Here is a 111,668-nt window from a genome sequence, read left to right as displayed (position 1 = left end):
TTCTAATCGAAACTTTTGCCGGTATACCGCGGTTACCACCTTGTTATTTGGCGGCATCAGCGCCTACGTGTCCAACTCTGAGTTTTTGGTTGGAAGCATTTATCGGAAACCTGGCCAATTCTCTGTTATTTTTGCTACCGTGGGCATAGTAATGGCTGCTGGGGCCTTAGTTAACACCTGGCTAGCTGGCCAATACGGATCAAGGCGTGTGATCCGGGCGCTCATCCTTGTTTACACTATCATTGCCGGCATTCTATTTCTGGTCACCTACTTAGTGCCCCAACCTCCGATCGTAGCATTTTTCACTGGCATTGCGCTACTCTTGGGTATTAATATGTCCATTGAGCCCAATAGCAGCGCCCTGGCAATGAAAGCGGTGGGCGAAGCTGCCGGAACTGCATCTTCCATTTATGGGACTACCTTTTTCTTTGTAGGTGCGTTAATAGGCTCGGCAATCAGCTTTTTTTTGAAGGACACATTACTGGTTATGCCACTCGGATATTTATTGATCGGGATGTTTTGCACGATTCTCGTTTTGACCGCTAGCGAGCAAGAGACGTGAGGTCCCTCCAATTTTTGCTTTCTTTTACTGTTGCCCAAATAATCCCACACCCATTAGGGTACATGTTCATTCAGTTGTCATGCAAACGTTGATCCATTTCGGCGATCCATAAGTCCCGACAGATTTGTTAAACTGACATTGCATGAAAATTGAAATCTTGAATAAGGAAGGAGAGGTAATAGAATCCAGCATCTTGACCGCACCGAAAATAGCATGTCCGACATACCGTAAAACTGCGTACTCTGTTCACCAAACGTATTGGACGAGCAGTGTTACCGAAATAAGGGCAGGCCAATGTCACATTGATATTCACGAGATAAATGTAAAAGAGCAGGTAAGTTTGAAAACCTATGCAGCTCCTGCTATGATGGGAATGTTATTCCTGGAAAAAGGAAATATTCATGTAAAGCAATCGGACCGGTCTTTTAGAGAGCTTGGAAACCTGCAACACAATCTGATATATAATGCCAAACAAACAGAGCAAACATTATTTCGGCCCAATCAGCAAATACGCCTGACGATAATCCATATTTCGCCGGAATATTTCTTTAACCTCGCAGAAGGCGGAAGCAACAGTATTGACGGAATGGCAAGCAATATTGACCGTGGAGATGACCATTTGTTTGCCACCCCAAACAATCTGCAAATAACGTTTCCGATGCTCAGGCTTTTGCATTCTTTGGACTCGAACATGTATAACCCTGCGTCCCTCAGACTGCTTACCGAAGCAAGGGTAATGGAGCTACTCTCTTTACAGATCGCACAAATTGAAGATAATCCAAGGAGTGCGATACTATCAAAGCTCAGTGACGGCGATGTCAAGAGGATAAATCAGGCGCGTGAATACATCCTTTCAGACGTTTCTTTTACGCCTACGCTAGAATCCATCGCCATGCAGGTTGGAATTAATATCTATAAGTTGAAAACAGGCTTTAAGGCATTATTCGGGCATTCAATATTCAGCTATCTACGGGAAGAGCGGCTTCTACTCGCTTATAGTGAGATACTTACAAGCGACCGCTCACTTACAGACATTGCCTACCAGACAGGGTTTGCATCAATCAGCCATTTCAGTGATTCCTTTAAAAACCGTTATGGCATATCACCAAGTCAGCTCCGATAGCTAGATACTTTCATTTTTCGGAAATCATACTACCGCATTTGAAACAGTCTCCGCTGCCGCAAGGGTTTATTTGCAATCAAAAAAACAAAGATGAAAGCAAATAAATCACTGCTAGCCACGATATTACTGGGAATGAGCTACGCGGCATGTTTCGCCCAGGTTTCTCAAATTGAGCTTTCGGGAAGATATAATCCAAGCTCCAAATATTTGCCTCCGGTAGATAGCGTGTCTAAGCCTGGGACAGTGGTCCAATCAGAGGTTAACGCTGCTGCCCTGATCAATTTTTATACAGGTGTTGATTCCTTAAATCAGGTAAGATCGTTTGGGTCCAATGTGCAGTTCCGGTACACAAATTTCTCCAGGACCGGTTACAACAAATTGATATTGCCCGCCGACCTGTACTGCATAAATGTCGGTCTCTACTACTATTCTACTTTAAATCAGAAATGGGCATACAACGTGTTCTTAAATACGGCACTGAATTCTGATTTCAAAGAAGTGGACAAAAACGATCTCTTTTTAGCCGCAGGAGCAGTGTTCATCCGGGAATTTACGCCAAATTTTAGCCTGGGCTTTGGAGCAATCGTTCACAATAACCTGGGAGGATTCATGCCCTGGCCCGCTCTGACGGTAGATTGGAAAATGGGTGGCAAATTCAGGCTCGATATCCGGACTCCTGACAAATCGCCGGGGATTGCACATTACGTCGGGGTAAGCTATGCTGCAACTAGCAAGGTAAACTTGTCATTTGCGTTCAGGCCGGAAGTTATATCCTATGATGTCACTACCAATCAAGAGAGGACGAACCGTCTGATGAGTTTCTGGCAACTACCCTTTACACTTTCGTCAGCTTTCCAGGTTGGTGATTTTGAGATTATTCCAAGCATTGGTTTTACAGCGCTTCGCCGATACGCTTACGGCGAAAAGAAGGTCTCGGAAATGTTCACCGAATATCCTTATCACGGATTGGGGACCAATTTGATTTACGGCGTTGGTGTTAAGTACCGTCCATTCAAAAAGTAACGTCTTAACATGGTGGATAAACGAGCATTTTTATGGTTAGTGTTACGAAATAAGGCCATGCGCTCTATTTCAATGTGCCCAGCACGATAGCGATATCTGCAGTGCCAACTCCACTGACGGTTAGACTAAAACCTCTGCAAAGATAATTGATTCACATCTCTTGCTTTGATCCATTTATTTACGCCAATCGGATTCCATTTTTTCCACAAAGCTCGTCAATGAAGCTATACAAGTGGAATAGCATGTCCTGCTGGCTCCGCACCGCGCATTCCCCTAGGCGTCCTCCATATGTGCACTGGACTAAGCGTCCCCGGCTACGCGCCCCGGACTCGGCGTCCCTGGCTACGCGACCCGACTGCGCGCCCCAAACCTTCTTTTGCTTCTTTTCTTTGGCAAAGAAAAGAAGCGCCCGTAAATAACTCCCGGGCGCTTCCTTGGTCTCCTCTGCCATCTTCGCTTCGGCTTTATGCAGGCCCTGCTTGCAAGAGCTCAGTTTTAACAGAGGCCAGCTCAGCAAGCCGCTGCTCGAATTTGACCATTCGCACCTGAGCAGCCTGCTGACGAGCCTGCTCGATTTTCTGAACATCAAGCCCTGCACTGTTGGCCAGCTCACGCAAGCACCAGCCGCTGATATTATCAGGATGTTTGCTTGCAGAATTACCTGCAAGTGAGAGTCTTACCAAAAACGCGAACTGCGCTGGCGTGAGCGAGGCCAAACTGGTAAAGAACTGCTCTTTTTCCAGCGCATGCCCGGAAAGTCCTAGCGCTTCGATTGCCTGATAGCGAAGCTGATAATCCAGCGACTGAAAGACAATAAGCCTTACAACGACCCGATCTGCGGCGGTCAAAGACGCCTGATCGTCCATCTGCGCAAGCCGCTCTAAAAATGCAGAATGCACAAGGAGCTGAATTTTTTCCTGATCAAGCTCTTTGCTCCGCTGCTCTTTCGCTGTCAGCCGATCAATTTCGGATTAGACTACCTGCCGGGTCAACCCGCCCTGCCGGGCTGCGAGCTGAAATTGCTTTGCGGAAACCGGAGCCTGCCTATTTGCATTACTCTTTTCGGTCTGCCTGAAATACCCCGTCCGCACCGAATTATCTCCGATTAGAAGAGCCGCCATACAATCTGAGGAGCCAATCACAGTCTCATATCCGCTCAGATCAGCCTCGTAGTCATCGAGTGCAGCCATAAAAAGCTGCTCTGTATCGCCTGTCAAATCCTGCGATCCCTGCTCAATGAAGTGCTCGCGCTCTGGCATACGTGGCGGCAGTATTTCTGAAAGTCCCCATTTGGCATACTGCGGAAGGGAGCTGAGCCCTTCGAACCCCGAGAGTACGTGCGCAATTTCTTCAAGCTGAGCCGTGTGCGTGTAAACGATTGCCTGCGGCTGGAAATCCCGGGTCAGCTCCTTTATTTTCCGCGCAAGGTGCGCGCTCCGTTTCCGTTGGAAGCATTCCCAGCCACTGCACGTGGCATTGCCAGCAAGCTCGGGAAAAAGGCTGCTTAGCGCCGTTGAGTTAAGTGGGCAGCTTGTGCACGCACCCTTATCAGATAGTAGCTCATCGTCATTTATGTTGAAAGGCGCGCGGCTAAGATCGCAGCGAAACCGGCTGATCTGATGGCCTGACGGCATTCTGAAATCCTGATCCTGCCAGTTCTGGCAAAACTGGGCAAAAATCTGCTGCTGGGTGGGCGCGGAAAGACTGGCGATTTCATAAGCTTGCTGCACACCCATCTTGCCTGCCATCAGAATATTTTGATGAGCCTCAATGAGCCCTGAGAGCTTTATTCTTGTATAAATAAATTTCTTTGATTTGCCCAGGCGCGCCGCGATCTGCTCGATCGATTTGCCTGACTGCTGCATATGCTGGATCGCTTGCGCCTCATGCAAGGGGTGCGGGTTTTCCCGCTGCAAGTTCTCGACAAGCTGCACCTCACGCGCCTGCTCATCGGTGAGATCAGTCACCAGCACGGGCACCTGCTCAAGCCCTGCTATTCGCGCAGCGAGAAGCCTTCGCTCTCCCGCAACCAGCTCGTAGCCTCCGGCTGGCGAATGCCTGACCAGAAGTGGGGAGAGCACCCCATGTATTGCCAGCTCCTGGGCAAACTCTTCCAGCGCGTTCTGATCAACGTGCTTGCGGTAATTAAAACGGCTCAACTCGATCTGCCCGGCCGGCACGCGTTGCAGCTGAGCTGATTCAATCAGCCGCTCAGTTGGTACCGGCTTCTTAGCAGCCTTGCGCTGCGCGGCAGCTTTGGAATTCGTTTTCATGTTTTTAGCTAATTAAGTCTGTAAAAATCATTGAGGTAAATACAAATCCTGAAATTCCGGCAGCCGCCATAGCCTCGGGCGGCTGCCAGCATATATCAGAATGGCGGCTCGTCATTTGTTTTACCGCGCCTTGAATTTGTTGTCTCAGCTGGCCGCTGCCGGTCTTCCCGCTCGCGGCTCACCCCGCTTGAAATAAGCTTGAAAGCCGCTGTATGAAACTGCAGCCCGGCCTTGGCCTCGCCGTCTGAGCCGTGCCATACCCGGGCAGACATCCGCCCGTAAAGCTGCACCACCGCCCCTTTTTTGAGCAACTTAGCCGCCCCGGCATTCAGCCAGAAAGCGCAGCTGACAAACTCTGTCCGGTCAACCCAGCTGCCTTGCTTATCACGGTAGCCATCGCCAACAGCCACTGTGAAATTGATCACCGAGCGCTCATCTTTAAGCTGCGCCACAACTGCATCCCTTGTAATTCTTCCTGTGATTTCCATTTCTGATTTGTTTTAAAATTGAAAACTGTTTTTCTCCCCCGGCCCCGCCCTACCGGAACTTGTGAGCTGCTTTTCGTTTCTCGGATTGCGCGACGGTCTTTTTCATGTTCTTTTCGATTTTTTCTAAGGGAGCACAAAACCGCCTGCATCCCGCCTGAAAGCAAGGGTTCGTGGAAGGCAACGGACCGAAGTGAAATGAAGGGAGTATCAGCCGCGAAAGCCCTTGTTTCAGGCGGGCTGTCTGGCGGTAGCTTTCGCAGAAATAAATCGAAATGAAAAAGGCCGTCCCCGAAATGGGAACAGCCTACAAGGGAAGATGCAATGCGCGTGAGCATCTATCTACCTGCACTATGCCCGGGCAGTTCAGGCCAAGTGGCCATTGAGTAAAAATTGCAGACGGGTTAACCGGTCGAGATTTATATCGAGTGGGTACCTCAAACTCTTCCCGGAAGATGACCGCAATGATTCATCCCGCTTAATGTCTGGCCTTTTCCCCGAACGAATGTTTATCTCAGATCAGGCAAGAAGATTTCAGGTCCTAGACAGGATTACCAGGTATTATTGAAAAAGCCGGGTTATGTCTTTTGCTACAATGCGTAGGTCATCATTGAACTGATGCCCGCCGGTCGGGATTAGGCGGAAAGTCGCCCAGGTAAGATGCTTTTGGTAAATCTCGAATTGCTCTGAGGGACCTGCTCATCGTCAAGACATTGATAGAGAAATTGCGGCGTACTGCGGCTAATTTTCCCGGCGAAATCCGGGCGGAGTCTGAACGGCTTTACCCAATCCTGTTCGCCCTGCCAAAAAGGGGTAGCAAGTAAGAAAACTCCTGCGAGCGCTGTGTCTATCTCAAATTCAGAGAGGCAGGCCAGCAACATCGAAGCGCCCAGCGAGTGGCCCACTAAAATCACGCCATCATCGCTACCGGATATCGCCTCACGGATTTGCCGCCGCCTTCCAAGGTCAGCAGTACCCTCGTCGGGCAAAATGGGTATACAATCTGGTAAGATGGTCCAAGGTGAAGCCCAAGCGAATCAACAAGCTTTTGATCTGCCTGAAAATCCTGTTTTGAGCCGCCACCATGAAAGAAGATTACTTTCTTTGTCATAAAAGCGCGAAGTTAAAATGGCTGAAAGCCCCTTGCCAGATTGAAAAATCAGTCTTTCAGATAATGCGCCAAGTTTTCAAGGGTTGAATGAATGCCTTCAAGATGGTCCTTTCGGCTAATTCCTTCCGGCACATTCTCGGCAGTGATCCTGACCAATGTGGCTTCACCCGTATTTACAAGCTGGTAGGTCATGATCATGGTGCCAGCAAAATCAGGGTTGTCAGAGACAAAATCCACCGACTGAGATACCTGCCGGCCTGCAAGAAGCTTTAAGAATTTCCCTTGCGTGATATCTGAACCATCAGATGATTTTGCAAACTGCTCTTTATCTGCTGGCTTATCGTAGCTGAGCCTGATCTGGTATCTGCCGCCTTCCCAGGGCTCAAATTGATTGATTTGAGCCCGCATACCCTTCGGAGCAATCCAGCTGGCAAGGGCATCCGGGTTGATGATGGCCTGATAGATTTCATCGGCAGACGCGTTGATAATCTTTGAAGCAACGTCTTTTCTTTCTGTCTCCATGTCAAGTGCAGATTAGTTTCCTAATAGCATTTACCAAAAGTAGTAAACGCCATTAGTCCTCACGCAGGTTAATCCGGCCATTTAAAAGGGGCACCTGAGACAAAAACTGCTAATTGCGTCTGCCAAAAGAAGCCGCTGCGTAGTAATGATTTGAAAAGCAAAGAAAATCGCTCTCAACGGTCCTGCTTAATGTCGCGCGGTTCAATACACAGGATGGAAGCCGGTCAGCAAAAATATTGGGAGCACCCTGTGATTAAACCTTCTGCAATAATGCTAGCGCGCGCAAATACTTGTATCCCGTGTCAAAGGCGTAAAGTTGTCGGGTTCATTCTAACCTAACTTTTCAGCCATATAGTGCGGCTTCAATGCCGGGTAGTAGTCTTCAAATGAAGGCAGGCTCCTGCCCTCTCGCACTGCTGCAAGCATATCCAGGTAATATTCCCAGCCAGGCCCGACGTCTCCGGCAAGACCGGGGTCAGTGAGCGGCTGCACAAAACCAAGCTTGGTCTTCCCGCTAAGTCGGGTCAATGTCGTCTCGATCCGCCACAACCCGTGATCATCCTTCATTTCGACAACGAGGCGTTCGGGCGCCTTGCATTCCACAATTAGGATATTCACCCAGGGCTCGCCCTTCTCATGTACCAGTTGAAGCTCAATGGTCTTACCTGGACCCGGCTCACCTCTCCATCCGCCAAACCATTTCGCGGTCTGCTCAGATTCGGTCACGCTTTTCCAGACATCCTCAATTGAGGCATCAAACATCCGCTCAATGACTATTTCATTGCCTTGGACCCTGCCAGTTGGCTTAACTTTCATGATTTGTTTTTGGGTTTATTGATATATGGCTGTAATTATCACCGTCCTGCGCGCCTGTAAGTTGCGCTAGTAAGCCCTTAAACAGGCCACGGTCATCAAAGCGCAGATCCAGTGATAAATTAAGGTATAAAATCTAGTCGAACATTAATTGTGAATCCCTTATTTTATACTATCCAACTCGAAAGATGACAATTAAACTTTCTTCAAAAGCAGAAAACATCCTGGATCAGATTACCACCAAAACCAAGCTGGGAGAACTACGCAGCACTGCCAAGGATATCAAAAGGGATCATGAACTGGCATTAGAACTTTGGTCAACTGGGAGGTTCTTGTCCAGGCTACCGGCTATCCTGATTATGGACGTAAAGGCACTTTCAAAGGAAATGATCAATAAGCTCGATCAGGATATGCAGACTCATCCTTTCGATGAGCAAAATCAACTTATCGACTGGCTTATGGCCAATCAACTCCTTAAAGACAAAAGGGCCTCAGCGCTGGTTGAGTCCTGGGAAAACAGCCCTTCCTGCCTTCAAAGGCGGGTATTCTGGTATTATCAGGGGCGTTTAAGGTGGATGGGATAAACACCTCCGGCTGATACCGCAGAATTGCTGGCAAAAATAGAGGATAACATTGTCAGCGAGCAGCCCCGGGTCCAATGGGCTATGAACTTCACTGCCGGCTGGATTGGGATTTATGATAAACAGTATCGGGACCGCTGCGTCGCATTAGGCCTGAAAACGGGTCTATACAAAGACGAAAAGGTTTCAAAAGGCTGCACCCCCAATTATCTGCCGGAATTCATTACCATTGAAAGCTACAAACGCAGCACCTAGACGGATTTCCAGACGGCCCTCACAGGGAAACCTCTCTTAAGGGATCACCCGTATCAATAAACAATCGTCCGCCCGGTTTCAAAGCCTTTTTGATTTGCATAATTGCTCTGGCTTGCAGTTCGGGGTGACGCCCGTCCAAAGCACTCACCCGAACCGCAAAAGCAAGATCGTATTTTTCTTCTGCGGGGTTAAGCTCGAAATCTTCAACGGCCGCGTGACGAAACGAAACCCTGCCAGCCGCTATTTCATCTTCACTGCCCTGGACTGCCAGCTTAATGGCCCTTTCCGAGCGGTCGATCCCAAGCATATCGCCCGTGCGGGTACAGCAAGCGACCGCACGCGCTGCCGCCCCAGGCCCGTAGCCAATTTCCAATACCCTGACGCCCTCCTTTAAAGGCAAGGCATCGACGATAGCCGCAAGCCGTTGAGAAAGTTTACTGGCCATACTAATTTTTGCTGTCCAGAAATTGCTCGATCATCGGCAGCACAAAGTTCACCTGATGGGAGCCCCGCTTCAATGTTGTGATCTCACCAATGTACTCGCCGTGCAAGCCCGGGATGATCGCCAGCTCTGCCCTTTTAATTTGCCTTTGCATTCGCAATGCGTGTTCGGGTATTATCACATCCTTATCGGCAATGATGATCAGGGCCTGCGCATTGATGGATCCTAGCTGCGCATCTGAAATGTCTTTAAAATCAAGCACGCGTTTTGCATCCTTGTCATGCATCCTTCGAAGGCCTGCCGTATCGGGCGTGACACTCAAATAGGCATCCTTCAACTCCTGGGGCATATTAGCAAGGTCTGCATTTTTCATAAAGCCCCATAATTCAGCCGGCACACCACTGCGCTTGGCCAGTGCCGAACCCAAAACCATTTTATCTACCACTTCAGGGTGGCGTATGGCAATTTGCAGAGTGGTAGTTCCTCCATTGCTAAAACCAAAAAAATCCGCCTTGTCAATGCCTAGCTTCTTTAACAGCGCCACAACGTCATCCGCATCCTGCTCAAATGACTCATCGGCGTCCCTGTCAGTAGTCCTTCCGTGCGCTTGAAGGTCAACCGCGATCACCTTCCGGCGGCGGGCAAGTAAAGGAATTATCCTTCCGAAAGTAGTTTCTATGGTTGAACCGCCACCATGGATCAGCACAACCGGCTTTCCACTGCCGTGTATCTGATAGTACATACTAATGCCATTGACCGGCAAATGCCCGCTTTGAAAACTAGTTGTGTCTTTACCGGGAGTAGGCTTCTGCCCGCTATCAGGATTTTGCTGTCCGGCGCCGCCACAGCCAGCAAGCAAACAAATCAAGGTCAGGCACAGAATTGTCTTTTTCATTTTTACAGCTTTATAGTTGCGTTAATGTCCTACCTGATTTCACCCAGCATCAATGAAAGTCTGCCGAGCATTTTGACCCATCCCTGGTAGGCTCCTGTTTTCTTAGCCTCTTCTTCGGACACGGTCTGGTATATGGACACCCTGGTTCTGGTGTCCACGGTTTCAAAAGTGACCGTTGTCGTCTGATGCTCCGGCCAGTCCTTGTCTTTTCCTGCCTCCACCGAGCTAACCGAATTACCGGCCGCATTCGACATAATCATCGTAAAGACAAGTCTTTTGTTTAACGCGACTTCCAGGTAAGTGCCCTTCACCCAGCACTCACCGTGTACCGGGTCGGTGATGCAGCTGTGATAGCTACCGCCGGCAGCGACATGGATGGTCTTGAATGCAATGCTGCAACCATCCGGCGCATACCAGTGCTTTAACTGCTCTGGATCCGTCCAGGCCTGGAAAACGGCCTCCACGGGCGCGTCGAAAAAGTGGGTGATAAAAAGCTGCTTTCGTTCCGTATTCATAGCTATTGTTTTTTGGTTTTATCAAGGAATGCTTCGAGTTTTTCAAAGCGGTTGTTCCACAGTTTGCGCGACTCAGTGACCCAGTCTGTAACCTGGTCGAGCTCATCCAGGCGCGCTTCGCACACCTGCTGACGGCCTTTCTGGCTCATGATGACAAGGCCGCATTCGCTCAGAATCTTAATATGCTTGGCAATGGCCTGTTTGCTGATAGCGAAATCCTGCCCTATCTGGGTAATATTCAGTGGCCCCTGGGACAATTTATGGATGATCATCCTGCGGGTGGGATCGGCTATGGCCTGGAAAACATCTCTTCTTTCTATCATAAGGCAACCATTTGGTTGACAAATATAGAAAAACAACCGAATGGTTGTTGATTTTCTCTCAACTTTTTTGATATGGACACATCGCAGCCCAGAGACTTGCTTACTACAAATGAAAAAAGCCCTCCTTTCGGAGGGCCTTGCAAAAAACGGGTGCTGGGTTATTCAAGAAAGCCGAAAATTACGCAGCAAACTTCAAATAACCATCTGGGGCAAAATATCTGCGCTTAAAGCCTACGACCGTTCAGGGCACCTGATCCGGGCGAGCCCTTATTTAGCGACTCATATCTCTCCTTTTTCTCTTAACAACCGGAATAGCTGCCGGGCCTGCTCAATAGCCTGCCGGCCGGTCCATCCCCAGAATGTCCCGGCAAGCGCATGTAATTTCTCGTTCATGATCACCGGCTCCTCAATATCCGGAATCACGTCACACGGCCCCCAACTATCAAAAACCTCCCGATCGATATAAAAATAATCGTAATATTGCGATATATAATTTTTCTAGTTAGTTTGCAGCATGGGAGTTACCAAAACAGAAATCTTCACTGAGCAGCAGAACCGCATTGCGGATCTGGCAAAAGCGTTTGCGCACCCGGCACGGGTAGCGATTTTGCAGCTGCTGATTGCTCGTAAAGCCTGCGTTTGCGGTGACCTGGTGGATGAACTCGAACTTGCTCAGGCGACGGTCTCCCAGCATTTGAAGGAGCTAAAACGGATCGGCATTATCCAGGGAGAGATTAACCCGCCCCGCGTTTGCTACTGCATTAATCCTCCGGTGTGGGAAGAAGCTCGGCAAGCATTCGGCTCGATCCTGGAATCCTTTGAGGGAGTGACCTGCTGTGACTAAGCGGGTATTTTTTTGAGCAAATTAATCGTAATATTACATTATAACAATGGTAACTATGATCAATCAGTTGAACCCAATGACCCGGGGTGCGCTCACCTGGCAGGCTTTCAAAAGCACGCTTGAAGAAAATCCTGACCTGCACCTGCAATTCCAATACGAGGCGGGAAAGTTTGTTGACCGATCATTTCACATCACTGAAATCAAGCAGGCACCGATTGTTTCGGTAGATTGTGGTGGTGTAATGAATAGCTGGACGGAGGTAATCGTGCAGCTATGGGAGCCGCCGGTAAGTGAAACCGAGCGCTCGATGCTGGTCAGCAAAGCACTTAAAATTGTGAACCTGGTCGAAAAGTCGTTACCACTTAATCCGAATGCGGTTGTGAAGATCGAGTTTGGCAATTCAAAATTCGATACCCGTCAAATGTACCCAGGTGAGCTTTTGCCCGAAGGTGATAGTTTCATTGTCAATCTGGTTCCGGATTTCACGCAGTGCAAAGCACTAACGCGCAATCAATCATGCAGGACGGGTCCTGCGGCCACGTCCTGCTGTGGCTCGGCTAGTGAAAAAGAAGAATTGGAAGTTGCCGGTGCTGATGGCGCTGCATGCAAACCAGGTTCCGGCTGTTGCTAATTATCAATCAATTACCAGTATGAAACGAATTTTAGTATTATGCACGGGCAACTCAGCCCGCAGCCAATTAGCGCAAGGGTATTTACAGCATTTTGCAGGTGACCGCGCAGAAGTGTATAGCGCTGGTGTAGATCCCAAAGGTGTAAATCCGGTTGCCATCCAGGTAGTGGCGGAAGATGGTCTTGATATCTCGCATCACACCGCCCGGCGGCCCGGGTCGAACCATGCCGACGAATATACCGGCATCGCTTTCGATTATGTAATCACGGTTTGCGATAATGCACGTGAGCAATGCCCTTATTTCCCGTCTGCGGGTGAGTGGTTCCACCATAGCTTTTCTGATCCAGGCCATACCGCACCGGCGGACCGGCCAGGTGAAGACCTGGTAACTTCATTTCGTAGGGTTCGGGATGAAATCAAAGAGTACAGCCGCGAATTTATCCATCAGAAACTGCCTGCATAATGGCTTTCACTATTCGCCCCCTTGTTGCATCGGACTGGCCGCAGGTAAAACAGATTTACCAGATGGGCATTGATACCGCTGATGCGACATACGAGACACAAGCACCGGAAGTCGATGCGCTGAAAGCAAAGTTTCTTGCCCCGCCGCAGCTTGTGGCCGAAGAAAACGGTCAGGTTATTGGGTGGGCATTCCTATCTGCTGTTTCTAGCCGGTGCGTGTACGGTGGCGTGGCTGAAACAAGCATCTACATTCATCCGGAATTTCACGGGCGCGGTATTGGCCGGGCGCTTTTATCAGACCTGGTGCCGTTAAGCGAAACACTCGGTTTCTGGACATTGCAAGCGCAGATATTCCCAGAAAACAAAGCGAGCATTGCACTTCACGAGCGGCAAGGTTTCCGGAAAGTCGGCTACCGTGAAAAGCTTGGAAAACGTAATGGAATTTGGCGTGATGTAATATTTCTGGAACGTCGCAGCTCGACAGTTGGAAATGATTAATCAGAAACATTTTATGCAAGAAAAGCGGCTTTCATTTCTTGACCGTTATTTGACGGTCTGGATTTTCCTTGCCATGCTTTTGGGGGTGTCCATCGGGTATTTTTTCCCAGGCACACCCGATTTTATCAATCGGTTTAATTCTGGCTCGACCAATGTGCCATTAGCCATTGGGCTGATTCTGATGATGTACCCGCCACTTGCCAAAGTGCGCTATTCAGAGCTTCCACAAATATTCCGGAATACCCGTATTCTTGGCCTGTCACTGCTGCAAAACTGGATCGTGGGGCCGCTACTGATGTTCGGCCTGGCGGTAGTGCTCCTGCCGGATAAACCGGAGTACATGACGGGATTGATCATGATCGGTATCGCACGTTGCATTGCGATGGTGATCGTCTGGAATGATCTTGCAGGCGGTGACCGCGTGTATGCGGCCGGGCTGGTAGCATTCAACAGCATTTTTCAGGTGCTGTTTTATTCAATATATGCCTATGTGTTTGTGACGCTGCTGCCGCCATTATTTGGACTGAAAGGGTTCGAGCAGGGCCTCCTGGTGGTTGATATTACCATCGGAGAAGTAGCGCAAAGCGTCTTTGTCTATCTCGGCATTCCGCTGCTGGCCGGGATCATTTCGAGGGAAATATTGACCAGGTCGTTTAGTCAGCATTGGTATGAAAAGAAATTCCTACCGGCGGTCAGTCCCATTACCCTGATTGCGTTGCTGTTTACAATCGTGGTCATGTTCAGCCTGAAAGGAAACCTGATCGTAAGTATCCCGCTGGACGTTCTGCGCATCGCCACTCCCCTATCGATCTATTTTGTCATCATGTTCTTTTCTGCCTTTTATCTCTCAAAACGGGCAGGTGCGGATTACGCAAAATCCACCTCACTGGCATTCACGGCCGCAGGCAATAATTTTGAATTGGGCATTGCGGTTGCCATTGCTGTCTTCGGAATTGATTCCGGAGCTGCATTTGCTGCAGTGATCGGGCCGTTGATTGAAGTGCCGGTGTTGATCCTGATGGTAAATTTCGCAGTGCGACAAAAAAGGTTATTTCTGAGATGAGATGTAGAAATAGTCGTGCGATATTTTAGCGCAACCAAGCTCTTAAACAAGTTCATGGTCTTCGGAGCCAATTACAATACACAAAAACGACCGGATTTATAGTCACGAGTATGCCTTAGATGTCGTTAAAATGCCAGCATGAGTGATGCTCTTCATTAATCTCATCACGTCGAACACACACTTGTGCAGGATTAAGAGAAAAGGTTATACAAACCGAAAGGCATTACCGGGCTCCGATAATGCCTTTCGACAATTTTTGCCGCAGAATAAATTTACCGGGGACTTATGACCTGGCCTGTACTAGGCCCGAATACGCTTTTGCGGAAACCGTATTCGAGGGCTTTCATACTTACCGGCACTTCGCCAGGAAAATAAGGAAAATACTGAGGTGAATCTTCGATAACTGTTGGGCTTACTGCATTGATCCTGATGCCATTTTCTAGCTCTATGGCCGCGGCCCGCACGAACGCTTCGATCGCCCCATTGGCTGCCGCAGCGTTCGCAAAGTTTCGCTGCGGGTCGGTCGTTAAAGCTCCGGCAATTAAAGTAAATGATCCCTTGGGATTGATATAGCGCTGCCCGACCAATACCAAATTGACCTGTCCCATCAGTTTGCCTTCCACGCCTTTCCGAAATTCCTTGTCTGTCATACTTTTCCACGGCCCAACATACGAAGGACCGGCAGTGGAGATCAGGGCATCAAAGCTGCCAACCTGCCTGAACAAATTTTCAATCGAGTCGAGTGAAGTGATGTCAGCCTGAATATCTCCACAACTAGAACCGACCCTTATTATTTCATGCTCTTTTTCAAATGCATCGGCAAGGTATTTACCCATGGTGCCCGTGGCACCAACTACTACAATTTTCATTTGTTATTGATTGTAAATTTAATGGAACTCTTAATTTGAAGATCTGGCCAAACACACAATGCGAGGCAGGCACGAACGCGAATCCATATGATCTGTGAGATCACTTGAAATGGATATAGGAAATTGTTGATCTAAGTTGGATAAAGAAGATGAAGGCACGTCTGGTCACCGAGATTATCGTCCCAATAATGCCGATCATAGCGATGATAAACAGGTTCATGGGAAAGCCGATTTTGTATCAAACTCTTCCATGATTAACCTTTTACTCACAACCATACCAGCGGTTGTTCCGGTAGCGACCGCATTAGCAACTGTCCGCATGCGGCCTGAATTGTCACCACAGGCATAAATACCATCTACGTTTGTCTGTTGATAAGCATCGACCTGGATATAGCCATCCGAAGTCAACACACATCCCAGCGATTCAGGTATCAGACTGGTTTGCGTAAAAGGCACCAATGCATAAGCCACTTTTAGCGGTGCCGCTGGCCCGTCGGCAAAAACGATGGCTTCGACGCTACCGTCAGTATGGTCGAGTCTTGAAATTGGCTTTTCGATTATTTGTATCTGGTGATCAGCTAGCTGCCGGGCTTGCTGATCTGTCAACCCGGATGGCCCGTTCGTAAAAAGGGTTAAATCGTTTGTCCAATTGGAAATCAACCTGGCGAAGTCATATGCATGGCTCCCACTACCAATGATCCCAGTAACCTGGTTCTTTACTTCATAACCATGGCAAAAAGGGCAGTGTAGCACTGAAATGCCCCAACAGGCCGAAAACCCATAAATATCTGGAAAGGTGTCCTGAATGCCCGTCGCAAAAATCAAAGCCTTAGATATAAACCGCGCACCTGATTGCGTTCGGACTTCAAAACCATCACTGCGCCTGGTTGCGCCATTTGCCAGTTCGGATATAAAGGAAACGGTAGGGTAAGCGCTGACTTGCGCTCTCCCCAATTGAGAGATTTCCACCGGCTTCCGGCCATCTTGTGTGAGGAAATTATGTGAATATGGAGTTTGACGGTTGCACGGCCTGCCATTATCGATAATAAGTACCTGCTTTGATGCGCGTCCCAATGCCATTGCCGCAGCCAGGCCTGCATAGCTTCCACCTATGATAATCACGTCAGCATATGTAGTATCCATTGGTTATTGCAAGGTTTGAGATTTGTTAATATTTTCAGGCTTGGATGATAAAAAGTCGACAACTGTGTTTACGACTGGCAAGCCAACAAAGACGATCCAGGGAACGAGTGAAATCGTAAGTATCAGCGTTCTTTGATAGAGGGGAAGCCCGGATAAAGGTTCTGCCAGAAAGTAAAGGAATGCGGTAATCGAAGGATAAATGACCACCCAGATCTTTAATGAGGCAATTATTTTTGCTTTTGTTTTCATAGCTCAATTTGCTTTGTTTGAACGGTACAAAGGTAATTTGGGCCCAAGGTCAACGGATAGGACAATTATCGAGTTGTATAGCAGAATCGGCGATCATACCGAATTGTTGGTAGCTGATCAATTACAGATAATAGAACCTAAGCCATAGAACCATGAAGTCAATTCCAGTAAGGCATATCGCGCAAACACACCAGGATCTTAGTGATCTTGGCCGGTTCAGTATCAGGGCGCTCAGTACGGTGCTCAAAGGTCAAGACCTTGTGCACGACCTTCATCGGCACAACTTCTATTTTGTCCTGGCCATACAGGAAGGTCAGGGTATCCATGAAATCGACTTTGTAAAATATGACGTCCAGGCAAGCACCGTATTCATCCTTCGCCCAGGTCAGGTACACCATTTACGCCTGGCGGCAAATTGCACGGGATTTTTATTAGAGTTTGATAATTTGTTTTACCGTGCCCATAGTCCGGCCACCGAACAGCAATGGAAAAGGGCTACTTCTCAAAACTTCCAACAGATCAAGGAAGCCAGCTTCAAGAAGCTGATCAGCTACCTTTCAAACTGCCACGATGAATACGCATCGAAGGAAGACGGGTATATGCAGGCAATCCAGGCGAATATGGAGCTCTTCATGATTGAATGTTCCAGGCAAAACCCCTTTTCTACGAAAGTCGCAGCTGGTGTTTCTACGTACACCCAGGAACGTTACGAGGAGTTAATGAGATTGCTTGAAATGAATATCACCCAGATCAAAAGTGTATCCGAATACGCCAAGCTGACAAATTTATCAGTCTACCAGCTCAACGCAATTACCAAGGCCTCAGTCGGCAAGACCACGGCCGATTTGATTAACGAGCAGATAATCCTTGAAGCTAAGAGGTTCCTGCTGGCAACCTCGAATCAGATCAAAGACGTTGCCTGGCATTTAGGATACGAAGACCCCTCCTATTTTATCCGTTTTTTCAAGAACCACACCGGCTTCTCGCCTGATGCTTTCCGCAAACAAATGCAATAGAAGACTTAGGGGCTGAGCACTATTTGTTCCCGTAGACGAATCTGCCTTAGAACCCGCTTTGAGAATCGCGACCCGGACTTTACGAATCCATCACCTGGATCGACAAAGTAGAAAACACCGCTGGTAATCAATTGGTTAAAACTCACCGAAAGTACCATGTAATTAGAGGATTGTCCTATCCGCTAGCTATAAGGGCATACTACTTTTGTAATGTTGATCGACAAACACAAAAGGAAATATCTCAGCCTTAGGCCTATTCAAAGCCAATGGTCTGGTAATAAAACAATCCAATCGACATCCCATTTGAAGCCAAAAAGCATAATACGAAAAATTCGTAATGGATTTTTCATGTCCCAAACAATTACAGTTCCAAACTTAAACAGCTAAATCGCTATGTATTTCCCAGCCAAAAAATCAATTGCAACCATAGTATTCACTTTACTTGCATTTACATCTTATGCGCAGCAAAGCAAGTTCAGCTTCTCGATCAATTCGTTGACTACAAACTTCAATTACGGTAGCGCGAACAAAGGCTTGCAACCCTACAAAAAGAATTTTAAAGGGCTTCAAATCGGTACCGCCTATCAAATTGGTTTAACTCCAAACTTTTCATTAGCACCCGAAGCCAATTTTGCCATAAAGGGAGGAATACTCGGAGCCGGAAACCCGGTCAGTGCCGGTAAAACTTCCGTCAGACTTTATACGATTGATGTTCCGGTATTTGCCCGTTTGCATTTAGGCCAGTTCTATCTAAATGCAGGCCCATACGCTGGTTACACATTGGGCGGGTTAATAAAAATTGATGGCTCTGCGGATGTTGCTCCATCAAAGTCAAAGATTTCCTTCGGACGCGGAGCCAGCGATTTCAAAAGGTGGGACTACGGCTTGCAGGCTGGGGCAGGATACAACTTCCAGCTTGAAAAATCGGTATTAACCCTTGATGCCCGGTATGGCTATGGACTTGCAAACATGTCAGTTGATATCGCCCGGTACAACCGTATGTTGAATATTAGCCTTATTATGTCAAAGCGCAAGTAGTTTGACCTTTGGAATTAGGTCATTAATTGCTACCGGCTCATTTCACTTAGTTGGCATTTATAAGTATCTTTACATTCTCATTTCAGCGGAATAGACTTCCCGCTATGAGCGATCTCAGTTCTGATGACAATCTAGCAGAACGAAAGACCTTACGTGCTCAAATTCAAGTGAATATATCAAAAACCTTTCAAGATATTGATATGCATTTACTATTGGATCTTTTGAGCGTGCTTTTTTTAGGCATAACCTGTTTCGCGGTTAACCATCTTGTCGGTGGATGGAAATCGCGTATAAGACGCCGGAAAGTAGAAATTCGAGTACAGTCGACTAAAAAACGCAAGCGGTCCCTCATCGAGAAGGAGCTTGATTATTTATTGCTCCAATATAATCAGGGTCTTCTCACTGAGCAGCAATACCACCAAATGACTAACTCACTAATTGACAAATTGATAGAGCTGGAATCACCACCTGTCGAAGTGTAGGAAAATTGCAGGATATTTGAGGTTAGGTTGATGGGAAGACGCCCCAATCGAGTCGACAGCTGCTAGACAAAAAAAGGTACTCGGCCATATATCATAGAACAACAGCTCAGCCTCTCAAATTTTTCATTCATGTTCTCACAGCAGAAAGGTGGACTACATAGAATTGTCAGATTCCGCTTTCAGCATAACATCCAGCGTCGTCTTAGTGCCCAAATGGATTTCCTGGGACTGGTATCCAGTTAACGAGAATACGAGCGTCGCTTCTTCCCCTGCGTTCACAGATATTGAGAATCTACCGGAACCACTGGTGGCCGTACTACGCTGCGTTCCCTTAATCACCACATTGACATTAGATAATAGGGCCCCATCCTCATTCCTGACAGTACCTTCAATGTTACCAGCCAATGGTGATACCCTCAGTAAAGGCCCATTGGCAGTTAATGCCGACCTCTGATCATATAATGCAAGAGCTATTAATAGTGCAGAAAATGTCGCCATATGCACAGCTGACCTAGGAATGAATTTAAACATATTTTTCAGGTTCATTTATTTCGAACGTACTTAAATGTTTACGCTTTGGATCAGGTAAACGACAAGAATGACGCTGATTAATACCAGTACGCCAGTCAATAAATTGGTCAGCCAGCTCTTGGGACGATACATGCCGCTTCTTAACTGCTCTTCGGTCAAATGATACTCGACAAAAGCAAGCAGGATTGACCCGATGCCAAAAAGCACGAGAACGATCCCAATTATTTTGGAATATCCATGCGAATGTAATTTAACAGGCTTACCCAGAGCCAGTCCAATCTGGGTAACGAAAAGTGAAAATTTCACCACCACAAACCCAAACGCCATTATGCCTACCCCCGTCCTGACCCAGGCGAGGTATGTCCGCTCATTGGCTAAATGGTCATTGGGTTTGTACTGCCTTTCCGGGTGCTCATTATTTTCTGCCATAATATTTCATCCTATTTTGATTGAAACAATATAAAAAAGCCAGCACTCAGTGAACACTGGCTTTCCTTTTAACGAACATATGCGAGTTAACGCACAGAAAAAATGATGAGTACAAATTTAACTACAATCATGCACATAATTGTCGCCAATGATCCAATTAAATACATTATTAATTTTAAACTAATTAAATAGATATATAAAAATTCATCACAAAAAGAATCGCGATGAATTCGATATTACGTGCTCATGCATAGTGACGTGCACTATACTGTCTTAAATTAATCAAAATGGGTGGACGACATTATTATTATTTAATTCATAATTTCAAATACTAAACATTTATTGAATTTAATCAATTTATGTAAGCTCAATTTTATTAGTCAATATTTCAATTCGCTCAACTAATTGTGCATTCCATTTTGTTCCATTTGGTGAAGGCCTATCCAACTCATTTAATTTATCTGCTATCTCACTTACAGTATTTTGGCCTGTTTGCCTTAAGGCTTTTATAAATGGGGCCGTTTCCAATGCAAATTTTTGCTCTACATTAAGCTTGGTATGCTTCAAAGCTGTCATTGACTGGCTAACCGCACCAGGCGAAACGGGCAACTTGACATTTAACCCTATGGCAGCATGGCCTGCCTTCATTCCAGCATGGTACATCTCACCAAGAACTTTGTAGAACAGGTACCTACTATATGCATCTACGCTCATTTGCCCCTCGATGGGCTTTACCAGAATTCGGATGACTTCCTCGATAAGGACAGCCCGAAGCTTGTCATCACGCAGTTTTTCTAGCAGTGACAAGCATAGATGCATCAAGTCACGATTTGAGTGTAGCATTCGCAATGGGTTTATCCTATGACCTTGATGCTGCTCACCGGCTTGCCACTACCTTCGTTCCCTGTCTGAGGTCATTTCGCGGGTTTACAATTATTTTATCTCCTTTTTTCAGGCTACCGAACACTTCGGTCATATCGCCCTGCTGCCCCAGGCGCACATCGATAAATTCTGCATTGCCCTCCGCATTTACCTTGATCACATACTGGCGCTCCGTGGAAACGACAATCGCGGTGTTTGGGACGGTTAATGCCCCTTCGGTACCTTCCGGCGTCAGCATCACTTCTGCAAACATCCCTGGCTTTATTTTCCGGCTCGCATTATTAACATCTATCTCAACTGTTTCCGACCTGAATTTCAGGTTCATATTTCCCGAGCGGCGGCTGATGCTACCTTTGAAAGTCTCGCCGGGCATAGCGTTGATATGGTAACTAACGGCCTTCCCTCTTTCAAGTCCCAGGCTATAATTCTCGGGCACATCTACCACAAGCCTTAACCGGTCCTGCTGTTGCAGGTTCAGCATTGGCCCTACCTGCCGGAGCCCGGAGCCCACCAGCGCACCTGGGTGCACATTCCGTTCTGTGATGATCCCGTCAAATGGGGCCCTGACAGTCAGGTAGCTCTTGATTTCGGTCAAGGCGTCGAAATTGGCCTTCTCCCCCATTGCCGAAGCACTGTCAGCCATCATTTTGGCATGCGCGCTTTCCAGGTCCAGCGCCGAAACTGATCCTGTAATACGGGTACTGGCCTTCAACCGGCGGTAATGTTCCTTGCTCGCTACCAGCATGGCCTGTGCTTTCAAAAAATTCGAACGCGCCGCCACCAGCTGCTGCTCGGTTTCGGGGGCTTCGAGCACCATGAGCACCTGGCCCTTATGCACCGCAGAGCCGCGGTCCACCAGCACCTTTTGTACAAAGCCGTCGGCCTTGGGATAGATGCTCACTTCCTGGAATGCCATAAACTCGCCCGGCAGCTGGATCTGTTGCCCTACCTGCCCCTGGGATACTTCGCCAATTTTGAAGGAACGCTCTGATTGTCCTTTCTTTGCTTTGGCTTCCCTGGGGGCCGACGATTCAGAGGATGAGCATGCTGAGAATGCGCCCAAACCAGCCAGGAGGATCAAATAGCTATATCGATTAGTTTTCATTGCTTGAATGTTGTTCTGGTTTATGGAAGCCGTTGGCGGAAAGGGCGGCGTGAACAGCAACCGGCTGTTCGGGAAGCAGTGACGGGTCTTGGAGCGGCGTTTTCTTTTGCAGTAATGTGTACACCTGCGGAACAATGTAGAGTGCTGCCAGCGTGGACGCCACCAGTCCGCCAATCACCGCGCGCCCCAGCGGCGCCACCTGCTCGCCGGCCTCTCCGGTGCCAAGGGCCATCGGCACCATCCCTGCCACCATCGCAAAGCTGGTCATCAGCACCGGCCTCAGGCGAAGCCCAGCGCTTTCCAGCGCGGCTTTACCAGCATCGGCGTATTCCCAGCGCAGTCGCTCGGCGTTTGTGACAATCAGGATCGCATTGGCAACTGAAATACCCGTGGACATGATGATACCCATGTAGGATTGCAGGTTCAAAGTGCTTCCGGTCAGCAGCAATGCCGCGATTGAGCCGGCAATTACTGCCGGTACCGTGGACAGGATCACCAGCGACAGCTTGAATGATTGGTAATTGGCAGCCAGCAGCAGAAAAATCACCAGAATGGCAATGCCCAGCCCCGTTTGCAGACTGTCCAGGGTCTCAGTCAAAAGCGAAGACATTCCCTTTATCTGGGTAAGAATTCCCTTTGGCGGCTGGCCGAGTGAAGCGATCGCATTTTCTACCGACCGCGTCGCAGCGCCAAGGTCCTGATGGTGCATGTTGGCAGAGACAGTCACGAACCGGCGCGGACCGGTGCGTGAATATTCTCCGGGCAGCGTGTCAACAGAAAATGTAGCGACGTCGGCAAGCACCGGCCTGGCTTGCCCGGCCACCAGCGGTACCTCTTGTAGCTGTGCCAGATTTCGCATGGCAAATTCCGGGATCTGCACCTGTACCTGATAGGTATAGGCTGCATTCTGGTCGAGCCACTGGTTTTTCTCGGTGTAGCGGCTCGACGACGTGGATGCGGTAATGGAACGGGCCGCAGCTTGCAGGCTCAGGCCCATTACCGCCAGCTTCTGGCGGTCGAGCTTGATGTTGATCACCGGAAATTTGAGCGGCTGCACAATCCGCACATCGCGTAAATGCTCGTCTTCGGAAAGCTTTTTCACCAGGCCTGTTGCGTACCCTTCGATCTCTTTCATATCGCGGCCGGCCACCTGCACTTCAATGGGCGTGAATGCGCCGCCGCTCATGAGCTTTTCCGTCAAGTCCGCCGGCTCGAACGACAAAGTAATGCCCTGCATTTTTTCCCCGACAAGGCCGCGGATACGTTCTTTCAGGTCCTGAATATTGGTTTTGTATTCAGGATCGAGCGCCACTTTAATCACCGCATCATTCGGCCCGCTGGTGCTCACATACAAATTCGAGGTGGCGTAGTTGGTAGGAACCACCCCGACATAAGCGGACGAAACGGCCAGATGACCGTCGGCGGCCTCGTCTACCAGTTCCAACAGCGTTGCCACCTCTTCCTCGGTCCTTTCCAGACGCGTACCGTCCGGAGTTTTCATCCGGATTACCATCTGCCCCGAATTGATCTGCGGGAGCATATCTTTCCCGATCACCGAAAATCCCCAAGCGGCCAGGGCCAGAATAAGTACCCCATAGATTCCGACTACCAGTTTATTGGAAGCAATCAGTCTCCGGTTTTGGGACATAAACCCATTTCTCACCCTGTCAAAAAAAGTGGGTGACTTTTCCGTGTCTGTATCGTGGCCGTGCCCCTGGTGATCTTTAAGCATCCAGTTGGCCAGGATAGGCACCAGGCTCTGGGCAAGCAGATAGGACACGGTCATGGCAAACCCGATCGACAAAGAAAGCGGTAAGAACATCGCTCTCGGCACGCCCGACATGATAAATGACGGGGCAAATACTGCTATGATACAAAGCAGGATCAACAAAAGCGGTAAAGCTACTTCCTTGCACGCATCATAAATCGCGAGCCGTTTGGGCTTTCCCATTTCCAGATGCTGATGGATATTCTCAATGGTCACCGTCGCCTGGTCGACCAACACTCCGATCGCCAGCGCCAGCCCGGACAGGGTCATAATATTGATCGTCTGACCGGCCAGGTTAAGGCAAAGCACCGCGGCAATGACCGATACCGGAATGGTAATGATCACGATCAGCGACGAGCGCCAGTCGCCCAGGAAAAGCAGTACCATCAATCCGGTGAGCAATGCGCCCAGGCCACCTTCAAAAAGCAAACTTTTGACAGAATTGATGACAAATATGGATTGATCAAACTCGTAATTGACCTCGATATCGTCCGGCAAAAGGCTGCGCATTTCAGGCAGTTTTGCTTTCAGCGCCGTTACCACATCCCAGGTGGATGCGTCGGCCGTTTTTACGACGGGAATATAGGATGAGCGGCTGCCATTGACCAGCGCATAACCGGCCGTCACGTCCGAGCCGTCGGCTACATTGGCAATATCCCTGAGCAGGACCGTCCTGCGCCCCTGGGTGCTAACCGGAATCTGCCCAAAGTCGGCCACGCGTTCTTCAAGCGAATTGAGCGTGGTAATGTAAGTGGTGTTGTCAACCCGGATATTGCCCGACGGCGTCATGGCATTGTTGGAAGCGAGCGCCTCCACCACTTCGTCGGGTGAAAGGTTCAGCGCGCGCACCTTCTGCGGGTCCAGGTTGATCACGATCGTGCGTGCATTGGTACCGATCGGCGGGGGTGCGGTAAGGCCGGGAACTGTCGAAAACAGCGGCCGGACCCTGGTCACGGCAAGCTCATGAATTTCCTTCAATGGACGGGTTTTGCTGCTGAAAACCAGATCACCGATCGGAACCGACGACGCATCGTAACGCACTACCTGCGGCGGCAGCGCGCCCGGCGGAAAAAACTTCATAGCCCGGTTGACCTGGATCGCTACTTCGGCCGCCGCTTGCGCCATATCGCTGCCCTCATAGAAAGACAGCTTGACGATCGTCAGCCCCTGCACGCTCCGGCTGGAAATCTCTTTGATACCGCCGATGTAAAGAAACTGGTCCTGCATACGGGTGGCAAAAAAGCCTTCCATCTGGGCAGGGGACATTCCGCCATAGGGCTCGATCACGTAGATGACGGGCGAGTTTAGTTTTGGGAAAATATCGACAGGGATCTTCGTGGCAGACATGATGGAAAACACCACCAGTCCCATGACAAAAACCAGTACCGCAATCGGACGTTTTAATGATAGGTTCAGCATAAGAGAATGGTTTACGGCCGGCGGAAAAAACTAAAAAACTCATCGAAGTCGCTGGTGGCGTAAGCGCGTTGCAGGCGGAGCTCAACCGCCCGCCGCTGAATATCGACAGCCTGCTTTTCTACTTTGGTCAAAAGCTGCATGGCATCTGTGAGTCCCAGGATATTTTCGATCCCGTTATTGTACAGGGAAAGTCGCTGCTGGTAAGCGCTCTCTGCGGACCGGATCGCCGTTGGCAATTCGCGCAGCGCCTGGCGCATGATTGACATCACCGAGTCGGAAGATGCGAGGGTGTTTTCAAGCTTCATTCTTTCGAAGCCAAGCTTTACGTCTGCTTCTTTTATTTTCCACTGCTGCACCTGCATCCGGCTCTTGATGCGCTTGAAATCTACCAGATTGACCGTTGCCGCCAAGCCTACCAGAAAATTGGTCCGGCTGTAACCAAATCCGGGGCCGAGCGGACCATAATTGTTGTCCAGGTCCAGGCTGGTACCGCGCGCCCAGGCGGCAGTCATCAGTGACACCCTGGGCATGGCCGTCTTGCGGATGACGCCGACCTCGGTTTGCTGGCGGCTTAGCATACTCGCCTGGTAGCGTAGCAGCGGATGACCGGCCGCCACCTGTAAATCCAGGCCAGGTTCAAGCAGCGCCTGCTCGTGGAATGTGGTATCGATGACCAGTTGACTCACTTTCCGGCCAGTGAGCATGGCCAGTTGCAGGAATGCGCGCCGAAGCCCCTCGTCGATCTCGTAATAGTTGAGCCGTGCCCGGGAGAGCTCCACACTGGCCAGCGAGGAATCCAATCCCGGCCGGATACCGTTGCTAACAAGGTTATTGATGATTTTACTGACCGTATCGGCGCGGGCCAGGTTATGGGATTCTATTTGCAGGATCCTTCCGCGCCATAGCACATCCAGATAAGTGCCTACAACTGCCTGCCTGAGCAAAAACGCCTCCCTTTCCACCCCGGCCTGCCCGATGGCGATATCCGCAATAACCAACTGGTCTTCCGCCTTGAAGCGTCCGAAGTTGTAAACTTCCCAGTCTGCCGTAGCCAATGCGATGTTGCCCGAAGTGAGGTCCATCCGGTTTTCGGGCCTCCTGCCACCGGAGGTGGGAACGATCATCCCCATTGAAAAATACGAACCCGAAAGGCCGTTCGCCGTACCAATGTCGATCTGGTCGTGCAGGCGTACATTCGGCAACCGGTTATCTTTCAACACGCGGGCACCGGCCTGGAATGAGGCCAGTGCCGCTCGCTGGGCTTCGATGGTCGGGTACTTTTCGATGGCCGCGTTTACGGCTTGTTCCATACTTAGCGGCTGCGCGTAAGCCGCCGAATAGAAGGCAAAAATGATCAGGAAAATAATCAGGGCAGGCGGTAATCTTAACATATGGGTGCTACTTGTTCATCGCAAACAAAAGGCGTGACACAACACCTTAGCCTGCTGAAAACCAGCATCCATTGCGTGCCCCGCTTGAAGTTTCAAAGTAAACAGGCAAGTTCTTATAGGGTAGTTAGAAGGTTATTAAAAGTTGATTAGAGCCGGGATTTTATAGCTTTTCTCATGGGAAGGCTTGTAATTTGGCAATGAAAATAAGGGAAGCATTATGAATGTTTTAGTCGTAGAAGATGACGTCGAACTGACCCAGTTCATTCAAAAAGGACTGGTTTCGGAAGGCATAGCAGTCTCCACTGCGTTTGACGGCATCATCGGACGCACGATGGTGAATGAAAACCGGTTTGACGTGGTGGTACTGGACGTGAACCTGCCGGGCGTGAACGGTTTCGACCTCTGCCGGTTTATCAAACAAAACTGGCCTGCGGTGCCCGTGATCATGCTGACAGCGCTGGGAAGCCTTGATAACAAGGTGCTCGGCTTCGAGGCCGGCGCCGACGACTACCTTGCCAAACCATTTGCATTCAAAGAGCTGCTGTTCCGCCTCAAAGCACTCGCCCGCCGTCACCCGTCCCGCGCGCCCCGGCCCAAACGCCTCGAACTGTTAGATCTGGCCATTGAAACGGATTCGCACAAGGTATGGCGTGCGGGCGAGCGGATCGAGCTCACGGCACGCGAATATGCACTGCTTGAATACCTGATGCTCAACCAGGGGCGGGTCGTCAACCGGATAGATTTACTGGAAAATGTGTGGGATGTTCATTTTAACAGCAATACCAATGTGGTAGATGTTTACATTAACTACCTGCGAAGAAAAGTTGACCGGACAGAGCCCAAATTGCTCCATACGGTATTCGGCGTAGGCTATATGCTAGGGGCTGAGCCATGAGCATTAAGCAACGGATCACGATCTGGTTTGGGGCGCTGGTAGCTTCGCTGCTACTGCTGTTTTCCATTTTCATTTACCAGACGACCGAATCTTACCGCAAAACGCTATTCCAGAACAGGCTGCAAAGAAGGGCTGTCGCAGGGGTACTATACTTCCAGAACCGGAGTGAATTCCACCGGTCGAGCTACCTGACGCTTCCCGACCAGCACGAGACGATCGTCGGGGACGGTAACCGGGTCATTTACAAGTCTTCCGGCCCGGACGATTTTAAACTCAAAGCCGGGCTGCTCAGCCAGGCGCGTCAAAAAGAGACTTATTTCGAATATGACGCCACGCCGTGGAATGCTCCCAAGGAAGGTGTGGCGCTTTCGTTTGAATTCGACGGAAAAAAATACGTTTCGGTGGTCACGGCCTACGACCTCACCGGCCGTCAGGCCAGCCAAAGCCTGCTGTTTATTTTGCTGATCGGCAATATCGTGATGCTCGGCATTGTCGCATTTGCCGGTTTCTGGTTTGCACGCCGGTCCATGCGGCCCTTTGATCAGCTGATCAACCAAATGAACCCGTCTGCCGCCAACGACTTTTCTTTCCGGCTCCAAAGTACCTCTAAGGATGATGAAGCGACCTACCTGGCCAATGCATTCAACGGATTGCTCGAACGGCTGCAAGGGCTCGCCGATAGCCAGGAACATTTTGTGGCTTACGCGTCACATGAAATCCGCACGCCGCTGACTGTTGTAAAGGGGATTTTGGAAACTTCCATTGCCTACGACAATCAACTCGATGATATCCGTACAAGTATGGAAAAGGCGCTATACCGCCTGGAAGATGCGATTACGCTGGCTAATTCGCTACTTCAATTGGCGGAAGTGGAAGGGCTCCAATCCGTCAAAATGCAGCACGATGTGAACATCGTAGATACAATCCTTGACACTATATCGTATTTTGGAGAGAAGCATCCCGACCAGCAGATAGAATTGACACTGTCCGATATTTTCACTGAAAAAAGTCAAACAACGCACGTAATGGGCAGCTCCGTTCTTCTTAGGACGGTGCTGATCAACATCCTGGACAATGCCAGCAAGTATTCCGGCAAAAAGCCGGTTTCACTGGAAGTCGATTTGGACGAGCTCGGCTTGCTGATTAAAGTTACCGACCAGGGTATGGGCATCCCCCAAGATCAACTGGCGGAAGTGTTCATGCCCATGATGCGGGCTAATAACGTCGGCAAAGTCCCTGGCTTTGGTCTGGGCCTGACCATTGCCAAAAAAATCATTGATATCCATCAGGGTGAATTGCAAATTACCTCCCAGCCTAATTTAACCCAGGTTTGCATCAGGTTACCGATCAAAACTTTCGAAGGTTCATTGTGAACTGGTATATGACGAATATGGTAGTTACAGCACTATTTCTTTCATAGCTGAGATATTAGGAAATTGAATTACAAAATATCCCATTGTCAACCACATTTATTAAACTGCAAATCCTCCGCCGTCCTTGCAGAAGGCATGTTCCGTGCTAATCTCTGTAATACGTTTTAACGACCGGATAGATTGCCTGCTTATCTATATAGATATGATCGATCAATCGTGGTAAGTTGAGCCTGCCAAGTACATTTTAAGAAAGTGGATCGCAACCTCGAATAATTCCCTTATATTTATATATATCATTATATTGTATATATGAATATGAAGCTATTTTCAACTTGTCTCTTGGTTATTGCCACTGTCAGCATAGTCTCAGCACAGATCGGCAATAAAATTGTTGACAATTTAGATTTGGAAGGCAACATTACTGTGCATATCAAGTCCGTTCCTCAATCTGAGAATGTTCTCGTGAACCTTGGTACATACCATAGCTTCCCCAAGAATGACGTAAGTGTCGTCCGAGACACATTAACCCATGAAAATGATGAAGTTTACTTAACGGGTCCGTGCCGAAATGTGGGATTATCTTTCTTGCATATAGCTGACTCGACTTATAAGGTCGTGGGTGGGCCGGGAGACACTATTGAGGTGTCGATTATAGCCGATGTAAGCAAAGCAACCGATCAATCCCTTCTGTCCTTTGAAGGAAAAAACAAAGAATTGCAACAGTATTACCAATTGAAAACGAGAAGACTAAATGATCCTGTTCAAAGTTGTATGAATGTAGGAATAAGCGCTGCGAAACTGGGGCCATTTCAACAAGAAATGGATAAAAGCTATGCAGCTCAATACCAGCTTTGGGTAGAGTTTCAAAATATGCATAAGCTTCCCGATTGGTTTATTACCTATGAAACAAACTCGTTGAACTATACCGACGCGTGGCTTAGGGTATACATGGTGTGGTATCAAACCATCTATCAAAAGAAAAGCCAGGCAATCCCGGAATCGTATTTTGCATTTAAAGATAGGATCAAAGTGAAGAACGAAGCCACTATGTATCACTATGACTACCTTCGTTTTCTACGCGAGCAAATTTTCTGGCAAATGCGCCAATCCGACCGTGCAATGGGTTTGAAGAATCTGGTATCCTACGCAAAGCAGGTATTAGGTGAAAACATGGGTTCGTTCTTCGAGATCTGGGAGTTAAGCGGAGCTGCTGACAATTTGAACTCGGTCGAAAGTGAATTTAACAGGAAGTTTCCCGGAAATTATCAATACTTAGTTGATTTTATCAAACACCGCGCGAAAGCAAGTAAAATGCTTTTAAAAGCTGGTGATAAAGCACCAAATTTCGCCTTGGTTGACTCAAACGATTCTTTGGTGACACTTAACCAGTATAAGGGGCAGGTAGTGTACCTCAGCTTCTGGTTCACCACTTGCGGACCTTGTATCAAAGAAATCCCTTACGAAAATAAACTTGCAGAGCATTTCAAAGGTAAGCCAGTCAAAATTATTAGTATTTGTACCGGCACGCCAGGGACGTCAGATGAGCGCCAGATTGCCAAATGGAAGGCCGCTTCCGAGAGATTCGGCTTGAAGACAATCGACTTATTTGCCAACCGCTCCTGGACAAATACATTGGCTAAAAATTACGTCATAAGCGTGTATCCACATTATGTGCTGATCGGCGCTGATGGGAACATTATCGAAAATTTTACCGAACGGCCCAGCCAGGGCGTAACCTCCAAGATAGAGAAGGCGCTGGCTGAAATCTCGAGGTGAACCGTTTGGTGCTTCGCTAAGAAGATAGTATGCCGGCCACAATTCTGAATCAATGCGGCAACAAGTCGCGGAAGCGGCCGTACACCCAGGTGCCGGCCACCGCACTGGCTAGCACCACAGTCACTACTGCTGCCCCGGTCCCGATCTGCGCAAACAGGGGCCCGGGACAAGCGCCGGTAAGTGCCCAGCCCAGCCCGAACAGAAACCCGCCATACACCTGGCCTTTGTTGAATTTCTTCGGCGTGAATGTGATCGGCTCGCCGTAGATGGTTTTGATGCGAAACCGCCTGATGAGCCAAACCGAGATGATACCTGTAACTACCGCCGAGCCGATAATGCCATACATATGAAACGATTGCAGCCGGAACATTTCCTGAATGCGGAACCAGCTGATTACTTCCGCCTTGACAAAGGCGAGACCGAACAGCACGCCGACGATCAGGTATTTGAAATTATGGTACCATTTATGCTGCAAATGCGACTCGTTAATGCAGATCGTATCCTGCGACCGGGCTTCGAGCCCGGCGGTATTGTCAATCAAGGAAGGCTGCATGTACTAGTTGTTTAAAATAATGGGTAAAATAAAATTGGCCATCAGAAAGCCACCGGCTATAAAGCAGCATGTCGCCACCAGCGAGGGCCATTGCAGCGCGCTCAGGCCCATGATCGAATGTCCGCTCGTGCAGCCGCCCGCGTATCGCGAGCCAAACCCGACTAAAAAGCCACCGCCGACCATCATAATCAATCCGCGCGCTGTGAGCAGGCTGTCCCACGAATAGAGCTGCGTCGGCACCATTCCCGAAAAGTCGTTGATACCGTAGGTTGCGAGTTCTTGCGCCAGCCGCGGATCGATTTGGATCGGCGCGGGGTTTACCAGAAAGTAAGCCGCCAACGCGCCTCCTAAAACGATACCCGCCACAAAAAACAGGTTCCAGATTTCCCTCTTGTAATCATATTGAAAGAATGGCACATTGCCTGGAAAGCAGCTCGCGCAGACATGCCGCAAATTGGCCGAAATACCGAAATGTTTATTGCCTAAAATCAGCAGGGCGGGTACTGTGAGGCCGATCATCGGACCGGCCACATACCACGGCCAGGGTTGTTTAATTACTTCCAGCATCCTTATTTCATCCCTCCGTTTAATGTCTCTAATACCTGGCCGCTGCCAGCGCCGTTGTCAATCGCAGCCGCCTGCGTGGTCGGGCATACGTAGTCCGTGACCTTCACACGCCCCGACTCGCTGATTGCCTTGAAACCTCCTGCGACGTCGATCAGGTTATGGTAGCCGCGCGCCCGAAGGATCGAGTTGAAGATCATCGACCGGTAACCGCCTGCGCAATGTACGAGATAAGTTTTGTTGCTGTCAATCTCTTCCAAATGCTCATTCAGGTAATCCAACGGCAAGTTTTCCGCTCCTTCCACGTGCTCGGCCAGGTATTCGCTGCGCTTCCTCACATCCAGGACCTGCCAATCAGGATGGGCGTGCAGCAGAGCCGGTATCTCTGCGGCCTCCACCGAAGGAATGCTGTCAATTTCCTTTCCGGCTTGCTCCCATGCTTGAAAACCGCCGGCTATATGCCCGATCGCATTGTCATAGCCTACGCGTGCCAGCCGCATCACCACCTCTTCCTCCCGGCCCGGCTCTGTCACCAGCAAGATCGGCTGCCGGATGTCTCCAATGAGCGCGCCTACCCACGGAGCAAAGCTGCCGTCGATGCCGATATTAATGGAGTTAGGAATAAAACCTTTGGAAAATACCTGCGCCGCGCGAGTGTCCACCACGAGCGCGCCCGTTTCGTTGGCAACCGCCTCAAATGCACCGGCCGTGAGCGCCTGCATCCCGCGGTTCAGCACCTGGTCAATACTTTCATATCCCTGGATATTCATCATCACATTGGCCGGAAAATAGGCAGGTGGCGGCGTCAGGCCGTCGGTTACCTTTTGGATGAATGTCTGCTTATCCATCGGCTGCAAGGCGTAGTTGGTAGCTCTTTGGTGCCCCAGACTATCCGTGGTTTCCTTGCTCATATTCTTGCCGCAAGCCGAACCTGCCCCGTGCGCCGGGTACACAATGATATCATCCGGCAATGGCAGGATTTTGTCGTGAAGTGAATCGTAGAGCATGCCTGCGAGTTTGTCCCGGGTCAGATTGCGCACGATTTTCTGTGCAAGATCCGGCCGGCCTACATCGCCGATAAACAGCGTGTCGCCGGTAAAGAGCCCCACCCGACGGCCGTTTTCGTCAGTTACCAGGTAACAGGTGCTTTCCAAAGTATGTCCCGGTGTATGAATAACTTCAATGGAAATCCCACCCAGCCGGAGCACCTCGCGATCCTTTGCAATATGCGCACTGAAACCGGGATTGGCCGTAGGGCCATACACGATCGTTGCACCCGTCTTTTCGGCAAGGTCCACATGCCCGCTCACAAAGTCTGCGTGGAAATGGGTTTCCAGCACGTACTTTATTTTCGCTCCATTCTTTTCCGCGCGGGCCAGGTATGGGCCTGTTTCGCGGAGCGGATCGATGACAGCCGCCTCACCGTCGCTTTCAATATAATAGGCTCCCTGAGCCAGGCAGCCAGTATAGATTTGTTCGAGTTTCATTTTTCTGTTAACTGTTTTGAGTGATAGGTAGGAATACCGTGTGACAAAGTTCGCAAGGCAGCCGGCCATTGTCTGTGACCTTTGTCACACAGGTCTCTTTTATGGTTTTATGACAAAATCAGCTCCTTGAAGAGGATAAAGCATCCCATGGCAAGCACAAACCAGCCGAAGCTTTTTTTCAACTGGCCGCTGTCGAGCTTCCGCGCAAGCTGGCCACCGATGAAGATACCGGCCACGGCAACGAGTGTCACAGTCAGCAGAAAGTACCAGTCGATAACAAAATGGCCTAGATCGCCGGCAAAGCCCACCAGCGAATTGAGCGCGATGATCAATAGCGAGGTTCCTACCGCCTCCCGCATGGGCATACCTAGCACCAGTACCAATGTAGGGATAAGCAAAAAGCCGCCCCCCGCGCCGAGGAGCCCCGTGGTAAGGCCGATCCCGACCGCACTGAGACCCAATTTTACAATGTTACGCCCCAGGTCGCATTCGAGACAGCCGGGCTCAGTTTGCCGGCCCCTAATCATCCCGATCGACGCTGCGAGCATCAGCACCGCGAACAACGCCATCGTCAATAGCGGCTCGGTAATCTGGAAGTCGCCGATATGGAAGAGATTTTGTGGAATTAAAGGGACCAGGAGCTTCCGCGTCAGGTAGACGGTTACCATGGAGCTCAAACCAAAGAACAGTGCGGTTTTGACATTGACCAACCCACGGCGGTAGTTGCCATAAGCGCCTACAAGGCTGGTCGAGCCGACAATGAACAGCGAATAGGAAGTAGATACGACCGGGCTGATGCCGAATATATATACGAGGACCGGCAAGGTCAGGATCGATCCCCCGCCCCCCACAAGCCCCAAAGAAATACCGATTAATACCGACGCTAAATAACCAATGGTTTCCATATGCATTTGCTCTAACTGAGCGCAAAATTGCAGTACGGATTGCGGCAAGTTTGTGACAAATGTTACACAGCAGGAAAGTCGTTCAAAAAAGGACGGTGATCGTGTTCCGGCCCAGCCGCACCATTCCGCGTTGCTCCATTTTTTTAAGCAGCCTTGATACCACTTCCCTGGATGAGTTCATATCAGTCGCGATCTGCTGGTGGGTCAATGCCAGCTCGTCGCTGTGGGAGAGCTTGCGTTGATTTTTAAGGTAAAATTCAATCCGCTCGTCCATGCTCTTAAAAGCGATGTTATCCACCACTTCGAGTAGCTCTTCGAACCTGGAACGATACGTTTCCAGTACGAAATAGTACCATGTCTTATAACCAGTCATCAGTTCGTCCATCAATGCGATGGGCACAAGTAAGGCTTTGGAGGGCTCCAAGGCTTTGGCGGAAATCTGGCTCTGTTCGTTCCGCGTAGCGCAGATCATCGATAGCGCGCACGCGTCCCCTGCACCGAGCTGGTACATGAAAAACTCGTTGCCATCCTGATCCTCCCTGTAAATTTTCACAGCGCCCTCGACAATCAGCATCGTCGATTTGAAGTATTGCCCCGGGCGCATGAGCTGCTGGTCTGCCTCGAAATCACGGATAATGCAGTGCTCGGCGAGTTTGTTGATTAACTCCGGCTCAAATTGCCCGAAATAGGCTTCCAGCAGTTGCTGCACCCGGGAATGCTGTATCGTAGTGCCCATTGGTTGTTGATTTAAAAACGGCTAAGTTAAGCATTTACAGAAGTCTTGTTTGTGACATTGGTCACACAGCGATCCGCCGAGGTTGCGGTATGGTCATAGACACTGGCAGTCGGTTGTTATCTTCTCTGATATTTTAAGCATATCTTAAGAGACATCGGGATAGTTATTCCATTGCTTCTTACTTACTTCGTACACAGTGATTTTAATGTCACTATTTAGACCATGCGAATCCTGATCATCGAAGACGAGACCGGCATTTTAAACTTCCTCCGACAGGGGCTTGAAGAAGAATCCTATTCAGTCGATACGGCTACGAATGGCCTTGACGGCCTTGAAATGGCGCTCGCAGAGGCCTACGATGTGATGCTGCTCGACTGGATGTTGCCGGGAAAAAGCGGAGTCGAGCTCTGCCGGGAAATCAGAAAGGCAGGCATCAAAACGCCGATTATCTTTCTGACCGCCCGCGATACGGTACAGGACACGGTCTTCGGTTTGCAGGCCGGAGCCAATGATTACATTAAAAAGCCATTCAGTTTCGAAGAACTGCTGGAACGGATCAAGGTGCAATTACGGCCTCATTCAGGTGAACAGATTGAATTTCGGCTGGGACCAATTCTCGTCGATACACAGTCCCACCAGGTTTTCAGGGATTCACAGGAAATCAAGCTCACTCAAAAAGAGTTTGGATTGCTAGAATTCCTGCTGCGCAACAAAGGAAAGGTTTGCCGGAGGACACGGATCATCGAGAGTGTCTGGGATATTCATTTCGAGTATAATACGGGTGTGATCGACGTTTACATCAATTCGCTGCGCAAAAAGCTGGGGCTCACCAGAGAAGAAGACTACATTCAGACCATCCGCGGCGTAGGTTACATTGCGAAGGAAATATGAACCGTGCGCCGATGAAGTCCTCCTATCGAAACCGGATTGCCCTTAACTTCACGCTGGGTACCGGACTATTGGTGGCCCTGATCTTTCTGCTGATTTATTACATAGTCAGCGCAACGGTTTTCAACCGTCTGGAAAAAGACCTTGGCTATGAGCTGGACAAACATTTTTACGAAGTAGGCGTCCGGCAAGGACAACCCTATTTCGCCGATAAAGCGGAATGGCTCGAACGTGAGCATAGCGAACTGGAAATCAATCCGGTATTTGTCGTGCTGACAAACCTTTCCGGAAACGTCATCGACAAATCGCCCAATCTGAAAAATGATTCGCTCAAACTCCATTTCTCGTCGGCAGATCAAGCTGTATTCAAGACCACTTTGCGCGGGCTTACAATAGCGCAGGTTCAACTGACCATCCAGGCAAATAACCGGCCCGCTGGCTACATTGTGGTAGCAATGCCTATCGACGAATCAGAAGGAGTGCTTTTTAATCTTAAAGTCGTGCTTTTAATTGCTTTTCCGGCGGTGCTGGCGATCCTGTTCGTTTTCACACGGTATATCGCCGGCAGGAGTATACAACCGGTGCTGACGGTGATTGAAACCGCCAGTAAGATTTCCAACGACAACATGGAGAGCCGTATCCCGGTACCGGCTGTCCGCGATGAACTGCACCTGCTGGTGACCACGCTAAACGAGTTGATGACCCGAGTCGAGCATGCGATCGAGCGGGAAAAACGGTTCACGGCCGATGCATCGCATGAGCTCCGCACACCACTGGCGGTGATTAAAGGAACGCTGGAAGTACTGATACGAAAGCCGAGATCGGCGGATGAATATGTTGAAAAGATCTCTTACTGCATAACAGAAATGGACCGCATCAACCACCTGGTTGACCAGCTCCTTCTCCTAACTCGGTTCGAAAGCCAGCAAGAGGCCATGGATATGCGCGCAGTGGATCTTTCCGAACTCACTGGCAACGTGCTGGCGCGTCACCAGCAGCAGATCGTTGAAAAGAATCTTTCCGTGGATCTGGAAACGGACGGGTCGCACTTCGTATATAGTGATCCGTACATGACCGATATCATGCTCGATAACATTATTTCCAATGCGGTGAAATATTCGCCTGGCCCGGCCGGCATGACAATCCGAATCGAGACTTCCGGTGAAAAGACGTGCTACACGGTATCCGACCAGGGAATCGGCATTGACCCGGACGACATCAGTCGTATACGCGATGCTTTCTACCGTTCGGCCCCCCTGTCCCATCCCGAAGTAAAAGGAAGCGGTCTGGGCCTGTCGATCGTGAGCCGCATGTGCGAAATGCTTGGCGTGGATTTCAACATCCATAGCCAGCTAGGTAAAGGCACCCGGGTTACGCTCTCATTTCCAATCTTAAGGTAATCTTAAGAATCCCTTGAGAATCCCTTAAGAAAGGCAGGGATACCTTTGATTCAAACAGAAAACAATCAGGGTTAATCCTGCTAATCATCTATGAACTCCACCGGACACGCTCAGAACCTGAGCCGCCATGCATTCCTGCGCAAGCTGGGCTTTGGCGGAGCTGCACTTTCCGCAATTTATTTTGGCAGCCATCTGCAATCATGTACCAACGACCGGGTCAATCCCGCGCCCACCAATATGACCCTCGATCTGAACGACCCTGCTTATGCTGCTCTGAAATCCAATGGCGGATACGTCGTAAAGGATGGCGTCGTCATCGCCCGAAGCAATACCGGCTCCTACATCGCGGCCACCCGAACATGCAGCCACGAAGGCCGGAATGAGGTAATCTACCAAACCGACCATTTCTATTGCACAGCACACGGCGCCAAATACGACAATACAGGCAAAGGTCTCAATAGCGAAGGCAGGAAAGGAATAGCCGTTTACACGACCTCACTTACCGACCAAGTCCTTACTATAACTGCCTAAGCCATGCTCAAAACGACATCTGTCCTGTTTTTCAGTCTGATCACTTCCGTTGCATTGGCCCAGACCGACCTGATGAAGCAGTTGGAACAAGCCGACGACTCCACGGTCCAGTATGTAGCAGCAACCTTCAAGGGCACCCGCATTATCAACGGGCATTCGATCGAAACGGTTGGCAAGAACAACATGGACTTCATCATTTCGCACCGCTTCGGGGCGATTAATTCCGGGGCCGGCAACTTTTTCGGCTTGGACGAATCCCAAATCCGCCTCGCGCTGGAATACGGCCTCACCGACCGGCTGATGGTAGGTCTGGGCCGCAGCAGCTATCAAAAAACGATCGACCTTTTCGTAAAATACCGGCTGCTTCGCCAGTCGAGCGGCCTGCGTAATGTGCCTGTATCGGTTACGCTTTTTGCCAGTGACGCACATAATGCGAGTACCTCCACGCCCGACCTTCCGTTTTATACCATTACCCAGCGCCAGACGTACACGTTTCAGGCGCTGATCGCCCGCAAATTCAACGAGAAGCTCTCCTTGCAACTTACACCCACTGTAATGCACCGGAATCTGGCCCAAAAGCCTTTGGATGCGAACAATGTCTATGCTTTGGGTATGGGCGGGCGCTACAAGCTCACCAAACGGACCTCATTCAATGCCGAATATTGGTATACGCCTAAAACGATCGGCGGCACCACCCAACGCGACCCGCAATACACCAATACGCTCTCGCTCGGATTTGACATTGAGACAGGCGGTCACGTGTTCCAGCTTCACCTAACCAACTCGCGCGGCATGATCGAAAAGCAGTTCCTGGGCCAGACGACGGGCAAATGGAGCAATGGGGATATCTTCTATGGCTTCAATGTTGCCAGGACATTCAGTTTCGACAAAAGCAAAAAACACAGCAATGGATACTAGACTCTTTAAACTGGCATTTCTGCTTATGGCCAGTCAGCTGCTGGCCATTTGCGCCAGCGCGCAGATTTACATGACCAAAACCGGGCAGACCAGCTTCTTCTCTGAAACACCCCTGGAAAATATCTCTGCTGTAAACCAGCAAGTGGCGGTGCTGCTCAGCAGCGCCAGCGGAGAAATCGCGGTGCGGATGCAGCACCGGGCATTTAGTTTTCCAAACAAGCTCATGCAAGAGCATTACAATGAAAATTATATGGAAACCGCGAAATACCCGGCCGCCAGCTTTACAGGCAAAATCAACGAGCATATCGATTACGGCAAGGACGGCACTTTCACGGTGAGCGCAGAAGGCGTGCTTGATATCCATGGCGTGAAACAAAAGCGGGTTTTAAGAGGTCAACTGGTAATAGACCACGGGCAATGCACACTCACCAGTGAATTCGACGTGAGGCTCACGGATCACAACATCCAGGTCCCCACCCTGGTGATTGCTAAAATCGCCGAGTCCATTTCAGTCAAAAACAAGTTCGTTCTCACATTGAAGAAAAACCCGTAGTGACTCAATGCTGAACAAAATCATCGCCTTTTCAGTCAGAAACAAGCTTATAGTCGGGCTGCTGGTCCTTGCGCTGATAGGGTACGGAAGCTTTGAGCTGACCCGGTTGCCGATCGACGCGGTACCCGACATCACCAACAACCAGGTTCAGGTTATCACAATCGCGCCATCTTTTGGCGCGACCGACATCGAAAGGTTGGTTACGTTTCCCATCGAGCAGGCCAACAACAATATTTCGGGCCTGAAAGAGATACGAAGCTTCTCACGCTTTGGCCTTTCCCTGGTTACGATCGTTTTTGAGGACGATGTGGATGTGTACTGGGCACGGCAACAAGTCTCCGAGCGTCTTGCCAAAATACAGGCGCAAATCCCGCAAGGTATCGGTACACCGGAGCTTGGGCCGATCAGCACCGGGCTCGGCGAAATTTATCAGTACGTGGTGCGTGCCAAGGAGAGTTACCGGCACCGTTATGATGAAACCGAGCTCCGCACGATTCAGGACTGGATTGTCAGGAGACAACTACTTGGTGTGAAAGGAGTTGCAGAAGTAAGCAGTTTCGGCGGTAAGCTCAAACAATATTCAATAGAAGTGGATCCCGCCAAACTGCTTTCCATGGGACTGAATATCAACGATATATTTACTGCGTTGCAGGAAAACAACGCCAATACCGGCGGCGCTTACATCGAAAAAGGCCCCTCGGTGCTCTACATCCGCAGCGAGGGGCTTGTAGAAAATCTCGAAGATATCGGCAGCATTGCCGTCAGGAACCTGCCCGATGGACAACCGGTGTTTATTCGCGATGTTGCCGAGGTCAAGACCGGCTTCGCCACACGCTACGGGGCGATGTGCTACAACGACCAGGGTGAAGTTTCGGGAGCCGTGGTGATGATGCTCAAAGGAGCCAACAGCAGCGAGGTGATCAACGCGGTGAAACAACGCGTGGCGCAGATCCAGAAAACATTGCCTGAAGGTGTGGTGATAGAACCTTTTCTGGACCGCACCAAAATGGTAAACAACGCCATCGGAACCGTGGAAAAGAACTTGCTGGAAGGGGCATTGATCGTCGTTTTCGTGCTGGTGATCTTTCTGGGAAACCTCAGGGCGGGTCTGCTGGTCGCGTCGGTGATTCCGCTAGCTATGCTTTTTGCCGTCATCATGATGAACACCTTCGGCGTCAGCGGTAACCTGATGAGCCTTGGCGCACTGGATTTCGGCCTGATTGTCGACGGGGCCGTGATCATTGTCGAGGCGGTAATGCATCAGATCGCCCGGAGCAGCCATTTTTCAGGCACCGAACGGCTCACGCAAAGCCAAATGGACGAGCAGGTCAACGAATCGGCTGACCGCATGATGAACAGCGCCGTATTCGGGCAGATGATTATCTTAATTGTATACCTGCCCATATTCACCCTGCAAGGTATAGAAGGGAAAATGTTTAAACCCATGGCGCAAACTGTGGCATTTGCATTGCTAGGGGCGTTTCTGCTCTCGATCACCTACATTCCGATGATGAGCTCGGTGTTTTTAAGTAAAAAAGTTAGCCAGGAGCCCAATTGGTCCGACCGTGTAATGCGCAAAATCACGGCCGGCTACCTGATCGCCTTGGATAAACTGCTGCACTTCCCTAAAACTGTCATGCTATCCGCGCTACTGCTTTTCACCGCGGCGATATTTACCCTGACTGCCCTGGGGGGCGAGTTCATACCCGCGTTGGAAGAAGGGGATTTTGCCGTCGACACGCGTGTGCTTACGGGCAGCAGCCTGACCACCACAATCGCCAATACTACTAAGGCGGCACACATTCTTAAAACCCGCTTCCCCGAGGTGGAGAAGGTCGTTACCAAAATCGGCAGCGGCGAGGTCCCTACCGATCCGATGCCCATGGAAGCGAGCGATATGATGGTGATCCTGAAAGACAAAAGTGAATGGACTTCGGCAAGCACCTTTCCCGAGCTTTCGGAAAAAATGGGCCGCGTATTGCAGGAAATACCCGGCGTGACGGCCGGATTCCAATTTCCAGTGCAAATGCGCTTCAATGAGCTCATGACCGGCGCACGGCAGGATGTGGTTTGCAAAATATTCGGCGAGAATCTGGACACGTTGGCATTGTATGCCGCCCGGCTGGGTAAACTTGTCAATCAGGTCAATGGCGCCCGGAACCTATACATCGAAGCTATGTCGGGCCTGCCACAGATCGTGATACGGTACAACCGAAACACCATTGCACAATTCGGTCTTACTGTCGGAGCGGTGAACCGGATCGTAAACACCGGACTCGCCGGCCAAAATACCGGGATGGTTTTCGAAGGAGAAAAACGATTTGATCTGGTCGTAAGGCTCAACCCGGCTCAAAAAAGGAACGTCGCACAGATCCGGGACCTGCTGGTACCTACGCCCGGTGGGATCCAGGTCCCGCTTTCCCAGCTGGCCGACATCCGTATTGTTACTGGTCCCAATCAAATCCAGCGGGAGGATGCCAAGCGCCGCATTGTGGTGGGATTCAATGTGGCCGGGCGTGATGTACAAAGCATTGTCAACGAAGTTCAGGCCAAAGTCGGCAAAAAATTGCAACTGCCGGCCGGCTACTATGTCACCTATGGCGGCGCTTTCGAAAACCTGAATGCAGCCAAAGCACGACTGATGATCGCCGTGCCTCTTTCGCTGGTGCTCATCTTTGTGCTGCTGTATTTTGCATTCGACTCGGCGCGTGACGGGCTGCTGATTTACTCGGCAATCCCGCTATCGGCTATCGGGGGAATTTTCCTGCTCGCCCTGCGCGGAATGCCGTTCAGCATCAGTGCCGGGATCGGCTTTATCGCGCTATTCGGCGTGGCCGTACTGAACGGGATTGTACTCGTAGCGGAATTCAACCGGATTCGTAAGGCGGGTGAAATCGCTGTTCGAAAAGCGATACTGGAAGGCGCTAGCCACCGGCTTCGCCCGGTTCTGATGACCGCTTTTGTCGCTTCGCTGGGCTTTTTACCCATGGCTGTAAGTAATGGCGCCGGGGCGGAAGTACAACGACCGCTGGCAACGGTAGTGATCGGCGGCCTTCTGGTCGCGACCGCGCTCACATTGTTTGTCTTACCGGTACTTTACATGGTATTCGAAAACCGGTTCCAGCTCAAAGCAAGCGCTGCCGCCCTGTTGATCTCCGGTTGCCTGCTCGCACCCGATCAGGCCCACGCCCAAAAACAGATCGCCCTGGAAACGGCTATTAACCTGACGCTGAAAGACAACAGTTTGTTAAAAAGCGAAAAGTTACGGACACAGTACCGGCAGGCACTTATCAAAACCGCAGTCAACCTACCTCAAACCAACGTGAATATAGAGGCAGGGCAGATCAACAGCGCTTACACCGATACGCGGTTTGCAGTATCCCAGTCGGTGTTTCTTCCAGTGGTTTACCGGCGGCAACGCTCGCTTCTGGAAGAGGAATTTCAGGCAAGCGCCCTGCAAGCCTCCGTCACCGCGCTCGACCTGCGGCGAAACGTCACGCATCAGTTTTACATGCTGCTTTACCTAAGACAAAAATCCCGGCTTCTCGCCTCCCTCGACAGCCTTTTCAGCGCGGTCGCTACGCGCGCCAATGAGCGCCTGGCCCGGGGAGAAACCAACGTACTCGAAAAGACAAGCGCTGAAATGCAGCTCGGGCAGATCAGGCAGCAGCGCGGGCAGTTGGCTACTGATCAAAAACTGGCGCTCATCACATTCAACCTGCTGCTAAACGGATCGGAACCGCATGAACCGCTCGACGGCCCGCTTGTCTTTTCTCTTAGCGGATATACCGACACGACCAAATTATTATCGCACCCCTATATGCAGCTGGCCCGCCGGCAACAAGATATTGCCGGCGCGGCTGTCGCTGTCGAGAAAGCACGGCTTTTGCCCGAATTAAGTCTGGCCTACAACAACATGAGCATGCGTGGCACCGGTGCTGACAACAAACTTTACAATGGCTGGCCGCGCTTTCAGGCTGCGCAGTTGGGGGTAGGGATACCTGTTTTCGCAGGTGCACAAAAAGCGCGTATCCGTGCAGCGAAGATCGCCGGAGAGGCTACCGGGGAGCAATATCTGATTCAGCAACAGCAGTTTATGGCCCGCTACAGGACAGTGCTTACGAATTACCGTCAGCTGCTCGAACGCGTCGGCTATTATCGGGATTCCGCCGTCCCCAATGCCGAGCTGATTGTCCTGACGGCGACCCGCCAGCTTGAAGAAGGCAATATCAATTATGTGGAATGGAGCCAGCTGATCGCCCAGGCCACTTCGATCAGAAGCGAATACCTTGATACGATTGCCAACCTGAATGAGAATACCATTGACCTGGACTATTTCCTTAGCCAATAAATGAATGATGACTGTCAAATTTGTCCTTTATACGGCGCTGGGCATCCTGCTGGCCTCCTGCACGGCGAAGACCGCCGAACAGGAGTCTGCCGCCCAAATGCCGACACAAGAAAACGTCGCGAAACTGACGCCCGGCCAAATCCGTAATGCGGGCATCGTCACCGCGTTGCCCCAAGTCAGACCGGTTGCATCCGTATTACGACTTAACGGTAAAATCGATGTACCACCACAAAACATGGTATCGATCAGCGCGCCGCTCGGAGGCTATTTGAAATCAACCAACCTGCTGCCTGGAATGCACGTGCAAAAAGGGCAGGTATTGGCGGTGCTGGAAGACCAGCAGTACATTCAGCTGCAACAGGACTACCTCGCCGGCACCGCGCGCATCAAATACCTCGAGACCGAGTACGATCGCCAGAGGAGCCTTAATGCCTCTAAGTCGGTGAGTGACAAAACCTACCAACAAGCCGAAGCCGACTTTCTGGCCCAACAGGTGGCCGTCAGCGCTTTGGCCGAAAAGCTCCGGCTTGCAGGCATCAATCCAAAGCAGATAAGTGTTGACCGGATTTCGCGTAGCGTCAACATTTACTCACCGATCTCGGGTTATGTGTCACGGGTTAATGTGAACATTGGCAAATACCTGGCCCCCACCGAAGTACTTTTTGACCTGATCAATCCATCGGATATCCATTTGGCGCTGAAAGTGTTTGAAAAAGACCTTGACAAGATCCGCAAAGGCCAGCAGGTAATGGCCTTTACCAATGCCAGGCCAGAGCGGAAACTAGCCTGCGAAGTGATTCTGGTTGGAAAAGACCTCTCACGCGAGCGCACGGCCGAAGTCCATTGCCACTTCCAAAAATACGAGCCCGATCTTTTGCCGGGCACATTTATGAATGCCGAGCTTGCACTGGAATCCCGTCATGCGACCGTCCTGCCGGAAGAAGCCATCGTCAGCTTTGAAGGAAAAGAGTACATATTCGTCCCTGGCAAAGATGGGTTTACCATGACGGGAGCCCAGACAGGCAATAGCGAAAACGGCATGACCGAAATCCTGAGTCCAACCGGTCTGCAAGGCACGCTTTGCGTGACAAAAGGCGCCTATTCGCTGCTTATGTTTCTAAAAAATAGATCTGACCAATAAACCCTCTTTATGCTATGCGGCCCCTCCTATTTCTGCTTTGCCTTTCCACGCTTGCTGCCGCGCAGCCAGCATCCCCTGTTGCTCAGGATAGCGTTGTAACGGCTCGTATTCCGATTTTACGACAGCTTTACGCGCCAGCTTCCCTGATTTTGGGCGGCCTGATAGCCAACGGTCATTCAGAGGAGTCCATTAGCCACGAGCTCGCCGAGTCTCGCAACCGCCATATGCCCCGGTTCCGGACGCACATCGACGATTACATACAGTTTTCACCGCTGGCTGTCGCCTATGTCCTGGATGCATTCGGGGTGCGCTCGAAAACAGATGCCTTGAACAGAACAGCCATTCTTATTAAAGGTGAAGCGATGGCGTTGAGCACTGCCACTATTCTAAAATCGGCCACCCATAGCTTGCGTCCCGATGGCAGTTCTTACAACTCCTTCCCATCAGGCCATACAACCCAGGCTTTTGCCGCCGCCACTTTCCTCAACGAGGAATATAAGGACCGTTACCCCTGGATCCCTTATGCAAGCTTCACAGCCGCATCCTCTGTGGGCCTGTTACGGGTAGCCAATAACCGGCATTATATCAGCGACGTGCTCGTTGGAGCCGGTATTGGATACCTGTCGATGAAGGCAGCGTACTGGACGCATCAGTATAAGTGGGGAAAGCGAAAAGCTAGCGCCAAGCCTGTATACTGATTAACATGCAGACCGTCCGGCACATCGGAGAACAATCACATTACATATTGACACTGATCATTATTGCGCACACCAGGACCGGCTAATTTCGAGTACACAGTTTTCCTGCGAAAACTTAAACAAAGTGGTCAACTTAATATCAAAAAATCATGAAAACCGATTTTGAGATCCAAAAAGATGTCATCGAGCAACTTCGTTGGGAGCCCGCATTGGCTGCCGCGGAAATCGGAGTGTCTGTTAAAGACGGGATTGTGACTTTGTCAGGCACTATTGATTCTTACCCCAAAAAGCTTGCGGCGGAAAAGGGTGCACGCAAAGTTGGGGCCGTCAAAGCAGTCGTTGAAAACCTGGAAGTGCACCTTCCGACTAACAAGCAGAAGAGCGACCAGCAAATCGCTGACCAGGTCTTGCATGCCCTGCGCTGGCATACTGCGGTAGCCGACGAAAAATTGAAGGTCACCGTTGAGCATGGATTTGTAACCCTTTCCGGCCAGGTCGACTGGGGTTATGAGAGAAATATGGCAAAAACCGCGATCGAAAACATAGAAGGTATCCGGCTTGTGGTGAATGAAATCACTGTCCGGCCCCATCCTGTCTACTCGGACGTCACCGAAAAAATAGGTGCGGCCTTTCAACGCCACGCATCAATTGATTCATCGAAGATCAGAATTTTTATCACCGGCAACCGTGTAACCCTGGAAGGCCGGGTCAGATCTTGGGCGGAGCGCGATGATGCCGAGGAGGCAGCCTGGTCTGCCAGAGGCGTCAATCAGGTAGTCAACAATCTGATTGTAGAGGAAGAAGAATTTGCATTCTAACCAAAACTAAGAGGGTGTCTCATTCCAAAAATGGGGCACCCTCTTTCGTTCTGGTATTTCGGTAAATACAAACTTGCAATCAAAACCCTAGACCGAAAGCTAATCGGTGTAATCGGGCGATATCCAGGAAAACGACCCTTCTAGGCTGCCTTTTTCCTGATATTCTGGGCTAATGCGATCAATCCCCACTCGATTTCGACCTTCTGTTTGCCGCGGAGCATAAACCGCCGGAAGCCGTGGTTGTTTTTTATGTTGCCGAAGACCGGTTCGACATCAAAACATCGTTTCTTTTGTTTCTGGATGCCTTCTTCACTTGTTAGCAGCTGGTCAGCTTGCTGCTTTTTCCTTTCCAGATTCACATTGATCTGAATCACCCTATCACCTTGTGACTTGTGACAAGCTCCGTTCAAAGGGCAACTTTGACAATTTCTGGCCTTATAAAGCCTTAGGGTCTGCGCAAAACCGGTCGTTGTTTTCCTTGTCCTCTCACCTATGTAAGCCATTTTCTGGCCCATCGGGCAGATGTAATGGTCTTGCTTAGGGTTGTAATAAAGTTTGTCAGCTGCAAATGGATGTTTTTTGTGGAAGGTACGGCTTTGGCGTTTGTCAAACAGGTTGTACTTCACAAAGGCAGTCACCTTCTTTTCTTCCAATAACGTGTAGTTTTCCTCAGAACCGTAACCTGCGTCAGCTGTCAGTGATTTTGGGCCAGCGCCAAAGCTTTTTTCATGTTGTTCAAGGTGGCTTGCCAGGGTGTTGGTATCCGTTGTATTAGGATGTAATGTATAATTGACGATGAACTGGTTAGAGGTCGATATCTGAACATTATAGGCTGGTTTGAGCTGACCATTGCGCATATGATCTTCTTTCAACTTCATGAACGTGGCGTCTGGATCGGTCTTGCTAAAAGAATTTCGGTCGCCTAAAATGGCTTCTTGCTGCTCGTAGCGGGCGATGTTAACCGGGTAATGCTTAGTCACATAACCCAGTTTAGCCTTCATCTTCTTGTCGATGTTTTCCTTTTTACTAAGCACCTGGTTAAGTGTATCGACCGTATCCTGTACTTTCTCTTTGTTGATTGTGGTAAGATCTGGTGGCTCGGGCATGTTGTCCTCGGTGGCAGCCAGGCTCTGTGCATACGCCCAGATCTCGGACAGCTGCTTTTTCATCTTCTCCTTACTGCTGGCTATCGCCTTCTTCCAAACAAAGGTGTATTTATTAGCGTTGGCCTCGATTTTGGTACCATCAGTAAACACTTCCTCAATACTTAAATAGCCTTCCTGGGCAAGTAGAGTCACCACCTGCTCAAAAATCGTTCGGAACGCATCCTTCAAACGAACCCCTCGAAAACGGTTGATCGTGTTATGGTCGGGGAAGCTCATCGAGCTCAGATACATAAAGTAAATGCTCTCCTTACAAGCTGCTTCCAGCTTTCTACTTGAATAAATATTACTCATATAGCCGAATACGAGCACTTTTAACAGCATCTGAGGATGGTAACTCGCCGGACCGGTCAGGTAGTAGGCAGCATTGAGCGGCTCTAAATTGATCTTATTGATCACATCATCGACCACGCGCACAACGTGCCCTTTAGGGACTAATTCATCTAAACTTGGGGGAAGCAGCATCAACTGCTGCTGGTGATAAGGCTTGAAATTAGGCTGTCTTCGACCCATTTTTCTTTGATTTGCTTATAACTAAAGATAATCAATCCCGAAAAATTACCCAAGCCCTAAAAACAAAAAAGGTGTCCTTTTGAGACACCCTCTTAGTTTTCAATGCGATCTTTTCTGACCACCGAGTCGCCTCGGTCGGCATGCGATGGGAACGCATCGAGAATTTTTGCTGCGACCGACCGAATAACGACTTCGGGCTTTTTCCCGTCATCAAATACAACTTCAATGGCTGCAACCGCCCAGCCACGCCATATCAGCTTTCTGCTGACTGAATGCCAGACATCGATAATCAATGTTGCCTCACGGTATCGGAACAAGTTATCGCGCGGCATCATCCAATAATCTCCGTACATATACCCATAAGGATCCGGCAGCACTACGGACAGTTCCTGCACGCTTATATCATACCGCAGTGTCAGATCGGCAGTATCCTGACCAAGTAGGTAGCCTTTCGCTATCAGCAGATCATTGACAGCCTGCTTGATTCTCCCATCATTTAACTGATTGAAATACAACGAATTTATTTTCCAGGCGAGGCTATCTGCCTTTGCCCATTGAAAGGTATTGTATTGATTAACGGGATTGCTCTTTTCAACCTGATGGTAAATTCTAATCTCGGGGCTGCACCCGATGAGCATCATCGCCAGTATAGCAAGTGCGGTCCGCATAATATTGGAAAAGTTGGTATGGACATAAAATTAAAGCAGACAAACCTTGGCGGACATGAGCAAAGTCAGTTTACCCGGCGCTATTGGTCATCTTTCAAAATACTATCAATCAATAACTTGCAACTGGTTTAAATAACCAATTTAACCTAAGCGAGCTGCATATGAAAAAGATTCTTGTCCCTTTTGACTTCTCTGCACTTTCGATGTCCGCCCTCCGGTTCGCTATCGAGCTGGCCGAAGCAGCGCATGGCCAGGTCACTGCGCTGCATGTCGTCAGTATCGCGCCAGTTTACCTGGAAAGCCTGGACCCGAACGGGTATTCGGTAGGTTCCGCCTCGATACTCTCAGAATTGAGCCGCGAGGCAGCTGAGCATTTCGCCCGGGTCAAGGGCGAGCTGAAAACGAGTATAGAACCTGGCTTTCGTGTTGAGCAGGGATTGCTTCATCAGATTGTGATTAAGACCATACACGAGACAGAAGCTGATCTGGTGGTGATAGGGACAAACGAAATCAACGGAATCGCCGAAGTGATGATGGGCTCGAATACCGAAAAAATTGTCAGGACTGCGCCGGTACCCGTTATTTCCATCCATAGGGGGCAAAGAATCAGCCAGATCCGCAATATCGTTTTTCCCACGACTATCGATCTGGATCAGCACCGCTTTATATGGCAGATCCGGGCACTGCAATCATTTTTTGGCGCGCACCTTCACTTGCTTTACGTGAAGACACCTGACGTCAAAGACTCTGATAAAACCCTGACTGGTATGCTTGGCGATCTGGCCGAATACTATGGCCTTTCCGGATACAGTGTTCATGTTACCCATGCTTCCACCGAAGAAAAGGGTGTACTCAAATTCGCCGCCCGCATGCCAGGCTCGATGATCGCGATGGCCACGCACGGCTACACGGGCCTGACCCACATGGTGCTGGGAAGCGTCGCGGAAAATGTGATCAACCACACCCATGAGGCTGTGTGGACCTGCAAACTTTCCGAGCATGTCTGAACTCAAAATTGGATGCATAACTGACCTAAACTAAACTAAAACGAAAAGTGCCGCCGGGATTACCGGCGGCACTTACTTTTAGCTGCAAGCCTTACTTGATTGATACTTGCCGTGTAGTAGCATTATTTTCCGCAACTGCTTTCTTGGGCAGGCTGATTGCCAAAATACCGTCTTGGTAGGTGGCTTCGATCTTATCCTTATCAATTTGGTCGGGTAGTTGAAAGCTTCTTGAAAAGCTGTTATAGCTAAACTCTTTTCGCTTGTAGCCATTCTCTTCCTCTTCACTGTTGGACTTCTTCTCACTGCTGATCACGATGAAGTCATCGTGCAAATCAATCTTGAAGTCATCTTTTGTCAAGCCAGGCGCTGCTACCCTGATAGAAAACGCTTGCTTATTCTCTGTGATGTTAGCCGCCGGCACCGACTGCCGACCGAGGAACCGTTCAAGGTCGTTACGATCGGGCCATGGACTAAATGAATCATCAAATAAAAACGGCAAAAAACCTGTGGGTTTTACCAGAGATGTAGTTGACATAACCGTAGGTGTTTAAGGTTTAAACTGAACGTACATCTCAAAAATAAATACCTGTTGGATGCGCCAGGATGACGCACAGTTGCCGCTAAAATGATTATCGTCAGTTAAATAGGCACTAATTCCAGCAACCTTTACCACTTAATGTAATGGCCTGTGAAAGATTCCCTAAAATACAGTGGTCTTACTACTGACCAGGCAGAAGCCTCCCGCAAGCAGCATGGGCAGAACATGCTGAAAAAACAAAAAACGTCCGGACTCTGGTTTATTCTGAAAGCAACAGTAGCTGAACCAATGCTAATGCTGTTGGTGGCTGCGGTGATAATCTATTTTTTGATGGGCTCGACCAGGGAAGCAGTTATCATGCTGGTAGCGATCGGGCTGGTGGCAACGATCTCACTTATTCAAGAGAGCCGGACCCGCCGGGCATTAGTCAGCCTGGAAAAGTTCACCAGCCCGGCATACCGCGTTCTTCGTGACCAAACCTGGACATTGCTTAAAAGTGAGGCATTGGTTGTAGGCGACATCGTTGAGCTGGATGAAGGAACGCTCGTACCGGCAGATTCGATAATATTGTCGGGTGACGATTTCTCGGTCAATGAATCGATACTGACCGGCGAGTCCATGCCGGTCTACAAACTCGCCGGTAACCCTCCCGACCCGCTATTTGCGGGCACTCAGGTCACCTCCGGCCAAGCTGTCTGCCGTGTTACAGTGGTTGGCGGCGCTACCCGACTTGCCCGGATCGGCAGCAGCATTGATTCCATTCTACCAGCGAAATCAGTTTTACAAGTTCAGATCCGCCGCCTTGTAAGGGACATGGCTGTCGTCGGAGCAGTTATATTCGCAGCCGTCTGGGCAATCCGGTTTGCCCGGTCGGGGAATCTGCCCGAAAGTCTGTTGGGTGCATTGACGCTGGCTATGAGTATTCTGCCCGAAGAAATCCCGGTTGCTTTCACCACCTTCATGGCACTAGGTGCTTACCGGCTAATGAAACAGGGCATTATAGTCAAGCAGATGCAAACCGTGGAAGCCCTCGGCAGCGCGACTGTGATCTGTACCGACAAAACAGGAACACTTACCGAAAACAAAATGTCGCTTTGCGCAGTGTTCGTGCTCAACGGGAGGGAGCTGGTTACAGACTTTTCCGCCCTTTCCGCAGGTGCCTCGCAGCTGCTCTATCATGCGGCGCTGGCCAGTGAAATAAGCCCGTTTGATCCCATGGAAGCAGAACTTCAACGCGTCTTTGAAAAGACCTCTCCTACCCGGCTGCCTGCACACGATGGGTTGACGATGCTGCTGGGCTATCCACTGGAAGGCAAACCGCCGATGATGACCCATATCTGGCGGGGCAAAGAAAATCAGAATATCATCGCTGTCAAAGGAGCGCCCGAACCCCTGATGAATATGCCAGCCCTCTCCGCCGAAGACCGCGCTGCCTTGCTGGATGCCACTGCCAGCTTTACATCCAAAGGGTTTCGGGTACTGGCCGTAGGAAAATCAGACTTCCAAGGCACGAATTTCCCCGAGAGCCAGCAAAGCCTACCCTTTCAAACCCTTGGCCTGGTGGCATTTTATGATCCTCCCAAAGCGGGGATGGCAAAAGTTCTGGCAGCATTCTATCAGGCCGGCGTGCAGGTCAAAATCCTGACTGGAGATAACCCGGTAACAACCACCCACATTGCCCGGCAAATTGGGTTGCGCGTCAGCGACCGCATTGCGACAGGAGAACAGATAATGGCCCTGGACGATAATGCCTTGGTGAAAGAAGTTGGCGCGATCACCGTATTTGCCAGGATGTTCCCCGAGGCTAAACTGCGCGTGATCCGTGCCTTAAAATCTAGGGGAGAGATCGTTGCGATGACCGGCGACGGCGTCAATGATGGCCCGGCCTTAAAAGCGGCAGATATCGGAATTGCCATGGGAAGGAAAGGCACCGAGATCGCGCGCCAGGCCTCGTCCCTGATCCTTCTCAACGACGATCTGGGCGGAATGGTCACCGCCATCCAGAGCGGCAGGCGCATTTACATCAACCTTCGGAATGCTATCCGGTATATTGTTGCGATACACACGCCACTGATCCTGCTTGTATTTCTACCTCTGGCGCTAAACTGGTACTATCCGGTCATTTTCGATCCCGTACACATTATATTTTTTGAGCTGATTATGGGTCCAACTTGCTCGATCGTCTACGAAAATGAGCCAGCGCGCGTGGGCCTTTTGCATGAAAAGCCGCGCCCGGCCACGAGCAGGCTTTTTGGTTTGCGCGAGCTGTCACTGAGCATCTTGCAGGGGGTTGTGATCGCCGCTGCACTGATACTGATTTACCAGGTCGCGGTAAATGGCGGCCAGTCTGAGGATACCACCCGCGCTATGATCTTCATTGGCATGATCTCGGCCAACGTTGCCTTAACTTTAACAAACCGCTCCTATCAGGGCAGCCTTGCCGTATCCCTTAAACCGGGCAACAAGCTGATATACTATACGCTGGCTATAACCATCTGTTTAACTGTTCTGATATTTCTGATCCCGGCTGTCTCGGAGCTGTTCCGGCTTTCAATGCCTGATACAGGGCGAGTACTTTTCAGTATCGGATGCGGTATGGCCTCTGTTCTGTGGTTTGAAATCTATAAACTGCTCAGGGGCACTCTGAGAAAAACTGCTACACTAATCGCCAGCTAAAACCTGACACAAATCATATTCCCGGATAAGCCCTGTCAAGTTTTTTGAGGCCACATGCCGCTTATTTTGAGGTAGTTAAACAAACCGACCACCTTAACAGCCAGCATGATGGATTCACTCAAATTCTTTGACTTGGTCTCCTGGGTATTTTACCTGGGCTGCAACGCGTTGGCAATCTTCATGATCCGGATTAGCAAAACCCGGCCCCCGTTGGCGCGCATGATCCTGCTGCTAATTTTCTTGTTCGCTGCGGGTTTTAACGCCTATACCGCGCTCGATGCACCATGGAACTACAAGGATTTTGCCGATAGCGCCATGCCGCTTTACAAGCGATTTATCCTCGGCGCTTTCATTCCGATCATTACGCCAATGGTTCTAACCATTGCCGTATGCCAGCTTTTAATTGCCCTGGCCATGACCACCAGAGGAGAGTTATTCCAAGCGGGCTGCTGGGCGGGGATTATCTTTTTAATCGCTATTGCCCCTTTGGGACTGTACGCAGCCTTTCCGATGCCCTTATTGCTTGCTTGGGCGATGCTACGCCTGGTGAGAACCGAGAGCGGCCAATCCCCCGCCTCAACGAATCCGAAATCCGTCAAATTAAAAAACAAACACCATGCCTGATACATCCCGAATTAAACATACCTCCCTGGCTTCCAAAGTCATGTCATCAAGCCAGGCCGCCGAGCTGATCCACGACGGAATGGTCGTAGGGGCAAGCGGCTTCACGCGTTCGGGCGACAGTAAGGCAGTCCTAGCCGCATTAGCCGAAAAAGCCGAATATGAACATACCCGCATTACCCTGATGACCGGGGCCTCGCTGGGCCAGGGAACCGATGGCGCGCTGGCCACCGCCGGCGCAATAGCCGTGCGGCTGCCGTTTCAATCCGATCCGGTTATGCGGACGATCATCAATGAGGGCGGACTTTCCTACATCGACGAAAACCTGAGCGAAACCGCAGCGCACATCCGCAACGGCTTTTTGCCGCCCGTAGACATCGCGATCATCGAAGCGGCATACATCGAAGCCGACGGCAGTATTGTGCCTACTACGTCCGTGGGCAATTCGGCGATATTTGTACAACAAGCCAGACAGGTGATTGTCGAAATCAATGAAGCTGTGCCGACCGGTATCCGCGGCATACACGACGTGTATTTGCCGGAAGATCCGACAGGCAGAGCGATACTGCCCATCACTGAGGTATGGCAACGCATCGGGCAGGATGTGATTAGCTGTGATCCGGAAAAGATCGTATCGATCGTTTTCACCAACCAGAAAGACAGCCCCGCCGAGACGGCAGCCGATAATGCTGCTGCCACCGCCATTGCCAGGCATTTACTGCATTTTTTTGAAAACGAAATAGCAGCCGGCAGGCTCACACGATCGCTCAGACCTATCCAGGCAGGTATCGGTAAGATCGCCGACGCCGTTCTCAGCGGACTTGCACAGGGCGACTTCGAGCATCTTACCATGTACTCCGAGGTATTGCAGGACAGTACTTGCCGGCTGATCGACAGCGGCAAGATGGATTTTGCCTCTGGCAGCTCGATGACCTTGTCAGAAGGTTGCTACCGGCGTGTGTTTGCTGATTTTGAGCATTACCGGCACAAGATCCTGCTACGGCCCCAAGACATTACCAATGCGGCCGAGGTAATCCAGCGGCTGGGCATTATCGCCATTAACACAGCCTTGGAATGCGATATTTATGGAAATGTCAACTCATCCCATATTGTCGGCAGCCATATCGTCAACGGCATAGGAGGCTCTGCTGATTTTGCGCAGAACAGCTACCTGAGCATTTTCGTCACCGAGTCCATTACCAAGGGCGGCAAAATTTCACGTATAGTCCCGATGGTCACCCATGTGGATCATTCCGAGCACGATGTGGATGTTATTGTCACCGAGCAAGGCCTTGCCGATTTGCGGGGTCTGTCGCCCAGACAGAAGGCCCAGGCCATTCTCAGCCGTTGCGTACATCCGGATTACCAGGCGGAACTGAATTCGTATTTCGAGCGCGCATGTCTTCGTGGCGGACATACTCCGCATTTGCTGGAAGAGGCATTCCAGCTCCATACCAACCTGGCCGGCACCGGCTCGATGAAAACCCCTATCCCGGAATCTATTTAAACCACCTACAATCATGAAAAACATCCGCCTGGTGATCGATGCCGGTCATCTTAATACCGATCACATCCAGTTCGCATGCTACATTGCTTCGCTAACACAATCGCGACTCACAGCGATTTTCATGCAAAACGCGCCCTACCGGCAGATTCCCGAAATGAAAATAGCATTCGGGGCACCATTTACCGAAACAATTACTTTGAAAGACCTTCCCGACTTTAAGGAAAGCCAGCAGCTGTTGCAAGAAAACCAGGCAACGTTCCGCGCCATCTGCGAACGGCAAGGCGTTCATGCCAGTGTACATGAGAACCCGTGCGAGCCCCTTGAACAGATTTTGGCCGAAAGCCGCTTTGCAGACCTGATGATCGTTGGTAGCGACCTGTCCTTCGAGGGTTCGGACGAGAAAAAGCCCAGTCCATTCCTGCAAGATGTGCTTTGTGCCATAGAATGCCCGGTGATCATCGCCCCGGCTACTTTTGAGGGCGTCGAACAGATCGTTTTCGCCTACGATGGCAATGCTGCCGCTGCACATGCGATCAAGCAGTTTTCTTACCTTTTACCCGAGCTGGAAGACACCCGGCTGACGATCGTTCAGGTTGTAGGTGGAGGGGAGCCGGACGAGGCCAACAGCGGCAAACTGGCTCGGCTGATCAGCTCGCACTATTCTAATGCACATTTCGAGAAACTTCATGGGCGTCCCGGCCCTGAGCTGTATGCATATTTGATGAACAAGAAAAAGACGCTGGTTGTAATGGGCTCTTATGGCCGCGGCGCATTTTCGAACCTGCTCACGCCAAGCACAGCCGATGCGCTGATCCGCAGCCTGAACCTGCCGCTATTCATCGCGCATCCATAAATCATTGAACACGTATAAAAGAAAAAGGCTGCCGGCGCAGCCTTTTTCTTTTATACTCTCACGCTATTTCAAACCAACCTTCACTGCAAAATCGCTGCCGCCCGACAGACCAAGTAAGCTGGGCAAGCCAAAAACCCTTGGCAAACCGGCGGGTTGAAATGCTCACGCGCGGCCCGTTGGCGGGAATAATCGGTACGGTAAGCCCATCGTCTGAGGACTGACGGGTAAAGGTCACTTCTGCTTTTGCAAAATACAGCGGCAGTACAAAGGTGACTTTTTCTTGTTCTGCTTGATAGGTCATGGTAGTAAGATTTAATGTTGAATGAGTGCCTGCCGCAGCGGGCATGTAAGAACAGGTATTCTGGCATGGTTGACAACGTCCGCTGTGATACTGGGACGAAACATATAGGACGGGTCTGGATTGCCCAGTGTTCCCATCGCGATCATATCCGCGCCGATCTGCGCGGCGAATTTGAGTATCGCCTCGGTGATGTCCTCTGCGATTATAATCGATGTTGCGCAATGCGACAGTGCCAGTATATGCGCATATTCTTCGAGCTGCTGCGCAGATGCTCGCGCTAGGCCAGGCGCATTTGTGTCGATGTACAGAAGATGAAACCGGCTATCGAGTAGGTGAGAAAATCTTGAAAGGCAGAAGCGCAGTTCCGCTGGATTAGCATAAATATCGACCGGAACCAAAATTTCTGCTGATCCTGCAAAGTGCCGGCGCTGCTGAATGCTCAAGACCGGAACCGGAGAAACGCGCACAATCCTTTCTGCGTGCGATCCCATAAAGACGCCGTCCCATCCCCTGGCTCCCCGTGTGCCAACGACAATTAAATCAATATGATGTCAGTCAACCACATCAAGCACAGAATCGACAAAACGCCCCGTCACTTGTAATGGGTGGATTTTGATGGCCGGCGGAAAAGCTGAGATCCATTGACCAAGCTCGCTACCGGCATTTACCGGCTGCACCCTCGTTCCAACGTCCTCCTCTACTGTGAGCATAAAAATCTCGACGTTCATTTGCCGTTCGAATTCTGCGGCAACTTCCAGCGCCAGCCGACCAATTTCCGAGTCGTCGAAGGGAACAAGAATACGCAGTATATCAGCCGAATCATTCATACGTCAAATACTTGTGTGCCGTGGATAGGTCAGATTATTGGTAATGCGACACACGCCGGCCACGTTTTCAATCCGGGATTGAACCAGGTCGCGGTCGGCCTCAAAGTCGACGTGCCCGTCAAGGAATACCCAGCCCTGGTGAACGCTTACGTGAATGTCATGCTCATCAATACGGATATCCCGGTGAAGAATGCTATTGATCTGCTCAACAATGGCAAGATCGGGTATACAACTGCTCATAATAGGTCAGGCTAATGGATGAATACCAACTCATTGCAATACGTATGTCCAAACAGGCTCCGACAGATGGTTGACCACATCTTCGGCGACGCTGCCTTCGGTAAAATGCGCGAGCCCTTTATGCCCGTGCGTGCCCATTGCGATGATCGAATTGGGGATACGCCGCGCGTATTTGAGGATACCTTCCTGGACGTTGAGTCCCCTGCTCACATGAACAGTATAGTCTTTCAAGCCATAAAACAGGGCGTAGTCTTCCAGTTTACGCTCAGCCTCCTCGTCAGATTCCAGGGAAAAAGGAAACCCGTTCACGTATAACAAGTGTATCACTGCTGAGAATAATGACTGTAACGCCTTGATCTGCTCAATGAGCGGTTTTTGATCGAGCTCCATACTGGTCGGGAAGACAATATTTTTGACCCATTCCAGATGAAACGGGCCGTGTACTGCCATCACGGGCACCACAGAGGCCCGCACGATCTTTTCGGTATGCGAGCCGATGAAGATTTCCTTGAACCCTGACGCACCGTCAGTGCCCATGATGACCAGATCGACCTTTTCCCTTGTGATCACATCGCGGATGACATCGTTTACGTATCCGGTTTCCAGCAGCAGCTCTACCGAGCCCGCGGCGCGGCCAGTTTTCCTTTTCATTTTTTCAAACTCCTTCTCACTGTATGCAATCCATTCATCAATCATCGGAATTGGATCGATCGCAGCGAAAGGCTGCCCAGGCATCCCATTTCCAAAAATCGTCGGAACTTGCATTACTTTCAGTACCAGCACATGACCACCGCAGGCGGCCGCCATCTCGACAGCGAACTGAAAGGCATGATTCGCCGCTGCCGAAAAATCACAGGGGACAAGTATTCGTTTCATAGGACAGGTGTTTAGCTAATTACATGCGCAACCCTTGTGGTTATACGCCGGATCTAAATTACATTCTCACCCTGTCAAACAGGATGACAACTGCCACCGCAAAACATGACTTTGCTCAGAGCGGATTGACATTTTTGAACCTGCCCACACAATGTCTTTATTCTAGTCGGATCTGGCGGGCGAGCTTGGCGACAACCATTTCTATCTGCGCGGTGGTCAGGTACTTGACCCGCCCGATTCTTGACACCTTCACAGGCTTGAATCCACAAAATTCAAGCGTAGCTTTCCTGATCGCCCTGATATCGCTATTGCGATACTGCCACCAGAGCCAGATAGCCGGGGCGTCAGAAGTTGCAATGATGTGCGCCGACCTTTTCGTTAGATAGCCATCCCAAAAAGGACCCTTCTCGTGGTACTTAAATGCAAATCCGGGTAATAAGACACGGTCCAGGAAGCCTTTGAACAACGCAGGAACCGAGCCCCACCAGACAGGATAAATGATCACCCATTTATCGCACCACAATATGTTCTGCTGGGCCGTAAGCAGATCTTCTTCCAACTCTTGAACTTGGCCATAGGCATGCCATAAGATTGGGTCGAAGCGCATCTGCCCAATGTTTTGTCGGCGGACCTGGTAGCCTGCCGACAGCAAGGCTACTTCACAAGCGTCGGCAATATGACCGTTAAAACTCTTAGTATCGGGATGGGCCAGTAATATGTAAACTTTCATTTAAGAATTGAAAAATCGTGAATGTCACGGCATCATGTTTGCCGTCCCATTTCGTACTTCCTAAAAAAGCGCACTTTGAGTAAATCCGCGCTGATCAGGTAAGCGATCAGTATACCGAAAATCCAGGCGATTTCTACAAGTGTAATCCGGGCAAATCCCAGTTGGTTTGCAACCAGGGAAGCCGGCAGAATCACTGTGACAGCAAGGGCCGCAAACGTGAGCCGGAAAAGGGAGCGCGAAGGCCTGCTGGTTAGAAACGGGCGCCTGCTTCTTACTACAAGTAAAATGAGCAGCTCGGTGACCACTGACTCAATAAACCAGCCCGTTCTAAAAGCGGCACCGGATAGCTTTAAATGAAAGTATAAAATATAAAAGGTCAGAAAGTCAAAGAATGAACTGTGCAAACCAAATACAACCATGAAGCGGCGGATCATACGCATGTTCCATTTTCCGGCTCCGGTCGTTTGCTGGGAATCAACGTGGTCGGAGGCGATAGCCAAAGCAGGAAAGTCGGTAATAAAATTGGTGAGCAGGATCTGCTTTGGAAGCATGGGAAGAAATGGAAGCAGAAGAGAAGCGCCGGCCATGCTGAACATATTTCCAAAAGTTGCCCCGGTCGTGATGAAGATGTACTTCATCGAGTTGGCAAATGACTTGCGACCTTCCAGGATACCGTCGGCCAGTACAGACAAGTCTTTCTCGATCAGGACGAAGTCGGCCGCCTGTTTAGCAACGTCAACCGCATTATCGGTGGAAATACCCGCGTCAGCCGCATTGATAGCCGCAACGTCATTGATCCCATCTCCGATATAGGCAGTTACTGCGCCCTGCTCTCTGAGCGCCTTGACCACCCTGACTTTCTGATGTGGCTCGATCTCAGCGAAAACGGCTATGCTCATCACGCGCTGCCCGAAAGCCTCCTCAGAAAGGTTGTCCAGATCAGGCCCGGTTAATATGCGGCCACTCTCAATCGCAAGTCTTCGGGCAATATGAGCGGCGGCGAAACGGTTATCCCCGGTAATGATTTTGACTTCTACGTCCAGCTCTCGCAGCCTGTGAAGAGAGGCAAGGCTCGAAGGCTTTAACGGATCTTCCAATAACAGAAATCCTGCAAACGACATTTCGCTTTCGTCGGCCCGCGTGATATGGCCGAGCTGGGTATTTTTGACGGCAATGCCCAGCACGCGGTAGCCCTGCTCACAATAGGCCTCATATTGACCTAGTAATGCGATGCGGCGAGTCTGGTCAAGCAGTACCGAATCGTTGTTGCCAACTTCCAGAAAGGAACATACAGCGAGAATACTTTCGAGCGCCCCCTTGCTGATCATCACATTTCCACTATCACTCGCTGCCAGGACAGTCACCCGCTTTCTTATAAAGTCGTACGGAACTTCATTAAGTCTGCGGTAGCCTTTCTCACCGATAGCCAAATCGGCCAGCGCCTGATCGATCGGGTTGGCAAAACCCTGCTGCATGACCGCATTCAGGTAAGCATACTGGCGTAGATGCTGACAGGATTTCCCGGCCGCGTCAACCGCATCGCAAACCCTGACGCTGCCCTCGGTGATAGTTCCTGTTTTATCGGTGCATAGCACAGTCACTTCGCCCAGATTAAAAATCGAAGAAAGCTTTTTGACAATCACCTTCCGCTCCATCATGCGCGCGGCGGCTTTCGACATGGCTACTGTCATGATAGCGGGAAGCAGCTCGGGCGCCATTCCCACAGCTAATGCCAGCGAGAAGAGCACCGAATCAACGAGCGGCTTTCCGAAATAAATATTGACTGCGAGTATTACCAGCGTTAAAACGGTGGTAATCTGCAAAAGAAAGTAGCCAAAACCCCGAATTCCGCGCTCGAAGGCGGTTTCAGAATTGCCTGAAAGGCTCTGCCGAAGTTTACCGAAAACAGTATCCCCGCCCGTGCGAACCACGAGTGCCTTGCCTGTGCCACTGATTACGTTGGTGCCTTGCCAAAGGCAATTGAAGCTGTCTGAAAGCGCGGTTTGAATACTGATTTGTCCTGCCATCTTTTCTGCAGGAAAACTTTCTCCGGTCAGCGAACTTTCGTTAACATGCAGTTCATTGCTGTCAATTATCCGGCAATCGGCTGGGATAATATCACCCGCTTTGACCAGGATCAAATCTGCCGGTACTACCTGCTCGGCATCAATGATCTGCTCAACACCCTCACGCAATACGGTGATTTTCTGCGAGATTAGTTTTTGCAGCTTTTCAACCGCCTGGCCCGCCTTGAACTCTTGCCAGAAGCTCAAAAGTCCGCTTGCCAGGATGATGCAGCCGATAATGAGCGTATCGGAAACTTCACCTAAAAAGGCGGATAAAATCACTGCTACCAGCAGCAGCAGCACGAGCGGGCTTTTAAACTGCTTGATCAGCGTTGACAATGCCAGCGATGATCGTCTACCTGAATCAGGCTCATTGGCAAGGGCGCGTTGTAGTCTTTGCGCAGCCTGCTCGTTGTCAAGCCCGTTTCCATCGGTGCCAAGTGCCTGATATAGCGCTGGCAGTGGAATCTGCCCGAGTTGTATTTGTGAAATTGAATCGGCAGCCGGCATACCCTACATGGTCATCACAACCCGCCCTTCGATACGGCCCGCTTTCATATCGTCAAATATACTGTTGATCTCTTCCAGCCGCGCGGTGTGGACCGTCGCTTTCACTTTGCCATCGAGTGCAAAGCCGACCGCCTCCTGCATATCCTTGCGCGTGCCGACAATCGAACCGCGGATGGTATGCCGGTTGATAACCGTTTGAAAAATAGGCAGATCAAAGCTGCCCGGCGGCAGTCCCGTCAGGGCCATGGTGCCCTTTTTGCGCAGCGCCGAGATTCCCTGCTGAAAAGCCACCGGTGAAACCGCAGTGATCAGCACGCCGTGCATACCGCCGGTTTGCTCTTTCAGAAAAGCGCCGGGATCTTGATGCATGGCGTTTACTGTGAGATCCGCCCCAAGCCGCCGGGCCAGTTCGAGCTTTTCATCGCTTACATCAATGGCTGCCACGTGCATTCCCATGGCTTTCGCATATTGCACCGCCAGGTGCCCCAAGCCACCTATCCCGGAAATGGCTACCCACTCCCCTGCTTTCGTCTCGGTTTCTTTGAGGCCCTTGTAAACGGTCACCCCAGCACACAAGATCGGCGCCATACCAATCATATCCGTACCGGACGGCAGGTGCGCCACATAGCGCGCGTCGGCCAGCACATACTCTGCATAGCTGCCATCGACGCTGTAACCACCGTTCTGCTGGGCATCGCAAAGCGTCTCCCAGCCGGTGACGCAATACTCGCAGCAACCGCAGGCGCTGTACAGCCAGGGCACTCCGACTATGTCGCCTTCTTTGACCCCGGTGACCTGTGGCCCTATTGCGGCAATGTAACCGATCCCCTCGTGCCCGGGGATGAGCGGCAACTGCGGCTTGACTGGCCAGTCGCCATCGGTGGCATGCAGGTCGGTATGACATACGCCGCTGGCGACGATCCTGACCAGGATCTGGTGATTGCCGGGGCGCCGCACGGCAACTTCTTCTATTTGTAGCGGTTTGCCGAACTGACGAACGACCGCCGCTTTCATGGTTTGAGGCAACATAACGGTTTGCTTTTCAGGTGGAATGTGCCGTAAAATTGGCCATTTGACGCGCGCATGATCATGACAATGGTCAGCTTTAAAGATGACTGTGATAAGCCGCGTCAAGTCTGTCCGGGTGAAAGCATTTATCACAAACCCACATGACATGCATCATAAATCCACCCAATGGACGGGCTGAAATCTGGTGCAGATTCATACCGTCTTCCGTCAATTCAATCCATCTGACCATGAGAAAAATCCTTGTACCCACCGATTTCTCTGAGAATGCCGAAAAGGCCCTCTCTTTCGCCATTCGAATTGCTGATAAGACAAAGGCGCAGCTGTTGGTGCTTTTTGTATATCATACCTATATCAATGACATTGCCTTACCGGAGTATATCGGTTCACTGGAAATATATAAAGAGCTAGAATCGTCACAGGAGGATTCAGTTCACTTAGTCATTTGGGCCAAACCGCAAAACTGCCTGGCATGTCGCCTGTAATGGTTCTGGGAGTTTGGATGATCACATTCGGCATCGGTGAAGAAGCCGGCTGGCGCGGCTGGCTCTATGCCTTCCTAATAAAAACGTGCGGGCGCCTCCAAGCCGCCGCCTGGGTAGCAGGGGTTTGGATGCTTTGGCATTTACCTGCCTTCGCTTTCAACGAAAACTACCGCGAAATGGGCTGGGGAGTGATCGGATGGGCAATCAGCTTGCTTTACGGATCGGTCCTGCTCGGATGGCTGTTCCACAGGTCAGGCACCATCATTCCGCTGGTCATCTGGCACGGAGTCTTTGATCTGATCACAGCCAGTGACCACCTGCCGGATGCAGTGCCGATGTTGATCAGCGGTGTGGTCATCGTGCAAGGCATTTACCTGGCGCGCCAGCAGGCAAGACATTAAGCAACCTTTCCATCCTGCATTTGAATTGTTCGACCGGTCCTGCGGGCAAACTCCTGGTCGTGGGTTACGATTAGCAGCGTCTGACCCTGCGTTTGGGCCAGTTGCAGGAAAGTTTCGAAGACAATTTCACTGTTACGCTTGTCTAGGTTTCCCGTGGGCTCATCACCCATAATGATCAGTGGATCGTTGATCAACGCCCGGGCGATGGCCACACGTTGCTTTTGACCTCCTGAAAGCTGATTGGGTTTCTTTTGAGCGTGCTGAGCCATGTCCAGTGTAACAAGCTTGTCATAGGCCCGCTGCCGGATTTCATCAGCTTCCCACCGGCCCAGCCTAAGCGCGGGCATCATGACGTTTTGCAGGACGGAAAATTCATTGAGCAGATAATGGAATTGAAATACAAATCCGATCTTTTCGTTTCGAACCCTGGCAAGCTGCGGCTCGGTTTTGCCATTCATGCAAACACCGTCAATATAAAGCTCTCCATCGTAATCGGTATCCATCGTTGATAAAACATAAAGCAGCGTGGACTTACCGCAGCCGGATTTGCCTGTTACCGACACAAATTCTCCCTTAGCAAGCTGTAAATTGATATCGCTTAATACCGGTACATCAACCGCATCGCCGAACGACTTGCTAATATGGCTGGTTTGCAAAATGAGCTCTTTCATTTTCCTCTGATAATGATAACCGGATCGATCCTGCTGGCTTTTCGTGCGGGAAAATAGCCTGCAAAAAATGTGGTAGTGACAGAAAAAACGAATCCGATCAGGTAAAAAACAGGATTGTAGTTAACAGGATATGTTTTGACGGTGGGCAGCGAAGATGTCTCAAATGGAACCTGATCGATAAGCAAAGAACCTCCAAAACCCAGCAGCAGACCAATCACCCCTCCCGAAATACCGATTCCGGCAGCAATGCCCGTGAAGATGAATTGAACGTCCCCACCGGAAAACCCTGTTGCTTTCAGGATAGCGATCGAATCCATTTTCTCGTAGATGATCATATTCAGAATATTGTAAATGCCAAAGCCAGCCACGACGAGCAAGGTAATGCCGACCGCATAGGAGATCAGGCTACGAATAAAGCTGCCGGTTTCGTACTGGGCGTTCTCGGTTTGAACATCGATGGCATCTACGCCAAAGCGCTTGCTTAACTTCATCGCTAGCGCTGGCGCATCGCCGACATCGTACAGCTTGATCTGGATATCGGTGATATAATTAGATGGTTTGCCAACCAGCTTTTGTGCGGTGGCGATCGAGACATAACTGTTCACCTGATCAATTTCACGCAGACCGGATTGAAAATAACCTACCACTTTCAACGGCACAGTGGTGCCTGTGATGGTGGTCACATAGATTACCTGTCCGGGCGCGGCCATCATTTTATCGGCGATGTCCTTCCCAAGGATAATACCGCCAGAGACCCTGTCCAGATCGCCGGCAGCACCCGAGGTGACATAGTCTTGAAAAAGGAAAAGCCGTTTCTCCTGCTCGGGCTGTATGCCGTTAATGATTCCGTTGATCCTGACAGCTCCGAGGTTATAAAAAACCTGTGTAACGAGTTTGGGCGCCACGCCGAGCACGATCGGATCTTTCTGCAGGGCTCTGATGATAGCGAGGCTGTTCCGAATTTCAGGCCGCGCCGCTTTCGGTTTGACCGATCGGACAAAGTGGTGGGAAGCCCCTTTGAAGTTAGCCGACAAGGCAACCGGCTGGACGGGTGAGGTCTTAATATCGTTGTAAAGCCGGATATGTGGCGTCCGGTTAATAACCAGCCCGTCTAAAAGCTGGTTAAGTCCAGACATAAAGCTTAGCAAACTGATAAACATGGTAATGCTGAACGTAACGCCTATCGCAGCGACAAGCGTCTGCTTCCACCTGGCCAGCAGCAGCGCCCGGGATATGTCGATGAGTAGCTCGTATTTCACTGTTCAGGCTGGATTATTTCATCTCTTGCGGATAATCCCGACAGTATCTCGACCATTTCCAGATCCCGCAGCCCTGGCCGGACGCCGATCCGGTCGCCATTTTTACGCAATAAGGTCGAATCATCGACCATATAGCTCCTGGGAATCAGCAAAGCATTTTTCTTGTAGGCACAGACAATATTGGCTTCTAATGTCAGGTTCGGGTAAAGCCCTGGCTGGGGGTGTTTAAGCCGTGCCTGAACGGTAAAGGTTCTGGTCTGCGCGTTCATAATGGGGTGGATCTGTTCTACAACGGCTTCCAAGACCTGGCCCTGGTAGCTATCCATTGTTACAAGGACCTGTGCTCCGCCCCTAATCCTGGAAATATCGTATTCATCCACCTGTAATTCCAGCATGTAATTAACAGTGCCTCCAAGAATCGCCAGGGCAGTCTGCGGCGCGACACTTTCACCTTTCTCACGCAATGGATCAAAAACCACGCCGTCGACTTGACTCATGACCCTGAACTGCTCTTCTTGGGCACGCGAGATTCTCCAAGTCAAACGCGATTGCCTTGAATCCAATGCCAACTGCCGCCGAAGATCTGCGAGCTGCCTTTGAGAAGACTTCCTGGCGGCAGCGGAAGCATTGTATTGTAACTCACGCTGCTCAACCTGCACAAGCGTCCCGATTTTCTGTTGCCAAAGCCGCTGTTGGCGGGCCAGCAGCAAAGAATCATTGCTAAACTTTTCGATAGCCAGCTCCACATTGCGCCGCATTTCCTGCAAACGGCCTTCATTGGCTGGCAACGAGGCATATTCGGCAGCCAGGCGTGCCCGCTCGCTGGCCAGCTTCTGTTGATCACTCATGATAGTCAGTAACGTCTGTCCTCTGCTGACCCGTTGTCCTTCTCTGACGTAGACACTGTCAATAACGCCGGAAACCGCTGCAAAAGCCTGATACTGCCCTTCACTTTTAACAACGCCGGAAGCATAAACCGATTCTGTGATAGCGCCCTGGATCGGCCGGATGGGCTTGGGCCGCTGCTGGCAACTGAAAACCAGCCAGGCACAAAGCACAGCTACGTTGGTCCTTCGTGACGCGGCAAGAGTGCGGATCAGAAATACGTCAGTCATCGTTGCATTTTTATTGCGCCAGGTAACCACCATCAACCGGGTAATAGGCGCCTGTAACAAATGAAGCTTTCGGACTGCTGAGCCACAGCACCAGTTCGGCCACTTCTTCCGGCTCGCCCATTCGCCCGACCGGATGCCGGCTTACCAGCCATTGCATGGTCTGTTCGTCCAGGTATTTCAGCAGCGGCGTTTTGATAAATGCCGGGCCAACTGCATTAGCCCGTATTCCTTTCTCACCATATTCAAGCGCGATATTTTTGGTAAGCCCGAGCAGGCCGTGCTTGGCGGCCACATACGCCGGACTGTTGGCAAAGCCGACGCTGCCCAAAATAGAGGCCATATTCACAATGACTCCCCCACCCGAATTAAGCATGGCGGGAATCTGGTAGCGTACGCCGTAAAATACGCCGGAAAGATTCACGGCAATCACTTTGTTCCAAGCCTCAACGGGGTACATGCCCGTTGGCGCCATTGCACCGCCTATTCCAGCATTGTTGCACGCAATATGTAGCGCCCCGTAGTGATCAATTGCCGCCCAAACGAGCGATTCATTTTCCTCCGGGGAGGAAACGTCACATTTGACAAAAAAGCTGTCGCCTCCTTCTTCGGCAATCAGGCGGACGGTGTCCCGGCCTGAATCTTCATCCGTATCCGAAACAATAACCTTTGCACCCTCCCTTGCGTAAGCGAGCGCGACACTACGCCCGATACCCGAGCCCGCCCCGGTAACGATGGCAACCTTATCTTGTAATATTTTCATGGTTTTTCAGATTAATATTCAACTATAAATAATTCGTAACAGGCCGGTTAAATGGCTTGATTGTACTCGATTTCCGTAGTCACAAAGCGTGCATAGGGGAAATAACCCTCCGGAAGATCCCAGGCGGCCTCCAGCACGGTCGGAATCAGCATACCTTCGCGAAGTTGATAATCACTCAGGCGCGTAACCCATTTCTGTCTGGGGCCGTCGCCCATATTTCTCATCGCTGTCATTTGCTGGATTTCATAGTTGGCATTGAAAGCGACCATGAAACTTATCAACATCCCCTGGTAGGTGTATTCCAGTCGGGCCGACCGCTCATCAACCGGGTACCACTTCAGGTCCTTGGAGGGCAAAAGGTTTGTTGGAAAACAAACACTTTCGCCAAGCCAGCGCATCAGCTCACCCCGGTTAAATTGCGGCCCCTGGCTGTCCTGTATCTGAAAAAGAGAAAACAGGTGCACCACAAGCCGCCCTTTACCATCGATGAACATATCACGCGCGGTGAAGGTGGCAGTTTTTCCTTTCCAGACAAATCCGGGGCGGTGAGCCGTGAAATACTCCTCTCCCGAAATTGACACCCAGCCTTTTTTAAGGTCGGTTTTGAAAAAACCGGAGTGCAGCAGATGCACGCTCGAAATATAGGATTGCCCGGGCCTGATCACATGCCTGAAATATCGTTGTACCGGGCTCGGCAGTCCTTCCAACTGGCGATAATTGAATTTGTTGGCAGAAACATCGGCCGCATTCGCCAGCAGCCGTGCTACATCGCCGCTGAACCGCAGATACAGGTTCAACCGGCCTAAGAAGAAAACCAAAATCAGCAAAGTGATGACGCGTAATGCCCATTTGGTCGCAGTAGCAACCTTCCCGCGCGCATTAGAAGGCACTTGCCCTCTGGAAAGTGGTTTAATAATGTCCATAACAGCTAGCGCTTAAAACGGCCCGAGTTGGTTTTGATCTTCGACATAAACGCCTGAAAATCCTTTGGTGAATGGGCTGTGGGCACACTGTCTCCCGCCTGATGCGGCCGGATCGCGCGGGCAATGGCTTTAACCAGCGAAATGTAAATGCTACTCATAGCTCGATTTAGGTTAGATTAAACAACAACAAGAAGAGCCTACCGCTCACGTCTATACGATCAATATGCTTCGTAGTCGAACACTACTGTTTCCGACAATACCGCAGGCTGATCAAGCAATGGCTTGACGAGCGTCGCGCGGGTTTCAGGTAGTCCGAATGCATTGTATTGATAGCGATAAAGCGTCTGGGTGTATCCCTTGATATTGGAAGAGGTAGGATTGTTCCGGCTCAGGTGAAGGTAGTTGTCGACACCTCCGCAATAAGTATAGTGCGAGAAATTACCACTGGTCGGTGAGGCAATGCCTACCGGGGCGGGAATTAATGCAATACCATAAAATGGATTAGGATGATCGTCGTAAACAAAGTCCGTAGTTGAAACCGAAGTGCCTGGAACCACCTTTTCGATCGTGGTTGTAGCAATCAACCTGCTTAAATTTCCGCTACTGAACGTATATTGATTCTGCTGACTGTATGAAATAGAGCTGTAAAAATGGAATGATCGTTTGATTTCTGTCAGATTTCCGGCCCCATCGTAGTTGGGTACAAAATCGTAATAGTCATTGTCGCCTCCCGTGTATCTTATCGAAGAAATCTTCCCCGTCCCTTCATAGGCATACACATAACGCTCCGAGCCACCAGTGCTGAGCGTCCTGGTCATCTGAGCCAGCCTGCCCTGGTTATCATACTGGAACTTACTGGTCTGAGTAGGTGAATGGGCGCTGTCCCCTGTCTGGTAGCTGTAAACAGAATCGACTCTGCCCTGCCAGTCATAACCAAGTATGCTTACAACACTGTATCCATGCTGATAGGACAAGCTCTTGGTGAGCTTTTTGATACGGAACCGCTCCGTACCTGGTTCCTGATGGTCGGTGCAGGCAAGCAGCGACCAGCAGATCAGCAAAACACAAAACCACGAAAATTTCACTGGTGCTCTCATAAATTTTAAGGGTTAAAAGTGATAGTACCGGGTTGGATGACACTACTCCCCGGCATCAACCTCCACTTCCAATGTCATCGATGGCTGGGCAGCGGCATATTTAAGAATCACGGCCACTTGACCACCATGATGAGCGGTATGCGAAATGATCCTGCCCAGCGACTCGGCCAGTGTCTTCTTACCAAATTCCCGTGTCACAATTTCACGATGCCAATCCTGCTCGGTCTGCTCGGAAATCACCGATTCAAGCGCGTCGACTGACTGGCGCACAAAAGAGAGCAAATCATCCAGATCAGTCCATTCCCCGGTATCATGCTGCGCAATCAAGGTTTTGGCTTTCACCTGGACATGCTCCCCGAAGACATTTTTCACAAAAAGCATCTCAACCTCGCCGATATGCCTGATCAGAAAACCCACACTATTTTGCGTCCCTGGCAGTCTTTTTGTTAAATCCTGTTCTGTTAATGCCGGCAGTTGATCGGAAAATCGTGTGCGGGCCTCGCGCCACAATGCCAATAAGGTTTGAGTAGTAGTAAAGGAAGTCATCAGATATTTCCAGTAAGTGTTTGAAGTAAATTTGAAGGTCAATCCCGAAACATTACGGGCGCCTCTTTGACAAATAGCAACGCCAGTACCACCAATACGATCACTATATTAGGCACGGTCCCAAAACGCGCCTGCTCCCAAGCCGATGCGATAAGCACCTGCGAGGTAAGGGCCGCCAGAAGCGCTACCCAAGTCCAGTGCTTTTCATGCAGGATCAATAGAAGCGCGGTAAGTCCGAACAGGGCCGAACAGGCGGCCCAATAAATACCGGGTGCTCTGTCAATCGCCATCACACGGCCAGCGACCGGGGCAAAAAAACCTGCCAAATGAAAAGCTCCGTGAAGCAACAAAAGCGCGAAAAGCAGATAGCGTAGCATGTTTTCTTGGAATTGTTACTACACAAAGTTGCTCGTTATCAGATTGTCAAATGATGACCTTGGTCATATGCAAAACAATTGGTTATCAACCTAATATTCCGGTAACACAATGGACCAGAGGGCCTCCTATTGCACTGCAAGCTGGCCAGTATAACTACTTAAAAGGTCCAGATATTTCTTGCATAAGCCCAGCGCCTCTCGTCTGCTTCTCTCATCGGGTGTAGCCATCGCGGTCACTACGCAAACCTTGGCCCTGATATTGGCTCTGAGACATTTGTAGTAAATAAAAATCAGGTTGTCTGATTCAGTCTGAAAACAGGGAAAATCCTCGCAATAAAGCGAGATAAACATTTCCGAAAGTGAAAACTGCCCGAAGCGTTCAAGGTCCATACAAAGGAATGCGATTTCATCGAGTACATCTATCTGCCGGAAGCGGTCGTTGTATTCGGTGCAGTCGAACAGGATTGGCTTTTTGTACAGGAAGACATTTCCCGAATGCAAATCGCCGTGAAGGTCCCTTCGAAAACCAAGTCTGACCCTTTCGTTCATGCGTGGTAGGTAGACGTGCAAAAATTGTGTGCTGACCGCTACTGCATGCTCGATAAGATCGCCATATGCAGCCCCCAGATTCTCAACTACAAACCCGGACACCGTGCGAATGTCATCAAAGGTTGTGGACATTTCGTTGAGCTGTAATGGTAGCGAAATTACCCCTGCGCTCTGGTGAAATGATGCAACCAGTTTGGCCAGCGAGACAATATGATTGCTTTCCACCTTTCCGGCAGCCAGCATTGCATCCATTTTCCGCCCGGTGGAAAGCCTGCGCATCATCACGGCATAGTCAACAATCTCGTCTCCGGCCCCGCCGATACAAAAGGTATTACCTGTCCTTTTAACCGGAAGCAACCCCTGATAGATAGGCGAAAAACGCCGGTTGATTTCCAGCTCCTTCTCACAAGCTAGTTTTCGAGCCTGAATTGTCGAAAAATCCAGGAATGAAAGTTTAACAGGCTTTTTGATCTTAAAGGCCTTGTTGCCACTGAGTAAAATCCAGGAGATATGCGTCTGCAACAGGGACGCATTTAGCGGCATTCCCTGAAAGCTGCCCTCCCTGGCAAGGCAATTGATTTCAATGCTTTCCATTAGTGACGGTTAAATAATCCACTGCCGCGGCCAGCATCTGTTCGATATTGTCTGCTTTCGATTGCAGCCGAAGATGTGGCTGGGTAAACTTTTCAAACTGAGCCTTCATCGCCAGATATACGCCCAGATCGGCTTCGCTCTCGGTTCTTGGCCGTGATAGCCGCTCTTTTACAAGTGCCTCAGAAGCCACGATTACAATGAACCGGATCGGACACCGATTTTGCAGAGCAGTTTGGGTGAATAGCTCGCGCATAGTATGATGATAGAATGTAGCGTCTACTACGACGTCTTTCCCCTGGCTGACTAGCGCCCCTGCCCTTTCAGCCATATGTTGGTAAATACGAAGCTTATCTTCGAGCGAGTACCTCCCCATAGCCAGCAGCTCTTTACGAACCCGGTCACTGTTTATGTAGTCTGCATTTATTCTTGTGGCAAGTCGGGAAGCAAAATAGCTCTTGCCTGATCCAGGCAATCCACAGACGAGAGTCATCATAATTTCTCTTTTTACAACTCATTGATAAATATCGCATAGCTCAATGTAAAACATGCTGACAATGGTCATCTTTCGCGCAAGCATCGATCAGAAAAAGAATGCGGCCATATTAAAAACTTTACCTACAAGGAAGGATTTTAAAGATATGCCAGAGTATGAGCCCAGGTCGCATTAATCGAAAAATATTCATATGGCTTTTTGCGGTGAATCTTTGTGTGGTACTATCGGCCTGCAAAGGTCAGGGTCAGCAAATAGAGAAGCCCGCTGCCAAAATTTTGCTCCAATCATTTGCTGCAAAACAAGGATTGGCAGCCAGTAAAACAACCCCGCCTGCAAGGCGGCAACGTATGCACAGCTTCAATTTCAGGTATGCGGCCCAACGCGCAACACAATCAACTGTCCGGGTCAGAACGACATACTTACAAGAAATCCCAAAAGCAATTCCGGACTTCTACTTTGATTTTTTCGATAAGGATGTGGTTGGGCCTTACAAACATTCAGCCGCGGACCGCAACAAGGACGGAAGTGGCTCCGCGTCGGGAGTCCTGATCAGTGAAGACGGCTACATTATCACCAATTATCACGTCATTGAGAACGCCGACAAAATTGAAGTCATACTTAGCGACAGCAGATCGTATGCCGCACGGATCGTTGGGACAGACAAGGCAACCGATCTCGCTTTGCTGAGCATCAATGAAAGCGGATTACCATTTTTGCAATTCGGAAATTCGGATTCTCTGATGAGTGGCGACATAGCGCTTATTGCCGGGAACCCTCTGAACTTTACCTCCACCATAACACAAGGTATCATTAGCTTCAAAGCACGAAATATTGCTCAAAAAAGTGCTCGTTGGGTATTGCAGTCCTTCATTCAGACCGATGGGGTTGTCAATATAGGCAATAGCGGCGGCGCGCTCGTAGATCTGGATGGAAAATTAACAGGTATCATCACCGCTATTGCATCACCTAATGGCGTATTCGCAGGCTACTCGTTCGCAATACCGGTCGAGGTGGTCAAAAAGACTGCCGACGACCTGCTCAATTATGGTAAGGCAAGACGAGGAAGCTTTGGCATGAGAACCTTAGAAATGGAGGCAGCCGGAGTAGCGGAGCTAAGTGGGCAGCGTGTTGCAGGAATGTTAGTTGAAGATATTGAGGATGCCGGGTCAGCCCGCGCAGCTGGGTTGGAGCCTGGGGATATCATCATTGCAGCGGACAATGTTCAAATAGCATCTACGGCACAGCTCAGCGAATGGATTGCCCGGTCACACCCCGGCCAAAAAGTCACAGTCACCTTCGTGAGGAACGGTACCAGACATCGCACAAGGCTTCAATTAGACAGCCAATCCGACTGAATGACTGGCTTAGCGCAAGCAGCTGCTCTTGCGTTCGAACGATACTTGCAAGCTCCCCGGCAGCAGACAAAGCACTGACGCTGATCATATCAGGCATTGATCACCATCGCTGCTGACCCAGAGTCGGCCCTGTATCTTTAACCAATAACGTTTCACAAACACTCATCCGACCATGAAGAAAATCATCGCCGCCATTGACGGATTAAAGTACTCTGAAAGCACAACAGAGTACGCCGCCCAACTGACCCGTGAAACCCACTCACATTTGGTAGGGGTTTTTAACGAGGACAAAAATTATCATAGCTATTCAATTTACGACCTCACACTGGAAGACACAGTGGAGGGAAACATCACTAGCGCGCTGGACGAACACGATAAAATGGTCCAGGATTATGCCGCCTCACAGTTCACGGAAACATGCCAATCTGCCCGTATTAATTTCACTATCCATCACGGCAAGAGCGCAGCCATGCCGCAACTGTTACATGAAAGTCTGTATGCGGACCTGATGATCATCTGTAAAAAAGAAACATTTTCCCGCTTCGATCAGGATGTACCGACAAGCTTTGTGAGGCACCTGCTGGAAAACGCGGAATGCCCGGTGGTGGTCGTACCCCAGCAGTTCGAAAATATCGAAAAAGTAGTCCTGCTTTATGACGGAGGCCCCGCCTCGGTATATGCTATCAAGATGTTCAGCTACTTGCTGCCAAGCCTGGGCAAACTACCTATTGAAGTGCTGACCGTTAAACCCTACCGCCTTGATTTGCATTTACCCGAAAACCGGTTGATGAAAGAGTTTATGAAGCGGCATTTCCCGGACGCGTCCTACAAAATAGTCCACGGCGAGCCGGTTGCTGAAATCATAAAGCATCTCAAAAATAAACACCATGATGAGCTGGTTGTCCTGGGTGCTTTCCAACGATCAATGGTTTCCCGCTGGCTTCGCGTCGATATGGCCGACCATTTAATGGCGCAGCTCAAGACTCCCCTTTTCATCGCGCACCGCTAGCAAGGGCAAAATCTGAACATATACAGTTAACCTATCCCTGAAATGAAAAATATCCTGACTATCGATCCTGAAATCGGAGGCCAGCCGGCAAAGCCCGAATTCATCCCGGACGCCCCAGTCCGTCCGCAAATTCCCTATGAACCTGAGATAGTTCCCGAGCCCGAGCAACATCCTTTAACACAACCAGAAGAACTGCCTCCACGCAAAGAAGGTGGATCCACACAAGCTTCGGTTAGTAGCCTTGTGCCGAAAACGTTCAACAAGGTACCTCCAAGCGCTCATCGACTGTCCTCTCATTTAGTATTCCTGGTTTTGGTAATGGCAATGCTTTCCTCTTGTGTCAAAGATCACCAGATACCAACTTCTCAGATTCAAATACTGACACTTTCGTTTAGCCCGGCAACGCAATCGACCGTTTTCAGAATCCAGGCGACTCAACTTGGAGATCAGCCGATTATTGAGCACGGGGTGGTATTTACCGCCTATTTCCGAGGTGTGGGAAATCATAATCAGCTGCCTACCATCAGCGACAACAAGGTTGTTTTTGATAATAAGCTGATCCTGGGTACCAATGAGTATGCTTACATGAAAGATATCATTGCGGGAAGGACTTTCTTCTATTACAGGGCATATGCAATTCTGAGTGACAATTCGGTCGTGTATGCAAACCGGCTGAGTTATACTATTGAGTAATTCATCTGAAAGCCGCAAGCTGCGTCAAATGCAAACAACAGACATATCAACATATATCCATCACTTTTCCTATCTGGGGATTTTCCTATGGTTTCTAGTTTTCGAACAGTTCACACCCATACCGGAAGAAGTGTCCCTGATTTCACTGGGATATACCTGCAAACACAACCATCTCAATTTATTTGTGGCTGGCGGCTTTGCACTTGCCGGCTTGCTGATTGTAGACAACACTTTGTTTTACCTTTCGGGCAAAGGACGCCGTTTTACCGGTAAGTTGGCTCAGAATTACGATGGTAAGCTCTTGTCCGAGCTAAAAGGCCAGCTTAGAACCCATACTACACGCACGCTAATCTTATGCGCATTACTCCCAAAAGTCCGTTTTCTTAGCCCTATTCTCGCAGCCTCCTCAGGTGTTGGCTGGAAGCACTTTTTCGTAGTTAACACGCTGACTACCTTATTTTATGTATCGGGCTACATTGCAAGTGGAGTGTTTTTTCATCAAGGCTTAGCTAGCGTCTTGTCCCAAATGCAAACTTTCCAGCATCTGATTTTTATCTTGATTATTATCTTCGTCTTTATCTGGTTAGTGATTAAAGTCAGGAAATCCTAGCAAAAAAGCAGTCCGTTATCCATCAACAAAGCAAACATTCTGCTTATTTATCATACATTTTCAATGTGGCGATAAGGATTCATCGGAAATATGCAGACGACTTCCAGCCAACAAATCGCCAATAATACATATTAATCATACCTGGCCGTGGTGTAAATCGAGCTATTAGGGATAAAGACGGCGTTATCAATATCTACACTTAGGAATTATCTCGCTTACCGGATCAGTGGCTCGCCGGTGAGAATTTTAAACGAGCCGATCGACGTCAAACCTTAGCCGGGATATATAATACGCAATTCAGTAATGTTTGCCGGATCACCACGGAAAAAGCCCAGTATCGCCTTTGACTGTACCAGGTACTAATAATCTGCTGTAACAGATTCAGGTAACTTACATAAATGCGAAATGGAAGCGGACCACCGACCAGATTTTGATTGATTGTTGAGCAGGACCCGGGCAAGATTCCCGCACCCATGCAACAGACGTTATGACGGTTACAATTTAGATCGTAGCTATTTGCCAAACGGAGTTTGGCAGAACTTTAAAATGGGAGCAGATTTAAAAGGCTTTATCTTGCCGATGAGCTCAAACAACCTCTTGCCAACAGACACTAATTGCCATGACTGTGGCCGTTAAGTTAAACCTTAAATTCAGCTGGCGCCATACCGCAGAGCAAAGCATCTTTCACGCTTTATGTAAGTTTTTACTGTAACCTGGAACATTAACTAATTTACCCCTTATTCACCCTTATATAGGGATATGGGAAAGTCAAATAGTTTACAACGCTTCTTACGCCAAAAATATTGATGGCATCATGGTAAGCCATATTCCGCTCGTTTTCAGAATTCACAGCACCTTCAAGGTAAACAGTGCGATTTAAAACCCGCACTGATATTTTGGCGCTTTCGATCATACAATCTCCGTGCAGGATTTCAAACACACTTTCGGCCAGTTCAGAATCAACTGCCAGAGCCCCGCTGATCAATGAGCCAGGGCTCTTGTTTTCCACAATATCTGTTTTGTCATTTTTCATCTTTCGCTTGCTTACTCAATCATCCTATCACCATCAAACAAGATTATTCCTAAAATTTGTATCACTCTCCTTGCTCATCCATGACCAAAACAGCAGCACCGTAAACTCTCCCTTCCCTGAGATCGCCTAGGGCTTGGTTGGCCTGTGACAGTTTATAAAACTGAACCTGTGTTTTGAGAGGAACCCTCATTGCCAGTTGGAAATACTCCTGCCCATCCTTGACGGTCAGATTGGCGACTGACCTCACCACTCGTTCCCCCCACAGCAAACGATATTCAAATCCTGGGATATCGCTCATGTGGATCCCCCCGCAGACGACAGTGCTACCTTTTTCGATATCTGAAAGGGCTTTGCAGATAAGCTCCCCCACCGGCGCAAAGATGATTGCTCCGTCAAGCTCTTCGGGAGCGGGTTGGGAGCAATCACCAGCCCAGACTGCTCCCAATTCTTTTGCTAGCAATTGGGCGGCGCTATCTCCCTTTTTACTGAACGCGTAAACCTTTTTATTCTGAAATCCGGCAATCTGGATCAATATGTGAGCAGCAGCTCCAAAACCATAAATGCCGATTTTTTCACTATTCCTGCCAAGCATTCTATACGAGCGGTAGCCAATTAAACCAGCACATAGCAGGGGCGCCGCCCACGGATGATGATAATAAGCAGGAAGCGGGATACAGTAATGTTCAAAAGCCACAGTGTACTGGCAATATCCGCCGTTAACTGAAAAGCCCGTGAATAGAGCCTGATCGCACAAATTCTCTCTGCCGGTTAAACAATACTTGCATTTTCCGCAAGTACGAGCCAACCATGGAATCCCTACCATTTCGGCTATTTTCAGCTTAGTCACCCCTTTCCCGATTTCGACTACTGTACCCATTATCTCGTGTCCTGGTGTCAATGGAAGCATAGCCCCTTTCAATTCGCCGTCTACAATATGAAGATCGGTCCGGCAGACACTACAGGCGGCAACCTTAATGAGCACTTGGCCGGTCCCGGGTTTTGGAACGGGTACAATGAGATGATTCAATGGCTCTCCGGGCTTGGACAGAACCATCGCACGCATCGTTGCTGGCAGATTCATACAATTGGCTGGTTATGACTCCGACGCTACCTTCATCATTGACTAACGACAACAAATAGCTTACATATAGAAAGTTACGATCTCTGAATAGCAGTTAATATGAGCAAGATCAGCATTGAACAACTCTGTGATCACAAATTAAGTTGTTTCAGGCCATTTACTTTATGCTGCAATTGCCCCTCCCTCCGTTGATGGGGGCAACCTTGCAGAACCGATTTTTTTGCTAACCATTCAAATTATGAAAAGTATCAGAATTGCACTCGCCATTGCCATGGCCGCCGCGGCAGGTTTGGCGGCAGGTATTTTAATTGCTTCGGAGAAAGGCAAGCGTACCCGGCGCAAAATTTCTGAGGCTGGATTGGATTTGATCGAAGATCTTCAACAGAGATGCCAGGATGCTCTTGAAGAACTGAAGGGCAAAGCTCAAAAAGAATACGACAATATTGCGCAACGTTGCCAGTGCGGATCCACTTGTCAAAAGAGCGATTTATAGAAAAAGGCAACCTGTGCGATGCAAATCTATAAGGTCTGTAAAGCTCAATAAACGCTAGCAAGCAAATATGTGTCTTACTAAATTGAAAATTATCTTCATATTTGTAGCGCTGAGCAATTCCAATGTGAGGGCTCAGCAGCCACAAAACTGGAAAACTTTTTGGCAGGCCGCCGGTGCAGATACCAGTATATGCAGCCTGGATAGCGCATCGCTCAGCCTCCAGGCATATTTGATTGCCTATGGCAGACGGGACGACAGAATACCGTGGTCAATCGGTGAGCATATCGATTCAGCAAAAATCACTCAGATAGTACAAAACGTCCTGTCAGGCAAGGCCGACGGCATTGCGGCGATGAAGTCGCTCGAGCCGGCATTCCAACCCTATCAGCAGCTTAGACAGCTGGTGGATAGAATTTTAGAAACAAAAGCGGACAGCCTGCTTGATTGGCCTCTTCTCAGGCACAGCCTCAATGAGTACCGTTTGCTGAACCGTGCAGCCTCGCAAATGATCATTCAGGTCAATGTCCCTTCGGCAACATTGCGGGTCTTAGACCGCTCAGGGGACCTTTTGCTCGAATGCCCGGTCATCGTGGGGAGCCCCTCAAGGCCGACGCCTATTTTTGGGGCTTACCTGACGGGAATAATTACCTACCCCTACTGGAACGTCCCGCGATCTATTGCGACAAAGGAATTTCTACCTAAAATCAGGCGCAACCCATCCGGTTTTCTAAGCGCTATGAAGTTGCAGGTACTCAATTCACAAGGCATTGTAATGGATGCTGAAAATATCGACTGGAAAAACTTGTCCGCCAAAAACTTCCCCTACCGGCTACGGCAATCGACTGGATGTGATAATGCCCTCGGTCTGATCAAGTTCGATATCGACAGTCCGTACAACGTCTACCTGCACGACACCAATCATCGGGAGCTTTTTGACGAAGAATATCGTTTTCTCAGCCATGGTTGCATACGTGTGGCCGAGCCGGTAAAATTGGCAAACCTTCTCATGCATCGGGATTTGCTACCCGAGACGTTTACCGAAGACCGGTTTCATAACATCAGATCAAGTATGTTCGCATTACCTTCGCCGGTTCCAGTACTAATCACCTACGCACTCCTTGAAGCAGCGCCCGACGGCGCGCTGTACCACCATAAAGACATTTACAGGCGGATAAAGGCTATTCATCCCTGAGGCGAGACGACATACAACGGTCAAAGCATTCGTCATCATTTTCCCGGAGCTGCGCTTTTTATGTCCTTACCCAATGATACCGAAGCCCCTCTTCAACAACTGAACCAGGACAACTGGGATTAGACTAAATACCAAAACGATTCCGAACAAACCATGCCCTAAGCTCACAAGGGAAAGCGCGGATGGTAGCGCGGGAATCTGATAAGTGATCATTAATGCGCCAAGACAAAAAAAGATCGCCAACCAGACATACTTATTTGCAGTTATCTGATTTGCAAAAAATGGCGTCTTCCGCTGAGCCATATTAAAAACATTCCAAAGCTGCGCAAGAATCAGGGTGCAGAAGGTTACGTTGTTAACGAGTTTACTCTCGCCACCAGCAGTCGAAAAAACATAGAACTCAGCCCCCAAAACCCCTGCGGTCAGACAACCAGCATACGCCACGATCGAAATCCAGTTTGCCTTTGAGACAATGGCTTCGGATGGTTTACGCGGCGGCCTGTTCATGACCAATTCTGGCTCTCCCCGGCTCATTCCTATGGCCAATGCCGGAAATACGTCCGTGATCATATTCAGGAACAATATCTGCAGCGGCAGAAGCGGCATGGGCAATTCAAGGAATGAAGCCAGCGCGACGATCAGTATTTCGCTCAGGTTGCAGGATAATAGATAGATCACAAATGTCTGGATATTGTCGAATATAACCCTGCCATACTGAATCGCAGCGAGGATCGATGTAAATGCGTCGTCGTTGATGATCAAATCGGCTGCCTCCTTGGCAGCGCCCGTACCCCGGACGCCCATCGCGATACCGATATCTGCTTTTCGGAGCGCCGGTGCGTCATTGACTCCATCACCGGTCATTCCCACGACGAGCCCTTGTTGCTGATAAAGGGAAACCAGGCCAAGCTTTTGGGCCGGGTCAACCCTAGAAAAAACCGAAGCCTGTAAAAGCCGGTCAACCGTCTGTGCTGAAAGGTGCTTTTCCAAGATTTCCTTCCCATGAATATGGGAGCTGGGCTCACCGTCTGATAAGCCTATGGCTGTTGCAATAGCGACCGCTGTCCCTGGGTGGTCGCCTGTAACCATTACAACCTTGATCCCTGCCTGCTGACAGCACAGAATTGATTCTTTGATATCAGGCCGTGCGGGATCCATGAAACCAGCAATGCCTATAAAGACAAGGTCGTCAAGCAACATGGCCTGCTGTGGGATATCTTCCGAAATACGAAACGCAAAGCTTAAAACGCGGAGCCCGCTTCGTGCCAACTCCTCGACTTTCCGGTTCCATTCGGTCTTATTATCAAAGTGCTGCGGCTGACCTTCGCGGAATATCTTGCTGCATCTGCCCGAGACTTCTTCCCACGCGCCTTTTACACAGGTTAAGTAGCCATTTTCACAGCTATGCAAAGTTCCCATCATCTTAATCTGAGAATCAAAGGGGACCTCGGCCATTCTGGGATTTTGCGTTCTGATTTGTTCAATATCATCGGACAGGTCCCCGGACAGGCGCAAAAGCGCTACTTCCTCAGGATCGCCGACCGCTTTCGGCTCGCCATTTATCCTGTCTTGCAGGTCAGCATCGTTGCATAACACAGCCGCTTTGGAAAATAAATGAAAAGCGGGATGGTATTTAAGCTGCTTATTATGGCTGATTTCATCGGAAAAATCTTCAATAAACCCGTCGAGGGCGACTACCCTCACACGCATCTCATTCTCGGTAAGAGTGCCGGTCTTATCGGTAAAAATCACCTGAGTTTCACCAAGTGTTTGCACGGATTCAAGTGTCTTGACGAGAACGTTCTTTTTAAGCAGCCCTATCATGCCGCGGGCAAGCGACAGCGTGGATATGACCGGCAGACCTTCGGGAATACAAGCAATTGCCAAAGCGATCGCTGTTTCGATCATCAGTAACAGCGACTCTCCCCTGATCATGCCGGAGATGAAAATTAACACCGTCAGCGCTGTTGTTAGCCATATTAGCCTGACACTTAGTTCGCGTAGTTTCTTGTTCAACGGAGTTGCTTCTTTGGACGCTCCCTGGGCGAGTGCCGTGATTTTTCCCAGCTCAGTTTGCCGCCCAGTTGAAAAAATAACCCCAACCCCTTTGCCCTTGATGACCTCCGTCCCTTTAAATACAGTGTTGCTTCTATCCGCTACCGGGATGCCGTCTGACAGCGGGGCTGTGTTTTTGGCTACCTGGGTAGATTCGCCACTCAGTGCCGATTCCTTTAAGGAAAGGTTATTTACAGAGATGAGCCTGGCATCCGCTGTCACAAGATCACCTGCCTGGATTAAGAGCAGGTCGCCCGGAACAAGGTCCGCAGAGTCAAGTGTGCGCCTTTCGCCGTTGCGCAATACCTTTGCCTTTGCTCGCGCCAAACTTTTGAGCTTATCCATCGAACGGATCGCCTGCCGCTCCATCAAAAAACCGATCGTTGTATTTATCAGAATAACAATTAGAACAGCAACTGCCTCCACAAGATGGCGGAAAACAAAGGCAGCGCCAGTCGCCAGCAGCAACATCCAAACGATCGGGTTAGAGAACTGCCGAAGCAGCGTAGACAGCATACTTTTCCTCCGCTTGTCTTCAACAACATTTTGACCATATTGTGATAACCTCAGGCTAGCCTCCTGATCTTCTAAACCATTTTCGGGGTCGGTGTTCAGGTCCACAAGGGCCTGTTTTACCGTTAGGGTATAATATCTTTTATCCAGCTGCTGCATGGGCTAGTCGATAACTGGGCGTTAAATTGTGTATCAGTCGTACGGCCGAAAATGTTGGCCGGCATTACGGGCGGCATTTACATTGGTTTGTTACTTAAAATGACGAACTGCGCCGGCGCGAGCCGCAGCTTGATAAAATGCTGGCTTCCCTCCTCATTAGTTAAAACATTCACGCTACCGGATTGACCATATATGAAAGTAAAGACGCTTCCCTGCGGATTGAGCGAGGGGTCTACGCGCACATACTCTTGGTCTTCTTCGGTTAGAGAACTATTGTAGGCAATCACCACTTCATGATCGTACAACACCCGCGAGAAGGCTAAAAGACACTTCTCAAATGTCGGCAAGGAAAAATTTTCTCCGTCCATCGATTGCTTGCGCATATACATCCTGCCGAATTTAAGTACCGGGCTATTCATCCTGATTTTGGCCAAGGCCGCGATCTGCTGATAGATTCGACCAGATTTACTTAGCGCGCTCACCGGACGGCCTTCAAGGCTAAACATCGACTCTCTTATATTAAAGTCTCCCAAACCCGCCCCATCAAAGCCCTGTTCGGTGCCATAGTAGATGCAAGGAGTCCCCAATGCACAAAGTAAAAATCCGATTCCGGCTATGATCTGTTCTTCTGAAGCTTCATGGCCAAACCGCTTCTTTAATGTCTGCCCGACCTGATCGTGATTGTCGATAAATGTGACGAGAAACTCCCCGAATTCGCCCCTGCTCATCGCGTTTTTCCTCAGCGACTCATATCGTTCGATAAGCCTCTGCGGCCGCGATATTCCCCGAACCACATCAGCCAGGATGTGATAAAGCGGAAAATCAAGCACTGAGTTGAGACCGAAATAGATGGCCTTGTCTTCCACCATTACCGAAGTCTTCGGGCCAATGTAGCGGTTGTACATTTCTTCTGGTCCGACAAACTCACCAAACAGGAAAAAATCCTTTTTCCCTAATAAATATGCGTATTCCCTGACGTGTGAACAAAACTGGCTAACCATCTCTTCTCCCATATGCTTGACGGCGTCAATCCGGAAGCCGTCCACATCAGTTTCACGAATCCAATAGCAATGTATTTGTGTCAGTATCTGCTGAGCCAGAAGCGCCTCCGGCGAAGCATCGTTCTTAAAACTCTTTAAGCCTCCAAAATCCCCCTCCCGAGTTTCCGGGTAAGCATCAAAATTTCGGATACGGCCTTTGCGCCAATACAATTCCGGATTACGAAGTTCTACCGGAACCGGAAACTTGTCTGATCTCCATTCGCAGAACGGGAACACCGCACCCTGGTAGTAGTAGTAATCAAAGTCGCCAGGATAAGACCAGTTATCCCCCGAATGATGCAGGACAATGTCCAGAAATACCTTAATACCAAATTCGTGAGCAGTTTCAACCAATTCGGCCAAATCTTGCTTGCTGCCAAACCTTGGGTCGACGTTGAGGTAATTCTCGATAGCATACCCATGATAGCAGGTATCATTATTTTCAAATACCGGGCTCAGCCATAACGCTGTACAGCCCAGATCCCTTATATAATCAAGGTGTCTTGTTATGCCTTTCAGCGTTCCACCACACCTATTTTGCAGTTGCTCTGCATTGCCATACCCCTTCTGCCTGCCGGGAACGGTGGTGGGCATACGGTCTAAGTCGTCATGAAAACGGTCGACGAGCAAAAAGTAAATAAATTCCTCGCGCCATTCCCGGCTGCCATCCGCCCAGTAGTTTTTGCCCTGTTTAGGGCTCAGATCAATTCAAATAGATAATCGTAGTTTGTAGTGATGATTGTCCGGATGTGAGGAATCGCCGCTAGTGATTTGTGTGCAGTGAGCTTTTGTGGTTGCCTACGAAAGACATTTGAAATGAGCGTATTTAATTCGTTTCGGCTACCTTTTTTTGATAGGATATAGCTTTCTGCCATATCTATCAGTGATGCGGTGGAAGATATTTCTTGGCGAACTGAGTGGTTAAGATCGTTGTAAAGGATATCTCGAAGACCATTACCAGATGGATACCCGGCGTAAATCGACATTCCAGCACCGGCCCACAGCACAATATTCTCCTTACGGATTTGTTCAAACAGGTTTTCTTTAATCATTGTTGGTTGAGAAGAGAGACGAAGATTCAATATAGCTTTCGTAAGCTCAAAAGTCAAATGCAACAGTCTCTTGTCAACTTCTAAAAATCACTTGTGATCACACTGGCCGACACTTGCCACTTTTGTAATATGAATTCTTCGCAGATACCTCGAATTTACTTCTTTCCATATTTGCGAAATGCTTGAATCAATTGGTACAAAAGAAACCCGTTCACCACACGACCAAGAAAGTCCCAAAAGCGGGACCAGTGCGTAACAGGCATATCAACCGCCTCTGAAATATAGTCCGCTTTATGGATTGGCAGCAGAAATTCTGGAAACAATGAAGCAATTTCTTCAAAGTTATGCAGTTGTTGGAGTGTGTAGGGGTATTCTGCAAGCTCATAGCCGAGGGAGAAATTATGGCACATAAATAGGGTCGCTCCGGCCCCAACGAGGCAGTAGAAAGCTAACCCCCAGCTTGTGTTGAAATTGTTTGATTCTCTATTAAGCCACAGAGTCAGATAATTGAAGAATTCGTGCCAAGTACGTTTCCTCTTGAAAAAATTGGCCCTCTGCAGTGATTGCATATGTGCTTCAAGCTCTCTGGCAAGATATTCGTGACTTTTAACAGAATCACCTCTGCTTTCGTAAACTTTCTTCAATTGCGCATACCCGATTTGTCTTTCAGCAAATGCACCCTCTATTTTCATCGGCATCTCGGTTCCTGAGAGAAATATCTCCGTGATCTTCGATGCATGAAATACCATCATCATTTCCCCGAAGTCGCATGACAAAAAATTGATTTTTCCGAGATCAGAGTTGTATACCCGAAGCATTGGGAAATCAAAGCTGGGTGTCTGGACCATAATACCGTTATCAAGACATAATTGCCTGAAGTCGGTCGATACTGCACCATAGTCCTTTGTCAGATCTAATAACTTTCGTTCTCTAAATTCCACGTTCGCCACGTAGATGAGTGAATTATTATGAAAGGAGGCAAAATCAATCGAGTATAACCCGAGGTTGTCCAGTACAATCTTCGGTTTAACACTCACTCCCTTCGTTTGCTCGAAATAACCATCCAAGAAACTTAGATAGTTGATTTGAAGAAGTCTACCAGGACCTCCCGAAAGCTCAAAAAGCTCGAACTCCATCAATTTTGTGGGCACTAATAGCCAATTAATTGAAGAGTTGTTAATACTCACATGTGTGACATGCATATTGCCGAATGCGAGTATTCCGATCTGGCAACCATCTCCAAAATATAGCTGAGCGAGGCGAAGCAAGTTATACATTTCAAGCCTTCCTAATTGAACTGCTTCGAAACGGTATGAGACGAGTGTTTGGTCTTGCTGAGCGTACGAAAAACCGATACATGCCATTTCATCAATCCGACACTGGATACATCGAATGTCCCCTCGAAAGCCAGATAGTAGCACACTTCCAATTCGAGATGTTCCAAGGTTAATAGATGCGCTAGGTGCATGTTTAAATTCAATGACGTCAACATCTGATTGCTGGACGAGTAAAGCTACTTTCATCGAGTCGAATATTTCCAATCGGCTCAATGGGAAATTGTCTATCTCAATCGTTGAATCGATGGCATTTGATTTATTGTGAATTGAAAGCTCGATTTTATGCTGTTGACTCGCTTTGCCATTGACCAATCTTAACGACTTAATGTCACCGCTGACTCCCACATGTCCACTAAGCTGACAATTTAAAAGATTGACGTTCAGCGACACATTGTTCCCATTTATTTCGAGCCCTGGCATAAGGCACTCAATGAAATCGACAAACCGTTCGACGCCTTGCCATTCACCTGTGTGTTCGATGATTACAATATTTATAAACTGGCAGTTGAAGAATTGGAGCTGATGATTTGATCCTCTGTGAGTAAGTATGAAAGGAAAATTCAAGTCGGCATTGAGCAATCGTTTACACCCATCCAAAATTTGAAAGTTACCTGTTAGTTCAGGAATTTCGCCGCCGACATTTATTCTGTGCCAAAGTTCATCGTTGATTTCAATGCGATTCATCCGAGGGGAGTTATTTAATCTTCTGTTATAATAAGGTAATTGTTGCCGGAATTAACGTTGTGACAAACTTGTAAGGAGCCTTAACCTGCAAGCTCGTAACAGAGTTGTTTTGCGCGCGACGTTATTCAAGCTCGCTTTCACTAGTATGACCATAAGCCAAAAAGCCGAGGACCAAACCGCAGAGCACGTTTTTGTTAACCTGAGACGGTTGGCAGAACTGGCGGAACGAGCTGCTGTCGTAAGTGTCAAAACGAAAGTTGTTGAGCATTTTGGAGGTTGAGTTACGGCTGTTTTCGAAATAAGTGTCCGATGTAACCGATTTAACTTTTCGTGTTCGGGAATTTATTAAACGGTTAGCGGTACTCTCGACCGAATGTATTCAAGGTTTGGGGGCTTGTCAGGGTCATCGGCAGCGGACATTCGAAACTGAGAAAGTTGTCGATTAACAGTCTGAGGCTAGCACCGATATTCATTCAATAAATGACGCCAAAAAAGCTTAAATTGGAGACTATCAATCACTTACTCACACAATCTGCTAGCTCCAATGGAACGTCGTTCATTTCTTCAGTTGCCAGTCATCGCGCCAGCGCTGACATCCTTTTTGAATCTCTGGCCAGACAATCCCACAAACGGCCAACCCAAAGATGGGATTTTGGTCCGCGCTGGTGAAGATCGTTCGGGTAAACCATTCAAGTGGTTGGATGCAACCTTCACCGTCAAAGTTTCAGGAAAGGACACAAATGGGCGTTGCGTGATCTTCGACACACTGCGCCCGGAAAAAGTCGGTCCGCCTTTGCATTTACACACGGATTGCGATGAGTGGTTCTTTGTAATGGAAGGAGAATTCAAGTTCCAGGTCAATCAGGAGATCACCACCTTGAAGGCAGGCGACTCGCTGATGGTGTTGCAGGACACGCCGCACGCCTTCGTGAAAACGAGTGAAGGAATGGCGCGCCTGATCGTCATGCACCAGCCCGCAGGACAGATGGAAGAATATTTCCGGACTGTGATTCAGCAAGCCGACCAGACCATTGAGGGCCGACGCACACTGGCTGAAAAACATGGTATGCGGATCGTAGGGCCACCTCTAAAAGCCAGCTAAAAACCTAAACTTATTCACCCATGAAAAGAAACATATTTATTAACAGCCTCATTGGGATAGCTTCGCTTTCGGCATCTGCATGGAGTAAGACGACGCACCTGGCTACGGAAATCGGAAAAGTATTTAAGGCAAAAGCAGGCGAAGGCCGCAAGCACGGGCATATCCAGCTGAAAGGCGTTAATGCGAATGTGCTTGATTTGAAAATTTCAGGCAGCGATACTAATGGTGGCCTCGCAATTTTTGAACAAACATCATTAAGCCAGGGCAGCGGCACGCCGCTACACGTACATCCTGCGCAAGACGAGGTGTTTTATGTGATCGAAGGATCCTATGAATTTTTGGTAGGCAAGGAACGGTTCAGCCTGACCGTGGGTGATAGCATTTTCTTGCCCCGCCTGGTACCGCACGCCTGGACACAGGCATCGGCCAAAGGCAAAATGCTGGTCACGTTGCAACCAGCGGGGAAGCTGGAAAATTTCTTTGTCCAAATGGCGGCGCTGGATCACGAACCCTCGCAGGAAGAAGTGGCCAGGATATTTGAAGAAAATGAAATGAAGGTGGTCGGGCCACCGTTGAAGCTGTGACACTGCAAAAACAACGATTTGTAATGGATAACCCCATCACCAAAACTATAGAAAAGATACGTTCAATAGTGCCACTCAGTGACGCGGATATTGAATTGACACTTCCTCTTTTCCAACCCTGGCATCTCAGAAAGGGAGATTATTTTGTCCAGGAAGGTCAGGTTTGCCATCAGGTTGGGTTTATCCAAACCGGTCTCGTGCGGTACTTTGTTAATCAAGACGGGGACGAAAAGATTTATAGCTTCGGTTTGGAAAACGACTTTGTCTGTGATTATGAAAGCTTCCTTTCTCAACAACCTAGCCGACGTGCCGTCCAGGCCATTGAAGATTCAACATTGTATGTAATCTCTTCTGCCAACCTTCAACGTTTGTTCGCTGAACTGACATACGGTGAGCGTTTTGGCCGGATCGTGATTGAGCAGATTTTTGTTCAAACGATCGGGCAGCTTGTCTCGCTTTATACGGATTCGCCTGAGGCGCGTTACAAAGCGTTTTTAGATGAATACCCGAGCCTTGCAACCCGGGTCACCCAATATCACATTGCATCCTATGTAGGGGTTAAACCCCAGTCATTGAGCCGCATCCGTGCCCGCTGGGCTGGTAAAGATTATACCCGCATTTCTTCATCTGAGTGAATGCACGCGTATCCGTTGGTGATCAACTTTGTGCTGTACTTAAACAAAAGAGATTATGACAACGCAATGTATTTCTTCACCTGTCAGGCTGGTCAGCTTGCTCATCGGGTTTGGTCTACTTTTCATTGGCGGCCGTTTCCTGCTCGCACCTGAAATCGCGGAGGCAGGATTTGGCCTTCATTTTCAAGAGCCCAATTATGCATTTCACTACATTAAAGGCATCCGTGATACTTTCTCAGGATTGGTCATTATCCTTTTTGCCTGGTCTCATTTGCGGAAGCCGCTCATGTTGACCTTGCTGGCAGGTTCTCTAATCCCCTTGGCCGATATGCTGATCGTGTGGCGCACGCCCGGCAGCAATCTGTGGGCGATGCTCATTCATGGCGGGACAGTGATCGTGCTTTGGCTGATATGTTATTTTTTAAAAGAGTCAACGGCTGATAATGTTCAGGCAGGAGGCGCTATTTGAATTTTCGGCAAGAGGCAATCTAGTAAGTCACTTGCAATCTTGGGTTATCAAATCTGGTCCAAGCAGAATTATTGATGTTTACCATCCGTAATCACCGTTTCGAGCTGGGAATGTTCTACTGTTATATTTACAGAACGCTCTCCCTTCGGCCGGGTCCGGTGAACGACGTTTTTGGGAATTGTAAAAAGTTGACCGGGAAGTAATTCAATGGTTTCCGTTTCAAGATCAATTAATAAGATACCTTCAACTGTCATAAACGTCTCGTCCGAATTTGGATGGTAATGCCAATGATAACCTTCCGTCATTACACTTACCCGGACAACATGGTCGTTTAGTTCAGCTACGATGAAATTTGCGTATCTGTCTGTTATTGATCGGGTAATTTCATTAATATCAATTTGGGTAAGTGGAGATGTTTTCATCAATGGTTTTTGGAAAGAATTAGGTTTAGCAAAAGGCACAAAACTCGCGCCTCAGCCAAGAACATAACGTATGTCAACTACAAATAAAATCGGCTGATCAGGCAGTATTTGAAGTAAAAACCCACCAGATAATTTCTCTCGGTGGCGGCACAGCCTTTAAAATGGTGTCACCTGAGTTGGGATCGCTTCACCGGAATTTACAAAAACAGTATCACGACTATCTCACTAATCAGGATAAACAGAAAAGGAACTTCCATATCACTATCCAAAACAAAGTAGAGGCTTTCGTAGCCAAAAGCTTGCAACAGGAGCTTAGGTCGACGTTTGAACCATTTTGTTTCACAGCCGACGGTGTGCATTTGTGGAGATATCTTGGCGGGCCGTGGGAGTTTGTCAGGACTTACCGGTTCTACGGCAGCATAGTCGGCGAATAACCAAACTGCTTTTTGAAAGCGTAGGAAAAATGGGATAAGTTTTCAAAGCCGGTTTCGACATAAACATCGACCGGCTTTTTCCTTTTCTCTGCAAGCTGATAATGCGCCAGCGTCAATCGCTTTTTGGTAAGCCACCGTTGCGGTGACATTTGAAATGCTTTTTTGAAATCACGCTGGAAAGTAGTTAGGCTTCGTCCAGTAAGCCGGGCGAATTTGTCCAGTGAGATGTTGAACATATAATTCTTCTCCATAAAGTCGGCACGGTTGATTTTTCCGGGTTCTGAAAAATCGGACAGCATCCCGTCAATATCCGGATCAATGCTACGCAGGATCTCAATAGCTTCCTGAGTTTTGAGTTCCACCAGCTTTTCGGCCAATGGTTTATTTAAATCAAAATACGGCAGCATCGATGCGAAAAGGCTATCTAAAAGTGGCTCTTGGTCGATTCTGAGAATCTCTGGCTGCTGTGGCTGAATATCTGGCGATGTGTTCTCATAAAAAGCCCGCAGTATTTTGGCTGGCAGACTAATGATGACAGACTTATATGGCTGATCGTCGAAACAACGTTTGCTGAGTGTAAAAAGTTGATTTTTGGGAAACAACAAAGTCTGACCAGGTCCACAAACAATTGACCTTTCTGCCTGTGTCACCGTCAACTGGCCCGAAATGATCCTTAACAGCGCATGCTCTTCCAGTACCTTTTCGCCTGTGCAATGAAAATCTTCATTACAGGTCAAAACCATTTCTGCATACGCACTTACTTGTCGCTGGGCCATTGGGAATTTAGCGAAAGGAAGCCGGTATTTAAGGCCCGGCTCCCATATTCATGATTACACAACATCAAACCTGACCCCAGTTAGTTCCTCGCTCAGCGACCAAAGCTTCCGGGCAGCATCTTCATCCAGCGCAAACTGCATCACGCCTTTGATCTTCGCCGTATCGTCGCTCCAACTTTCCGAAGGATCGTAGTCCGTATCCAGCTCGGCAATGTCCGTATTTTCACAATAAACGCCACCGAGGTTTTCCAACAAGGGACTGGTAGCACACCAAACCAGCGTGGAGATGCCTTGCTCGACAGTTTTGGTGCCGGTATACTCGCGATGTACCATATTACCATCAGCATCCGCCATGCCTAAGATTTTCATGGTATCCAGCGTGATCGACCGACCCAGATCCGTGCTAAGTATCAGCCCGGGATGCACGGAATAAGACCGCACACCAAAGGCCTTGCCACGTTCGTCTAGTTCTAACGCAAACAGTACATTCGCGGTTTTGGATTGCCCATAGGCTTGCATTGGATCGTATGCACGATTTTCGAAATGAGGATCTTCAAAAACGATAGGTGACGCATGGTGACCCCAGGAAGACGTGTTGATCACCCTTGCTCCGTTGGCCTGTTTCAGTGCAGGCCAAAGCCTGGCTGTCAAATGAAAATGTCCTAAATGGTTTGTCGCGAAATGACTTTCATATCCATTTGGATCATGCGCCAGCGGTACCCACATAATGCCCGCATTGTTGAACAATAAATGCAAAGGACGACCGGAAGCCACAAAAGCAGCTGCAAAACGCTCGATAGAAGCAGCATCCGTAAGCTCTAATGCCACGAGCTCCACACTGGGAATATTGGCTAAATTTTTTCCGGCTTTTGAAATATCGCGGGCACCCACAATGACGTTTGCGCCTGCCCCTGCTAGTGTCTTGGTAAGTTCAAGCCCTAAACCGGAATGCCCACCAGTAACAATGGCGGTTTTACCCGTCAGGTCGATGCCCTTGATCACCTCGGCAGCGGTGGAATTTCTATCGAACCCAGAGCCGATAGAATGCTGTAATGTGCCCTGAAAATTGTTTTGTTTCATGTTTCGTTTTTTTGAAACAAATTTCAGGCGCTACGCTTTTTCGCATTTTGTTCAACCGGTCGATTTTACTTTGTTCAAATGGTCGGGTTCTTTGCCAGCTAAACGTAAACATGCTGGGCAAGAGTACAATGATGTGGGCGGATCGGACAATTTCTCAAGTTACAGGCTGATTTTCAAACCGGTATCCTCTCAATCGCCATCGTTCGGACTTTATCATCTTCAAAAGTGTAAACATGAAGCAATTGTGAATCACTAATTAAATGACCGTCTGATGCTTTGATGACCTGGCGGACTTCAATCGCTATCCGACCGTCAGGCTTCGTCTCAAATCCAAGTGGCTCGACTGTCGGGTCGATTTGTCCCCATTGCCGCAGCCAGTACGCCCGCACCTCTTCGTGCCCGCGTACATAACCTCCTTCCCAGCCATTCGGCCAGCTTACATCTGCATGCATGTGTGCTAAAACTGCGTCGATTTGGCGCGCATTAAAGGCCTGATAGAGCTGGCGAAGTAGTGCTTGATGATCCATGATTTGTTGTTTTGATTCAACAAAGCTAGATGCCTCCCTGCATCGTGATTGTCGGTTATTGTTGAGATTTAATGTCAAAAACCGACCTGGTGAGGATTTTGTCTAATTTGCTTCGGATATGAGCAACGGCTGTTCGAAAAGAATGAAGTATGAAAGGTATCAAGAAACAAGACTTAACGGCGAAAAACTGCATTATGTGCGGAAGGCCGTTTACCTGGCGGAAGAAGTGGGAAACAATCCGTAAATCTTGTCGCTGCTTTCCGTTGGGATAATGTCTCAATCGCGTACCACATCTGACTTAATTGCCCTCCCCAAAAGTTGATATGTCCAGCTAATTTTGAAAAATTGTAAACGCAGACATTTCAATTAAGTCTCATGAAACTTCTTCTTACTTCGGCAGGGATCAGCAATAAAAGCATCTACAATGCGCTGGTTGATCTTCTAGGAAAACCTATCGCCGAATCCAATGCATTATTTGTACCTACTGCGATTTACGGTGTTGCCGGCGGCCACGACATCATACGCAAGGTCATTTGCGGCACCCTGGGCGACCCATTTTGCGAGTTGGGCTGGAAATCGCTGGGTCTGCTGGAACTAGCTGCGCTTCCTACGTTGAAGCGGGAGTTCTGGGTAGATACCGTTATGAAAACCGACGCATTACTTGTCGGTGGGGGCGATTGCCAGTATCTGACTTACTGGATGCGACAATCAGGATTGGCAGATATGCTGCCGACATTGCTGGAAAAGATCGTGTATGTCGGGCTGAGCGCTGGAAGTATGATCATGACAAGCTACGGGACCACTTTTGGGAATCATTCCTTGCCCGCTGAAACAGCCAAATCACTAAATCTGTTTGATATCGCCATACATCCTCACTTGGATCATGAATGGTTTCCGGAGAATGCATTGGCCGAACTGGAAAAGTTGGCTAGTACGCTTTCCGTACCATCTTATTTACTTGACGACCAAAGTGCAATCTTGGTGACCCACAGCGGCATCAAAGTGGTCAGCGAAGGCAAGTGGAGACTTATTTCCAAGATCATTTCATTATAATGCTGTGGTTATTAGTTTTCAAATTTTGAGCAGCTGTAACGGATTTCCGCCGTCGATGTAAAGTAAACGATTCTTTTTGAGTGCTTTCCGTGTATATAGGTAAGTAGCCAATATGTTCAGATTCTTCGGCATGGCAGGTGTACATCGTTCTCATTTCCGACCCTCCTAATCGGCTTTCAGAACTTTTGAAGGATTTGTGCGGGCTGTTTTGAAGGTTTGTGAACCAATCATGGCAAATGCCAGGACGACGACAAGAAATAAACTGATCAGCAGCTCGCTGGCGCTGACCGCTTTGCGATATGCGAAATTTACCAGAACGATTTTATCAAAGAAAAAATAGGTAGCCGGAAGTGCGATCAGGGCCGCCAGCAGTAGCATGACAAGAAAGTTTCTGCTCAGCAAGAGGATCAGGCTGCTTTCGCTGGCCCCAAGCACTTTCCGGATACTGATTTCTTTTAACCTTGTTTCGGTCGTAAATACAACCATTCCGAACAGTCCCAGAGAAGCAATGCACACGGTCAGGAATGCCAGAAACCCGATAATTTTGATCATTATAGAAAATGGACTGTACGCTTTCTCGATCTGATCATCGTAAAGCGTCGCCTCTAAAGGATGGGTTTTATCAACTTTCTGCCAAGCATTTTCTACAGCATCGAGTGTCTGTGGCCAGTCTTCGGTCTCAATCCTGGCGGTGAGGTAACCGCCGCCATTCCTGGTGATATTACGAAGGATCACGGGTTCAACCTGGTCTTCCACTGTTTCGTAGTGGAAATCCTCGATGACACCAATGATGGCCAGATTCTTTCCTTCGATGTTCAATACCTCGCCAAGGGCTTTGCCAGGCTCTTTTTCGTCCATACCAAATTTTGGGAGAAGCTGCCGGGTTACAATGATTTCACTTTCTTCCGCCTGGTCTGATCTGGGAGTGAAATCTTCTCCAGCCAGTAAGGTGTGACCATGCATTTTAAGGTACTGACTGTCGATAAAATTCATCCACACCATTGCGGAATCGCTTGAACTTTTATGTTTTACTTGCCCGGTATAGATGTTGCCCAGGCCCATGACCAACATGGATTGCGAAAGACTGCTCACCTGTGGCAATTCCGACAGTTCCTTTATCAATAACTCCGCATTGTTGCCCTGAAGCTTGATATTGAGCTTGTTTTTGGTATTGAAACCAAGATCGAAGTCAACAAAATTCCTGTATTGCCCGTAGCCGATGATCGTTGTGGCGATAAAGGTAATCGAGAGCGTATATTGGCTCACAATCAAGGCTTTTCGCGGATTAATATGCCTGAACAACCTCAGGGAAGAAGAAGTTTTTAACACCGTTGCCAGATCAATCCTTGAAAAAAAGATAGCCGGTGTAATTCCTGCAAGGATGCCTACAAAAATACCCAGCGCGACGAACCCCAACGACACGATGGGAGAAAGCTTTAAGGAGACCATGTTTTCGATGGAAAAATCCAGCGCCAGAAACTCCCTGCGCAACAGCAGGAATAGCAGAAATGCAAGTGTGAGCGAGAGCAGCGAAATGATCACCGATTCGACCAAAAACTGCGCAATGACGTGCCGGGTTAGTGCTCCGCTCATCTTCCGGACACCGACCTCCCGGGTACGCCTGAGGGAACGTGCGATGGACAGGTTGGTGTAATTAAAGCAGGCCGACAGTATGACCAGCACTGCCAGCCCGATCAATACCCAGATCGCCAGCGTGTTCATTACCGGCCCCAATTCATTGGTGACACTGATGCCGCTACTGTTAAAAACAATTTGTTTCAGCTGCTGGACACCCAGGAAAATCTGTCCCACATCCACGGTCAGGTTACCCGCATGGCTAATGCCATTCAGGCTGGCTTGGATCGTCCGAAGATCACTTTTTTCAGCAACGGATATGTAAACATAGTTTTGATAGATATTTTTCCAACTTAAAAAGTCCGGGTCCCGGGACTTGTCAGCCGATGCAAATGAGGCCAGGGCCTCAAATCTTAAGTGCGAAAGCTTTGGTATATCTTTCATGACACCGGTAACTACGTAATTATCGGAACCCACTTTTACAGATCTGCCCAATGCATTCGCGCTGCCAAATAGCTTTTTTGAAGTTTTTTCAGTCAGCACCAAAGTGTACGGCTTTTTCAGGGCAGTAGCCGGATCGCCTTGCAGAAGCGGAAAAGTGAATATGTTAAAGAAGGATTCGTCAGCAAATAGGCCGTTTAAGGGTACTGTCTTTTCACCTGCCAAAATATTTTCCCCAAACCCTGGACGAAGGATGGTTACATGGTCAATGCCGCTTACCGTCTCACGGATTTTCCTGCCTGCTGCTAGGGAAGCGGAAGCATAGTTCACTGGCTTTTGACCTTTTTGTTGAAAGGTGGAAATGACCCGGTAAATCTTGCCATTGTTTTCGTGAAAATCATCGTAGGAAGCCAGGTCGAATACGAAGGCGATCACAAGTAGCCCTACCGCCATGCTGACCGAAAGCCCGATGATATTGATCATTGTAAATAGCTTGTGGCGCAGAAGGGTCCTAAAACAGGTCTTGATGTAACTGTAAATCATGGCGCTATACATTATTATTTTTATCCAATTTTTTGAGCACATAATAAGAGACCAGCAAGCTGATGCCCAGAAAGAGCAGCATCGCAAAGGGCAGCATAAAACCTTCGAACGGATAAGCAGCGACCGACTCTAAAAAGGCCCCTGCCAGCAACCCCACACCAATGCTGATGCTCACAATAGCAAGCAACAATAAGAGTGGCAGGTAGTTGGTGCTGCCTTTAAAAAAGTCTTTGGGCAGTCCTTTTTCGACAATAGCAGTTCGTTCTTTGTATCTTATGATCAGGTAGTGGTAACATATTCCGAAAATCCCGAAGGTGATCGACATGGTAAGGAATAGGTCAGCTGTGGTATCATCCATGGTTTCGTTATTGAATGGTTGCTGTTTTTCGGATATGACTTGTAAAAAAGAAAAGTGGTCACAAAATGTGACCACTTTTCTGAAAAAATAGTCTAAGGCTTTGTCGGGGGATTGATTCGACCACCGGAAAATTCGATAGCATGAAATGATTTTCAGGAAGACAAAACATCACGAAGATGCGTTTTTAGAGCAAGCCATTCGTGGTGAAAGAGCAGGTCTTGAATATCTGGTGAGTGCCTATAAAGATTTGGCGTATACAGTTGCATTTCGGATTGTCATGAATAAAGAAGACGCGGAAGAAGTTGTCCAGGATTCCTTTTTGAGAGCTTTTGCCTCACTGGAAAAATTCAAAAGGGCTTCCAAATTTTCAACCTGGCTGTTCCGCATCGTTTACAATACCGCGCTTACAAAAGTCAAAGACAAAAAAATACAGCTATCAGAATTGGGCAACCCTTTGGATGATAATGCGTTTGATATATCCGACCACAGCGAGTACGATCTGTTAAAAAAGGGCGAAAGGGAAAAATTTGTTGGGTTAGCCCTCAATAGATTATCCCAGGAAGATCATGCTGTTATCTCGTATTTCTATATCGGCGAAAAAAGCATTTCAGAAATTAGTGAAATATTGGGGCTAAAAACGTCTGCCATCAAAATGAGGTTACTCAGAGGCAGGAAACAGCTCGAAGCAGAACTAAAAATTTTATTAAATATGGAAATAAAAGATTTGTTATGAAAGAGGACAATAGTGACTCAAGCATCCGGATGATTTTGAAGGAAAACGGCTTAAACAAAACTTCTGACCAATTTTCCGCATATCTCAATGAATTGATTCGCGAACAATCTAAAAAGAAACTGTCGCAACAACTGGTGATCAACCAATGGCTGGGCAAAGCACTCGCTGGAATTGCCCTTACCTGGTTGATCGTCTTTCTTTATTACGCCCGGCCATTTTCCATTCAACCCGCAGTCCCTATTGCAGCAATGGCCCTGATACTCGGTCTTTGGGTATTACTCAATATTTTTAAAAAGAATATTTTTTCAAAAATTGATTCAGTTAAACTTATGCCTCCAAAACCTCTTAAATGTTAAGATTAGGAATTATGTTCAAATTCCGCTCAGCTACCATTGATGACCTGGCTTTATTACGGCATTGGGACGAGCAGCCCCACACCGTTGCCTCCGATCCGAACGATGATTGGGGATGGGAAACTGAGCTGCTGCGGTCGCCCGAATGGCGCGAGCAACTCATTGCCGAACTGGATGGTCGCCCGATCGGTTTTGTGCAGATCATAGACCCATTGTTGGAAGACAGCCATTACTGGGGCGAAGTTTCTGCCAACCTCCGCGCAATCGACATTTGGATTGGTGAAGCTGATGACCTCGGTAAAGGTTATGGCACAGAAATGATGCGTCAGGCGATTGATCGCTGTTTTGCAGCACCGGAAGTTTCCGCAGTCATTATTGATCCGCTTGCCTCCAATATGAGAGCGAGGAAGTTTTATGAAAGACTGGGTTTCTCGTTTGTTGAAAACCGCACATTTGACGAAGATTTCTGTGCGGTTTATTCGCTCGACCGAAATGCTTGGAAAGGAGTTGTTCAACCTCGTTAACCTACCTCAGGAATGGGCAGCGAAAAGCAGCTTCCTTTCAAACAATCCCGGGGTTCTGTTTTGTAGTTCAGCGACCATGGATGCGAACGTCCTGGCCTTACTGATTGCCAATCGTCTACTTGGAGCCCAGAAGGTACCCATTAAGTCAAATTCCCAGCCGACGTTTTTTCTAAACTGCACGTTCGAAACGAATTCAGAAATATTGTTTTCGAGGCTGATTTCATCCACGTTACTGGCCACACCGTCGATGACTTCCACCATATTTCCATGACTTTTTAGGCGTATCAGGAACGGCGTCATGCCTACTTCGGTTAGTTGACGATATCTGTCTACTTCGATATTTGTCGGAGCGGCAAGAACTGGATGAATGCCAATTCCATTTTCGACGAAAGCATTTAACCTGCTTGCCAGGTCAAATGCACACATAAATCCCGTGAATGCAGCAATAGGTCTTTCCGTCCCACCTTCGAACGGGTATACAAGCCAAACAGACTCAGGGTCGTCGACCTTCTGAAGGTCTGACTCGGATAAGCCTATGATTCGAAATATCTCTGGTTCGGTGATTTGTGATGCAGAGTTCATGCTGATTGAAGTTTGTTGATGAAGTGGCTTAAAGATACTTTTGGTATCAATGATATGATTCCAAAAGTATCTTTTTCTTCTGCCAGATTCAAGCCCAAGCTATATTAAATTTTAGCTTCTTATTTTCGACGACCGGTGCTGATAGACGATCTTTATTGTAAATCAAATTATTAAAGCTTACCCAGCCGGTCGTTGAGCTCATTTAGCCCTGATTTTTGTAAGCATTCACTTGAAAAAGCAGTAAGCTCCTCCTTCGATTCGGCAGAACAGATATCGATTAGGTTTACTGAGTCAGCGGACGCCCCCGTCGAAAGCGCTTTGTTGATCGCCTGACTCAGCAATAGAACATTTCGTCTGCTGACCTTCAGATCGATTTTGATCGGATCATTCATTCCAGGGATACTCATGATGGTATCATACACACTTGCCAATTCTTTCGCGTTCATCATGTTTTGGATTTTAAATTTCGATTATTCAAAAGTACCGAACGCCGCTGAAACGATCCTAAGGAGAATTTTCCTAGGACTACATGGCTATCTGACACAAAAGAAAAAGTCCCGCACCTCTCAACTAGCCGGATGCGGGACTTTAATTCAACAATTGTGAAATAATGGATGAGCGTCAATTCTGCAATTGCGTCAATACTTCCGGCAGCGAAGTGATTCCCCAGTGTTCAAAGTATTTGCCATCCTTTACCCTCACGATATCAATCACATCGATGTTAACCACTTTTCCTGTTGCCGGGATGCCCAGCAATGTGCCGGTGTGCGTACCGCCGATGGTCTTGCGCGTCGTTACCAAGTCGCGTTCAACAACCTGCTGGTGAATTGTAACATGAACGTCGGGCATTGCGGGACGGAGAATTTCATTAAAGAAGTAGATCATTCCATCTGCGCCGTTGCTCATGCCTTCGGGTGCAGAGCGGTTTACAAACTGCTCGTCCATGAGCTCTTTAAAACTTACGAGATTACCCTCGGCAATTACTTCCTGGTTGAAGCGGCGCACCACTGCTTTGTTCTTTTCGGTCATTGTTTCCATAACTGCGATGTTTATTTGATGACCCAAAAGTACCGGCAAGCCCGGCTGTGCAGTTAGGGATAGACGGTCAAGAACTATGGCGTAACGTTCAAATGCTTTTGCTGAAAATCGCTGGGCGTGGTTCCGAAGTGGTTGCGGAATGCTTCCGAGAAACTGGAATGGTTCTGGTAGCCCACTTTCATGTAAATGCCGGAGGGGCTTTCATCGAAAGATTTAAGCAGATCTGCCGCTAATTCCAGCCTCCGGGCAAGCAGCCATTTTTGCGGGGAGGTTTGATAAATCTCGCTAAACTTTCTTTTGAATGTGGAAGTACTCATGTGGCAGAGGAAGGCAAGGTCGTCTACGGTCGTCGACTGGCCGATCTGGCTTTCGACAACTTTTTTAATCTGTAATTGTTGTTTGTCGCGGGTCAGGATTTCTATTGCGTGAAATCTTTCAGGATCTGATTGGAACAGGTATAGCAACAGTTCTTCAATTCGGAGCAGTCGGATTTCCGCTGGTAATGTCCCTCTATTGCCGAGCATTATTTGTAATGAGGCGATAAAGTGTTTGATAAAATTGTCCTGCTTGAAAATTAGAAATGGCTGCTTGTCGCCCTTGGGGGTGTTTCGTTTGAGTAAATGCTCATACTTAATCAGGAAACGGTTGAACACCTCATTGCTAAAATAAAAAAGAATGCTTTTGAACTGATCCGTACCAGCAAGGAGCTCAGAAGTGAGCACGTTCCCGGTTGACAGCACGACAAGCTCGCCGGCATTTACTACTGCCGTGGCATCCGGATAGATAATGGTTTTCTTTCCATTCACCAGCAGGTTGATCATATTCTGATTCAAAACGATCCTATTTTAACCGAATCCCGGTCAGAGCTGTAATAGCGAATGACAACCTCGTCAGTTCTGGCCGCAGACTCATCTAAAAGATCATCAGGCAAATAGTAAGTGTTCATTTTCAAATTTACGTTTCTTCTTCATCAGCCAGGACAATCCAGGCCGGTGCATGATCGCTGGATTTCTCCCAACCACGGACATGCTTGTCCACACCAGCCGCGACCAGTCGTGGCGCGATTTGGGGACTTAAAAGCAGATGATCCAATCGCAGACCAGCATTCCGGCCATAGGCATTTCGAAGATAGTCCCAGAATGTGTAAATAGTTTCATTTGGATAGAGATGTCTGATCGAATCAGTCCAGCCTTGACCAACCAATTCCTTGTAAGCCTTACGAGGCTCCGGAAAAAACAATGCGTTATCCGTCCATCGCTCAGGTTTGTAAACATCCTTCTCTGTCGGGATCACATTATAATCTCCCGCCAAAACAACCGGTACTTCCTCCGACAACAAGTACTTTGCGTGTTTCTTCAATCGCTTAAACCACGCCATCTTGTAATCGAACTTCGGTCCCGGTGCTGGATTTCCATTCGGTAAATAGAGGCAGCACACCAACATCTTCCCTACGATCGCTTCAATATACCTGCTATGCAAATCTTCTTCATCACCGGGGAGGGAATTCCTGACTTCTTGCAAAGGCAAATCTTTTGAAAGGATCGCCACGCCATTCCACATTTTTTGTCCATGCCAGATCGCATTGTACCCGGCATTGAGCAATGCTCTTTCCGGAAACTTGTCCTGCGGCGCTTTCAATTCTTGCAGACAAACGATATCAGGCTTGGCCTCTTCTAGCCATTTTAACAAAACCGGGAGGCGGCCATTTACGCCGTTGATATTGTAGGTAGCGATCTTCATTCTTACATAATGTTGGATAATGTTTTATGCAGAAAAATCAGACCAACTAATCCGGGTAAACCAGGAGTGTTTCAACTTGTTGGGCCGTATGATCAATGAAACGCGTATATGGGACAATTACCGTCATTTCTTTACAGCCCGGGAAACATCTCACATTCATCTTTGTTAGGTTTGCTGCACACATACGAACCCAACAGTTATTCAAGGTACTAGTTGGGGTTACCTAAAAAAATTTAGCTGTGATTGAAATAGATAAAATGCTTGGTAAAGTCGATTCGGCTCTCTTGTCCGAATATGTTTTGCAAAATTTCGGAGACATGTCTCACTTGAAGTTGCAGAAGCTGCTCTACTATACGCAGGCCTATCACCTTGCCAACACGCGGGTCAATTTCAATGCCTCGCTGATTGGCGGCATTCCCGAAACACAGGAGGTGGTTACCTACTGCCCAGATCACAAAGTTTTACCGCAAATTCAGGTCATCAAAGCAGCCGAAGTGAACGATGCCTGGGCAAAAGTGCTCGACAAGAAAGCTAGGTACAGATTTGTTATTGATACGGCCACCATTTAAACCCGCTTTTTTTAAACAATGGAAAGCAACAAGGATATCCCAGCAGATCAATGAAGCCTACGACCGCTTACTGAAAGTGGATTTCAGGTACCGTTTTGTGATTGACATGGCTTCGCTGAAAAGTTAATGCTTCCTAAGCTTTCAATTATAGATATCCAGGGGGCCACAAAGTAGCCCCTGCATATCTTTCCTCCGATTTGGCAATGGATGCCCGTCGAAGAGAAAATTCAAGAACAGATTACGCCGCTTTAACAATCGACTGGAAATCTTTCCAAAGGCGAGTTATTTCATCAAACTGATATTAGTCATACCGCCATCAGAAAGAATTTCGGTGCCGACTATAAATGCCGAATCATCCGAAGCGAGGAATACCGCGGCTTTTCCGATATCGGACGGGAGACCCTGCTTCCCGACGGGGATAATGTCGATCCACGTTTGTTTCACCTGCGCCAGATGCTCTTCGGGTACCAGCTTTCCGAAAACAGGCGTGTCGATCGAGCCGGGAGAAAGCGTATTGACCCGGATCTTCCTCGAAAGTAAATCCAGCGAAAGGCCTTTGGCCAGCGAGATAACCGCCGCTTTGGCAGCACTGTATATCGCCATCCCCGGAGCGGCGCGGTGCGCGGCGCTTGACCCGATGAGGATGATAGACGCGCCATCGTTCAGGTAGGGCAGCGACTTTTGGATGGTAAAATAGGCGCTCCGCAGGTTCAGGTCCATGTACCGGTCGTAACCTTCCTCGGTCACGTCGCTGATCGAACCCATGGGAATGCCGTCGACTACACCGCCTGCATTGACCACTAGCACATCTATTTTGCCGAACCGATCGGCAGTTTTCTTAAAAATATTTTCCAGATCGGTCGTATTGGTGACGTCCCCCTGAACACCGATAAATTCCCCGCCCAATGCATCGACAGAATAATCCAGTGTCGCTTGGTTCCTTCCCGTAATGGCGCCTTTCGCACCCTCATTTTTAAAAGCTTCGGCGATTCCGAAGCCTATGCCGCTATTACCGCCGGTAATGACGGCGACTTTGTTTGCTAATTTGCTCATTTCGATTGTTTTCAAAAGTTAAACGTTCAGCCCATCGGGCCTCACAGCCCGTAAATGCCGCCTGAAACGGATATTTTCTCCCCGGTAATCCATGCCGCGTCTTCGGAGGCCAGGAATACGGCCACTTTCGCGATATCGTCGGGTTGCCCTGTCCGGCCCAGCGGCGTGCTGGCTACCAGTTTACGCTCGGCTTCGCTACCAATGAAGCCTGCGCTGCGGGAGCCTTCGGTTTCCACTACGCCAGGTAAAATGGAGTTGATCCGGATGTTTTTGCCGCTGAACTCCTTCGATAAGGAAATGGTGATAGCGTCCAGTGCAGCTTTTGTAGCCGAGTAAACCGAGCCCGTCGGGAGCGGTGTCTTGCCGGCCTCGGAGCTGATATTGATAATGCTGCCCCCGGCCTCCCCGAAAAGTTTCAGCGAACCCTGGATGGCCAGTATCGACCCCAGCACATTGATATTGAACTGCTCGTGAAAGGTTTCGGCCGACACCTGTTCGATCGGCTCGTACTGGTAAATACCCGCATTGTTTACCAGGATATCCAGTCCTCCGAATGCGTTTTTTGTCTCCTCAAAAATTCGGACGATATCTTCCGGATTGGAAACGTCGCCCTTTACCGAGATCGCCCTGCCACCGTTTTCGGTGATGGCCTGCACTACCCTGTCGGCACCCTCTTTGCTGGATGCATAATTGACGACCACTTTCGCACCTTCCGCCGCGAATTGTTTGGCTATTGCAGCCCCTATACCTTTGGAAGCGCCCGTTACCAGAGCCACTTTATTTGCTAATTTGTCCACTTTGTAATTCCATTTAAGTTTGGAATACAAAATTAGATCAGCTCAGTTACTTTTCGTAACTTTGTATTGAAAAGTAACAGTAACATCCAGGTAACAAGGTAACCTATGCAGTGCGAACCACGTCAGACGGACGTTCATAAAAAGGAGATGATGGCTGTCCAGGATTCCATGGATGTCCTCAGCGGGAAATGGAAGATTTGTATCATTTCTTCTATTTGCTATTACAACAAAAGAAGGTTTTCGGACATCCTCAACGATGTGGACGGCATTTCCAACAAAATGCTCAGCAAGGAATTGAAGGAACTGGAAATCAACCAGCTCGTAAAGCGTACGGTGCTGGACACCCAGCCGGTGACCGTCCAGTACGAGCTTACCGAGCATGGCCTGACGTTGCAGACGATCATCAACAACCTAACCGAATGGGGAATGCAGCATCGTAAAAAGATCATCGGAGAATAGCCCGGTTTTATCAGATCATTTCAGACCATGCATTCAAAATTGCGGCATCATATCGAAAAGCATTTACCCCTGACCGACGAGGAATTCGCGTTCGTCGGGAAGCATTTCGTTTTCAAAAAATTCAAAAAACATCAGTTCATGGTGCAGCAGGGCGAGCCGGTGCCCTACAACTATTTCCTGCTTTCCGGGCTTACGAAGCTGGTATACACCGACGAGGCGACCGACAAGCAGCATATTCTCGCATTCGCGATGGAGGATTGGTGGGACAATGATTTTCAGGCATACTACACCCGCGCCAGGGCGACGCTTTCGATGGAATGCCTGGAAGATACCGAGGCGCTTTGTTTGTCGCTGGACGATTTCGATGCATTGCGGGCAGGTCTGCCTAAGATCGAGCATTTCTTTCTCGAAAAAGTAATGGCCGGCTTTCTGGCATCGCAGCGTCGCATTCTTTCGCTGCTGACCTCGAATGCGCAGCAGCGCTACGAGCAGCTTGCCAGTCAGTATCCGTCGCTACTGCAACGGCTGCCCAAAACACAACTTGCTGCATACCTGGGTGTTTCGCGCGAGACACTGAGCAGGATGTGATCTACCTCACACCAAAGACGTGCGCTGGCTCACGTGATGGTTTTTGAGCTGTCTGCTAGTTTTGCATTACAAATCAATCCAAAACAAAAGATGGAAAAAAGAATCATTAATCCGTGGGAATGGCAGGACGCGCTCAGCTACGTTCAGGCCGTTGAAGTGAAAGATGTACAAGCAACCTTGTACGTGGCCGGTCAGGCAGCGGTACTTCCCGATGGCACATCGAGCGATGCCGACATGCGCACCCAGCTAGGCATTGCAATCCATAACCTGGAAACTGTTATCAGCCAGGCCGGTTACGATGCCGCCAACATCGTCAGGCTGACCATCTACTCGACGTCCTCCGAAGAGTTTGTCAATAATTGTTTCGACCTCTTCAAAGACTTCGTGGCTAAACACAACATGAAGCAGGCCGTGACGCTGATGCAGGTAGTCGGCCTGTACGAAACGCTGAATGTGGAGCTGGAAGCTACGGTGGTGAAGTAGTCTGGGGGGAATGGTGAGCCTGTCCCCCCTATCCCCCCGATAGCTTACCGGGAGTTTCGGGCCGACTCGGTGCTGATCGATCATAGCTATTCCGACAGTTGAAAGCACTTGTAGGTATTTAGGAAATTACCTAAATTTGCAACATGAAACTATTGGACGTCATCAAAGCATTATCAAACCAGACGCGGTTGAACATTCTTGAATGGTTGAAGGAGCCTTTTGCGCACTTTCCTGCCGAGGAACTGGCTGATTATACGCCGGATTTGGGCGTGTGCGTCTCCGATATTGCCAAAAAAGCAGGGATGTCTATTCCTACGGTTTCCGTTTACCTTAAAACAATGTCGACCGCAAACCTTCTGACAGCCACGAGAAAGGATCAATGGACCTACTATAAAAGGAATGAACAGGCGATTCAGGAGCTTGCAAAGCATATAACAGATAAGTTATAATTTTTTTAAAATATAATTTAGATAATTACCTAAATAACTAAACAACTAGATAACTCAATAGCATGAAGGCAGCAGTGTTAAGGGAGTTCGGCCCTGTCGAAAACTTCGAAATCGTAGAAGTACCAACGCCCAAAGCCAGTTTCAGGGAAGTTCTGGTCAAAGTCATTGCCACATCGGTGAACCCGCTGGATTTCCAGGTCCGGCGCGGGGATTATAAAAATGAATTGTCATTGCCCGTCATTACGGGCCACGACGTCTCCGGAGAAATCGTGGAAGTCGGGCCGGGTGTGGAGAATTTCAAAGTTGGCGACCAGGTTTATTATACGCCTGAGATCTTCAAGGGCCAGGGAAGTTATGCCCAATACCACATCGCCCATGAGTCGATCATCGGCCTGAAACCCAAAAACCTGAGCCACCTGGAAGCCGCGACGCTTCCACTGGCAGCCGGTACGGCCTGGGAAATGCTGGTTACCAGGGCACAGCTAAGGATCAATCAGTCAATCCTGATCCATGGCGGGGCCGGTGGCGTGGGGATACCGGCCATTCAGATTGCCAAGGCAATGGGCGCCGTCGTTTTTACGACAGCCAGGAAAGTCCATCACCAGTTTCTTCTCGAACTAGGAGCCGATCATGTGATCGACTACGAAAATGAAAATTACATTGATGCTATTCAGCAGCTTACAAGTGGTAATGGTGTAGATGTCGTCATAGATACCCTGGGAGGCAATACACTTTCGGATAGCGGGCTGGTACTCAGTCAACTGGGACAGGTAGTTACGCTGGTCGACATCGAAAAGCCGCAAAACCTGATCCACGCGTGGGGGAAAAATGCCACTTACCATTTTGTATTTACCCGGCAGAGCAGAAACAAGTTGAATGAGCTCACCAAGCTGGTGGAATCCGGTAAGCTCAGGCCGGTGGTAAACAAAGTTTTCCCATTGTCGGAAATAGGCCAGGCGCACAGCCTGCTTGAATTTAAAAAAGGCGATGAGAATTTCTTCGGCAAGATTGGGATTGAGATAAGACAACCAAATGGTTGACAATTTTTTCTTGACTTTTTTAATGCGGATACACAGCGGCGGGAAAAAGTGAAAACTGAACTAAGGGCTGAGATTAATCAATTTTGCTGCCAGATGCGCAGCTTTGCCTGGATTTCACTCGCCTTGGGATTAAGGTCTAGCGCCCTTTGAAGCGCCCTGATGGCTTCCGCTTTCCGCCCGGCAGCCATCAGGGCGTCTCCGTAGCTGTCGTACTTGTTATAGTCGTTGGGATCCCACAAGAGGTTGATTTTAAATGTTTCGATGGCTTTGTCGACGTGTCCGGTATGTAGAAAATCATAACCGACCTGATTCATTCGCTGCGGGGAAAACTGGAAATGCGCGGTATCCTGCTTCATTTGCAATAGTTGAAGAATTGCATCAGATGAGTCGGATTTCAACAGCGCATTGGCAAAATAACGTACCGCCTGCTTGCGCTGATCTACTTTTTGTAGCGGCTTACCTTCAATTATATTTATGATGTTGAGCAATTTGGCCCCAAACCCGGAACCTTCGGTATTATCGAAAAGCACAACTGTTCTCCTGGCGAGAACATCGACAAAATAATGCACATAAATCCCCCGATTGTAGCCCGAATGCCCTATTTTAGAGCTATTCTTGTCTTTGTGGACTTCCCACCCAAGCCCGTAAGAACTATTTGCACCGCCAAGCACACTATTATTTTCGGTGTAGGTAGTGCCATCGTTCAATACGGTTGGCCTGAGCGCAAGATCGATCCAAACTTTGCCAAGCAATTTTCCTCCCAGGAATGCCTTCGTAAACAAGTTTAAATCACCTGTGGTCGTGATCACATTCTGATCGCCGTAGGTCGCGCCGAGTAGATAGTTGTCATACTGTAACCGCTTGACGTAAGGATGCGTATCCGGTAGACGGATGCTATCGACGTTTCGAGGTTGTAGAACGTATCCGGGCCAAAGTACATTGTTTGTAACAGGGACAGATGTCCCCTTTCGCTTTAATCGGGTATGTTGCATCCCAGCAGGTGCAAAGATTTCCTTTTCCAGATAAATCCCGAATTCCCGGCCGGAGACCTTCTCCACCAATAGCGCCAATAATTGGTACCCCACATTGCAGTATTTAAACTTTGCTCCCGGGACGAAGTGCAAGGGCAAACCCGACCGGGCAATCGCATTCGGCAAATCCGCATTGTCAACAGGCTGTTTCGGGTCCATGGTAATCAGGCTGTCATAGACTTCAACATCGGGAATCCCGGAGGTATGGTTCAGCAAATGCATAATGGTTACCTGCCGGTAGGGAAATGAAGGAAAATAGCGTTGTACCGGGTCTGCAAGTTTCAGGCGACCCTTTTGCGCGAGTAACAAAACTGCCGTCGAGGTAAAAACTTTCGACACCGATGCCGATTGGAACCCGTCGTTGATCTGCAAAGGACGTTGGCCGTCGAAGTCGGCAACACCGAAAGCGTTTTGATAGATAATCCGATCGTAGTCGGCCACGAGCACACCGCCATTGAGAAACCCGGGTCGGTTAAACATGCTGTCGATGCGATAGGAAACTGACTGGCCTTTTAAAAAATGGCCAAAAATGGTAAAAAGAGCGAAGGTGAAGTATTTTTTCATGTCCCAAAACTACTAGCTTTGGAACCGCAGGCACATTTAGAAAACCTTTGTAAAACCTCAGAAAACCCTGAATCTTCCAATGCAGCGTAGTTTTGTTATCAATGACCGGTTTCAGATCGTGCCCTCCAACAGCACAATTTCCGATAAGGTAACCGGCAGCGTCATCAGGCTGGAACCGCGGCTAATGCAGGTGCTGTGCCTGCTGGTGGAAACGCCCGGGCAAACGGTAACGCGCCAGACGCTGATAGATAAGGTTTGGAATAACTACCCGGGAGGTGACGAGGCCTTGACACAAACGGTGTCTGCGCTAAGAAAAGCGCTGATCGATGATCGGAAGGAACTGCTGCAAACGGTACCCAAAAAAGGTTACGTATTTGAAGGTACCATCACCGATGGCACCGCGAAAACGTTCATCAAGACTTCCCGCAAATTTTTAATGATACCTGTCACATTGACCATCCTGGCTGTCGTCGCTCTGGTCTGGTTTGCAGTTTTTCAAAAAGATCAAAGAAGCGTCGTTGCATCGGGACCAATCGCCTACCCTTCCAACCTGGATTCCCTTTCACAAGCAGAGGAAACCCCATTGAACTCCGTGGAAACCAAAGGTCCCGACGGAACGTATTACAAAATGGTCGCCATTGGCGACCGCCCTCCGGCTTTCTACATCAACGGTCAACGCATTAGCGAAGACAACTGGGAAAAGCACATGCCGTTGATCAATTTTCTTAAAAAGGAGATCAAAGCCCGGAAAAGACCCTCGGCCCCTTCTTCCGCACCATGACCGGGTAGGCTACTTTGGCGGAAGTCGAGAGTGTGACCGTTCTGGACGTGATGCTAACCCTGATCATCTGGATAACGTGTTTTTCTTCCATTAAGCCTGAAAGAGCGTCATACAGTATAGGGCAATCGTTGCAGTATTTTGTGAGCGGTCGGGTCTTAGGTAAGACTTATAAAAATATCAAATCATCCCATGATAAAAGTATTTTTGAATCTTTTTATAGGCTACATCTGTCTTTGCCCGAATCCGACACAAGCGCAAACCAAAACGGATTTTCCGCTGAAACTGAGTGCCAACAAAAGGTATCTGACCGATAACAAACGCAAGCCATTTCTGATCAAGGAAATTTCAGCCTGGGGTTTGATTCAGGCACTGTCCGAAAAGGAAGAATCCGAATTCATGGATAGTGTTAAAAGAAAAGGCTTTAACACCATGCTGGTCAGTATCATTTCCAGTGACAAACGCTTTGCCGGCGGGCCGCCTGACTGGCAGGGAATATCCCCATTCAAAGTGCAATGGGATTTTTCCACTCCTAATCCCGCCTATTTCGAGCATGTTGACCGCGTGCTTCGCATGGCAAGCGCCAAGGGTATGCTCGTATTGCTGGTACCCTGCTATCTGGGTTACAAAACCGATAGTACGCAGGGATGGTGGTCAAAAGTTTTGAGTCCGAATAATAGTCCTGAAAAAAGCAGGCTGTACGGTGAGTTCATCGGCAAACGTTACCGTAATCAAAACAACATCATCTGGGTTGCCGGCGGTGATCACAAAGGGGACGGGAAACTGCATCCCCATCTGGACAACATGATAAGGGGCATTAAGAAATCCGACCATACTCATTTGTGGACCGGGCATTTCGATTCTACCGGAGGAGGTAACTGGTCAGCAGACAATGAGCTGTATAACAAGTATATGGATATAGACGGTCTTTATGTTTTTGATGAAAAGAACATGGGTCCGCACGGTCCGCAATACAAGTCTGAATTGCGGCGGTATGATAAAGGGAAAATGATTTTCCAGCTTGATCAGAGTTACGAGAAGGACATCCCGCATGGCCCCGACAACGAAGATTATCAGTACATACGCAGAAAAAATTATGGAGGCCTGCTGAGCGGATGCGTCGGCACGAGCTTTTCCCCGGGTTACAAGGACCATCAGTTGTATGTGTTCAAAAACTGGCGCCCACTGATGAATACCGAGGGTATGAAACAAATGGAAATATGCTTTAAACTGTTTACATCGAGGTCCTGGCATTTACTGGTGCCAGATACGTCTGCCCATGTGATCGTTTCTGACCGGGGGCTGTTCGGAGACATCGGCTACATTTGCGCAGCTGCGGCATCGGATCAGAGCACTTACATGGCCTACATGCCCAATGGCGGGCCTGTTAAACTGGACCTGACAGCATTGGGCATGAAAAACATAAAAGCCTGGTGGTATAACCCGAGAACTGGCTCAGGCGCGCCCGTCGGGCGATTCAGTTCCAGGGAGCAGGTCAAAGCATTCACCTCCCCCACAAACGAAGACTGGGTATTGGTGATTGATAATGAAAAATTTCACCATGCAGCTCCCGGAATTTAGCATATCCGACTTACTCTATCAAAGGCTCTCCCAGGATCGTTCTGTCGGACATCTGCTGCTCGCAACTAGAAATCCACGGGAACTTCCGAACCTTTCACCCAATTGACTAATAATGCATTGGTCGACAGTAAGATCGGAGCTTACATCACTATGGGCCGGTTTGAACTCGCTTACAACACGGTTTATTCGTTTATACTCGAAAGGCGTCTTCGGAATTGAACGTCAGGGATACCGTCGTTCCGATATTGCTGAATATCTTCAAATCGCCGCCAATTTCTTTACTAAGTCCTTGAATCAACCGAAATCGCCGCGTACTTTTTGTGCTATCTTTTTCCATCGTATACGCATCGGCGACTGTCGAAAGCAACGCATCGTCCGCCTGGGTCTTGCTCGGAGCACTTTACCACATGATAATACGGATATTTTCACAAAAACTAAGTTGGTTAGAATTGGCAAAAGTTAAGAAACCGGGTCATCCTCCCAAAAGCAAACCGGGCAGGCTACATGGTTGCTACTCCGATGCATACAATCGTGAGAGTCTTCGGTCAGGGCGCGTCTTCCAACTCCATTCCGGCAAGCATATGCGCCAGTATAGGTTCACATTTTTCGCGACAGGCCGGATAGAAATGCCGGTGTTTCCAAGAATCGGATTTTGGGGACTTGCCCCACCAGAACTCAGCCATCGCAACGGGTTTCATGCCGTGCCGAAAGGCATATTGCAGCATTTTGGGAGCCGCGCACTCGCCTGCACCGGCAGGGGGATTTTTGTATAAGGCTCCTTCGAAGATGGCACGCAGGCTTTTCTCTTCCCCGGCCTGGTTTAAGAAATGGTATTGGTCGTAAATCTCATTTTGAAGTCGGTATGAATGAATTTTTCGTGCTGTTTTCAATGATTGTATTACCTGTTCGAAATTTTTTGGCTTTCGCGTTTCCAATGCCCTGATCTGCTCGTTGATATTGGAAAGTTCGAGCATTCCTGCATTAAGAAACCCGCCGTCGGCCAATCCGTCGAAGATCGGTGGCACAAACCCTTCGTGGTGATTGCTACCTGCCAGTTTACCCGAAAAAGCAGACAGGTAACCGATCCTGCCGTCAGGCGTCACTACCACCAGCACACCAAACATCTTACCGATAACGGTTTCGTCACTCGCCGACAGACCAAAATTATGTACCCAGTTTTGTTGTACTTCCAAATGCGATTGCAGCTTTTTGACAGCCAGCAGGCTGATCGGCTGCGGCTGGTAGTGAAACGGGTATGTAAATTTTTCAGGAAGCGGAA

At 49.0% G+C, this 111,668-nt stretch carries 122 protein-coding genes (2 of these 122 cut by a window edge); 55 read left to right on the top strand and 67 right to left on the bottom strand.

Going from position 1 to position 111,668, the window contains the following annotated elements:
• From BLQ88_RS19520 to BLQ88_RS19510, 3 genes are all read left to right on the top strand, one after another.
• A protein-coding gene (locus BLQ88_RS19520) for a multidrug effflux MFS transporter (protein WP_090153578.1) crosses the window boundary here: on the top strand, positions 1-562 show its 3' portion. 614 nt of this gene lie to the left of the window's left edge; the window shows 562 of its 1,176 coding nt (coding positions 615-1,176); its start codon lies beyond the left edge, outside the window; the stop codon is at positions 560-562.
• Between the two features lie 142 nt (positions 563-704).
• A complete protein-coding gene (locus tag BLQ88_RS19515) occupies positions 705-1,685 on the top strand; it encodes a helix-turn-helix transcriptional regulator (RefSeq protein WP_090153576.1) in 981 nt (326 codons plus the stop codon).
• 90 nt (positions 1,686-1,775) lie between these two features.
• Entirely contained in the window at positions 1,776-2,708 is a 933-nt protein-coding gene (locus BLQ88_RS19510) for a DUF6268 family outer membrane beta-barrel protein (protein ID WP_090153574.1), read from the top strand.
• Positions 2,709-3,172: 464 nt separating this feature from the next.
• Here BLQ88_RS19510 and BLQ88_RS19500 read toward each other — a convergent pair whose 3' ends face one another.
• The 6 genes from BLQ88_RS19500 to BLQ88_RS19475 form a co-directional block, all read right to left on the bottom strand.
• Positions 3,173-3,607 carry a hypothetical protein gene (locus BLQ88_RS19500; RefSeq protein ID WP_143016879.1) on the bottom strand — a complete coding sequence of 145 codons (435 nt, stop codon included), beginning with the start codon at positions 3,605-3,607 and terminating at the stop codon, positions 3,173-3,175.
• Between the two features lie 72 nt (positions 3,608-3,679).
• Positions 3,680-4,981, bottom strand: a complete 1,302-nt coding sequence (locus BLQ88_RS19495; protein WP_090153568.1) for a ParB/RepB/Spo0J family partition protein — start codon at positions 4,979-4,981, stop codon at positions 3,680-3,682.
• 95 nt (positions 4,982-5,076) lie between these two features.
• Positions 5,077-5,469 (bottom strand): single-stranded DNA-binding protein, encoded by a 393-nt coding sequence (locus tag BLQ88_RS19490; RefSeq protein WP_090153566.1) that lies wholly within the window; start codon positions 5,467-5,469, stop codon positions 5,077-5,079.
• Positions 5,470-6,376: 907 nt separating this feature from the next.
• Positions 6,377-6,577, bottom strand: coding sequence for a hypothetical protein (locus tag BLQ88_RS37225; RefSeq protein ID WP_229212760.1), 201 nt, complete (start codon positions 6,575-6,577; stop codon positions 6,377-6,379).
• Between the two features lie 48 nt (positions 6,578-6,625).
• Positions 6,626-7,099 carry an SRPBCC domain-containing protein gene (locus BLQ88_RS19480; RefSeq protein ID WP_090153565.1) on the bottom strand — a complete coding sequence of 158 codons (474 nt, stop codon included), beginning with the start codon at positions 7,097-7,099 and terminating at the stop codon, positions 6,626-6,628.
• Between the two features lie 330 nt (positions 7,100-7,429).
• A complete protein-coding gene (locus BLQ88_RS19475) occupies positions 7,430-7,915 on the bottom strand; it encodes an SRPBCC family protein (protein WP_090153563.1) in 486 nt (161 codons plus the stop codon).
• Positions 7,916-8,100: 185 nt separating this feature from the next.
• Here BLQ88_RS19475 and BLQ88_RS37220 point away from each other — a divergent pair, with 185 nt between their 5' ends.
• On the top strand, positions 8,101-8,496 hold the full coding sequence (locus BLQ88_RS37220) for a DNA alkylation repair protein (protein WP_229212759.1): 396 nt from the start codon (positions 8,101-8,103) through the stop codon (positions 8,494-8,496).
• Positions 8,497-8,767: 271 nt separating this feature from the next.
• Here BLQ88_RS37220 and BLQ88_RS19465 read toward each other — a convergent pair whose 3' ends face one another.
• From BLQ88_RS19465 to BLQ88_RS19450, 4 genes are read right to left on the bottom strand one after another with little or no spacing between them, the layout of a single operon-like run.
• Positions 8,768-9,193, bottom strand: a complete 426-nt coding sequence (locus tag BLQ88_RS19465) for an SAM-dependent methyltransferase (RefSeq protein WP_090153561.1) — start codon at positions 9,191-9,193, stop codon at positions 8,768-8,770.
• A 1-nt stretch (position 9,194) separates the two neighbouring features.
• A complete protein-coding gene (locus tag BLQ88_RS19460) occupies positions 9,195-10,085 on the bottom strand; it encodes an alpha/beta fold hydrolase (RefSeq protein WP_090153559.1) in 891 nt (296 codons plus the stop codon).
• Between the two features lie 29 nt (positions 10,086-10,114).
• Complete coding sequence (locus BLQ88_RS19455) at positions 10,115-10,600, bottom strand: SRPBCC family protein (protein ID WP_090153557.1); 486 nt, start codon at positions 10,598-10,600, stop codon at positions 10,115-10,117.
• Positions 10,601-10,602: 2 nt separating this feature from the next.
• A complete protein-coding gene (locus tag BLQ88_RS19450; protein WP_090153555.1) occupies positions 10,603-10,923 on the bottom strand; it encodes an ArsR/SmtB family transcription factor in 321 nt (106 codons plus the stop codon).
• A 514-nt stretch (positions 10,924-11,437) separates the two neighbouring features.
• On the opposite strand from BLQ88_RS19450, the gene BLQ88_RS19445 reads away from it, so the two are divergent.
• From BLQ88_RS19445 to arsB, 5 genes are read left to right on the top strand one after another with little or no spacing between them, the layout of a single operon-like run.
• On the top strand, positions 11,438-11,767 hold the full coding sequence (locus BLQ88_RS19445) for an ArsR/SmtB family transcription factor (protein ID WP_090153554.1): 330 nt from the start codon (positions 11,438-11,440) through the stop codon (positions 11,765-11,767).
• Positions 11,768-11,822: 55 nt separating this feature from the next.
• Positions 11,823-12,398, top strand: coding sequence for a DUF6428 family protein (locus tag BLQ88_RS19440; RefSeq protein ID WP_229212758.1), 576 nt, complete (start codon positions 11,823-11,825; stop codon positions 12,396-12,398).
• 19 nt (positions 12,399-12,417) lie between these two features.
• Positions 12,418-12,861: an arsenate reductase ArsC gene (locus tag BLQ88_RS19435; protein ID WP_090153550.1), complete on the top strand. Its 444-nt coding sequence runs from the start codon at positions 12,418-12,420 to the stop codon at positions 12,859-12,861.
• Positions 12,861-13,358, top strand: coding sequence for a GNAT family N-acetyltransferase (locus BLQ88_RS19430; RefSeq protein ID WP_090153548.1), 498 nt, complete (start codon positions 12,861-12,863; stop codon positions 13,356-13,358). Before BLQ88_RS19435 ends, BLQ88_RS19430 begins: the two co-directional genes overlap by 1 nt.
• Before the next feature lie 13 nt (positions 13,359-13,371).
• Positions 13,372-14,421: an ACR3 family arsenite efflux transporter gene (gene arsB, locus BLQ88_RS19425; protein ID WP_143016878.1), complete on the top strand. Its 1,050-nt coding sequence runs from the start codon at positions 13,372-13,374 to the stop codon at positions 14,419-14,421.
• Between the two features lie 272 nt (positions 14,422-14,693).
• Here the strand turns inward: arsB and BLQ88_RS19420 are convergent, their stop codons facing one another.
• From BLQ88_RS19420 to BLQ88_RS19410, 3 genes are all read right to left on the bottom strand, one after another.
• Entirely contained in the window at positions 14,694-15,290 is a 597-nt protein-coding gene (locus tag BLQ88_RS19420; protein WP_090153546.1) for a short chain dehydrogenase, read from the bottom strand.
• Positions 15,291-15,506: 216 nt separating this feature from the next.
• A complete protein-coding gene (locus BLQ88_RS19415; protein ID WP_090153544.1) occupies positions 15,507-16,433 on the bottom strand; it encodes an NAD(P)/FAD-dependent oxidoreductase in 927 nt (308 codons plus the stop codon).
• Between the two features lie 3 nt (positions 16,434-16,436).
• The gene (locus tag BLQ88_RS19410) at positions 16,437-16,682 is read right to left on the bottom strand and encodes a putative antibiotic biosynthesis monooxygenase (protein WP_090153542.1); all 246 of its coding nucleotides are present in this window, start codon (positions 16,680-16,682) and stop codon (positions 16,437-16,439) included.
• Between the two features lie 152 nt (positions 16,683-16,834).
• On the opposite strand from BLQ88_RS19410, the gene BLQ88_RS19405 reads away from it, so the two are divergent.
• The 3 genes from BLQ88_RS19405 to BLQ88_RS19395 all read left to right on the top strand — a co-directional run bounded on the left by BLQ88_RS19405 (position 16,835) and on the right by BLQ88_RS19395 (position 19,218).
• Complete coding sequence (locus tag BLQ88_RS19405) at positions 16,835-17,698, top strand: AraC family transcriptional regulator (protein ID WP_090153540.1); 864 nt, start codon at positions 16,835-16,837, stop codon at positions 17,696-17,698.
• A gap of 393 nt (positions 17,699-18,091) precedes the next feature.
• Entirely contained in the window at positions 18,092-18,736 is a 645-nt protein-coding gene (locus BLQ88_RS19400) for a porin family protein (protein ID WP_090153538.1), read from the top strand.
• A 104-nt stretch (positions 18,737-18,840) separates the two neighbouring features.
• Positions 18,841-19,218: a hypothetical protein gene (locus tag BLQ88_RS19395; protein WP_090153536.1), complete on the top strand. Its 378-nt coding sequence runs from the start codon at positions 18,841-18,843 to the stop codon at positions 19,216-19,218.
• A 153-nt stretch (positions 19,219-19,371) separates the two neighbouring features.
• Here the strand turns inward: BLQ88_RS19395 and BLQ88_RS37550 are convergent, their stop codons facing one another.
• From BLQ88_RS37550 to BLQ88_RS19365, 6 genes are all read right to left on the bottom strand, one after another.
• Complete coding sequence (locus tag BLQ88_RS37550; RefSeq protein WP_374754765.1) at positions 19,372-19,716, bottom strand: carboxypeptidase-like regulatory domain-containing protein; 345 nt, start codon at positions 19,714-19,716, stop codon at positions 19,372-19,374.
• Between the two features lie 63 nt (positions 19,717-19,779).
• Entirely contained in the window at positions 19,780-20,178 is a 399-nt protein-coding gene (locus BLQ88_RS19385) for a YidH family protein (protein WP_090153533.1), read from the bottom strand.
• 357 nt (positions 20,179-20,535) lie between these two features.
• The gene (locus tag BLQ88_RS19380; RefSeq protein WP_143016877.1) at positions 20,536-21,021 is read right to left on the bottom strand and encodes a hypothetical protein; all 486 of its coding nucleotides are present in this window, start codon (positions 21,019-21,021) and stop codon (positions 20,536-20,538) included.
• A gap of 34 nt (positions 21,022-21,055) precedes the next feature.
• On the bottom strand, positions 21,056-22,165 hold the full coding sequence (locus BLQ88_RS19375) for an efflux RND transporter periplasmic adaptor subunit (protein ID WP_090153530.1): 1,110 nt from the start codon (positions 22,163-22,165) through the stop codon (positions 21,056-21,058).
• On the bottom strand, positions 22,155-25,352 hold the full coding sequence (locus BLQ88_RS19370; RefSeq protein WP_090153528.1) for an efflux RND transporter permease subunit: 3,198 nt from the start codon (positions 25,350-25,352) through the stop codon (positions 22,155-22,157). The genes BLQ88_RS19375 and BLQ88_RS19370 overlap by 11 nt, the downstream gene beginning before the upstream one ends.
• A gap of 11 nt (positions 25,353-25,363) precedes the next feature.
• Positions 25,364-26,743 carry a TolC family protein gene (locus BLQ88_RS19365; protein WP_090153526.1) on the bottom strand — a complete coding sequence of 460 codons (1,380 nt, stop codon included), beginning with the start codon at positions 26,741-26,743 and terminating at the stop codon, positions 25,364-25,366.
• A gap of 217 nt (positions 26,744-26,960) precedes the next feature.
• Between BLQ88_RS19365 and BLQ88_RS19360 the strand changes: the two genes are divergently transcribed.
• From BLQ88_RS19360 to BLQ88_RS19350, 3 genes are all read left to right on the top strand, one after another.
• Positions 26,961-27,638 carry a response regulator transcription factor gene (locus BLQ88_RS19360; protein ID WP_090153524.1) on the top strand — a complete coding sequence of 226 codons (678 nt, stop codon included), beginning with the start codon at positions 26,961-26,963 and terminating at the stop codon, positions 27,636-27,638.
• A complete protein-coding gene (locus BLQ88_RS19355; protein WP_090153522.1) occupies positions 27,635-29,011 on the top strand; it encodes a HAMP domain-containing sensor histidine kinase in 1,377 nt (458 codons plus the stop codon). Before BLQ88_RS19360 ends, BLQ88_RS19355 begins: the two co-directional genes overlap by 4 nt.
• Positions 29,012-29,320: 309 nt before the next feature.
• Complete coding sequence (locus BLQ88_RS19350) at positions 29,321-30,787, top strand: TlpA family protein disulfide reductase (protein WP_090153521.1); 1,467 nt, start codon at positions 29,321-29,323, stop codon at positions 30,785-30,787.
• A 49-nt stretch (positions 30,788-30,836) separates the two neighbouring features.
• On the opposite strand, the gene BLQ88_RS19345 is transcribed toward BLQ88_RS19350, so the two are convergent.
• The 5 genes from BLQ88_RS19345 to BLQ88_RS19325 form a co-directional block, all read right to left on the bottom strand.
• Positions 30,837-31,340: a DUF6691 family protein gene (locus BLQ88_RS19345; RefSeq protein WP_090153519.1), complete on the bottom strand. Its 504-nt coding sequence runs from the start codon at positions 31,338-31,340 to the stop codon at positions 30,837-30,839.
• A gap of 3 nt (positions 31,341-31,343) precedes the next feature.
• Positions 31,344-31,907, bottom strand: a complete 564-nt coding sequence (locus tag BLQ88_RS19340) for a YeeE/YedE family protein (RefSeq protein WP_090153517.1) — start codon at positions 31,905-31,907, stop codon at positions 31,344-31,346.
• Between the two features lie 2 nt (positions 31,908-31,909).
• A complete protein-coding gene (locus BLQ88_RS19335) occupies positions 31,910-33,391 on the bottom strand; it encodes an MBL fold metallo-hydrolase (RefSeq protein ID WP_090153515.1) in 1,482 nt (493 codons plus the stop codon).
• Positions 33,392-33,498: 107 nt separating this feature from the next.
• Positions 33,499-34,296: a sulfite exporter TauE/SafE family protein gene (locus BLQ88_RS19330; protein WP_090153513.1), complete on the bottom strand. Its 798-nt coding sequence runs from the start codon at positions 34,294-34,296 to the stop codon at positions 33,499-33,501.
• Between the two features lie 82 nt (positions 34,297-34,378).
• Entirely contained in the window at positions 34,379-35,032 is a 654-nt protein-coding gene (locus tag BLQ88_RS19325) for a Crp/Fnr family transcriptional regulator (RefSeq protein WP_090153511.1), read from the bottom strand.
• A 222-nt stretch (positions 35,033-35,254) separates the two neighbouring features.
• Between BLQ88_RS19325 and BLQ88_RS19320 the strand changes: the two genes are divergently transcribed.
• From BLQ88_RS19320 to BLQ88_RS19280, 9 genes are all read left to right on the top strand, one after another.
• Positions 35,255-35,923, top strand: a complete 669-nt coding sequence (locus tag BLQ88_RS19320) for a response regulator transcription factor (protein WP_090153509.1) — start codon at positions 35,255-35,257, stop codon at positions 35,921-35,923.
• An 11-nt stretch (positions 35,924-35,934) separates the two neighbouring features.
• Positions 35,935-37,320, top strand: a complete 1,386-nt coding sequence (locus BLQ88_RS19315; protein ID WP_176885028.1) for a sensor histidine kinase — start codon at positions 35,935-35,937, stop codon at positions 37,318-37,320.
• A gap of 90 nt (positions 37,321-37,410) precedes the next feature.
• Complete coding sequence (locus BLQ88_RS19310; protein ID WP_090153505.1) at positions 37,411-37,851, top strand: Rieske 2Fe-2S domain-containing protein; 441 nt, start codon at positions 37,411-37,413, stop codon at positions 37,849-37,851.
• A gap of 3 nt (positions 37,852-37,854) precedes the next feature.
• Positions 37,855-38,769 carry a DUF5777 family beta-barrel protein gene (locus BLQ88_RS19305; RefSeq protein WP_090153503.1) on the top strand — a complete coding sequence of 305 codons (915 nt, stop codon included), beginning with the start codon at positions 37,855-37,857 and terminating at the stop codon, positions 38,767-38,769.
• Positions 38,759-39,322, top strand: a complete 564-nt coding sequence (locus BLQ88_RS19300; RefSeq protein ID WP_229212757.1) for a YceI family protein — start codon at positions 38,759-38,761, stop codon at positions 39,320-39,322. Before BLQ88_RS19305 ends, BLQ88_RS19300 begins: the two co-directional genes overlap by 11 nt.
• Before the next feature lie 7 nt (positions 39,323-39,329).
• Positions 39,330-43,673, top strand: coding sequence for a CusA/CzcA family heavy metal efflux RND transporter (locus BLQ88_RS19295; RefSeq protein ID WP_090153500.1), 4,344 nt, complete (start codon positions 39,330-39,332; stop codon positions 43,671-43,673).
• Between the two features lie 4 nt (positions 43,674-43,677).
• Positions 43,678-44,814: an efflux RND transporter periplasmic adaptor subunit gene (locus tag BLQ88_RS19290; protein WP_090153498.1), complete on the top strand. Its 1,137-nt coding sequence runs from the start codon at positions 43,678-43,680 to the stop codon at positions 44,812-44,814.
• 14 nt (positions 44,815-44,828) lie between these two features.
• A complete protein-coding gene (locus BLQ88_RS19285; RefSeq protein ID WP_090153496.1) occupies positions 44,829-45,512 on the top strand; it encodes a phosphatase PAP2 family protein in 684 nt (227 codons plus the stop codon).
• A 149-nt stretch (positions 45,513-45,661) separates the two neighbouring features.
• Positions 45,662-46,330, top strand: coding sequence for a BON domain-containing protein (locus BLQ88_RS19280; RefSeq protein WP_090153494.1), 669 nt, complete (start codon positions 45,662-45,664; stop codon positions 46,328-46,330).
• 140 nt (positions 46,331-46,470) lie between these two features.
• Here the strand turns inward: BLQ88_RS19280 and BLQ88_RS19275 are convergent, their stop codons facing one another.
• Together BLQ88_RS19275 and BLQ88_RS19270 are read right to left on the bottom strand one after the other, a co-directional pair.
• Entirely contained in the window at positions 46,471-48,006 is a 1,536-nt protein-coding gene (locus tag BLQ88_RS19275) for an IS1182 family transposase (protein ID WP_090153492.1), read from the bottom strand.
• A gap of 92 nt (positions 48,007-48,098) precedes the next feature.
• Positions 48,099-48,674 carry a DUF4136 domain-containing protein gene (locus tag BLQ88_RS19270; protein WP_090153490.1) on the bottom strand — a complete coding sequence of 192 codons (576 nt, stop codon included), beginning with the start codon at positions 48,672-48,674 and terminating at the stop codon, positions 48,099-48,101.
• Positions 48,675-48,835: 161 nt separating this feature from the next.
• Between BLQ88_RS19270 and BLQ88_RS19265 the strand changes: the two genes are divergently transcribed.
• On the top strand, positions 48,836-49,681 hold the full coding sequence (locus BLQ88_RS19265; protein WP_090153488.1) for a universal stress protein: 846 nt from the start codon (positions 48,836-48,838) through the stop codon (positions 49,679-49,681).
• 91 nt (positions 49,682-49,772) lie between these two features.
• Here the strand turns inward: BLQ88_RS19265 and BLQ88_RS19260 are convergent, their stop codons facing one another.
• Complete coding sequence (locus BLQ88_RS19260) at positions 49,773-50,216, bottom strand: Hsp20/alpha crystallin family protein (protein ID WP_090153486.1); 444 nt, start codon at positions 50,214-50,216, stop codon at positions 49,773-49,775.
• Between the two features lie 153 nt (positions 50,217-50,369).
• Between BLQ88_RS19260 and BLQ88_RS19255 the strand changes: the two genes are divergently transcribed.
• The 4 genes from BLQ88_RS19255 to BLQ88_RS19240 all read left to right on the top strand — a co-directional run bounded on the left by BLQ88_RS19255 (position 50,370) and on the right by BLQ88_RS19240 (position 55,876).
• On the top strand, positions 50,370-52,895 hold the full coding sequence (locus BLQ88_RS19255; protein ID WP_090153484.1) for a cation-translocating P-type ATPase: 2,526 nt from the start codon (positions 50,370-50,372) through the stop codon (positions 52,893-52,895).
• Between the two features lie 105 nt (positions 52,896-53,000).
• Positions 53,001-53,519: a hypothetical protein gene (locus tag BLQ88_RS19250; protein ID WP_090153483.1), complete on the top strand. Its 519-nt coding sequence runs from the start codon at positions 53,001-53,003 to the stop codon at positions 53,517-53,519.
• A complete protein-coding gene (gene scpC, locus BLQ88_RS19245) occupies positions 53,512-55,023 on the top strand; it encodes a succinyl-CoA:acetate CoA-transferase ScpC (RefSeq protein ID WP_090153481.1) in 1,512 nt (503 codons plus the stop codon). Before BLQ88_RS19250 ends, scpC begins: the two co-directional genes overlap by 8 nt.
• A gap of 13 nt (positions 55,024-55,036) precedes the next feature.
• Positions 55,037-55,876: a universal stress protein gene (locus BLQ88_RS19240; protein ID WP_090153479.1), complete on the top strand. Its 840-nt coding sequence runs from the start codon at positions 55,037-55,039 to the stop codon at positions 55,874-55,876.
• A gap of 58 nt (positions 55,877-55,934) precedes the next feature.
• Here BLQ88_RS19240 and BLQ88_RS19235 read toward each other — a convergent pair whose 3' ends face one another.
• The 8 genes from BLQ88_RS19235 to adhP form a co-directional block, all read right to left on the bottom strand.
• The gene (locus BLQ88_RS19235) at positions 55,935-56,177 is read right to left on the bottom strand and encodes a hypothetical protein (RefSeq protein ID WP_090153477.1); all 243 of its coding nucleotides are present in this window, start codon (positions 56,175-56,177) and stop codon (positions 55,935-55,937) included.
• Positions 56,178-56,188: 11 nt separating this feature from the next.
• Entirely contained in the window at positions 56,189-56,713 is a 525-nt protein-coding gene (locus tag BLQ88_RS37215) for a universal stress protein (protein WP_229212769.1), read from the bottom strand.
• 15 nt (positions 56,714-56,728) lie between these two features.
• The gene (locus BLQ88_RS37210; RefSeq protein WP_229212755.1) at positions 56,729-57,004 is read right to left on the bottom strand and encodes a putative universal stress family protein; all 276 of its coding nucleotides are present in this window, start codon (positions 57,002-57,004) and stop codon (positions 56,729-56,731) included.
• A 3-nt stretch (positions 57,005-57,007) separates the two neighbouring features.
• The gene (locus BLQ88_RS37545) at positions 57,008-57,244 is read right to left on the bottom strand and encodes a BON domain-containing protein (protein WP_090153475.1); all 237 of its coding nucleotides are present in this window, start codon (positions 57,242-57,244) and stop codon (positions 57,008-57,010) included.
• A 30-nt stretch (positions 57,245-57,274) separates the two neighbouring features.
• Complete coding sequence (locus BLQ88_RS19220; protein ID WP_090153474.1) at positions 57,275-58,120, bottom strand: universal stress protein; 846 nt, start codon at positions 58,118-58,120, stop codon at positions 57,275-57,277.
• 157 nt (positions 58,121-58,277) lie between these two features.
• Positions 58,278-58,850: an NAD(P)H-dependent oxidoreductase gene (locus tag BLQ88_RS19215; protein ID WP_090153472.1), complete on the bottom strand. Its 573-nt coding sequence runs from the start codon at positions 58,848-58,850 to the stop codon at positions 58,278-58,280.
• A 32-nt stretch (positions 58,851-58,882) separates the two neighbouring features.
• Entirely contained in the window at positions 58,883-61,426 is a 2,544-nt protein-coding gene (mgtA, locus tag BLQ88_RS19210; protein ID WP_090153470.1) for a magnesium-translocating P-type ATPase, read from the bottom strand.
• Between the two features lie 3 nt (positions 61,427-61,429).
• On the bottom strand, positions 61,430-62,560 hold the full coding sequence (gene adhP / locus BLQ88_RS19205; protein WP_229212753.1) for an alcohol dehydrogenase AdhP: 1,131 nt from the start codon (positions 62,558-62,560) through the stop codon (positions 61,430-61,432).
• A 122-nt stretch (positions 62,561-62,682) separates the two neighbouring features.
• Here adhP and BLQ88_RS19200 point away from each other — a divergent pair, with 122 nt between their 5' ends.
• Together BLQ88_RS19200 and BLQ88_RS19195 are read left to right on the top strand one after the other, a co-directional pair.
• Entirely contained in the window at positions 62,683-62,937 is a 255-nt protein-coding gene (locus BLQ88_RS19200; RefSeq protein WP_143016876.1) for a universal stress protein, read from the top strand.
• Positions 62,925-63,338 carry a CPBP family intramembrane glutamic endopeptidase gene (locus tag BLQ88_RS19195; protein WP_090153465.1) on the top strand — a complete coding sequence of 138 codons (414 nt, stop codon included), beginning with the start codon at positions 62,925-62,927 and terminating at the stop codon, positions 63,336-63,338. The genes BLQ88_RS19200 and BLQ88_RS19195 overlap by 13 nt, the downstream gene beginning before the upstream one ends.
• Here the strand turns inward: BLQ88_RS19195 and BLQ88_RS19190 are convergent.
• The 11 genes from BLQ88_RS19190 to BLQ88_RS19145 form a co-directional block, all read right to left on the bottom strand.
• Positions 63,335-64,009 carry an ABC transporter ATP-binding protein gene (locus BLQ88_RS19190; RefSeq protein WP_090153463.1) on the bottom strand — a complete coding sequence of 225 codons (675 nt, stop codon included), beginning with the start codon at positions 64,007-64,009 and terminating at the stop codon, positions 63,335-63,337. The two genes, BLQ88_RS19195 and BLQ88_RS19190, sit on opposite strands and share 4 nt — an antisense overlap.
• Complete coding sequence (locus tag BLQ88_RS19185; RefSeq protein WP_090153461.1) at positions 64,006-65,268, bottom strand: ABC transporter permease; 1,263 nt, start codon at positions 65,266-65,268, stop codon at positions 64,006-64,008. Before BLQ88_RS19185 ends, BLQ88_RS19190 begins: the two co-directional genes overlap by 4 nt.
• Entirely contained in the window at positions 65,265-66,383 is a 1,119-nt protein-coding gene (locus BLQ88_RS19180) for an efflux RND transporter periplasmic adaptor subunit (protein WP_090153840.1), read from the bottom strand. The genes BLQ88_RS19185 and BLQ88_RS19180 overlap by 4 nt, the downstream gene beginning before the upstream one ends.
• A 10-nt stretch (positions 66,384-66,393) precedes the next feature.
• A complete protein-coding gene (locus BLQ88_RS19175; RefSeq protein WP_176885027.1) occupies positions 66,394-67,143 on the bottom strand; it encodes an SDR family NAD(P)-dependent oxidoreductase in 750 nt (249 codons plus the stop codon).
• A 47-nt stretch (positions 67,144-67,190) separates the two neighbouring features.
• On the bottom strand, positions 67,191-68,066 hold the full coding sequence (locus BLQ88_RS19170; RefSeq protein ID WP_218132928.1) for a DUF6544 family protein: 876 nt from the start codon (positions 68,064-68,066) through the stop codon (positions 67,191-67,193).
• Between the two features lie 5 nt (positions 68,067-68,071).
• Complete coding sequence (locus tag BLQ88_RS36760) at positions 68,072-68,224, bottom strand: hypothetical protein (RefSeq protein ID WP_176885026.1); 153 nt, start codon at positions 68,222-68,224, stop codon at positions 68,072-68,074.
• Positions 68,225-68,284: 60 nt separating this feature from the next.
• Positions 68,285-69,163, bottom strand: coding sequence for a hypothetical protein (locus BLQ88_RS19165; RefSeq protein ID WP_143016875.1), 879 nt, complete (start codon positions 69,161-69,163; stop codon positions 68,285-68,287).
• Positions 69,164-69,205: 42 nt separating this feature from the next.
• Complete coding sequence (locus BLQ88_RS19160) at positions 69,206-69,709, bottom strand: DinB family protein (protein WP_090153833.1); 504 nt, start codon at positions 69,707-69,709, stop codon at positions 69,206-69,208.
• 38 nt (positions 69,710-69,747) lie between these two features.
• Positions 69,748-70,086: a hypothetical protein gene (locus BLQ88_RS19155; protein ID WP_090153458.1), complete on the bottom strand. Its 339-nt coding sequence runs from the start codon at positions 70,084-70,086 to the stop codon at positions 69,748-69,750.
• 126 nt (positions 70,087-70,212) lie between these two features.
• Positions 70,213-71,229, bottom strand: a complete 1,017-nt coding sequence (locus tag BLQ88_RS19150; protein WP_090153456.1) for a hypothetical protein — start codon at positions 71,227-71,229, stop codon at positions 70,213-70,215.
• Complete coding sequence (locus BLQ88_RS19145) at positions 71,216-71,722, bottom strand: P-loop nucleotide/nucleoside kinase family protein (protein ID WP_090153455.1); 507 nt, start codon at positions 71,720-71,722, stop codon at positions 71,216-71,218. Before BLQ88_RS19145 ends, BLQ88_RS19150 begins: the two co-directional genes overlap by 14 nt.
• Before the next feature lie 155 nt (positions 71,723-71,877).
• Here BLQ88_RS19145 and BLQ88_RS19140 point away from each other — a divergent pair, with 155 nt between their 5' ends.
• The 4 genes from BLQ88_RS19140 to BLQ88_RS19125 all read left to right on the top strand — a co-directional run bounded on the left by BLQ88_RS19140 (position 71,878) and on the right by BLQ88_RS19125 (position 75,389).
• Complete coding sequence (locus BLQ88_RS19140) at positions 71,878-73,077, top strand: S1C family serine protease (protein WP_090153453.1); 1,200 nt, start codon at positions 71,878-71,880, stop codon at positions 73,075-73,077.
• A 172-nt stretch (positions 73,078-73,249) separates the two neighbouring features.
• Complete coding sequence (locus BLQ88_RS19135) at positions 73,250-74,086, top strand: universal stress protein (RefSeq protein ID WP_090153452.1); 837 nt, start codon at positions 73,250-73,252, stop codon at positions 74,084-74,086.
• 42 nt (positions 74,087-74,128) lie between these two features.
• The gene (locus BLQ88_RS19130; RefSeq protein WP_090153450.1) at positions 74,129-74,779 is read left to right on the top strand and encodes a hypothetical protein; all 651 of its coding nucleotides are present in this window, start codon (positions 74,129-74,131) and stop codon (positions 74,777-74,779) included.
• Between the two features lie 28 nt (positions 74,780-74,807).
• On the top strand, positions 74,808-75,389 hold the full coding sequence (locus tag BLQ88_RS19125) for a DedA family protein (protein ID WP_090153449.1): 582 nt from the start codon (positions 74,808-74,810) through the stop codon (positions 75,387-75,389).
• Between the two features lie 730 nt (positions 75,390-76,119).
• Here BLQ88_RS19125 and BLQ88_RS19120 read toward each other — a convergent pair.
• Positions 76,120-76,422, bottom strand: coding sequence for a BON domain-containing protein (locus BLQ88_RS19120; RefSeq protein ID WP_090153447.1), 303 nt, complete (start codon positions 76,420-76,422; stop codon positions 76,120-76,122).
• A gap of 61 nt (positions 76,423-76,483) precedes the next feature.
• Complete coding sequence (locus BLQ88_RS19115; RefSeq protein ID WP_218132927.1) at positions 76,484-77,503, bottom strand: zinc-dependent alcohol dehydrogenase family protein; 1,020 nt, start codon at positions 77,501-77,503, stop codon at positions 76,484-76,486.
• 238 nt (positions 77,504-77,741) lie between these two features.
• Here BLQ88_RS19115 and BLQ88_RS19110 point away from each other — a divergent pair, with 238 nt between their 5' ends.
• Entirely contained in the window at positions 77,742-77,996 is a 255-nt protein-coding gene (locus BLQ88_RS19110) for a YtxH domain-containing protein (protein ID WP_090153444.1), read from the top strand.
• An 82-nt stretch (positions 77,997-78,078) separates the two neighbouring features.
• Positions 78,079-79,188 (top strand): L,D-transpeptidase family protein, encoded by a 1,110-nt coding sequence (locus BLQ88_RS19105; protein ID WP_176885025.1) that lies wholly within the window; start codon positions 78,079-78,081, stop codon positions 79,186-79,188.
• A 66-nt stretch (positions 79,189-79,254) separates the two neighbouring features.
• Here BLQ88_RS19105 and BLQ88_RS19100 read toward each other — a convergent pair whose 3' ends face one another.
• From BLQ88_RS19100 to BLQ88_RS19085, 4 genes are all read right to left on the bottom strand, one after another.
• Entirely contained in the window at positions 79,255-81,915 is a 2,661-nt protein-coding gene (locus BLQ88_RS19100; protein ID WP_090153440.1) for a cation-translocating P-type ATPase, read from the bottom strand.
• 77 nt (positions 81,916-81,992) lie between these two features.
• Positions 81,993-83,549, bottom strand: a complete 1,557-nt coding sequence (locus BLQ88_RS19095) for an alpha-amylase family glycosyl hydrolase (protein WP_229212752.1) — start codon at positions 83,547-83,549, stop codon at positions 81,993-81,995.
• 104 nt (positions 83,550-83,653) lie between these two features.
• Positions 83,654-84,007, bottom strand: a complete 354-nt coding sequence (locus tag BLQ88_RS19090; protein WP_090153436.1) for an SIR2 family protein — start codon at positions 84,005-84,007, stop codon at positions 83,654-83,656.
• 155 nt (positions 84,008-84,162) lie between these two features.
• On the bottom strand, positions 84,163-86,028 hold the full coding sequence (locus tag BLQ88_RS19085) for a hypothetical protein (protein WP_090153434.1): 1,866 nt from the start codon (positions 86,026-86,028) through the stop codon (positions 84,163-84,165).
• A gap of 544 nt (positions 86,029-86,572) precedes the next feature.
• Between BLQ88_RS19085 and BLQ88_RS19080 the strand changes: the two genes are divergently transcribed.
• From BLQ88_RS19080 to BLQ88_RS19065, 4 genes are read left to right on the top strand one after another with little or no spacing between them, the layout of a single operon-like run.
• Positions 86,573-87,130: a cupin domain-containing protein gene (locus tag BLQ88_RS19080; protein ID WP_090153432.1), complete on the top strand. Its 558-nt coding sequence runs from the start codon at positions 86,573-86,575 to the stop codon at positions 87,128-87,130.
• 20 nt (positions 87,131-87,150) lie between these two features.
• Positions 87,151-87,714 carry a cupin domain-containing protein gene (locus BLQ88_RS19075; protein WP_090153430.1) on the top strand — a complete coding sequence of 188 codons (564 nt, stop codon included), beginning with the start codon at positions 87,151-87,153 and terminating at the stop codon, positions 87,712-87,714.
• A 23-nt stretch (positions 87,715-87,737) separates the two neighbouring features.
• The gene (locus BLQ88_RS19070) at positions 87,738-88,349 is read left to right on the top strand and encodes a Crp/Fnr family transcriptional regulator (RefSeq protein WP_090153429.1); all 612 of its coding nucleotides are present in this window, start codon (positions 87,738-87,740) and stop codon (positions 88,347-88,349) included.
• Between the two features lie 55 nt (positions 88,350-88,404).
• The gene (locus BLQ88_RS19065; RefSeq protein ID WP_090153427.1) at positions 88,405-88,818 is read left to right on the top strand and encodes a DUF4267 domain-containing protein; all 414 of its coding nucleotides are present in this window, start codon (positions 88,405-88,407) and stop codon (positions 88,816-88,818) included.
• 68 nt (positions 88,819-88,886) lie between these two features.
• On the opposite strand, the gene BLQ88_RS19060 is transcribed toward BLQ88_RS19065, so the two are convergent.
• Positions 88,887-89,240: a cupin domain-containing protein gene (locus BLQ88_RS19060; protein WP_090153426.1), complete on the bottom strand. Its 354-nt coding sequence runs from the start codon at positions 89,238-89,240 to the stop codon at positions 88,887-88,889.
• An 83-nt stretch (positions 89,241-89,323) separates the two neighbouring features.
• Between BLQ88_RS19060 and BLQ88_RS37540 the strand changes: the two genes are divergently transcribed.
• Complete coding sequence (locus BLQ88_RS37540) at positions 89,324-89,674, top strand: 2'-5' RNA ligase family protein (protein WP_090153424.1); 351 nt, start codon at positions 89,324-89,326, stop codon at positions 89,672-89,674.
• Here the strand turns inward: BLQ88_RS37540 and BLQ88_RS19050 are convergent.
• From BLQ88_RS19050 to BLQ88_RS19040, 3 genes are all read right to left on the bottom strand, one after another.
• A complete protein-coding gene (locus BLQ88_RS19050; RefSeq protein WP_090153422.1) occupies positions 89,650-90,450 on the bottom strand; it encodes a helix-turn-helix domain-containing protein in 801 nt (266 codons plus the stop codon). The genes BLQ88_RS37540 and BLQ88_RS19050 overlap by 25 nt on opposite strands.
• Before the next feature lie 54 nt (positions 90,451-90,504).
• Positions 90,505-91,530 (bottom strand): SDR family NAD(P)-dependent oxidoreductase, encoded by a 1,026-nt coding sequence (locus BLQ88_RS19045; RefSeq protein WP_090153420.1) that lies wholly within the window; start codon positions 91,528-91,530, stop codon positions 90,505-90,507.
• Between the two features lie 173 nt (positions 91,531-91,703).
• Entirely contained in the window at positions 91,704-92,057 is a 354-nt protein-coding gene (locus tag BLQ88_RS19040; RefSeq protein WP_090153418.1) for a nuclear transport factor 2 family protein, read from the bottom strand.
• A gap of 149 nt (positions 92,058-92,206) precedes the next feature.
• Here BLQ88_RS19040 and BLQ88_RS19035 point away from each other — a divergent pair, with 149 nt between their 5' ends.
• The gene (locus BLQ88_RS19035) at positions 92,207-92,329 is read left to right on the top strand and encodes a DUF2256 domain-containing protein (RefSeq protein WP_090153416.1); all 123 of its coding nucleotides are present in this window, start codon (positions 92,207-92,209) and stop codon (positions 92,327-92,329) included.
• Positions 92,330-92,432: 103 nt separating this feature from the next.
• Entirely contained in the window at positions 92,433-93,110 is a 678-nt protein-coding gene (locus tag BLQ88_RS19030) for a Type 1 glutamine amidotransferase-like domain-containing protein (protein WP_090153414.1), read from the top strand.
• A 165-nt stretch (positions 93,111-93,275) separates the two neighbouring features.
• On the opposite strand, the gene BLQ88_RS19025 is transcribed toward BLQ88_RS19030, so the two are convergent.
• Both BLQ88_RS19025 and BLQ88_RS19020 read right to left on the bottom strand, forming a co-directional pair.
• Positions 93,276-95,609 carry an ABC transporter permease gene (locus BLQ88_RS19025; RefSeq protein ID WP_229212751.1) on the bottom strand — a complete coding sequence of 778 codons (2,334 nt, stop codon included), beginning with the start codon at positions 95,607-95,609 and terminating at the stop codon, positions 93,276-93,278.
• 64 nt (positions 95,610-95,673) lie between these two features.
• Positions 95,674-96,027 (bottom strand): DUF6249 domain-containing protein, encoded by a 354-nt coding sequence (locus tag BLQ88_RS19020; protein WP_143016874.1) that lies wholly within the window; start codon positions 96,025-96,027, stop codon positions 95,674-95,676.
• 145 nt (positions 96,028-96,172) lie between these two features.
• Between BLQ88_RS19020 and BLQ88_RS19015 the strand changes: the two genes are divergently transcribed.
• The 3 genes from BLQ88_RS19015 to BLQ88_RS19005 are packed head-to-tail and all read left to right on the top strand — an operon-like array spanning position 96,173 to position 97,637.
• The gene (locus tag BLQ88_RS19015; protein ID WP_090153410.1) at positions 96,173-96,760 is read left to right on the top strand and encodes an RNA polymerase sigma factor; all 588 of its coding nucleotides are present in this window, start codon (positions 96,173-96,175) and stop codon (positions 96,758-96,760) included.
• On the top strand, positions 96,757-97,116 hold the full coding sequence (locus BLQ88_RS19010; protein ID WP_090153408.1) for a hypothetical protein: 360 nt from the start codon (positions 96,757-96,759) through the stop codon (positions 97,114-97,116). Before BLQ88_RS19015 ends, BLQ88_RS19010 begins: the two co-directional genes overlap by 4 nt.
• Positions 97,110-97,637 carry a GNAT family N-acetyltransferase gene (locus BLQ88_RS19005; protein ID WP_229212750.1) on the top strand — a complete coding sequence of 176 codons (528 nt, stop codon included), beginning with the start codon at positions 97,110-97,112 and terminating at the stop codon, positions 97,635-97,637. The genes BLQ88_RS19010 and BLQ88_RS19005 overlap by 7 nt, the downstream gene beginning before the upstream one ends.
• 6 nt (positions 97,638-97,643) lie before the next feature.
• On the opposite strand, the gene BLQ88_RS19000 is transcribed toward BLQ88_RS19005, so the two are convergent.
• From BLQ88_RS19000 to xth, 5 genes are all read right to left on the bottom strand, one after another.
• Positions 97,644-98,219 (bottom strand): hypothetical protein, encoded by a 576-nt coding sequence (locus tag BLQ88_RS19000; protein WP_090153404.1) that lies wholly within the window; start codon positions 98,217-98,219, stop codon positions 97,644-97,646.
• 170 nt (positions 98,220-98,389) lie between these two features.
• Positions 98,390-98,668 carry a hypothetical protein gene (locus BLQ88_RS18995; RefSeq protein WP_090153401.1) on the bottom strand — a complete coding sequence of 93 codons (279 nt, stop codon included), beginning with the start codon at positions 98,666-98,668 and terminating at the stop codon, positions 98,390-98,392.
• A gap of 172 nt (positions 98,669-98,840) precedes the next feature.
• Entirely contained in the window at positions 98,841-99,257 is a 417-nt protein-coding gene (locus BLQ88_RS18990) for an ester cyclase (RefSeq protein ID WP_090153399.1), read from the bottom strand.
• Between the two features lie 74 nt (positions 99,258-99,331).
• A complete protein-coding gene (locus BLQ88_RS18985) occupies positions 99,332-100,090 on the bottom strand; it encodes a helix-turn-helix domain-containing protein (RefSeq protein ID WP_143016873.1) in 759 nt (252 codons plus the stop codon).
• 121 nt (positions 100,091-100,211) lie between these two features.
• Positions 100,212-100,997, bottom strand: a complete 786-nt coding sequence (gene xth, locus BLQ88_RS18980) for an exodeoxyribonuclease III (protein WP_090153396.1) — start codon at positions 100,995-100,997, stop codon at positions 100,212-100,214.
• 317 nt (positions 100,998-101,314) lie between these two features.
• Between xth and BLQ88_RS18975 the strand changes: the two genes are divergently transcribed.
• Positions 101,315-101,566, top strand: a complete 252-nt coding sequence (locus BLQ88_RS18975) for a hypothetical protein (protein WP_176885024.1) — start codon at positions 101,315-101,317, stop codon at positions 101,564-101,566.
• Between the two features lie 282 nt (positions 101,567-101,848).
• Here the strand turns inward: BLQ88_RS18975 and BLQ88_RS18970 are convergent, their stop codons facing one another.
• A complete protein-coding gene (locus BLQ88_RS18970) occupies positions 101,849-102,619 on the bottom strand; it encodes an SDR family oxidoreductase (protein ID WP_090153395.1) in 771 nt (256 codons plus the stop codon).
• Positions 102,620-102,660: 41 nt separating this feature from the next.
• The gene (locus tag BLQ88_RS18965; RefSeq protein ID WP_090153829.1) at positions 102,661-103,416 is read right to left on the bottom strand and encodes an SDR family NAD(P)-dependent oxidoreductase; all 756 of its coding nucleotides are present in this window, start codon (positions 103,414-103,416) and stop codon (positions 102,661-102,663) included.
• Between the two features lie 105 nt (positions 103,417-103,521).
• On the opposite strand from BLQ88_RS18965, the gene BLQ88_RS18960 reads away from it, so the two are divergent.
• From BLQ88_RS18960 to BLQ88_RS18940, 5 genes are all read left to right on the top strand, one after another.
• The gene (locus tag BLQ88_RS18960; RefSeq protein ID WP_176885023.1) at positions 103,522-103,875 is read left to right on the top strand and encodes a winged helix-turn-helix transcriptional regulator; all 354 of its coding nucleotides are present in this window, start codon (positions 103,522-103,524) and stop codon (positions 103,873-103,875) included.
• 27 nt (positions 103,876-103,902) lie between these two features.
• The gene (locus BLQ88_RS18955; protein ID WP_090153393.1) at positions 103,903-104,463 is read left to right on the top strand and encodes a Crp/Fnr family transcriptional regulator; all 561 of its coding nucleotides are present in this window, start codon (positions 103,903-103,905) and stop codon (positions 104,461-104,463) included.
• A gap of 90 nt (positions 104,464-104,553) precedes the next feature.
• Positions 104,554-104,946: a RidA family protein gene (locus tag BLQ88_RS18950; RefSeq protein ID WP_090153391.1), complete on the top strand. Its 393-nt coding sequence runs from the start codon at positions 104,554-104,556 to the stop codon at positions 104,944-104,946.
• A gap of 143 nt (positions 104,947-105,089) precedes the next feature.
• The gene (locus BLQ88_RS18945) at positions 105,090-105,395 is read left to right on the top strand and encodes an ArsR/SmtB family transcription factor (protein ID WP_090153389.1); all 306 of its coding nucleotides are present in this window, start codon (positions 105,090-105,092) and stop codon (positions 105,393-105,395) included.
• Positions 105,396-105,457: 62 nt separating this feature from the next.
• Entirely contained in the window at positions 105,458-106,435 is a 978-nt protein-coding gene (locus BLQ88_RS18940) for a zinc-dependent alcohol dehydrogenase family protein (RefSeq protein ID WP_090153388.1), read from the top strand.
• A 77-nt stretch (positions 106,436-106,512) separates the two neighbouring features.
• Here BLQ88_RS18940 and BLQ88_RS18935 read toward each other — a convergent pair whose 3' ends face one another.
• A complete protein-coding gene (locus BLQ88_RS18935; protein ID WP_090153386.1) occupies positions 106,513-108,030 on the bottom strand; it encodes a serine hydrolase in 1,518 nt (505 codons plus the stop codon).
• A 79-nt stretch (positions 108,031-108,109) separates the two neighbouring features.
• On the opposite strand from BLQ88_RS18935, the gene BLQ88_RS18930 reads away from it, so the two are divergent.
• Together BLQ88_RS18930 and BLQ88_RS18925 are read left to right on the top strand one after the other, a co-directional pair.
• Entirely contained in the window at positions 108,110-108,811 is a 702-nt protein-coding gene (locus BLQ88_RS18930) for a winged helix-turn-helix domain-containing protein (protein ID WP_090153385.1), read from the top strand.
• Positions 108,812-109,000: 189 nt separating this feature from the next.
• Complete coding sequence (locus BLQ88_RS18925) at positions 109,001-110,389, top strand: glycoside hydrolase family 140 protein (RefSeq protein WP_090153384.1); 1,389 nt, start codon at positions 109,001-109,003, stop codon at positions 110,387-110,389.
• 545 nt (positions 110,390-110,934) lie between these two features.
• Here BLQ88_RS18925 and BLQ88_RS18920 read toward each other — a convergent pair.
• A protein-coding gene (locus tag BLQ88_RS18920) for a pseudouridylate synthase (protein ID WP_090153382.1) crosses the window boundary here: on the bottom strand, positions 110,935-111,668 show its 3' portion. It continues 13 nt past the right edge of the window; only the last 734 of its 747 coding nucleotides appear in the window; its start codon lies beyond the right edge, outside the window — the gene reads right to left on this strand; the stop codon is at positions 110,935-110,937.

Source organism: Dyadobacter soli, from assembly GCF_900101885.1.
Taxonomy (GTDB): Bacteria; Bacteroidota; Bacteroidia; order Cytophagales; family Spirosomataceae; genus Dyadobacter; species Dyadobacter soli.
This window is presented reverse-complemented; position numbering and strand designations above follow the sequence as displayed.

What these genes read in the sequence shown, in the direction of transcription:
- BLQ88_RS19515 (WP_090153576.1), top strand. Translation starts at nt 705, where the DNA reads ATGAAAATTGAAATCTTGAATAAGGAAGGAGAGGTAATAGAATCCAGC.
- BLQ88_RS19510 (WP_090153574.1), top strand. Translation starts at nt 1,776, where the DNA reads ATGAAAGCAAATAAATCACTGCTAGCCACGATATTACTGGGAATGAGC.
- BLQ88_RS19495 (WP_090153568.1), bottom strand. Translation starts at nt 4,981, where the DNA reads ATGAAAACGAATTCCAAAGCTGCCGCGCAGCGCAAGGCTGCTAAGAAG.
- BLQ88_RS19490 (WP_090153566.1), bottom strand. Translation starts at nt 5,469, where the DNA reads ATGGAAATCACAGGAAGAATTACAAGGGATGCAGTTGTGGCGCAGCTT.
- BLQ88_RS37225 (WP_229212760.1), bottom strand. Translation starts at nt 6,577, where the DNA reads ATGACAAAGAAAGTAATCTTCTTTCATGGTGGCGGCTCAAAACAGGAT.
- BLQ88_RS19480 (WP_090153565.1), bottom strand. Translation starts at nt 7,099, where the DNA reads ATGGAGACAGAAAGAAAAGACGTTGCTTCAAAGATTATCAACGCGTCT.
- BLQ88_RS19475 (WP_090153563.1), bottom strand. Translation starts at nt 7,915, where the DNA reads ATGAAAGTTAAGCCAACTGGCAGGGTCCAAGGCAATGAAATAGTCATT.
- BLQ88_RS37220 (WP_229212759.1), top strand. Translation starts at nt 8,101, where the DNA reads ATGACAATTAAACTTTCTTCAAAAGCAGAAAACATCCTGGATCAGATT.
- BLQ88_RS19465 (WP_090153561.1), bottom strand. Translation starts at nt 9,193, where the DNA reads ATGGCCAGTAAACTTTCTCAACGGCTTGCGGCTATCGTCGATGCCTTG.
- BLQ88_RS19460 (WP_090153559.1), bottom strand. Translation starts at nt 10,085, where the DNA reads ATGAAAAAGACAATTCTGTGCCTGACCTTGATTTGTTTGCTTGCTGGC.
- BLQ88_RS19455 (WP_090153557.1), bottom strand. Translation starts at nt 10,600, where the DNA reads ATGAATACGGAACGAAAGCAGCTTTTTATCACCCACTTTTTCGACGCG.
- BLQ88_RS19450 (WP_090153555.1), bottom strand. Translation starts at nt 10,923, where the DNA reads ATGATAGAAAGAAGAGATGTTTTCCAGGCCATAGCCGATCCCACCCGC.
- BLQ88_RS19445 (WP_090153554.1), top strand. Translation starts at nt 11,438, where the DNA reads ATGGGAGTTACCAAAACAGAAATCTTCACTGAGCAGCAGAACCGCATT.
- BLQ88_RS19440 (WP_229212758.1), top strand. Translation starts at nt 11,823, where the DNA reads ATGATCAATCAGTTGAACCCAATGACCCGGGGTGCGCTCACCTGGCAG.
- BLQ88_RS19435 (WP_090153550.1), top strand. Translation starts at nt 12,418, where the DNA reads ATGAAACGAATTTTAGTATTATGCACGGGCAACTCAGCCCGCAGCCAA.
- BLQ88_RS19430 (WP_090153548.1), top strand. Translation starts at nt 12,861, where the DNA reads ATGGCTTTCACTATTCGCCCCCTTGTTGCATCGGACTGGCCGCAGGTA.
- arsB (WP_143016878.1), top strand. Translation starts at nt 13,372, where the DNA reads ATGCAAGAAAAGCGGCTTTCATTTCTTGACCGTTATTTGACGGTCTGG.
- BLQ88_RS19420 (WP_090153546.1), bottom strand. Translation starts at nt 15,290, where the DNA reads ATGAAAATTGTAGTAGTTGGTGCCACGGGCACCATGGGTAAATACCTT.
- BLQ88_RS19415 (WP_090153544.1), bottom strand. Translation starts at nt 16,433, where the DNA reads ATGGATACTACATATGCTGACGTGATTATCATAGGTGGAAGCTATGCA.
- BLQ88_RS19410 (WP_090153542.1), bottom strand. Translation starts at nt 16,682, where the DNA reads ATGAAAACAAAAGCAAAAATAATTGCCTCATTAAAGATCTGGGTGGTC.
- BLQ88_RS19405 (WP_090153540.1), top strand. Translation starts at nt 16,835, where the DNA reads ATGAAGTCAATTCCAGTAAGGCATATCGCGCAAACACACCAGGATCTT.
- BLQ88_RS19400 (WP_090153538.1), top strand. Translation starts at nt 18,092, where the DNA reads ATGTATTTCCCAGCCAAAAAATCAATTGCAACCATAGTATTCACTTTA.
- BLQ88_RS19395 (WP_090153536.1), top strand. Translation starts at nt 18,841, where the DNA reads ATGAGCGATCTCAGTTCTGATGACAATCTAGCAGAACGAAAGACCTTA.
- BLQ88_RS37550 (WP_374754765.1), bottom strand. Translation starts at nt 19,716, where the DNA reads ATGGCGACATTTTCTGCACTATTAATAGCTCTTGCATTATATGATCAG.
- BLQ88_RS19385 (WP_090153533.1), bottom strand. Translation starts at nt 20,178, where the DNA reads ATGGCAGAAAATAATGAGCACCCGGAAAGGCAGTACAAACCCAATGAC.
- BLQ88_RS19380 (WP_143016877.1), bottom strand. Translation starts at nt 21,021, where the DNA reads ATGCTACACTCAAATCGTGACTTGATGCATCTATGCTTGTCACTGCTA.
- BLQ88_RS19375 (WP_090153530.1), bottom strand. Translation starts at nt 22,165, where the DNA reads ATGAAAACTAATCGATATAGCTATTTGATCCTCCTGGCTGGTTTGGGC.
- BLQ88_RS19370 (WP_090153528.1), bottom strand. Translation starts at nt 25,352, where the DNA reads ATGCTGAACCTATCATTAAAACGTCCGATTGCGGTACTGGTTTTTGTC.
- BLQ88_RS19365 (WP_090153526.1), bottom strand. Translation starts at nt 26,743, where the DNA reads ATGTTAAGATTACCGCCTGCCCTGATTATTTTCCTGATCATTTTTGCC.
- BLQ88_RS19360 (WP_090153524.1), top strand. Translation starts at nt 26,961, where the DNA reads ATGAATGTTTTAGTCGTAGAAGATGACGTCGAACTGACCCAGTTCATT.
- BLQ88_RS19355 (WP_090153522.1), top strand. Translation starts at nt 27,635, where the DNA reads ATGAGCATTAAGCAACGGATCACGATCTGGTTTGGGGCGCTGGTAGCT.
- BLQ88_RS19350 (WP_090153521.1), top strand. Translation starts at nt 29,321, where the DNA reads ATGAATATGAAGCTATTTTCAACTTGTCTCTTGGTTATTGCCACTGTC.
- BLQ88_RS19345 (WP_090153519.1), bottom strand. Translation starts at nt 31,340, where the DNA reads ATGCAGCCTTCCTTGATTGACAATACCGCCGGGCTCGAAGCCCGGTCG.
- BLQ88_RS19340 (WP_090153517.1), bottom strand. Translation starts at nt 31,907, where the DNA reads ATGCTGGAAGTAATTAAACAACCCTGGCCGTGGTATGTGGCCGGTCCG.
- BLQ88_RS19335 (WP_090153515.1), bottom strand. Translation starts at nt 33,391, where the DNA reads ATGAAACTCGAACAAATCTATACTGGCTGCCTGGCTCAGGGAGCCTAT.
- BLQ88_RS19330 (WP_090153513.1), bottom strand. Translation starts at nt 34,296, where the DNA reads ATGGAAACCATTGGTTATTTAGCGTCGGTATTAATCGGTATTTCTTTG.
- BLQ88_RS19325 (WP_090153511.1), bottom strand. Translation starts at nt 35,032, where the DNA reads ATGGGCACTACGATACAGCATTCCCGGGTGCAGCAACTGCTGGAAGCC.
- BLQ88_RS19320 (WP_090153509.1), top strand. Translation starts at nt 35,255, where the DNA reads ATGCGAATCCTGATCATCGAAGACGAGACCGGCATTTTAAACTTCCTC.
- BLQ88_RS19315 (WP_176885028.1), top strand. Translation starts at nt 35,935, where the DNA reads ATGAAGTCCTCCTATCGAAACCGGATTGCCCTTAACTTCACGCTGGGT.
- BLQ88_RS19310 (WP_090153505.1), top strand. Translation starts at nt 37,411, where the DNA reads ATGAACTCCACCGGACACGCTCAGAACCTGAGCCGCCATGCATTCCTG.
- BLQ88_RS19305 (WP_090153503.1), top strand. Translation starts at nt 37,855, where the DNA reads ATGCTCAAAACGACATCTGTCCTGTTTTTCAGTCTGATCACTTCCGTT.
- BLQ88_RS19300 (WP_229212757.1), top strand. Translation starts at nt 38,759, where the DNA reads ATGGATACTAGACTCTTTAAACTGGCATTTCTGCTTATGGCCAGTCAG.
- BLQ88_RS19295 (WP_090153500.1), top strand. Translation starts at nt 39,330, where the DNA reads ATGCTGAACAAAATCATCGCCTTTTCAGTCAGAAACAAGCTTATAGTC.
- BLQ88_RS19290 (WP_090153498.1), top strand. Translation starts at nt 43,678, where the DNA reads ATGATGACTGTCAAATTTGTCCTTTATACGGCGCTGGGCATCCTGCTG.
- BLQ88_RS19285 (WP_090153496.1), top strand. Translation starts at nt 44,829, where the DNA reads ATGCGGCCCCTCCTATTTCTGCTTTGCCTTTCCACGCTTGCTGCCGCG.
- BLQ88_RS19280 (WP_090153494.1), top strand. Translation starts at nt 45,662, where the DNA reads ATGAAAACCGATTTTGAGATCCAAAAAGATGTCATCGAGCAACTTCGT.
- BLQ88_RS19275 (WP_090153492.1), bottom strand. Translation starts at nt 48,006, where the DNA reads ATGGGTCGAAGACAGCCTAATTTCAAGCCTTATCACCAGCAGCAGTTG.
- BLQ88_RS19270 (WP_090153490.1), bottom strand. Translation starts at nt 48,674, where the DNA reads ATGCGGACCGCACTTGCTATACTGGCGATGATGCTCATCGGGTGCAGC.
- BLQ88_RS19265 (WP_090153488.1), top strand. Translation starts at nt 48,836, where the DNA reads ATGAAAAAGATTCTTGTCCCTTTTGACTTCTCTGCACTTTCGATGTCC.
- BLQ88_RS19260 (WP_090153486.1), bottom strand. Translation starts at nt 50,216, where the DNA reads ATGTCAACTACATCTCTGGTAAAACCCACAGGTTTTTTGCCGTTTTTA.
- BLQ88_RS19250 (WP_090153483.1), top strand. Translation starts at nt 53,001, where the DNA reads ATGATGGATTCACTCAAATTCTTTGACTTGGTCTCCTGGGTATTTTAC.
- scpC (WP_090153481.1), top strand. Translation starts at nt 53,512, where the DNA reads ATGCCTGATACATCCCGAATTAAACATACCTCCCTGGCTTCCAAAGTC.
- BLQ88_RS19240 (WP_090153479.1), top strand. Translation starts at nt 55,037, where the DNA reads ATGAAAAACATCCGCCTGGTGATCGATGCCGGTCATCTTAATACCGAT.
- BLQ88_RS19235 (WP_090153477.1), bottom strand. Translation starts at nt 56,177, where the DNA reads ATGACCTATCAAGCAGAACAAGAAAAAGTCACCTTTGTACTGCCGCTG.
- BLQ88_RS37210 (WP_229212755.1), bottom strand. Translation starts at nt 57,004, where the DNA reads ATGAATGATTCGGCTGATATACTGCGTATTCTTGTTCCCTTCGACGAC.
- BLQ88_RS37545 (WP_090153475.1), bottom strand. Translation starts at nt 57,244, where the DNA reads ATGAGCAGTTGTATACCCGATCTTGCCATTGTTGAGCAGATCAATAGC.
- BLQ88_RS19220 (WP_090153474.1), bottom strand. Translation starts at nt 58,120, where the DNA reads ATGAAACGAATACTTGTCCCCTGTGATTTTTCGGCAGCGGCGAATCAT.
- BLQ88_RS19215 (WP_090153472.1), bottom strand. Translation starts at nt 58,850, where the DNA reads ATGAAAGTTTACATATTACTGGCCCATCCCGATACTAAGAGTTTTAAC.
- mgtA (WP_090153470.1), bottom strand. Translation starts at nt 61,426, where the DNA reads ATGCCGGCTGCCGATTCAATTTCACAAATACAACTCGGGCAGATTCCA.
- BLQ88_RS19200 (WP_143016876.1), top strand. Translation starts at nt 62,683, where the DNA reads ATGAGAAAAATCCTTGTACCCACCGATTTCTCTGAGAATGCCGAAAAG.
- BLQ88_RS19195 (WP_090153465.1), top strand. Translation starts at nt 62,925, where the DNA reads ATGTCGCCTGTAATGGTTCTGGGAGTTTGGATGATCACATTCGGCATC.
- BLQ88_RS19190 (WP_090153463.1), bottom strand. Translation starts at nt 64,009, where the DNA reads ATGAAAGAGCTCATTTTGCAAACCAGCCATATTAGCAAGTCGTTCGGC.
- BLQ88_RS19180 (WP_090153840.1), bottom strand. Translation starts at nt 66,383, where the DNA reads ATGACTGACGTATTTCTGATCCGCACTCTTGCCGCGTCACGAAGGACC.
- BLQ88_RS19175 (WP_176885027.1), bottom strand. Translation starts at nt 67,143, where the DNA reads ATGAAAATATTACAAGATAAGGTTGCCATCGTTACCGGGGCGGGCTCG.
- BLQ88_RS19170 (WP_218132928.1), bottom strand. Translation starts at nt 68,066, where the DNA reads ATGGACATTATTAAACCACTTTCCAGAGGGCAAGTGCCTTCTAATGCG.
- BLQ88_RS36760 (WP_176885026.1), bottom strand. Translation starts at nt 68,224, where the DNA reads ATGAGTAGCATTTACATTTCGCTGGTTAAAGCCATTGCCCGCGCGATC.
- BLQ88_RS19165 (WP_143016875.1), bottom strand. Translation starts at nt 69,163, where the DNA reads ATGAGAGCACCAGTGAAATTTTCGTGGTTTTGTGTTTTGCTGATCTGC.
- BLQ88_RS19160 (WP_090153833.1), bottom strand. Translation starts at nt 69,709, where the DNA reads ATGACTTCCTTTACTACTACTCAAACCTTATTGGCATTGTGGCGCGAG.
- BLQ88_RS19155 (WP_090153458.1), bottom strand. Translation starts at nt 70,086, where the DNA reads ATGCTACGCTATCTGCTTTTCGCGCTTTTGTTGCTTCACGGAGCTTTT.
- BLQ88_RS19150 (WP_090153456.1), bottom strand. Translation starts at nt 71,229, where the DNA reads ATGGAAAGCATTGAAATCAATTGCCTTGCCAGGGAGGGCAGCTTTCAG.
- BLQ88_RS19145 (WP_090153455.1), bottom strand. Translation starts at nt 71,722, where the DNA reads ATGATGACTCTCGTCTGTGGATTGCCTGGATCAGGCAAGAGCTATTTT.
- BLQ88_RS19140 (WP_090153453.1), top strand. Translation starts at nt 71,878, where the DNA reads ATGAGCCCAGGTCGCATTAATCGAAAAATATTCATATGGCTTTTTGCG.
- BLQ88_RS19135 (WP_090153452.1), top strand. Translation starts at nt 73,250, where the DNA reads ATGAAGAAAATCATCGCCGCCATTGACGGATTAAAGTACTCTGAAAGC.
- BLQ88_RS19130 (WP_090153450.1), top strand. Translation starts at nt 74,129, where the DNA reads ATGAAAAATATCCTGACTATCGATCCTGAAATCGGAGGCCAGCCGGCA.
- BLQ88_RS19125 (WP_090153449.1), top strand. Translation starts at nt 74,808, where the DNA reads ATGCAAACAACAGACATATCAACATATATCCATCACTTTTCCTATCTG.
- BLQ88_RS19120 (WP_090153447.1), bottom strand. Translation starts at nt 76,422, where the DNA reads ATGAAAAATGACAAAACAGATATTGTGGAAAACAAGAGCCCTGGCTCA.
- BLQ88_RS19115 (WP_218132927.1), bottom strand. Translation starts at nt 77,503, where the DNA reads ATGAATCTGCCAGCAACGATGCGTGCGATGGTTCTGTCCAAGCCCGGA.
- BLQ88_RS19110 (WP_090153444.1), top strand. Translation starts at nt 77,742, where the DNA reads ATGAAAAGTATCAGAATTGCACTCGCCATTGCCATGGCCGCCGCGGCA.
- BLQ88_RS19100 (WP_090153440.1), bottom strand. Translation starts at nt 81,915, where the DNA reads ATGCAGCAGCTGGATAAAAGATATTATACCCTAACGGTAAAACAGGCC.
- BLQ88_RS19095 (WP_229212752.1), bottom strand. Translation starts at nt 83,549, where the DNA reads ATGCCCACCACCGTTCCCGGCAGGCAGAAGGGGTATGGCAATGCAGAG.
- BLQ88_RS19090 (WP_090153436.1), bottom strand. Translation starts at nt 84,007, where the DNA reads ATGATTAAAGAAAACCTGTTTGAACAAATCCGTAAGGAGAATATTGTG.
- BLQ88_RS19085 (WP_090153434.1), bottom strand. Translation starts at nt 86,028, where the DNA reads ATGAATCGCATTGAAATCAACGATGAACTTTGGCACAGAATAAATGTC.
- BLQ88_RS19080 (WP_090153432.1), top strand. Translation starts at nt 86,573, where the DNA reads ATGGAACGTCGTTCATTTCTTCAGTTGCCAGTCATCGCGCCAGCGCTG.
- BLQ88_RS19075 (WP_090153430.1), top strand. Translation starts at nt 87,151, where the DNA reads ATGAAAAGAAACATATTTATTAACAGCCTCATTGGGATAGCTTCGCTT.
- BLQ88_RS19070 (WP_090153429.1), top strand. Translation starts at nt 87,738, where the DNA reads ATGGATAACCCCATCACCAAAACTATAGAAAAGATACGTTCAATAGTG.
- BLQ88_RS19065 (WP_090153427.1), top strand. Translation starts at nt 88,405, where the DNA reads ATGACAACGCAATGTATTTCTTCACCTGTCAGGCTGGTCAGCTTGCTC.
- BLQ88_RS19060 (WP_090153426.1), bottom strand. Translation starts at nt 89,240, where the DNA reads ATGAAAACATCTCCACTTACCCAAATTGATATTAATGAAATTACCCGA.
- BLQ88_RS19050 (WP_090153422.1), bottom strand. Translation starts at nt 90,450, where the DNA reads ATGGCCCAGCGACAAGTAAGTGCGTATGCAGAAATGGTTTTGACCTGT.
- BLQ88_RS19045 (WP_090153420.1), bottom strand. Translation starts at nt 91,530, where the DNA reads ATGAAACAAAACAATTTTCAGGGCACATTACAGCATTCTATCGGCTCT.
- BLQ88_RS19040 (WP_090153418.1), bottom strand. Translation starts at nt 92,057, where the DNA reads ATGGATCATCAAGCACTACTTCGCCAGCTCTATCAGGCCTTTAATGCG.
- BLQ88_RS19035 (WP_090153416.1), top strand. Translation starts at nt 92,207, where the DNA reads ATGAAAGGTATCAAGAAACAAGACTTAACGGCGAAAAACTGCATTATG.
- BLQ88_RS19030 (WP_090153414.1), top strand. Translation starts at nt 92,433, where the DNA reads ATGAAACTTCTTCTTACTTCGGCAGGGATCAGCAATAAAAGCATCTAC.
- BLQ88_RS19025 (WP_229212751.1), bottom strand. Translation starts at nt 95,609, where the DNA reads ATGATCAATATCATCGGGCTTTCGGTCAGCATGGCGGTAGGGCTACTT.
- BLQ88_RS19020 (WP_143016874.1), bottom strand. Translation starts at nt 96,027, where the DNA reads ATGGATGATACCACAGCTGACCTATTCCTTACCATGTCGATCACCTTC.
- BLQ88_RS19015 (WP_090153410.1), top strand. Translation starts at nt 96,173, where the DNA reads ATGATTTTCAGGAAGACAAAACATCACGAAGATGCGTTTTTAGAGCAA.
- BLQ88_RS19010 (WP_090153408.1), top strand. Translation starts at nt 96,757, where the DNA reads ATGAAAGAGGACAATAGTGACTCAAGCATCCGGATGATTTTGAAGGAA.
- BLQ88_RS19005 (WP_229212750.1), top strand. Translation starts at nt 97,110, where the DNA reads ATGTTAAGATTAGGAATTATGTTCAAATTCCGCTCAGCTACCATTGAT.
- BLQ88_RS19000 (WP_090153404.1), bottom strand. Translation starts at nt 98,219, where the DNA reads ATGAACTCTGCATCACAAATCACCGAACCAGAGATATTTCGAATCATA.
- BLQ88_RS18995 (WP_090153401.1), bottom strand. Translation starts at nt 98,668, where the DNA reads ATGATGAACGCGAAAGAATTGGCAAGTGTGTATGATACCATCATGAGT.
- BLQ88_RS18990 (WP_090153399.1), bottom strand. Translation starts at nt 99,257, where the DNA reads ATGGAAACAATGACCGAAAAGAACAAAGCAGTGGTGCGCCGCTTCAAC.
- xth (WP_090153396.1), bottom strand. Translation starts at nt 100,997, where the DNA reads ATGAAGATCGCTACCTACAATATCAACGGCGTAAATGGCCGCCTCCCG.
- BLQ88_RS18975 (WP_176885024.1), top strand. Translation starts at nt 101,315, where the DNA reads ATGTCTCACTTGAAGTTGCAGAAGCTGCTCTACTATACGCAGGCCTAT.
- BLQ88_RS18970 (WP_090153395.1), bottom strand. Translation starts at nt 102,619, where the DNA reads ATGAGCAAATTAGCAAACAAAGTCGCCGTCATTACCGGCGGTAATAGC.
- BLQ88_RS18960 (WP_176885023.1), top strand. Translation starts at nt 103,522, where the DNA reads ATGCAGTGCGAACCACGTCAGACGGACGTTCATAAAAAGGAGATGATG.
- BLQ88_RS18955 (WP_090153393.1), top strand. Translation starts at nt 103,903, where the DNA reads ATGCATTCAAAATTGCGGCATCATATCGAAAAGCATTTACCCCTGACC.
- BLQ88_RS18950 (WP_090153391.1), top strand. Translation starts at nt 104,554, where the DNA reads ATGGAAAAAAGAATCATTAATCCGTGGGAATGGCAGGACGCGCTCAGC.
- BLQ88_RS18945 (WP_090153389.1), top strand. Translation starts at nt 105,090, where the DNA reads ATGAAACTATTGGACGTCATCAAAGCATTATCAAACCAGACGCGGTTG.
- BLQ88_RS18940 (WP_090153388.1), top strand. Translation starts at nt 105,458, where the DNA reads ATGAAGGCAGCAGTGTTAAGGGAGTTCGGCCCTGTCGAAAACTTCGAA.
- BLQ88_RS18935 (WP_090153386.1), bottom strand. Translation starts at nt 108,030, where the DNA reads ATGAAAAAATACTTCACCTTCGCTCTTTTTACCATTTTTGGCCATTTT.
- BLQ88_RS18930 (WP_090153385.1), top strand. Translation starts at nt 108,110, where the DNA reads ATGCAGCGTAGTTTTGTTATCAATGACCGGTTTCAGATCGTGCCCTCC.
- BLQ88_RS18925 (WP_090153384.1), top strand. Translation starts at nt 109,001, where the DNA reads ATGATAAAAGTATTTTTGAATCTTTTTATAGGCTACATCTGTCTTTGC.